This window comes from Phycisphaerales bacterium, from assembly GCA_040217175.1.
In the GTDB taxonomy this organism is placed as follows: domain Bacteria; phylum Planctomycetota; class Phycisphaerae; order Phycisphaerales; family UBA1924; genus JAHCJI01.
The window spans coordinates 1438247-1553589 of record JAVJNT010000001.1; the positions used below are offsets into that span (position 1 = coordinate 1438247).

103 protein-coding genes and 2 tRNA genes (1 of these 105 cut by a window edge) are annotated in these 115343 nt (G+C 68.5%); 56 read left to right on the top strand and 49 right to left on the bottom strand.

Annotated features, from left to right (window positions below):
• Nucleotides 1–63: 63 nt before the first annotated feature.
• Complete coding sequence (locus RIA68_06185) at nucleotides 64–1113, bottom strand: GNAT family N-acetyltransferase (protein MEQ8317027.1); 1050 nt, start codon at nucleotides 1111–1113, stop codon at nucleotides 64–66.
• Nucleotides 1114–1333: 220 nt separating this feature from the next.
• Between RIA68_06185 and RIA68_06190 the strand changes: the two genes are divergently transcribed.
• Both RIA68_06190 and RIA68_06195 read left to right on the top strand, forming a co-directional pair.
• On the top strand, nucleotides 1334–1969 hold the full coding sequence (locus RIA68_06190; GenBank protein ID MEQ8317028.1) for a hypothetical protein: 636 nt from the start codon (nucleotides 1334–1336) through the stop codon (nucleotides 1967–1969).
• Between the two features lie 62 nt (nucleotides 1970–2031).
• Entirely contained in the window at nucleotides 2032–2328 is a 297-nt protein-coding gene (locus RIA68_06195) for a bL27 family ribosomal protein (protein ID MEQ8317029.1), read from the top strand.
• 126 nt (nucleotides 2329–2454) lie between these two features.
• Here RIA68_06195 and RIA68_06200 read toward each other — a convergent pair whose 3' ends face one another.
• Both RIA68_06200 and RIA68_06205 read right to left on the bottom strand, forming a co-directional pair.
• The gene (locus RIA68_06200) at nucleotides 2455–3219 is read right to left on the bottom strand and encodes a hypothetical protein (protein ID MEQ8317030.1); all 765 of its coding nucleotides are present in this window, start codon (nucleotides 3217–3219) and stop codon (nucleotides 2455–2457) included.
• 144 nt (nucleotides 3220–3363) lie between these two features.
• Nucleotides 3364–4272 carry a phosphatidate cytidylyltransferase gene (locus tag RIA68_06205; GenBank protein ID MEQ8317031.1) on the bottom strand — a complete coding sequence of 303 codons (909 nt, stop codon included), beginning with the start codon at nucleotides 4270–4272 and terminating at the stop codon, nucleotides 3364–3366.
• A 167-nt stretch (nucleotides 4273–4439) separates the two neighbouring features.
• On the opposite strand from RIA68_06205, the gene RIA68_06210 reads away from it, so the two are divergent.
• From RIA68_06210 to RIA68_06220, 3 genes are all read left to right on the top strand, one after another.
• Nucleotides 4440–4512, top strand: a tRNA-Lys gene (locus RIA68_06210).
• A 49-nt stretch (nucleotides 4513–4561) separates the two neighbouring features.
• Nucleotides 4562–7852 carry a DEAD/DEAH box helicase gene (locus RIA68_06215; protein MEQ8317032.1) on the top strand — a complete coding sequence of 1097 codons (3291 nt, stop codon included), beginning with the start codon at nucleotides 4562–4564 and terminating at the stop codon, nucleotides 7850–7852.
• A complete protein-coding gene (locus RIA68_06220) occupies nucleotides 7852–9012 on the top strand; it encodes a hypothetical protein (GenBank protein ID MEQ8317033.1) in 1161 nt (386 codons plus the stop codon). The genes RIA68_06215 and RIA68_06220 overlap by 1 nt, the downstream gene beginning before the upstream one ends.
• Nucleotides 9013–9024: 12 nt before the next feature.
• Here RIA68_06220 and pgmB read toward each other — a convergent pair whose 3' ends face one another.
• The 5 genes from pgmB to rnpA form a co-directional block, all read right to left on the bottom strand.
• The gene (pgmB, locus tag RIA68_06225; GenBank protein MEQ8317034.1) at nucleotides 9025–9693 is read right to left on the bottom strand and encodes a beta-phosphoglucomutase; all 669 of its coding nucleotides are present in this window, start codon (nucleotides 9691–9693) and stop codon (nucleotides 9025–9027) included.
• Entirely contained in the window at nucleotides 9690–12389 is a 2700-nt protein-coding gene (gene mutS / locus RIA68_06230; GenBank protein ID MEQ8317035.1) for a DNA mismatch repair protein MutS, read from the bottom strand. The genes pgmB and mutS overlap by 4 nt, the downstream gene beginning before the upstream one ends.
• Before the next feature lie 78 nt (nucleotides 12390–12467).
• Nucleotides 12468–13085 (bottom strand): TetR/AcrR family transcriptional regulator, encoded by a 618-nt coding sequence (locus RIA68_06235; protein ID MEQ8317036.1) that lies wholly within the window; start codon nucleotides 13083–13085, stop codon nucleotides 12468–12470.
• Nucleotides 13086–13171: 86 nt separating this feature from the next.
• On the bottom strand, nucleotides 13172–13411 hold the full coding sequence (gene yidD, locus RIA68_06240) for a membrane protein insertion efficiency factor YidD (GenBank protein MEQ8317037.1): 240 nt from the start codon (nucleotides 13409–13411) through the stop codon (nucleotides 13172–13174).
• 58 nt (nucleotides 13412–13469) lie between these two features.
• Complete coding sequence (gene rnpA, locus RIA68_06245) at nucleotides 13470–13910, bottom strand: ribonuclease P protein component (GenBank protein MEQ8317038.1); 441 nt, start codon at nucleotides 13908–13910, stop codon at nucleotides 13470–13472.
• A gap of 100 nt (nucleotides 13911–14010) precedes the next feature.
• Here rnpA and RIA68_06250 point away from each other — a divergent pair, with 100 nt between their 5' ends.
• Complete coding sequence (locus tag RIA68_06250) at nucleotides 14011–15495, top strand: TIR domain-containing protein (protein MEQ8317039.1); 1485 nt, start codon at nucleotides 14011–14013, stop codon at nucleotides 15493–15495.
• A 9-nt stretch (nucleotides 15496–15504) separates the two neighbouring features.
• On the opposite strand, the gene RIA68_06255 is transcribed toward RIA68_06250, so the two are convergent.
• Nucleotides 15505–15978 carry a hypothetical protein gene (locus RIA68_06255; GenBank protein MEQ8317040.1) on the bottom strand — a complete coding sequence of 158 codons (474 nt, stop codon included), beginning with the start codon at nucleotides 15976–15978 and terminating at the stop codon, nucleotides 15505–15507.
• Nucleotides 15979–16066: 88 nt separating this feature from the next.
• On the opposite strand from RIA68_06255, the gene RIA68_06260 reads away from it, so the two are divergent.
• The 4 genes from RIA68_06260 to RIA68_06275 all read left to right on the top strand — a co-directional run bounded on the left by RIA68_06260 (nucleotide 16067) and on the right by RIA68_06275 (nucleotide 22671).
• On the top strand, nucleotides 16067–17422 hold the full coding sequence (locus tag RIA68_06260; GenBank protein MEQ8317041.1) for a beta-ketoacyl synthase N-terminal-like domain-containing protein: 1356 nt from the start codon (nucleotides 16067–16069) through the stop codon (nucleotides 17420–17422).
• 174 nt (nucleotides 17423–17596) lie between these two features.
• Nucleotides 17597–19405 (top strand): integrin alpha, encoded by a 1809-nt coding sequence (locus RIA68_06265; protein MEQ8317042.1) that lies wholly within the window; start codon nucleotides 17597–17599, stop codon nucleotides 19403–19405.
• A gap of 190 nt (nucleotides 19406–19595) precedes the next feature.
• The gene (locus tag RIA68_06270; GenBank protein ID MEQ8317043.1) at nucleotides 19596–20231 is read left to right on the top strand and encodes a hypothetical protein; all 636 of its coding nucleotides are present in this window, start codon (nucleotides 19596–19598) and stop codon (nucleotides 20229–20231) included.
• A 55-nt stretch (nucleotides 20232–20286) separates the two neighbouring features.
• The gene (locus tag RIA68_06275) at nucleotides 20287–22671 is read left to right on the top strand and encodes a GC-type dockerin domain-anchored protein (protein MEQ8317044.1); all 2385 of its coding nucleotides are present in this window, start codon (nucleotides 20287–20289) and stop codon (nucleotides 22669–22671) included.
• 77 nt (nucleotides 22672–22748) lie between these two features.
• Here RIA68_06275 and RIA68_06280 read toward each other — a convergent pair whose 3' ends face one another.
• The 3 genes from RIA68_06280 to RIA68_06290 form a co-directional block, all read right to left on the bottom strand.
• Nucleotides 22749–23573 carry a GC-type dockerin domain-anchored protein gene (locus RIA68_06280; protein ID MEQ8317045.1) on the bottom strand — a complete coding sequence of 275 codons (825 nt, stop codon included), beginning with the start codon at nucleotides 23571–23573 and terminating at the stop codon, nucleotides 22749–22751.
• A gap of 206 nt (nucleotides 23574–23779) precedes the next feature.
• On the bottom strand, nucleotides 23780–25090 hold the full coding sequence (locus tag RIA68_06285) for a radical SAM protein (GenBank protein MEQ8317046.1): 1311 nt from the start codon (nucleotides 25088–25090) through the stop codon (nucleotides 23780–23782).
• A 47-nt stretch (nucleotides 25091–25137) separates the two neighbouring features.
• The gene (locus RIA68_06290) at nucleotides 25138–25686 is read right to left on the bottom strand and encodes a hypothetical protein (protein MEQ8317047.1); all 549 of its coding nucleotides are present in this window, start codon (nucleotides 25684–25686) and stop codon (nucleotides 25138–25140) included.
• Between the two features lie 137 nt (nucleotides 25687–25823).
• Here RIA68_06290 and RIA68_06295 point away from each other — a divergent pair, with 137 nt between their 5' ends.
• The 4 genes from RIA68_06295 to dnaK all read left to right on the top strand — a co-directional run bounded on the left by RIA68_06295 (nucleotide 25824) and on the right by dnaK (nucleotide 30173).
• Complete coding sequence (locus RIA68_06295; GenBank protein MEQ8317048.1) at nucleotides 25824–26462, top strand: hypothetical protein; 639 nt, start codon at nucleotides 25824–25826, stop codon at nucleotides 26460–26462.
• A 3-nt stretch (nucleotides 26463–26465) separates the two neighbouring features.
• Entirely contained in the window at nucleotides 26466–27908 is a 1443-nt protein-coding gene (locus RIA68_06300) for a hypothetical protein (protein MEQ8317049.1), read from the top strand.
• Nucleotides 27909–27911: 3 nt separating this feature from the next.
• Complete coding sequence (locus RIA68_06305; GenBank protein ID MEQ8317050.1) at nucleotides 27912–28160, top strand: hypothetical protein; 249 nt, start codon at nucleotides 27912–27914, stop codon at nucleotides 28158–28160.
• A gap of 63 nt (nucleotides 28161–28223) precedes the next feature.
• A complete protein-coding gene (gene dnaK / locus RIA68_06310) occupies nucleotides 28224–30173 on the top strand; it encodes a molecular chaperone DnaK (GenBank protein ID MEQ8317051.1) in 1950 nt (649 codons plus the stop codon).
• 76 nt (nucleotides 30174–30249) lie between these two features.
• Here the strand turns inward: dnaK and RIA68_06315 are convergent, their stop codons facing one another.
• The 17 genes from RIA68_06315 to RIA68_06395 form a co-directional block, all read right to left on the bottom strand.
• Nucleotides 30250–30447 carry a CDGSH iron-sulfur domain-containing protein gene (locus RIA68_06315; protein ID MEQ8317052.1) on the bottom strand — a complete coding sequence of 66 codons (198 nt, stop codon included), beginning with the start codon at nucleotides 30445–30447 and terminating at the stop codon, nucleotides 30250–30252.
• 231 nt (nucleotides 30448–30678) lie between these two features.
• Entirely contained in the window at nucleotides 30679–31431 is a 753-nt protein-coding gene (locus tag RIA68_06320) for a GC-type dockerin domain-anchored protein (GenBank protein ID MEQ8317053.1), read from the bottom strand.
• Nucleotides 31432–31537: 106 nt separating this feature from the next.
• Nucleotides 31538–32848 carry a histidinol dehydrogenase gene (hisD, locus tag RIA68_06325; protein MEQ8317054.1) on the bottom strand — a complete coding sequence of 437 codons (1311 nt, stop codon included), beginning with the start codon at nucleotides 32846–32848 and terminating at the stop codon, nucleotides 31538–31540.
• On the bottom strand, nucleotides 32848–34131 hold the full coding sequence (gene hisE / locus RIA68_06330; protein ID MEQ8317055.1) for a phosphoribosyl-ATP diphosphatase: 1284 nt from the start codon (nucleotides 34129–34131) through the stop codon (nucleotides 32848–32850). The genes hisD and hisE overlap by 1 nt, the downstream gene beginning before the upstream one ends.
• The gene (gene hisF, locus RIA68_06335) at nucleotides 34128–34895 is read right to left on the bottom strand and encodes an imidazole glycerol phosphate synthase subunit HisF (protein MEQ8317056.1); all 768 of its coding nucleotides are present in this window, start codon (nucleotides 34893–34895) and stop codon (nucleotides 34128–34130) included. Before hisF ends, hisE begins: the two co-directional genes overlap by 4 nt.
• Nucleotides 34889–35500, bottom strand: a complete 612-nt coding sequence (hisH, locus tag RIA68_06340) for an imidazole glycerol phosphate synthase subunit HisH (GenBank protein MEQ8317057.1) — start codon at nucleotides 35498–35500, stop codon at nucleotides 34889–34891. The genes hisF and hisH overlap by 7 nt, the downstream gene beginning before the upstream one ends.
• Complete coding sequence (gene hisB / locus RIA68_06345; protein MEQ8317058.1) at nucleotides 35500–36090, bottom strand: imidazoleglycerol-phosphate dehydratase HisB; 591 nt, start codon at nucleotides 36088–36090, stop codon at nucleotides 35500–35502. The genes hisH and hisB overlap by 1 nt, the downstream gene beginning before the upstream one ends.
• A complete protein-coding gene (locus tag RIA68_06350) occupies nucleotides 36083–37135 on the bottom strand; it encodes an aminotransferase class I/II-fold pyridoxal phosphate-dependent enzyme (protein ID MEQ8317059.1) in 1053 nt (350 codons plus the stop codon). The genes hisB and RIA68_06350 overlap by 8 nt, the downstream gene beginning before the upstream one ends.
• Nucleotides 37132–38019: an ATP phosphoribosyltransferase gene (hisG, locus tag RIA68_06355; GenBank protein ID MEQ8317060.1), complete on the bottom strand. Its 888-nt coding sequence runs from the start codon at nucleotides 38017–38019 to the stop codon at nucleotides 37132–37134. The genes RIA68_06350 and hisG overlap by 4 nt, the downstream gene beginning before the upstream one ends.
• A 233-nt stretch (nucleotides 38020–38252) precedes the next feature.
• Entirely contained in the window at nucleotides 38253–39011 is a 759-nt protein-coding gene (locus RIA68_06360) for a 5-oxoprolinase subunit PxpA (GenBank protein MEQ8317061.1), read from the bottom strand.
• A gap of 8 nt (nucleotides 39012–39019) precedes the next feature.
• A complete protein-coding gene (locus tag RIA68_06365) occupies nucleotides 39020–39898 on the bottom strand; it encodes a biotin-dependent carboxyltransferase family protein (GenBank protein MEQ8317062.1) in 879 nt (292 codons plus the stop codon).
• The gene (pxpB, locus tag RIA68_06370; GenBank protein MEQ8317063.1) at nucleotides 39895–40530 is read right to left on the bottom strand and encodes a 5-oxoprolinase subunit PxpB; all 636 of its coding nucleotides are present in this window, start codon (nucleotides 40528–40530) and stop codon (nucleotides 39895–39897) included. The genes RIA68_06365 and pxpB overlap by 4 nt, the downstream gene beginning before the upstream one ends.
• 21 nt (nucleotides 40531–40551) lie before the next feature.
• Complete coding sequence (locus RIA68_06375; GenBank protein ID MEQ8317064.1) at nucleotides 40552–41553, bottom strand: UDP-2,3-diacylglucosamine diphosphatase; 1002 nt, start codon at nucleotides 41551–41553, stop codon at nucleotides 40552–40554.
• Between the two features lie 57 nt (nucleotides 41554–41610).
• A complete protein-coding gene (locus tag RIA68_06380; protein ID MEQ8317065.1) occupies nucleotides 41611–44025 on the bottom strand; it encodes a DUF3536 domain-containing protein in 2415 nt (804 codons plus the stop codon).
• Nucleotides 44022–45701, bottom strand: coding sequence for a 4-alpha-glucanotransferase (locus tag RIA68_06385; protein ID MEQ8317066.1), 1680 nt, complete (start codon nucleotides 45699–45701; stop codon nucleotides 44022–44024). Before RIA68_06385 ends, RIA68_06380 begins: the two co-directional genes overlap by 4 nt.
• The gene (glgB, locus tag RIA68_06390) at nucleotides 45698–47650 is read right to left on the bottom strand and encodes a 1,4-alpha-glucan branching protein GlgB (protein MEQ8317067.1); all 1953 of its coding nucleotides are present in this window, start codon (nucleotides 47648–47650) and stop codon (nucleotides 45698–45700) included. The genes RIA68_06385 and glgB overlap by 4 nt, the downstream gene beginning before the upstream one ends.
• Before the next feature lie 105 nt (nucleotides 47651–47755).
• A complete protein-coding gene (locus tag RIA68_06395) occupies nucleotides 47756–48187 on the bottom strand; it encodes a DUF2934 domain-containing protein (protein MEQ8317068.1) in 432 nt (143 codons plus the stop codon).
• A gap of 334 nt (nucleotides 48188–48521) precedes the next feature.
• Here RIA68_06395 and RIA68_06400 point away from each other — a divergent pair, with 334 nt between their 5' ends.
• Complete coding sequence (locus tag RIA68_06400) at nucleotides 48522–50402, top strand: glycosyltransferase (protein ID MEQ8317069.1); 1881 nt, start codon at nucleotides 48522–48524, stop codon at nucleotides 50400–50402.
• A 63-nt stretch (nucleotides 50403–50465) separates the two neighbouring features.
• Complete coding sequence (glgP, locus tag RIA68_06405) at nucleotides 50466–52409, top strand: alpha-glucan family phosphorylase (protein ID MEQ8317070.1); 1944 nt, start codon at nucleotides 50466–50468, stop codon at nucleotides 52407–52409.
• A 3-nt stretch (nucleotides 52410–52412) separates the two neighbouring features.
• Here glgP and RIA68_06410 read toward each other — a convergent pair whose 3' ends face one another.
• The 3 genes from RIA68_06410 to RIA68_06420 are packed head-to-tail and all read right to left on the bottom strand — an operon-like array spanning nucleotide 52413 to nucleotide 53796.
• The gene (locus RIA68_06410; protein MEQ8317071.1) at nucleotides 52413–52889 is read right to left on the bottom strand and encodes a hypothetical protein; all 477 of its coding nucleotides are present in this window, start codon (nucleotides 52887–52889) and stop codon (nucleotides 52413–52415) included.
• Nucleotides 52886–53155 (bottom strand): hypothetical protein, encoded by a 270-nt coding sequence (locus RIA68_06415; protein MEQ8317072.1) that lies wholly within the window; start codon nucleotides 53153–53155, stop codon nucleotides 52886–52888. The genes RIA68_06410 and RIA68_06415 overlap by 4 nt, the downstream gene beginning before the upstream one ends.
• Complete coding sequence (locus tag RIA68_06420) at nucleotides 53152–53796, bottom strand: hypothetical protein (protein ID MEQ8317073.1); 645 nt, start codon at nucleotides 53794–53796, stop codon at nucleotides 53152–53154. The genes RIA68_06415 and RIA68_06420 overlap by 4 nt, the downstream gene beginning before the upstream one ends.
• A gap of 242 nt (nucleotides 53797–54038) precedes the next feature.
• Here RIA68_06420 and RIA68_06425 point away from each other — a divergent pair, with 242 nt between their 5' ends.
• Both RIA68_06425 and RIA68_06430 read left to right on the top strand, forming a co-directional pair.
• Nucleotides 54039–54293, top strand: a complete 255-nt coding sequence (locus tag RIA68_06425) for a hypothetical protein (protein ID MEQ8317074.1) — start codon at nucleotides 54039–54041, stop codon at nucleotides 54291–54293.
• An 87-nt stretch (nucleotides 54294–54380) separates the two neighbouring features.
• Nucleotides 54381–54953 carry a hypothetical protein gene (locus tag RIA68_06430; GenBank protein MEQ8317075.1) on the top strand — a complete coding sequence of 191 codons (573 nt, stop codon included), beginning with the start codon at nucleotides 54381–54383 and terminating at the stop codon, nucleotides 54951–54953.
• Nucleotides 54954–54989: 36 nt separating this feature from the next.
• Here the strand turns inward: RIA68_06430 and RIA68_06435 are convergent, their stop codons facing one another.
• The 3 genes from RIA68_06435 to RIA68_06445 form a co-directional block, all read right to left on the bottom strand.
• Nucleotides 54990–55253, bottom strand: a complete 264-nt coding sequence (locus tag RIA68_06435; protein ID MEQ8317076.1) for a ferredoxin family protein — start codon at nucleotides 55251–55253, stop codon at nucleotides 54990–54992.
• Between the two features lie 146 nt (nucleotides 55254–55399).
• On the bottom strand, nucleotides 55400–55855 hold the full coding sequence (locus RIA68_06440) for an HU family DNA-binding protein (protein ID MEQ8317077.1): 456 nt from the start codon (nucleotides 55853–55855) through the stop codon (nucleotides 55400–55402).
• Nucleotides 55856–56001: 146 nt separating this feature from the next.
• Nucleotides 56002–56874, bottom strand: coding sequence for a TIGR00730 family Rossman fold protein (locus RIA68_06445; protein ID MEQ8317078.1), 873 nt, complete (start codon nucleotides 56872–56874; stop codon nucleotides 56002–56004).
• Between RIA68_06445 and RIA68_06450 the strand changes: the two genes are divergently transcribed.
• Nucleotides 56873–58228, top strand: coding sequence for a folylpolyglutamate synthase/dihydrofolate synthase family protein (locus tag RIA68_06450; GenBank protein ID MEQ8317079.1), 1356 nt, complete (start codon nucleotides 56873–56875; stop codon nucleotides 58226–58228). The genes RIA68_06445 and RIA68_06450 overlap by 2 nt on opposite strands.
• On the opposite strand, the gene asnS is transcribed toward RIA68_06450, so the two are convergent.
• Nucleotides 58229–59626: an asparagine--tRNA ligase gene (asnS, locus tag RIA68_06455; protein ID MEQ8317080.1), complete on the bottom strand. Its 1398-nt coding sequence runs from the start codon at nucleotides 59624–59626 to the stop codon at nucleotides 58229–58231.
• Nucleotides 59627–59708: 82 nt separating this feature from the next.
• On the opposite strand from asnS, the gene RIA68_06460 reads away from it, so the two are divergent.
• Together RIA68_06460 and RIA68_06465 are read left to right on the top strand one after the other, a co-directional pair.
• Nucleotides 59709–60311, top strand: a complete 603-nt coding sequence (locus tag RIA68_06460; GenBank protein MEQ8317081.1) for a sulfur transferase domain-containing protein — start codon at nucleotides 59709–59711, stop codon at nucleotides 60309–60311.
• Nucleotides 60308–60622: a (2Fe-2S)-binding protein gene (locus tag RIA68_06465; protein MEQ8317082.1), complete on the top strand. Its 315-nt coding sequence runs from the start codon at nucleotides 60308–60310 to the stop codon at nucleotides 60620–60622. The genes RIA68_06460 and RIA68_06465 overlap by 4 nt, the downstream gene beginning before the upstream one ends.
• A gap of 296 nt (nucleotides 60623–60918) precedes the next feature.
• On the opposite strand, the gene RIA68_06470 is transcribed toward RIA68_06465, so the two are convergent.
• From RIA68_06470 to pdxA, 3 genes are all read right to left on the bottom strand, one after another.
• Entirely contained in the window at nucleotides 60919–61857 is a 939-nt protein-coding gene (locus RIA68_06470) for a DNA-directed RNA polymerase subunit alpha C-terminal domain-containing protein (GenBank protein MEQ8317083.1), read from the bottom strand.
• Nucleotides 61858–61949: 92 nt separating this feature from the next.
• Nucleotides 61950–63368: an MATE family efflux transporter gene (locus RIA68_06475; GenBank protein MEQ8317084.1), complete on the bottom strand. Its 1419-nt coding sequence runs from the start codon at nucleotides 63366–63368 to the stop codon at nucleotides 61950–61952.
• 33 nt (nucleotides 63369–63401) lie between these two features.
• The gene (gene pdxA, locus RIA68_06480; GenBank protein MEQ8317085.1) at nucleotides 63402–64415 is read right to left on the bottom strand and encodes a 4-hydroxythreonine-4-phosphate dehydrogenase PdxA; all 1014 of its coding nucleotides are present in this window, start codon (nucleotides 64413–64415) and stop codon (nucleotides 63402–63404) included.
• A gap of 101 nt (nucleotides 64416–64516) precedes the next feature.
• Here pdxA and RIA68_06485 point away from each other — a divergent pair, with 101 nt between their 5' ends.
• Together RIA68_06485 and RIA68_06490 are read left to right on the top strand one after the other, a co-directional pair.
• A complete protein-coding gene (locus RIA68_06485; GenBank protein ID MEQ8317086.1) occupies nucleotides 64517–66271 on the top strand; it encodes an FKBP-type peptidyl-prolyl cis-trans isomerase in 1755 nt (584 codons plus the stop codon).
• Between the two features lie 67 nt (nucleotides 66272–66338).
• Nucleotides 66339–66680 carry an FKBP-type peptidyl-prolyl cis-trans isomerase gene (locus tag RIA68_06490; GenBank protein ID MEQ8317087.1) on the top strand — a complete coding sequence of 114 codons (342 nt, stop codon included), beginning with the start codon at nucleotides 66339–66341 and terminating at the stop codon, nucleotides 66678–66680.
• Between the two features lie 48 nt (nucleotides 66681–66728).
• Here RIA68_06490 and RIA68_06495 read toward each other — a convergent pair whose 3' ends face one another.
• Nucleotides 66729–67496, bottom strand: a complete 768-nt coding sequence (locus tag RIA68_06495) for an SDR family NAD(P)-dependent oxidoreductase (GenBank protein MEQ8317088.1) — start codon at nucleotides 67494–67496, stop codon at nucleotides 66729–66731.
• Between the two features lie 23 nt (nucleotides 67497–67519).
• Nucleotides 67520–68338 carry a hypothetical protein gene (locus tag RIA68_06500; protein MEQ8317089.1) on the bottom strand — a complete coding sequence of 273 codons (819 nt, stop codon included), beginning with the start codon at nucleotides 68336–68338 and terminating at the stop codon, nucleotides 67520–67522.
• 270 nt (nucleotides 68339–68608) lie between these two features.
• Between RIA68_06500 and RIA68_06505 the strand changes: the two genes are divergently transcribed.
• Both RIA68_06505 and RIA68_06510 read left to right on the top strand, forming a co-directional pair.
• Nucleotides 68609–69622: a tetratricopeptide repeat protein gene (locus RIA68_06505; protein ID MEQ8317090.1), complete on the top strand. Its 1014-nt coding sequence runs from the start codon at nucleotides 68609–68611 to the stop codon at nucleotides 69620–69622.
• A gap of 133 nt (nucleotides 69623–69755) precedes the next feature.
• A complete protein-coding gene (locus RIA68_06510) occupies nucleotides 69756–70433 on the top strand; it encodes a GC-type dockerin domain-anchored protein (GenBank protein ID MEQ8317091.1) in 678 nt (225 codons plus the stop codon).
• Between the two features lie 97 nt (nucleotides 70434–70530).
• On the opposite strand, the gene RIA68_06515 is transcribed toward RIA68_06510, so the two are convergent.
• The gene (locus tag RIA68_06515) at nucleotides 70531–71406 is read right to left on the bottom strand and encodes a bifunctional 5,10-methylenetetrahydrofolate dehydrogenase/5,10-methenyltetrahydrofolate cyclohydrolase (GenBank protein MEQ8317092.1); all 876 of its coding nucleotides are present in this window, start codon (nucleotides 71404–71406) and stop codon (nucleotides 70531–70533) included.
• Nucleotides 71407–71448: 42 nt separating this feature from the next.
• Between RIA68_06515 and ligA the strand changes: the two genes are divergently transcribed.
• Nucleotides 71449–73629, top strand: coding sequence for an NAD-dependent DNA ligase LigA (ligA, locus tag RIA68_06520; protein ID MEQ8317093.1), 2181 nt, complete (start codon nucleotides 71449–71451; stop codon nucleotides 73627–73629).
• A gap of 23 nt (nucleotides 73630–73652) precedes the next feature.
• Nucleotides 73653–74231, top strand: coding sequence for a CYTH domain-containing protein (locus RIA68_06525; GenBank protein MEQ8317094.1), 579 nt, complete (start codon nucleotides 73653–73655; stop codon nucleotides 74229–74231).
• A 10-nt stretch (nucleotides 74232–74241) separates the two neighbouring features.
• Here the strand turns inward: RIA68_06525 and RIA68_06530 are convergent, their stop codons facing one another.
• Together RIA68_06530 and RIA68_06535 are read right to left on the bottom strand one after the other, a co-directional pair.
• The gene (locus tag RIA68_06530) at nucleotides 74242–75243 is read right to left on the bottom strand and encodes a CorA family divalent cation transporter (protein ID MEQ8317095.1); all 1002 of its coding nucleotides are present in this window, start codon (nucleotides 75241–75243) and stop codon (nucleotides 74242–74244) included.
• Nucleotides 75240–78908 carry a mechanosensitive ion channel gene (locus RIA68_06535; protein MEQ8317096.1) on the bottom strand — a complete coding sequence of 1223 codons (3669 nt, stop codon included), beginning with the start codon at nucleotides 78906–78908 and terminating at the stop codon, nucleotides 75240–75242. The genes RIA68_06530 and RIA68_06535 overlap by 4 nt, the downstream gene beginning before the upstream one ends.
• A 97-nt stretch (nucleotides 78909–79005) precedes the next feature.
• Between RIA68_06535 and RIA68_06540 the strand changes: the two genes are divergently transcribed.
• The 3 genes from RIA68_06540 (at nucleotide 79006) to RIA68_06550 (ending at nucleotide 80803) form a co-directional block, all read left to right on the top strand.
• The gene (locus RIA68_06540) at nucleotides 79006–79611 is read left to right on the top strand and encodes a sigma-70 family RNA polymerase sigma factor (protein ID MEQ8317097.1); all 606 of its coding nucleotides are present in this window, start codon (nucleotides 79006–79008) and stop codon (nucleotides 79609–79611) included.
• Nucleotides 79608–79898, top strand: a complete 291-nt coding sequence (locus RIA68_06545) for a hypothetical protein (GenBank protein MEQ8317098.1) — start codon at nucleotides 79608–79610, stop codon at nucleotides 79896–79898. The genes RIA68_06540 and RIA68_06545 overlap by 4 nt, the downstream gene beginning before the upstream one ends.
• 119 nt (nucleotides 79899–80017) lie before the next feature.
• Nucleotides 80018–80803 carry a spondin domain-containing protein gene (locus tag RIA68_06550; GenBank protein MEQ8317099.1) on the top strand — a complete coding sequence of 262 codons (786 nt, stop codon included), beginning with the start codon at nucleotides 80018–80020 and terminating at the stop codon, nucleotides 80801–80803.
• A gap of 69 nt (nucleotides 80804–80872) precedes the next feature.
• On the opposite strand, the gene RIA68_06555 is transcribed toward RIA68_06550, so the two are convergent.
• Nucleotides 80873–82294, bottom strand: coding sequence for a hypothetical protein (locus RIA68_06555; GenBank protein ID MEQ8317100.1), 1422 nt, complete (start codon nucleotides 82292–82294; stop codon nucleotides 80873–80875).
• Between the two features lie 108 nt (nucleotides 82295–82402).
• On the opposite strand from RIA68_06555, the gene RIA68_06560 reads away from it, so the two are divergent.
• Nucleotides 82403–84343, top strand: a complete 1941-nt coding sequence (locus RIA68_06560; protein ID MEQ8317101.1) for an ankyrin repeat domain-containing protein — start codon at nucleotides 82403–82405, stop codon at nucleotides 84341–84343.
• 39 nt (nucleotides 84344–84382) lie between these two features.
• On the opposite strand, the gene RIA68_06565 is transcribed toward RIA68_06560, so the two are convergent.
• Nucleotides 84383–84455 (bottom strand) — tRNA-Phe (locus tag RIA68_06565).
• A gap of 184 nt (nucleotides 84456–84639) precedes the next feature.
• Here RIA68_06565 and RIA68_06570 point away from each other — a divergent pair.
• From RIA68_06570 to RIA68_06630, 13 genes are all read left to right on the top strand, one after another.
• Nucleotides 84640–85128 (top strand): hypothetical protein, encoded by a 489-nt coding sequence (locus RIA68_06570; protein MEQ8317102.1) that lies wholly within the window; start codon nucleotides 84640–84642, stop codon nucleotides 85126–85128.
• Nucleotides 85125–85613, top strand: a complete 489-nt coding sequence (locus tag RIA68_06575; protein ID MEQ8317103.1) for a glycosyltransferase — start codon at nucleotides 85125–85127, stop codon at nucleotides 85611–85613. The genes RIA68_06570 and RIA68_06575 overlap by 4 nt, the downstream gene beginning before the upstream one ends.
• 70 nt (nucleotides 85614–85683) lie before the next feature.
• Nucleotides 85684–87048 carry a nucleotide sugar dehydrogenase gene (locus RIA68_06580; GenBank protein ID MEQ8317104.1) on the top strand — a complete coding sequence of 455 codons (1365 nt, stop codon included), beginning with the start codon at nucleotides 85684–85686 and terminating at the stop codon, nucleotides 87046–87048.
• A gap of 3 nt (nucleotides 87049–87051) precedes the next feature.
• Nucleotides 87052–88272 carry a glycosyltransferase gene (locus RIA68_06585; GenBank protein ID MEQ8317105.1) on the top strand — a complete coding sequence of 407 codons (1221 nt, stop codon included), beginning with the start codon at nucleotides 87052–87054 and terminating at the stop codon, nucleotides 88270–88272.
• A complete protein-coding gene (locus tag RIA68_06590; GenBank protein MEQ8317106.1) occupies nucleotides 88269–89165 on the top strand; it encodes an exosortase/archaeosortase family protein in 897 nt (298 codons plus the stop codon). The genes RIA68_06585 and RIA68_06590 overlap by 4 nt, the downstream gene beginning before the upstream one ends.
• 15 nt (nucleotides 89166–89180) lie before the next feature.
• Nucleotides 89181–89894 carry an exosortase-associated EpsI family protein gene (locus RIA68_06595; protein MEQ8317107.1) on the top strand — a complete coding sequence of 238 codons (714 nt, stop codon included), beginning with the start codon at nucleotides 89181–89183 and terminating at the stop codon, nucleotides 89892–89894.
• Nucleotides 89891–92023 carry an AAA family ATPase gene (locus RIA68_06600; protein ID MEQ8317108.1) on the top strand — a complete coding sequence of 711 codons (2133 nt, stop codon included), beginning with the start codon at nucleotides 89891–89893 and terminating at the stop codon, nucleotides 92021–92023. Before RIA68_06595 ends, RIA68_06600 begins: the two co-directional genes overlap by 4 nt.
• A gap of 61 nt (nucleotides 92024–92084) precedes the next feature.
• On the top strand, nucleotides 92085–96290 hold the full coding sequence (locus tag RIA68_06605; protein MEQ8317109.1) for a hypothetical protein: 4206 nt from the start codon (nucleotides 92085–92087) through the stop codon (nucleotides 96288–96290).
• 179 nt (nucleotides 96291–96469) lie between these two features.
• On the top strand, nucleotides 96470–97156 hold the full coding sequence (locus RIA68_06610) for a hypothetical protein (GenBank protein MEQ8317110.1): 687 nt from the start codon (nucleotides 96470–96472) through the stop codon (nucleotides 97154–97156).
• Between the two features lie 119 nt (nucleotides 97157–97275).
• Entirely contained in the window at nucleotides 97276–98610 is a 1335-nt protein-coding gene (locus RIA68_06615; GenBank protein ID MEQ8317111.1) for a CinA family nicotinamide mononucleotide deamidase-related protein, read from the top strand.
• Between the two features lie 100 nt (nucleotides 98611–98710).
• Entirely contained in the window at nucleotides 98711–99061 is a 351-nt protein-coding gene (locus RIA68_06620; protein ID MEQ8317112.1) for an Hpt domain-containing protein, read from the top strand.
• A 31-nt stretch (nucleotides 99062–99092) separates the two neighbouring features.
• Entirely contained in the window at nucleotides 99093–99542 is a 450-nt protein-coding gene (locus tag RIA68_06625) for a response regulator (protein ID MEQ8317113.1), read from the top strand.
• Entirely contained in the window at nucleotides 99509–100051 is a 543-nt protein-coding gene (locus RIA68_06630; GenBank protein MEQ8317114.1) for a GGDEF domain-containing protein, read from the top strand. The genes RIA68_06625 and RIA68_06630 overlap by 34 nt, the downstream gene beginning before the upstream one ends.
• 1 nt (nucleotide 100052) lies before the next feature.
• On the opposite strand, the gene RIA68_06635 is transcribed toward RIA68_06630, so the two are convergent.
• Entirely contained in the window at nucleotides 100053–100694 is a 642-nt protein-coding gene (locus RIA68_06635) for an acyloxyacyl hydrolase (protein MEQ8317115.1), read from the bottom strand.
• A gap of 46 nt (nucleotides 100695–100740) precedes the next feature.
• Here RIA68_06635 and RIA68_06640 point away from each other — a divergent pair, with 46 nt between their 5' ends.
• The 6 genes from RIA68_06640 (at nucleotide 100741) to sppA (ending at nucleotide 107658) form a co-directional block, all read left to right on the top strand.
• Nucleotides 100741–100989: a hypothetical protein gene (locus tag RIA68_06640; GenBank protein ID MEQ8317116.1), complete on the top strand. Its 249-nt coding sequence runs from the start codon at nucleotides 100741–100743 to the stop codon at nucleotides 100987–100989.
• Between the two features lie 92 nt (nucleotides 100990–101081).
• Nucleotides 101082–104162: an alanine--tRNA ligase gene (gene alaS / locus RIA68_06645; protein ID MEQ8317117.1), complete on the top strand. Its 3081-nt coding sequence runs from the start codon at nucleotides 101082–101084 to the stop codon at nucleotides 104160–104162.
• 9 nt (nucleotides 104163–104171) lie between these two features.
• Nucleotides 104172–104411 (top strand): AtpZ/AtpI family protein, encoded by a 240-nt coding sequence (locus RIA68_06650; protein ID MEQ8317118.1) that lies wholly within the window; start codon nucleotides 104172–104174, stop codon nucleotides 104409–104411.
• Entirely contained in the window at nucleotides 104408–105367 is a 960-nt protein-coding gene (locus RIA68_06655) for a hypothetical protein (GenBank protein MEQ8317119.1), read from the top strand. The genes RIA68_06650 and RIA68_06655 overlap by 4 nt, the downstream gene beginning before the upstream one ends.
• Complete coding sequence (locus tag RIA68_06660; protein MEQ8317120.1) at nucleotides 105364–105795, top strand: metallopeptidase family protein; 432 nt, start codon at nucleotides 105364–105366, stop codon at nucleotides 105793–105795. The genes RIA68_06655 and RIA68_06660 overlap by 4 nt, the downstream gene beginning before the upstream one ends.
• A gap of 87 nt (nucleotides 105796–105882) precedes the next feature.
• The gene (gene sppA, locus RIA68_06665) at nucleotides 105883–107658 is read left to right on the top strand and encodes a signal peptide peptidase SppA (GenBank protein ID MEQ8317121.1); all 1776 of its coding nucleotides are present in this window, start codon (nucleotides 105883–105885) and stop codon (nucleotides 107656–107658) included.
• Nucleotides 107659–107730: 72 nt separating this feature from the next.
• Here the strand turns inward: sppA and frr are convergent, their stop codons facing one another.
• Nucleotides 107731–108303, bottom strand: a complete 573-nt coding sequence (gene frr / locus RIA68_06670) for a ribosome recycling factor (GenBank protein ID MEQ8317122.1) — start codon at nucleotides 108301–108303, stop codon at nucleotides 107731–107733.
• A 44-nt stretch (nucleotides 108304–108347) separates the two neighbouring features.
• Nucleotides 108348–109115, bottom strand: a complete 768-nt coding sequence (gene pyrH / locus RIA68_06675) for a UMP kinase (GenBank protein ID MEQ8317123.1) — start codon at nucleotides 109113–109115, stop codon at nucleotides 108348–108350.
• Nucleotides 109116–109333: 218 nt separating this feature from the next.
• Between pyrH and RIA68_06680 the strand changes: the two genes are divergently transcribed.
• The 6 genes in view from RIA68_06680 to RIA68_06705 are tightly spaced (at most 32 nt apart) and all read left to right on the top strand, a layout consistent with a single transcriptional unit that may run on beyond the window.
• Nucleotides 109334–110365: a vWA domain-containing protein gene (locus tag RIA68_06680; protein ID MEQ8317124.1), complete on the top strand. Its 1032-nt coding sequence runs from the start codon at nucleotides 109334–109336 to the stop codon at nucleotides 110363–110365.
• Between the two features lie 23 nt (nucleotides 110366–110388).
• On the top strand, nucleotides 110389–111537 hold the full coding sequence (locus tag RIA68_06685; GenBank protein ID MEQ8317125.1) for a hypothetical protein: 1149 nt from the start codon (nucleotides 110389–110391) through the stop codon (nucleotides 111535–111537).
• On the top strand, nucleotides 111534–112325 hold the full coding sequence (locus RIA68_06690) for a MotA/TolQ/ExbB proton channel family protein (GenBank protein ID MEQ8317126.1): 792 nt from the start codon (nucleotides 111534–111536) through the stop codon (nucleotides 112323–112325). The genes RIA68_06685 and RIA68_06690 overlap by 4 nt, the downstream gene beginning before the upstream one ends.
• Before the next feature lie 32 nt (nucleotides 112326–112357).
• Nucleotides 112358–112786, top strand: a complete 429-nt coding sequence (locus RIA68_06695; GenBank protein ID MEQ8317127.1) for a biopolymer transporter ExbD — start codon at nucleotides 112358–112360, stop codon at nucleotides 112784–112786.
• A gap of 3 nt (nucleotides 112787–112789) precedes the next feature.
• Nucleotides 112790–113200, top strand: a complete 411-nt coding sequence (locus RIA68_06700; GenBank protein MEQ8317128.1) for a biopolymer transporter ExbD — start codon at nucleotides 112790–112792, stop codon at nucleotides 113198–113200.
• A protein-coding gene (locus tag RIA68_06705; protein MEQ8317129.1) for a hypothetical protein crosses the window boundary here: on the top strand, nucleotides 113184–115343 show its 5' portion. It continues 531 nt past the right edge of the window; only the first 2160 of its 2691 coding nucleotides appear in the window; the start codon lies at nucleotides 113184–113186; the stop codon falls past the right edge of the window. Before RIA68_06700 ends, RIA68_06705 begins: the two co-directional genes overlap by 17 nt.

The window sequence follows — 115343 nt, forward strand, 5'->3', positions numbered from 1 at the left end:
GCCTGTGGACAAGCCGTGGAGTGCCAACATTCCGTGGTGCGCAAGCGCTTGCAGACCAACGCGCTACGACTCGAGCGCACCGGTGGACAACACGCGATCGAGCCCGTGCACGCACGCGACGCGCCGGTCGAACGACATGAAGCCAACACGCTCGTAGAGGCGCACGGCGGGCGCATTGGCCGTATCGACCGCACACGTGAGCGACCAGCGGCCCGACCGCGGTGCGCGCTTCAGGCGCGCCGCGATCTGCTCGATGGCGCTCTCGAGGAGCGATTCCCCGAGCCCACGCCCTCGCAGGGAAGGCCCCAGCCCGATGTACACCAGCTCGTAGCAACGCTGCTCGGGCAGGCACGCGAGCAGCATGGCCCCTGCCGGGCGGCCCTCGTGCGACACGATCGACCACAAGGCGAGCTCGGGTCGGCCGATCGCCGCGTGCGACGCGAGGATGTCGCTTGTGCGGCGCATCCCGCACAGGGCGGGGCAGTCGAGCGTGTCGGAATACGAGTCGTTGAGCGCTTCGACGAGGTCTTCGTGCCGCGGCGAGCCGGGATCGGGGATCGAGATGGGCTCGACCTCGACGCCGTCGGGGAGCTCGCGTTGGGGTTGACGTCCGCGGAGCACCGAGGGCTTGGGCGCGTCCTGAGGGCCGACGGGCCGCCGCATGTAGGCAAGAGTACCCACGATCTGCCATCGCGCGTCAGTCAGCGCGTCGACCGCCCAGCGTTCGTTCGAGCCCGGCAGCGACTGGGCGATGTCGAAGGGCTGGCCCGGCAGGCCAGCTAAGTGGGACGTGAGGGCCCGAGCACAGGCGGCACGTTCCTGGGACCGTGTCTCGCCCGCATTGGGTCGGCTGAGGAAGACCAACGCGCTGCGCCCGGGGGCCGGTACCGCGATCGCGAGCTCGCGGACGGCATGGACGTCGGGATCGATCGTGGCGAAGGCGTGGGCGAAGGAGATGCCCGAGTCTGGCCCGGCATCGATCAGCCGCTGGGCGGCCTGGCGGGCCATGGGACCGGTCGCATCGATGAGCCGCTCGGCGGCCTGCAGGTAGAACTCGGGCCGCAGCGGGGCCGGCTCGTGGTCGGGCTGGTCGGAGAAACCGCTCGCGTCCATGCTCGTATCCGTTGGCGTCCGGCCGTCTTGGCGTCGCCGGGGGGCCGAAATTCCCGTTCGTCGCCGCCGACGCGACGCGGGAAACGAATATAGACTCCCCGGGCGTAGGGTCGGTCGAGGGCCTTCCCGGCCCGGAATCTCATCGTCCACCGCAACGCCGGCCCCGGCAGACCGCTCTGCACGGCCGCTCGATGGCTGCCGAATCGCCTCGGAGAACTCCATGGCCCTGCTGAATCTCCCTGCTCGCGTGCTCATCCTCATCGCGGCGGCCCTCGGGCTGACGGCCGCTTCGGTGGCCCTGCCGCCCGAGCCCAACCCCATCCCCGTGCATTGGCAGCTCGACCTCGACGTGGGCCCGCTGCGGGTCGCGAGCGTCGAGACGCCCGGGCAGGGCCCGATGCTGTACTACTTCCTGACCTACACGGTCACGAACAACACCGACCAGGACATCTTGCTGGCTCCCAGCTTCGAGCTGGCCACCGAGACGGGCACCAACGTCGTAGCCGGCCAAGGCGTGCCTGCCGTCGTGACCCAGACCATCCTGGACCGGCTCGACAACCCGCTCTTGAACGACCAGGTGGGCATGATCGGCGTGCTGCGGCGTGGCGAGGCCTACGCCCGCGATGGGCTCGTCGTCTGGCCGGTGCGAGACAACGAGGCCGACGAGGCCCGCGTCTACATGGCCGGCTTCAGCGGCGAGACCACCCGGATCGAGGTGATCGACCGCGAGAGCGGCGACCCCCGCGACGTGGTGCTCCGCAAGACGCTGATGGCCGTCCACGAGATCCCGGGCCACGTCGATGGCCGCGGCAACGCCCCGATCGAGCGGGTCGTCAACCGCTGGATCATGCGCTAAGGGCTCGCTATCATCTCGACCCGGCCGCCAGAGGGCCGGTCCAGCTTCAGGAGTACCCCGCCATGGCACATAAAAAGGGCCAGGGATCGTCGAAGAACGGTCGCGACTCGAACCCCCAGTACCGGGGCATCAAGCTCTACGGCGGCGAATTCGCCCAGCCCGGCAACGTGCTCGTGCGCCAGTGCGGCACGAAGTTCCAGCCCGGCTTCGGCGTGCAGCGGGGCAAGGACGACACGCTCTTCAGCGTCAGCACGGGCAAGGTCGTGTTCCAGGGTCGCCGCGTCCACATCGACCCGATCGAGGACGACGCGCCGCGGCCGCGCTGGCTGACGCAGTATCGCGCGGCTCAGGCGAGCTGACGCGAGCAACACGAATGAAAGCGGCCCGGGCACGAGCCCGGGCTTTTTCGTGCGCGGGCTCCATGAAGAAGGCCCGGGCGTGAGCCCAGGCCTCGTTGGGATCGTGAGATAGGGAGTGCTCGATGCCTATCGCTTCGCGGCGGGCTCCATGGCCTTGCGCGCCTCGTCGCTGAGATAGAGGATGGCGCCCGACTGCGGGTCGACCGTGACGCGGCCGTGGCTCAGCAGGGCGCTCACGGTCTCGACCGGGACGGCGAGCATGCTGATGCCACAGACGAACTCGTGGCGCTTGACGTCGACGACCTCGACGGGGGCCATGGCCTCGTCGCCGAGCTGGCCGCGGACGCGGAGGTAGTGCGTCAGGGTGTGCTCGGGAACCTCCGAGATGATGGACTCGCGTTCCTTCTTGAGCTCTTCGAGTCGGTCGGCGATCTCGGCGCTGCGTTCGTCTCGCTGCTTCTGGGCCACGGAGCGCACGCCCTGCCGCTCTTCCTTGGCCTTGCCGAGTTGGTCGAGCTCGGCGGTCAGCGTCTCGACCCGGCTGATGAGCTCCAGGGCGATGGACTCCTGCTCTTCCTGCTGGGTCTTGAACGTCGCGATCTCGGCGAGGTAGGCCTGGTACTCCTTGTTGGAGGCGGCCGAATTCATCTTCTCGCGGAGTTCGTTGATGTGGCCTTCGAGACGCTTGGCTTCGCCTTCGGCGTTGGCGGCGGCGGCCTTCGTCTTGCGGAGCTCGGCCTGACCGGTCTTGTGCTGGTCTTCGATGGAGGCCAGCTGCCGCTCTTGCTCTGTCAGGAATCGCTCGGCGGCGCGGAGCCTGCCCTGCAATCCGTCGATGCTGTTATCGACCCTGAAAACCTTGAGCAACCGATCGGTTTCGGTCATCGTCATGTACGCTGAACTCCCATGTACGACTCCAATCGAGAGAGTGTAGCGTGTCGGGCGTTGGTGTGTAGCGTGCCGGCGTCGTGCAAAAGGCCATTGGCAAAACCCGAACGGACGCTGTCGCGTGGCCGACGGGCTCGCGGACGCGGCTTACGTCCAGATGGCCAGCGTCCAATATGCAAGTGGTGCGACGAGGATCGGGGAATCGATGACGTCGAGCACGCCGCCGAAGCCGGGCAGCAGGCGGCTCGAGTCCTTGATGCCCGCGTCGCGCTTCATCATCGAGGCCATGAGGTCGCCGAGCTGGCCGGCCAGGCCGATGCAGGCGCCACTGGCCGCGCCGCCGATGGCCGAGTGCAGGACCGAGCCGCCGGGGTTGAAGCCGATCTGCGTGGTCAGCAAAGCAAGGCCCGCGCCGCCAACGACGGCCGAGCCGACGATGCCGCCGATGAGGCCCTCCCAGGTCTTGCCCGGGCTAAGCCAGAGGATGAGCTTGCGTTTGCCGATGGCCTTGCCCGTGAAGTACGCGAAGATGTCGCAGCTCTTGACCGTCGCGAGCACCCAGAAGAGCACGTACACGCTGTGCTCGAGGCGGATGCGTAGCAGGAAGCCGAAGGTCAGCCCGAGATAGACGAACGCGAAGAGCACCGCCCCGATGCTGAGCATGGCGCCTTGGCTGTTCATGGTACGGGCGTGGTGCAGGATGCCGATGAGCACGACGGCGGCCGTTGCCGAAGCGAGCCCGGCAGCGCCGTCTCCCTGGGCGAGCGTGGCAAACAGCGGCGTGGACACGAGCAGCCCGAGCATGGCGACGATGGCGAGTGTCAGGCGCGACGCGTGGATGCCCTTGGCCTTGAGCATGATCGCCAGCTCTCGCCCGCCCAGCGCGGCGATCGCGAGCATCACGGGCAACACGATGACGCCCGGCGGAGCGGTTCCGTCGAAGCCCAGCGGCGGGTAGTCCAGCGGCCAGGGGGCTCCTTCGAGCACCTGGTCGAGCAGCAGACCGGCGACGAGCAGGGCGATCAGGATGGGCCCGAAGATGAGCCGCGTACGCATGGGGGCCAGTGTAGTGGGTTGGTGTTCGGTCGTCCGGTGCCGCGCATGCAAGTGCACGGGCCTGTTCACGGGGGATTCCTCGCTTGGTTGGCCTTGGGCAAGATTGGTCCCAACAATGTCCCTCTGGTGGCGAGCCAATCGCCGCTGCAAGAGACGGCCCGCCGATCGGGGGTGTAGCTCAGTTGGTAGAGCATCGGACTTTTAATCCGCAGGTCCAGGGTTCGAGTCCCTGCGCCCCTACTTCTTCCGATCAGACCGATCCTCGCGGGCGACCGTTCGGAGCGATGCCATGGTGACGACCGCGACGCGGCGACGGCCGGCGTGCCTGCACGCGGCGTGGTGCGCCGGACGGCTGTGGCTTTGGGCCGAAGTGGCGCCGGCGCGCCAGGACGACGCGGCGTCGTGGATCGCCGATGCCGATCTGATGGAGCGCGTCATCAGCGCGCTCGGTTCGAGCGTCGCAGCGAACGCAAAGGCCGGAGAGGTGGAGCTGCGCCTTCCGCACGGCGGACGCGCACCGAGCCCGGCCATGGCGCGGGCGGCGGGCGTCGTGGATCGGCCCGAAGGCGAGGCGGACTTCGAGTCGTTCAAGGCGCCCGGCTTCAGCGTCGGGCCCGAGCACGTGGCGATGGTGCTCGACGCGGTGAACGACCTGTCGAGCGAGGCATCCGAAGCGTCGCTGGGCGGGGGGCGCTTCGAACTGCCCGAATCGACGTCCGGCGGATCGGTGGCCGTGCTGGTGGCGTCGACGCTGCGGCACTTCGTGTTGTCGCTCAGCCTGGTGCGCCAGCTCGTCATCCAGCAGCGGTTCGTGCCGAGCCTGCGGCAGCACCCCGACGGGCGATTGCTGGGGAGCTGGCAGCCCTGGCTGGCCGACGAGCACACCGCGCGCGTGACGAGCGACCTGCTCCGCGCGATGCCGCTGGCCAGCAGCGCGGGCGTCGACGACCTCGAGCACGACCCGTGGCTCGTGCTGAGTGACTTCCTCTCGCTCGTGCTCGATGCGCAGGCTCGCGCGGCGTTCGATCGCGAGAAGCTGGCCGAGGCCGTCGAGGACAAGACGCACGACACGCACGTGGCGTGGCTGCGCGGCCTGCTCGACGGCGACGTCGAGTCGGACATCAAGCCCGGCGAGCGCACCGACGCGGCCCGGGGCGTCCGCCGCTGGCTCGCGCGCCTCGAGGAACGCGGTGCGAGCGCGCTGTGGCGCCTGTGCCTGAAGCTGCACGAGCCGGTCAACACCGAGGAGCTGCCCGACCTGCAGCCCCCGCCCAGCGACACGCGGTGGGCGCTGACGTTCCACCTGCGGGCGGTGGGCACCGAGAACGTCGAGGTCGACGCCGACGAGGTGTGGAGCCTGACGGGCCGGGGCGTGACGGTCGAGGGCCGCCAGCTTGACGATCCGCAGCAGCTGTTGCTCAGCGAGCTCGGCCGCGCGTCGCGCTTGTATGACAAGCTCGAGGGTGCGCTCCGACAGAGCGAGCCGACGCAGCTCGAACTCAACACCAAGCAGGCGTACCAGTTCTTGCGCGATACGGCGCCGGTGCTGGGCGAGCAGGGCATCACCGTCGTCGCGCCGCCTTGGTGGGACTCGCCGAGCATCCGCGTTGGTGCCACGCTGCGGCTCGATAGTGATCCGCTCGAGAGCCTGCAGGGCGATGCCGAGGGCTGGGGCGTCGTTCCGGAGGGCGACGCCGGACCGCCGGGCTCGCCGCACGCGCACAAGAGCCAGCTTGGCTTGCAGACGCTGGTGCGCTACTCGTGGGAGATCTCGCTCGGCGGGCTGAAGCTCACGCTGGCCGAGTTCGAGAAGCTGGCCAAGGACGGGTCGGCCCCGCTCGTGCGCGTGGGCGGGCAGTGGGCCGAGGTGCGCGCAGAAGACGTCAAGGCCGCCGCGCGATTCATCCGCGAGCACCCCGGCGGCGAGATGACCGTGCTCGAGGCCATCCGCATGGCCCACGGCTCGATGGACGAAGAAGGCGCGGCGCTCCCGATCGTGGGCATCGAGACCAGCGGCTGGCTGGGCGCGGTGTTCGGCTCGAGCGACCAGAGCCAGAGCCTGCCCGAGGTCGAGGCCCCGCCGACGTTCCACGGCGAGCTGCGCCCCTACCAGCTCCGCGGCGTCGCGTGGATGAGCTTCCTCGAGCGCTTCGGCTTCGGCGCCTGCCTCGCGGACGACATGGGCCTGGGCAAGACGATCCAGGTGCTGGCGCTGCTGGCGCGCGAGCGGTACCTGCACAGCCAGGGGCCGTACGCCGAGGCTCCGGTGCCGCCGACGCTGGCGATCGTGCCGATGAGCGTCCTGGGCAACTGGGAGCACGAGGCGCGCAAGTTCTGTCCTTCCCTGAAGGTCATGGTGCACCATGGTGCCGAGCGATTGCAGGACGACGCCTTCATCGCCAAGGCCGGCGACACCGACGTGGTGCTGACGACCTACGCGCTGGCCCACCGCGACCACGACCTGCTCACGCGCATGCCGTGGCGGCGCATCGTGCTCGACGAGGCGCAGAACATCAAGAACCCCGCGGCCAAGCAAGCCCAGAGCGTGCGGCAGCTCCAGGCCGACCATCGCCTGACGCTGACGGGTACGCCCGTCGAGAACCGGCTGAGCGAGCTCTGGTCGATCATCGACTTCTGTAATCCCGGCTATCTCGGCACGATCGGCAACTTCCGCCGTCGCTTCAGCCTGCCCATCGAGCGCTACAGCGACAAGGGGCGGCGCGAGCAGCTCCGGCGTTTGGTCCGGCCGTTCATCCTGCGGCGCCTCAAGACCGACGAGGGCGTGGCGGGCGACCTGCCCGAGAAGGTCGAGAGCCGCGAGTACTGCCACCTGACGAGCGAGCAGGCGGCGCTGTACGAGGCGACCGTCAACACGATGCTGCGTGACATCGACCGCGTTGAGGGCATGCACCGCCGCGGCATGGTGCTGTCGACGCTCATCCGCCTCAAGCAGATCTGCAACCACCCGGCGCAGCTCTTGAAGGACCACGACTTCGGGCAGCCCGGGGCGCCGGACGCGACGCGCAGCGGCAAGTGCGTGCGGCTGATCGAGATGCTGCAGGAAGTGCTCGCGTCCAACGAGCAAGCACTGCTGTTCACGCAGTTCCGCCAGATGGGGCGGCTGCTCGTGCCGCTGCTCCAGCAAGAGCTGGGCAAGCCCGTGCTGTTCCTTCACGGCGGGACGACGCAGAAGCAGCGTCAGGAGCTCATCAACAAGTTCCAGAGCGCCGACGGCACGGCTCCGCTGCTCATCCTGAGCCTCAAGGCCGGCGGCGTGGGCCTGAACCTGACCGCCGCCACGCACGTGTTCCACTTTGATCGCTGGTGGAACCCGGCCGTGGAGAACCAGGCGACCGACCGGGCGTACCGCATCGGGCAGACGCGCAGGGTGCAGGTGCACAAGTTCGTGGTGCGCGGCACGCTGGAGGAACGCATCGACGCGATGATCGAGCAGAAGACCGAGCTTGCCGAGCAGATCGTGGGCGCCGGCGAGCGCTGGCTGACCGAGCTCGATACCGGCCAGCTCCGCGACCTGCTGACGCTCCGCGGCGACGCCGTCGGCGACGACGAGGCGGCATGATGCCCGAGAAGCCCTCCAAGAAAGACGACGCCAAGGCGAGTCCCACGCCCGCCACGCCCCCCGCCCCCGACACGACCGAGAAGGACGTGCAGGCGCTGCGTGACAGCCTGACCAAGCCCAACGCGCCGCTGCGTCCGCATCCGAGGCCCCTGCCCACCAAGCCGCGGCGCGTGTCGGGCGGGATTCGGCTGAAGCGGAAGGAAGGCGAGGAGCCCGCCAGCGTGCCCGAGCGCCGCATCATGCGGTTGCTCGAGCTGAGCGCCGGGCCCAACGCCATCGAGGAGGGCACGGAGTACGCACGCCTCGGCCAGACGCGCACGCTCGCGGTCGAGCCGGGCCTCGTGCGCGCCTCGGTGCAGGGGCGGCGCACGCGGGCGTACGACGTGCAGCTCCACGTCGATGCGTTCACGCCCCAGCAGTGGGACCAGGTGGCCGACCAGCTCAACGAGCAGCCGCACATCGCCGCCGAGGTGCTGGGCGGGCGGCTGCCGCAGGACGTCGAGGAGGTCTTCAAGCCGCTGGGGCTGAGCCTGCTGCCGGCCTCGCCCGACGCGGTGAAGATCACGACGACCTGCCCCGACACGCCCAATGGGCTCGCTGAGGGTGGCGGCTGGGCGAAGCACGCGTGCTGCGTGATGCTGCTGCTGGCCGAGCGGATCGCGGCCGACCCGTCGGTGGTCTTCAAGCTGCGCGGCCTGCCCGACGGCGAGCTGGCCGAGCGGATGAGCCACCGCCGATTGCTCAGCGCAGGCGGGGCGAACCCCAAGCCCATCTACCAGCCGCGCGTCGAGGGCGCCAGCGACGCGGCCATCCCCGAGGGCGAGGCGCTGCTGGAGCGCTTCTGGGAGAGCCCGACGGACCTCGACGCGCTCGACCTTGCTCTCGAACCCCCGCCCGTGCCCACGCCCATGCTGCGGCGGCTGGGCCCGAGCCCGTTCGAGGACGCGAAGTTCCCGCTTGTTGGCTTGCTCGCGACATGCTACGAGGTCGCGCGCGAGCGGCTCTTGAAGGAAGAGTCGGGCGAGGTCGAGCCCGCCGAAGATGCGTCGCCCGCCGAAGAGACGCCCGCCGAGGAACCATCGCGCCGGCCCAAGACCGCCGAGGAGCGTGCCGCGGCGATCCGGGCGAAGATGATGGGCAAGGCGAAGGGGCGGAAGTAGCCAGCCCTGTGCTCAACGATTCGCCGTCCCGAATACGAGCGAGTTGCACAGCTCGACCGTCGTGCGTGCACCGCGATTCACCCGAGGATCGTGTTCTGCCGGCCCCACCCCCACCACTCGCATCCCCGCGTTGATCGCCGCCTCGACGCCGGCGGGGGCGTCCTCGACGACGATGCAACTCTTCGGATCGACGCCCAGCTTCTCGGCCGCGAGCAAGAAGCACTGCGGGTCGGGCTTGGCCTCGGGGGCGTCGTGGCCGTCGATGATGGCGTCGAGGTATTGTGCGAGTCCGACGCGGTCCAGCACGAGCCGCGCGTTGCGGCTGGCCGAGGCGGCGGCGAGCTTGAGGCCGGCGTTCTTGAGCTCTCCGAGCAGCTCGCGCACGCCGGGGAGGGCGTCGGCGGAGGTCATGGCGTTCACGGCTTGGAGGAACGCCGTGTTCTTGCGATCCATGAGCGTCGCGCGCTGCTCGGGCGTGTAGCGGTGGAAGGCGTCGCCGAGGACCAGCTCGAGCGACCGCTCTCGGCTGACACCGCGCAGCTTGTCGGGCAGGTCGTCTGGGAAGGGCAGGCCCTCTTGCTCGGCCAGCGCCCGCCAGGACTGTTCGTGCAGGGTGTCCGTTCGCACGAGGACGCCGTCGACATCAAAGATGACGGCCTTCAGTGTCGGGTTGGTAGTCACTCCTTGTCGACCATGCCCCGCAGCTCGCGCAGCAGGTCGAACGCGTCCAGCGGCGTGAGCTGCTCGATCTTGACCTCGCTCAGGCGATCGACGGCGGGGTGAGGCTCGTTCTTGGCGAACAAGGGCATCTGGGGTTCGCTCTTGCGCTTGGTTGGCGCGGGGGTACCGTCTTCGCGCACCGAGAGCGACGCCAATACCTCGGCGGCGCGCTGCACGACCTCGGGCGGGATGCCGGCGAGGCGCGCGACCTGGACGCCGTAGCTGCGGTCGGCCCGGCCGGGCTCGACGTGGTGCAGGAAGACGACCTCGTCGCCGACCTCGCGCACGCGGACGGCCAGGTTGCGGACGCGTTCGGGGCGTTCGTCCTCGAGCGTCGTCAGCTCGTGGTAGTGCGTGGCGAACAGCGTGCGCGGGCCAGCGGCCTTCGCGTCTCCGGCCAGCCGCTCGGCGATGGCGCGGGCGAGGCTCAGGCCGTCCAGCGTGCTGGTGCCGCGGCCGATCTCGTCGAGCACGACGACCGAGCGCTCGGTCGCGTTGTTGAGGATGGCGGCGGTCTCGGCCATCTCGACCATGAAGGTGCTCTGCCCGTCGTGCAGCGCGTCGTCGGCGCCCACGCGGGTGAAGACGCGGTCGGCCAGGCCGATGCGCGCGCGCTCGGCGGGCACGAAGCTGCCCGCGTGCGCGAGCACCACCAGCAGCGCGGCGGTGCGGATGTAGGTGCTCTTGCCGGCCATGTTGGGGCCGGTGATGATGGCCAGCCGCGCGTACTCGTTGAGGGCGACATCGTTGGGAACGAGCCGATCTGCGAGCGTGCGCTCCAGCACCGGATGCCGTGCGGCGTCGAGCTCGAGGTTGGCCTCTTCGACCATCTCGGGCCGGACCCAGTTACGCCTCCTCGCGATGGCGGCGAAGCACGAGAGGGCATCCAAAGCGCCGATGGCCTCGGCCGCGCTCGCGATGGCGTCGAGTTGATCGCGGGCCTTCAGGCACAACTGGTCGAAGATGGCCTTCTCGCGCTCGAGCGCCCGGGCCTCGGCGGTCTGCACGCGGTGCTCAAAGTGGCGGAGCTCGTCGTTGACGTACCGCTCGGCGTTCTTGAGCGTCTGCTTGCGGCTGAGGCCGGCGGAGATGAGCGCGTCGCCGTGCTCGCGCGCCTGGGCGGCGGAGAGCTCGATGTAGTAGCCGAAGACCTTGTTGAAGCCCACGCGGATGGCGGGGAGGTTCAGCTCGGTCGCCAGGCGCTGCTGGAAGTCGGCCAGCCACTGCCCGGCGTCGTGCTGGAGGGATCGCGCCTCGTCGAGCTCGGCATCGACGCCGTCGTTGATCAGCCCGCCATCGGTCAGCCGCGCGGGCGGCCGCTCGCAGCAGGTCGAAGTGATGTCGTCCGCCAGGGGCGAGAGGTCATCGAGCAGTTCGTGCAGGGCGCCGGCGCGGTCGGCGAGCGCGGGCGTGTTCTTGCAGGCCTCGACGAGCGCGGGGATGGCAGCGAGGGACTGGCCGAGGCCCACGAGGTCACGTGGGGCGGCGCGGCCCAGCGCCAGCCTCGCCGCGATGCGGGCGATGTCCTGGATGGGCTCGAGGGCCTTGCAGAGCTCGCCGGCCTGCTTCGCGTCTTCGACCAGGGCGGCGACGGCGGCGTGGCGCTCGTTGATCTCTTCGAGCTGCGCTGCCGGCTCGCGGAGCCATTGGGCGACCTGACGGCGCCCGAGCGCGGTCATGCACTGGCCGCCGCTCAGCACTTCGCCCACCAGCGAGCCCTCGACGCCACCACGGCGGATGGTGCGTTCGATCTCGAGGGCGCGCAGGCTGGTCGCGTCCAGGACGAGTCGATCGCCGGGCGCCGCGCGCTTGGGCGGGCGGACGTAAGAGAGCGACGGCGCGAGTCCGTTCTTGTTGGGCGCGCCCCTCGGCGTCTGCGTCTCGCTCGCGTATCGCAGCACGGCGCCGGCGGCGATCAGGGCCTTGTCGTCGTCGTCGAGGCCGAAGCCCTCGACCGAATTCACGCCGAAGTGCTTCAGCACGGCCTCCAGCGCCTCGGACTTCCTGAAGTGCCACGCGGCGCGGTCGGTGATGGCGCAGCCGGCGCGGCCCGTCTGGATCTCGATGCGGCTCCGCAGGCCCGCGGGGCAGTCGTCGGCGATGAGCAACTCGGCGACGGCGAATCGCGAGAGGCAGTCCAGCAAGCCGTCCAGCGGCGCCGAGTCGAGCGTGAAGGCGCCCGTCGAAACGTCGAGCGCGGCGATGGAGACGCCCTCGCCGTCGAGGTACGCGGCCGCGAGCGTGCCACCGGACGGTCGGCTTTCCAGGAGGTCGTCATCGACGAGCGTGCCGGGCGTCAGCACGCGCGTGACGGCGCGCTCCACGACGCCCTTGGCCTCTTTAGGGTCTTGCACCTGGTCGGCGATTGCGACGCGGAAGCCGTTGTCGATGAGCTTGCGCAGGTAGTTGTCGAGCTGGTGGTGCGGCACGCCGGCCATGGGCTGGCCCGGGCTGCGCTCGGTGAGCGTCAGGCCGATGGCCTTGGAGACCTCAACGGCGTCCTCGTAGAACAGCTCGTAGAAGTCGCCCATGCGAAAGAGCAGGACGCAGCCGGGGAACCGGTCCTTGAACTCGTGGAACTGGCGCATCGCGGGCGTCAGCTTCCTGGGCTCGGAGCGAGTCTCTGGCACGGCGGTGGCGATCTTCCGGTCCGGCACGCCCACAGCGTAGAGCGTCGAGCGGTGGGTGGCCGATTGATCGATGGCCTATGGGTCGGTGGCCTGTGGGTCGGCGGCCTATCGATCGGGGGCTTCGGCCTTGGCCTTGCCCAGCAGCATGCGCTTGATGGCGTCGCTGACGTGCTTGCCCTTCGCGTCCTTGCCGTGGCCCTTCACGCCCCAGGCTGTCAGCACGCCGAAGCCCAGCCCGACGTCGATGAGCAGCCAGGCGATGAGCTCGGGGCTGTACCGGGCCGTCACCTTGTGGGCCGCCTGGCCGCTCTCGATCTCCTTGGTCAGGAAGCCGTGGACGGTGTCCATGTGCTCACGCAGGGCGTCGGCGATGCCCTCGTCGCCTACTTCGGTGATGGCCTGGAGGATCACGCGGTAGGCGTCGCTGAACCGCGGGTGCACCATGGGGTTGCCGTCGACGAGGGTTGAGAGCCGATCGGCCGGCGTCTTGGCGGCCAGGAGCTGCTCTTCCCAGAAGGCGATGGTCTCCTCGCTCGTGCGGCGGACCAGGGCGATGAAGAGGTCGCGCTTCGAGCCGAAGTGGCGGTAGATGATGGGCTCGGTAACGCCCGCGGCCTTGGCGAGCTGGCTCGTCGTCGCCCGTGCGTAGCCGTGCTCGGCGAAGAGCTCGGCGGCGGTCTCGAGCAATTGGGCGCGGCGGGCGGCCGCTGGCAACCTGGGCAAGGGCAGCCTCCATACTTGACCGGCGAAGCCGGCGTGACCGGCCGGGGGCGGCGGGGCCGGCGTGGCGAAGGCCGGCGAGAAGAATGTTAGCCCTGACTAGGACCTTCCGCGCGCCGCTCGCCCCGCACGCCCGCCGGCGGGACGGGGTCGTAGCCGCCCTTGATGAAGGGGTGGCACCGGGCGAGCCGCCAGAGCGTGAGGCGCGTGCCCTTGAACGGGCCGTGGGTGTGGTAGGCCTCGAGCGCGTAGCGGCTGCACGTGGGCTCGAAGCGGCACTGCCCGCCGACGAAGGGGCTCAGCGTGACGCGGTAGGCCCGGATGGGCAGCGTGAACGGCGCGATGGCGAGCCGCCGCAGGGGCGAGGCAAGCCACGGTCGGGGGCCGTCATGATCGGGCGCGTGCATCGCTCGATTGTTGGGGGAGATCGCCCTTGGCGAGTCGCTTGGCCCAGACCCCGTGGCACGCCTCGGCCAAGTCGAGCATCAGGCGCTGGTACTCGGCCGCGGGAATCGGCTCGTGCGGCCGGACCTGCACGACGTAGTCGTACCGGCCGGATTGCGGACCCTCGTCGCCGCCGGCTTCCCACGCCGGCAGGTCGTGCTGGACGTGGCGGAAGGCCTCGCGCACCGCCCGCTTGGCGGCCACGCGGACGTGGGCCTTGCCGACGCGCCGGCCGACCGACAGCCCCAGCCGCGGCTCGGGGAGGAGCGAAGGCATGGCGAACACCGTCAGCGGCCCCGCGCTCTTGCGGCACCGGGCGGCATAGACCGCCTGGAACTCTCGCGCGTGGGTGAGTCGGTGTCGGGGGCGGAAGGTGAGGGGCACGGGGGAGGGTAGAAGGGTCACGTGACTGTGAAGAGCGCAATAGATTCAGTTCAAATGGGTATACTGAGAATCTTCCGTCCGCGCCCGTCGAGAGCCAAGCATGCCATTGAGACTAGAAAACGTCTACAAGATCGGCGGCACACCGACGATTACTTTTGTTCAACCCATCGAGTATCCCAGCCTCCTAGTAGCGCTGCGTACACCCGGCCGAGGCGTAGTTGTTGAGGGGCCTTCAGGCATTGGCAAAACTACGTCGGTTACCAGAGCACTCGGCGATCTTGACGTGGCCGATTCAATTGTCACGCTCTCAGCACGAAAGCCAGCAGATATCGAGTTTATTCATGCCTTGCCGACAATGGACGACTTCGGCACCGTGATTATCGACGACTTTCATAGATTGGCCGAGAATGACAAGCGACTCATTGCCGATTTGATGAAAGTCCTTGCTGACGAAGAAAACCCATCTAATAAACTTGTAGTTTTAGGCATAAACAAGGCCGGCGACTCATTGATTCAGTTTGCACATGATCTAAACAATCGTATTGAGGTTATCAAGCTCGAAGCAAACCCAGATGAAAAAGTACTACAACTCGTTGGTCAGGGCGAAAGCGCTCTAAATGTATCTCTCAATGTCAAGGATGACATTGCAGCGGCAGCGAACGGAAGTTTCTATATAGCACAAATGCTCTCGCATCAAACTTGCATGGACTCTGGTATACTGGAGCAGCAATCGCAGCACAAAACTACTCAAGTGAGTTTTGAGCTCACTCGCAGCAAGGTGTTTGATCGCCTTTCCAGGACATTCATGGAGCGGACTCAAGTGTTCGCGCGTGGCACGCGATTTCGACGTGAAGGCAGAGCCCCGTACCTTCACCTTCTGTACTGGCTCGCTAATTCCGAGGAGTGGTCGCTTTCGATCAACAAAGCGATTCGAGATAATCCCACGCTCACAGGATCTGTCACTCAGATTGTTGAAAACGGTTACCTCGCAGATCTACTGAAGAAGCACCAAGATCTGGCCGCAGTATTGCACTTCGATTCTAAATCTCGCCAACTCACCGTCGAAGATCCGCAGTACGTGTACTTCCTTCGAAATATTTCGTGGTCACGGTTTGCGGAAGACGCAGGTTTCATAACCATGGAGTTCCCTTCGAGATATGACTTCGCACTCTCTTTCGCGGGTGAGGATCGCGCTCACGCAGCCGCCCTCTACGAGCAATTGATCGAGCGGGAGCTCGAAGTGTTTTATGACAAGAACGAGCAGCATCGAATCTTGGCTGAAGATGTGGAAGACTATCTCAGGCCGATTTATCAATCAGACGCGGAGTATGTAGTGGTTCTGCTTGGACCAGCGTACCCCTCAAAGATCTGGACCAAGTTTGAATCCGACCAGTTCAAGCAGCGGTTTCACGATGGCGAGGTAGTGCCAATCTGGTTCACGACGGCCCCTCCAGGCGCGTTCGACCAAACCATCCAGGTCGGCGGTATTCGCTTTGACCCTAACGGCAATGCTAGTCAGCAATTGAAAGAGATCGCCGAGCTGCTATCTAGAAAGCTTCGTGACTCCCGCAGCCAGAAATGCTAGCTCGTTCCCTCATCGCTTCCCCTGCGGCAACACCCCCACCAGCACCATCAACGCACCCAGCCCGATCAGCCATGGCCGCAGCCGGTCGCTGCGGGCCAGGCGGGCGAGCACGGAGTTGGTCGGGCGGACGGCCTGGATCGTGACCGGGGCGGGCTCGAGGGGCTTGAAGATGTCGACCGGGCCCGGGGGCGGGGGCTCGAGCACGGCTGTGCGGCCGGCGGGGATGAGCCGCATCTGGTCGAGGGCCAGCGAGCGGACGAGGGCCTCGTCGCCGCGCTCCAGGGCGGCCAGATAGCGGAGCTGGCGCCGGATGCGTTCGCGGCCCTGGGCGTCCATCGCCAGCAGCTTGTCGCGCTCGAAGCGGGTCTGCTCGAGTTCCTCCCACGCGGGGATCAGCACGAGGCAGGCCACCAGGGCCAGGCCGGCGATCACCAGCGGCCAGCCGGTGTCGAATCGGGATATGGGGGATCGGGGCGGGGTCATGGGTATGGGGGTTGGTATCGGCAGCGGGCGTCGATCGAGCCCAATGGTGCGGACTTGAGTCCAGAATCACGCGATACACTGCCGGACATTGGCTGAACCGATCGCCATCACGGGCCTTGGAGTCGTCAGCGCGCTGGGGCTGGGGGCCGAGGCGTTCTGGGAGGGGCTGTGCGAGGGGCGGGTCGCGATCGGCAGGCCGACCGTGCTCGACGCGAGCGGCTTTTCGTGCCAGTTCGCGGCCGAGGCGCCAGCGCTCTCGATGAAGGACCACCTGCCCAAGCACTACCGCAAGTTTGCGCGGGTGATGGCCCGGGACATCCAGCTTGCCGTGGTGGCGGCCAACGAGGCGGCGGCCGACGCTCGGCTATGCCCCGACGAGGACGGCGAGCCGGCCTACCCGCCCCACCGCCTGGGCACGCACGTGGGCGCGGCGTTGCTGGCACCCGAGATCCCCGAGCTCGCGCGGGCCATGCGCGCGGCGGCCGACGACGCGGGCGAGTGGGACCTGGCCGCGTGGGGCGAGACGGGCATGGGCCAGCTGACGCCGTTGTGGATGCTCAAGTACCTGCCCAACATGCTGGCGTGCCACGTGAGCATCCTGCACCGGGCCAAGGGGCCGAGCAACACGATCACGGCCGGCGAGGCGAGCGGGCTCTTGAGCATCGGCGAGGCCATGCGGGTCATCGAGCGCGGCGACGCCGCCGCGAGCATCGCGGGCAGCGGCGATAGCCGGGTGAACCACCTGGCGATCGAGCGACTGCGCCTGGCTGGGCGGCTTGCCGAGACCAGTGTGGGGGGGGCGGGCATCGACGACCCGGCGAGCATCGTGCGGCCGTTCGACCCGGGCGCGACGGGCAGCGTGCCGGGCGAGGGCGCGGCGGTGTGCTTCCTGGAGCGGCCAGAGGCGGCGAAGGTGCGTGGCGTCGAGCCCATCGCGAACTTGCTTGGCTTCGGGGCGGCGCAGGCGGTGCCCGATCTTGCGGCCGACGGGCCGGTGGTCGCCGGGCTTGGCGCTTCGGTGGGCGGCAGGGCCGACGGCCTGGACGACGCGCTGGCCCGCGCGATCGAGATGGCGCTGCGGGACGCCGGCGTGACGGCCGGCGAGATCGACGCGGTGTTCTGCCACGGCGCGGGCGAGCCGGCGCTCGACGAGGCCGAGGCCCGAGCCCTCGCTCGCGTGTTCGGCGATCGCGCCCGGGAGGTCGAGCTGTGCTGGCTGAGCCCGCAGCTCGGCGAGACCATGGCCGCCGGCGGCTCGCTGCTCGTCTCGGCGGCGGCGCTGGCGCTGCGGCATCAGGCCTCGCCCGCCCGCGTGCAGCCGGGCGCGGGGCGGGAAGGCCTCGCGACCAAGCCGGCGGAAGTGCGCTCGATGAAACTCCGGCGAGTCGTCGCCTGTACGCACGCGCTGGGCGGTCAGTGTGCCGCACTCGTTCTGGGCGCCTGAGCACCCCGTCGGCCCGGCGTGCATCGAGGACGATGCGGTCTCCGAATCGTCAGGGCGACCGACGCGCCGGGCGATTCATCGCCGGGGGTTGGTTGGTCGATGGAAGGAGCAAGGCCTGCGAGGCGCGTCCGACCGGGTCGCGCAGCGGCCTGGGGTCAAAGAGGGAGATTCGACATGCCACGCAGGAAGCGTGAAGGCACGGCCGGAGTTGCGATCGCGGCGGGGCTGGCGGCATCGTGCTGGCCCGCACCGAACGCGTGGGCCGGGGTCGACCCGCTGAGCCAGCCCTTCCCGGGCCTGCTGGACCTATCCGACCTGGGCGCTTCGATCGGGTTCGTGCTCGAGGGCGTGGCCGAGGGCGATGCCGCCGGCCACGCCGTGTCATCGATGCGTGACTTCAACGGCGACGGACTCGGCGATGCCGTCGTCGGGGCGCCGGGCGGGCATGGCCGGGCCTACCTCGTGTTTGGCAGAGACGGCCAATGGCCCGTCACGTTCAGCCTGGCAGACCTCGACGGCCACACGGGCATCCGGCTCTTCACGTCGCGGCCCTCGACGGGCAACGACGCGATCGGGCACGCCGTCTCGGGAGGCGGCGATGTCAACGGCGACGGCTTCGGCGACGCGCTGGTAGGTGCACCGCTGACCTGGCCGGGCGACCCGCACACCGGCCCGTACCCCACGGGCGTGACGTACACGGTCTTTGGTCGCGACGGCGCGGGCACGGGCCTCCCGGCATCGATCGATCTTGCGTTGCTCGACGGCGGCGACGGCTTCCGCACGCTGGGGCCGTGCATCTTTGCCGAGAGCGGCTCCGCCGTTGCGGGCAGCGAGTCGAGCGCCGACATCAATGGCGACGGGATCGATGACGTGGCCATCGGTGCGGCGGGCGCCTTCGAGGGATACTGCTACGGCGATAGTTACGTCGTCTTCGGTCGCGATGCGGCAGCGGGCAGCACGTTCGAACCAACGCTCACGGTTGATGACCTCGACGGCGCGGCAGGCTTCGTGTTCAATGCGTTCAGCTTCTACAACGGCGGCGGCGCCGCGGTCGCGGTGGGCGACACCAACGGCGACGGACTGGCCGACGCCGTCTTCGGCACGCCACGCGAGTACACGAGCACGCCATCGCGGCCCTCCGGCGAGCCGACCGGAGCCACCTACGTGATCTACGGGCGCGATGCGGCGACGGGCGCAACCTACCCCGATCAGATCGATCGCCGAGACCTCGATGGTCGGCTTGGGGTGCAGCTCATCGGCTCGGCGGTCGATGCCAACAGCGGATCGGCGGTCGCCGTCGTGGGCGATCTGAACGACGACGGCGTCCGAGATCTTGCCATCGGCGAACCCGGACTCGACTCGGCAGACCCGCAAACGACCCGCGGAGCCGTCGTCGTGCTCTTCGGACGCTCACGGCTCGAAGCCGCCATCGACCTCGCTGAAGCGAGCGACGGCGACGGCTTCAGGCTCCTCGGGGCCCAGGCCGGCGACGCGCTGGGCCTGCGCGTGGCTGCCGCAGGCGACGTCAACGGCGACGGGCGCGACGACCTGATCGCGACCGACCATCGCGCGGCTTACGTGCTGTTCGGACGGGACGCGTCGGAGGGATTCGCCGACGCGCTGAGCGTCGATGAACTGGACGGCGAACACGGGTTCGCGATCCGCGCCCCGGCGCCGATCAAGGCCGTTTCGGGCGGCGTCGACCTCAACGGCGATGGGCGGAGCGATCTGTTGCTGGGCATGCCCGACGCATCACCCGGCGGCGTGCCCGGAGCCGGGGCCGTCGCGGTGGTGTTCGGGCGGACGGTCCGGGCGTGCGCGGCCGACATCGACCACGATGGCGAGCTGACGATCTTCGACTTCCTCGCATTCCAGAACCTCTTCGATGCAGGAGATGCGCGCGCCGACTTCGACGGCGACGGCGAACTGACCATCTTCGACTTCCTCGCGTTCCAGAACGCGTTTGACGATGGCTGCGGGTAGTTCCCGCAACTCGGTGGCGCCGGCTCCGTATAGGCTGGCCCGAGGGGGGATCCCATGCGAGCTTGTGCAGGCTGGGTTTACGGCGTTGTCTCGACTCTCTCGTGCGCGATCGCTTCGGCGGATGGCTCGGACGACCTTGAGTGGGATACCGAGCCGTTCACGCTGCGCGGCGTCGATGGTGGCATCCGAGATGCTGTGGTCGTTGACGACGGCCGCGGACCCGCCCTCCACGTCGGCGGAGACTTCGAGATCGCTGGAAACGCGACGGCATCCAACATCGCCCGCTGGGACGGAACGGCGTGGACCGCCTTGCGAACGAATCCGCGAGGGGTCGGGCTCGGAGTCCGATGCGGCCCTTTGCCACGCCGCGGGCGAGCCGACGCCCGACGAGGCCGAGGCCCAAGCCTTTGCTCGTGTGCTCGGCGAGCGTGCCCGGGAGGTCAAGCTGAGCTACCTGAGCCTACAGCTCGGCGAAACGATGGCTGCCGGCGGCTTGTTGCTCGTCTCTGTCGCGGCAATGGCGCTACAGCAGCAGAGGCTTCCGGCTCACGTGCACGGGGACACGGCTCGGAACGGACTGCGCGAAGGCAGCACGCCATCACGCAATGCGAATCTCAATCGCGTGCTGGTCTGCACGCACGTGATCTGCAGGCAGTGCGCAGGGCTCGTGCCAGAGCGCGCCTTGGCACTGCTCGGCAAGGAACTCTCTATCCGACGCAACCAGCCGAAACGGTTCGGGTACCTTGTCAATGTGAGGCCCGCAATTCTCTCGGGCCATGGAACGTTTCTTGATCGGCGTGAGGGGAGGACACATGCACAGGAGTAGGTATCGGTGGTTGGCGCCCTTCTTGGCTCTCGCGTGCATGATCGTGGCGAAGCCCGTGCGTGGTCAATCGTGCGAGCCAGGCTGGCAGTCTGGCTACGGCGTACGCGGCGTTCTGGGAGCCGGGCAGGACACGATCTATGCCATGGCCTCTTGGGACCACGGGAGCGGGCCGGGGCTCTACGTCGCCGGCAACCTCTACTTCGCAGGCGAGGCCTTCGCGGGCAACGTCGCGCGATGGGATGGTGAACGATGGGCTGCCCTCGGCGACGCGAAGAGCGCTCCTGATGCACGGCCGGGTCCCGATCGCGACGTTTTGGACATGGTCGTCTACGACGATGGTTCGGGCGAATCGCTGTACGTCGCGGGCAGTTTCGGTTCCGTCGACGGCGAGCCGGTGTCTGGGATTGCACGATGGAATGGGCAGCGATGGAGCGATGTGGGCGGAGGCATCCGAGGACCAGGGGGAGCCTATGTGTTCGCTTTGGAGGTTTACGACGGCGCGCTGTATGCCGCCGGATGGTTTACCAGCGCGGGGGGCGTGTCGGCTAGCAACATCGCCCGCTGGGATGGCACGGCCTGGACCCCGCTGGGCGGCGGACTCAATGAACGCGCCCTGACACTTGCGGTAGTCGATGACGGCACCGGAGAGGTCCTATGCGTCGGCGGAAGGTTCAACGAGGCCTCGGGCACGCCCGTGCAGCGGGTGGCGTGCTGGGACGGCAGTGCCTGGCAAGCAGTGGGCGAAGGACTTCCCGACGGTTTTTCCCTGACTCTTACGTCCCACGACCAAGGGGACGGCGAGGTGCTCTATGCGCTCGGAGACTTCTTCGTGCCGGGCTTCGAGCAACGCCTGTATCGATGGACCGGCGACGAGTGGACGACGCTTCCCCTACCAGAACTCAGCTCCTCGAAGAACCTCGTCTCGTTGAACTCTGATGGACGCCGGTCGCTGTACGCGATCGGCGCGTTCTACACGCCTGAGCTCGAGAGCTTTGCGCGAGTGGCAAGGTGGGACGGTGCGTCATGGACCTTCGAGGCCCCGGCGGACGACTATCTGTTCAGCTACTTTGCACAGGACGCGATCGTGCACGACGACGGCACGGGCCCCGCGTTCTATCTCGGTGGGTTCTTCAACAACGTCGGTGGCGTGGGCGCGAGCAACATCGCCCGCTTCGACGGCCAGGCCTGGACCGGCCTAGGCGACCAGATGGGCGTGGACCGCGAGGTTGCCTCGCTCACCAGGTGGGACGACGGAACCGGCCAGGCGGTTTACGCGGCCGGCACCTTCCTGTCTGCCGGCGACACGCTGGTGCATCGCGTCGCCAGGCTCGATGCCAACGGGTGGAGCGCCCTTACCGGTCCCGATGGTGTCATCGGGCTGGACGCGCAGGCTTACGCCATCGCGGCCTACGACGACGGCGACAATTCCGAGCTGTATGTCGGAGGGTTCTTCAATCGCGCCGGCGGCCAGCCGGCCAGCAAGATCGCTCGATGGAACGGGACGCGATGGGCAGCGCTGGGTGACGGGCTCGATGGCTCGCCCAGGGCCATGGCCGTACATGACGAGGGCGAAGGCGACAAGCTGTTCGTCGGCGGTGACTTCGGTGTTGCCGGCGGCCTGCCCGTGCGTCACGTCGCGCGATGGGACGGTGAGCAGTGGTCGTCGACGGAGGGCGGGCCAAATCGCTCGGTGCTGGCACTGGCCTCGTTCGATCACGGTGCGGGGCCAACGCTCTACGCGGGGGGCGAGTTCGATCGAGTCAACGACGATCGGGCCTGGTACATCGCCCGCTGGGACGGCAAGGCCTGGGAGCCGCTACCCGGTATCGCTGCAGGCACCAATCGACCCGTGATGGCCTTCGCGAAGTTCGATGACGGGACTGGTCCGGCTCTCTATGTCGGGGGCAGCTTCGATCACGCTGGCGGGATTCGGGCCTCCGGCATCGCCCGCTGGGATGGGACGGAGTGGTCGGCCGTGGGTGAACTCGACACCGCCTACGTGACCTCGTTGGCGGTCGTACCGCTTCCCGGTGGTCCGCGCCTCGTGGCGGGCGGATGGTTCTCGTTCGATGGCGGACTGACGAGCCACGGCACCATGGCATGGGACGGCTTCGGCTGGCAGCCGCTCGATCGTGGCGTCAACGACCCGGTGCGCTCGTTGGCTTGGATCGATCTTGGATGGGGCGTCGAGTTAGTCGTGGGAGGTTCCTTCCTCACGTTCGACGACAGGCCTTCGGGGTATGTCGCACGCCTCCGCACGTGCCTCGCTGTCTGTTCGGCCGACATTGATCGCGACGGAGAACTTACCCCGATGGACTTCCTGGCATTCCGGAACCTTTTCGATGCTGGGGACGCGCGCACCGACTTCGACTTCGATGGTGCGCTGACGCTCTTCGACTTCCTGGCGTTCCAGAACGCCTTCAGCGCGGGGTGTGGCTAGGGTCCGCACGGGTGAAGCGAGCATGACAAAGCCCCGCTCGCAGGCGGGGCTTTCTTACTGGGAGTCGGATAAAGGATTCAGCAGCCCGCGTCGAACTCGTTCTGGAACGCCAGGAAGTCGAAGAGCGTCAGCTCGCCGTCGCCGTCGAAGTCGGCGGCGAGATCGCCGGCGTCGAACAGGTTCTGGAACTGCAGGAAGTCGAACAACGTCAGCTCGCCGTCACCGTCGAGGTCGGCCCGGCAGCCACCGGTCGCGGAATCGCCTTCGATGAGCCAGTTGTCCGTGCGAATGTTGCCCGAGGTGCCGGTCGCGCCGTCCAGCGTGACGACGACGCGCGCGTCTTCGACGCCGTCCAGTTCACCGATCGAGAAAAACTGGAGCGCGAAGTCCGAGCCCACGTCCAGAGCGCTGGCGATCTCGGCGACGAGCGTGTCGCCGTCGAACAACTCGATCGTGATGCTGCTGAAGCCCGATCCGGTGCGACGGGCGGCGAAGTAGAGCTCGAGGTCATCCAGGCCCGTGCCGTCGAAGCCGACGGTGATCTGGCTGCCGTTGTTGAGCGTGTCGGTGCCGCCCTGGACGGCCAGCGAGCCGCCGCTGCCCTCGCCGAACTCGGCGCCGATGTCGGTGCCACTGAACGACTGGATCCAACGGAAGACCTCGTCGCCACCGCTGCTGGTGGTGAGCTCGTCGGTGATGCCGCCGCTCACGTTGAGCGTGGCCGAGCCGGCTTGGTCACCGAACTCGGCGGGGAAGGGGAACGAGCCGGCGAGGTAGCCGAAGCCGCCGCCGGGCAGGGCCTGCTGGTTAAACGACCAGTAGGCGACTTCGTCCTGAGCGTGCGCGAACGGAGCAAGAGCGGTGGCGGCAGCGGCGGCCACGAGCGCGGCGGCGATCTTCATAACAATCTCTCCCGAATGGGTTTAACGACTCCAAACACGCACGGGCGTGACTTCGGCCCACGCGCAATGTTTGCGCAATTCTAGAGCCTACGTCGCAGGGCGTCGGCCGCCATGCGGGAGAGCCAGCGGGCCTTCACGCAATCTTGATTCTGCGATGGGTGCGTGTTCGGAGGATCGCCGTGGCGGGGCCGGTAAAGCGTCCGAGCTTACTCGGCGAGCCGCCACGCCTTGCCTTCCCGCGTCACCCTCCGATACAGCGTGTCGCGCTCGACCGGCGTGAAGCCCGCCTCGCGGATCGACCGCTGCAGGTCAAGCACGGTCGTCTCCTGGTGGGTCGTCGAGCCGCCGACCTTGGTGATGTCGTACCACACGACCGTGCCGTCGATGTCGTCGGCGCCGGCCTCGAGCATCACCTGAGCCATGCTGAGGGTCTGCATGATCCAGAACGCCTTGACGTGCGGGAAGTTGTCGAGCATCAGCCGAGCAATGGCGATGGTGCGCAGGTTCTCGAGGCCGGTCGGACCGTAGAGGTGCTCCATCTCGCTGCCATCGGGGAAGAAGGGCAGTGGGATGATGGTCTGGAAGTAGCCAGCTTCCTTCTTAGCCATGTCGGGCGTAGGCTGGGGCACGCCGTCGCGCGTCAGCGTGATCACCGGCGCGGTCACGCCCTCGGTCGCCGCGAGGCCGGGCTCGATGAAGCCTTCTTCGCCCTGATATCCGAGCCGCGCGAGTGCCTGGTCCTGTGCGCGGCGGAGGATCTCCATGTGTACGAGACGCTCACGCCGCTGATCGATGTGGCCGTAGAGGATCGTTGCGTTGGTGTTCAGGCCCAGCTCGTGCGCCACGAGGTGGACGTCGAGCCACTCGTCGCTGCGGATCTTGCCCTTGTACGCCTCGTCGTGCACGCGATCGTCGAAGACTTCGGCACCGCCGCCGGGCAGCGAGTCGAGCCCCGCGGCCTTCAGCTCGCTGAGCACCCAGCGGATGCCCGCCTGCCGATCGCTGCGCTTGTACTTCTTCGCAATCTTCGCGAGGTGCACGATCTCGACGGCCGTGAGCGCCTTGATGTGCAGTCCTGGCGCCGCCTCCTTGATGGTCCGCATCATCTCGGGGTAGTAGTCCCAGGGCAGGTAGGGATGGAGCCCGCCGACGATGTGCATCTCGGTGGCGCCGTTCTCGATGGCCTCGAGCGCCTGATTGCGGATGTAGTCCATGTCGCGCGTGTATGCGCCCGCGTCGCCCTTCTTGCGGTAGAACTCGCAGAACTTGCACGAGAGCGCGCACACGTTGCTGTAGTTCATGTGGCGGTTGATGTTGTAGTAGGCCGTGTCGCCGTGGAGCCGCCGGCGGACCGCGTCGGCCATCGCGATGACGCCCCAGACGTCGGTGGTCTCGTAGAGCACCAGGCCGTCGTCGAGCGAGAGACGCTCGCCGGCCTCGACCTTGGTGCGGATGGCGTCGAGCCGGTGGTCGCGACCGGCAACGACGGGCGGCAGTTCGACGGCGGCGGTGGTCATACCCGATGGTACGTTCCCACTCGCTGATTTTCAAAGATTTCTGAAAGTTACGCTCCGCCGGGCCGCTCCGACCACGGCTCCAGCCGCCCCACCACCGATCGCAGGGCTTCGGCGTCGATGGCCTCCAGCACGCCGGCGACGATCTCGGCATGGGCCAGCCAGCGGGAGGCACTTTGTTCTCGGACGTAACCGAGCACGACTTGGCGATAGTCGATGCCGGGCGAGTCGGCAAGCTCGGTCGCGGACGACGAAGCAGGAGTCCGGCTGGCAGCGCTGCCCAGCACGTGGAAGAAAGGCACCGGTCGATCGGCGTCGGCGACGAGGCGAGCGAGCTGCGCGGGCGCCTCGGGGGCGGTCGAGTGGATCCACGCGACGACGAGTCGCACCGGCAACGCGGCCCTGATGGCCGACTCGAACGACGCGAGGTCTCGGTAGTCGGCGCGGCACGCCGTGACGTCCGGGAGCCGTGCGACCGCATCCAGTCGATGGTGGCCGCGTGCGACCACCGTCACCGACCAGCCCCGGGTTGCAAGCGCCTCGACCACGCCCGCGAGCATGCCCGTACCACCCACGACGAGCGCTCGGCGTTCCTCCATGGCTCCGCCCCTTGTGCCGATGAGCTCCCCGGTGCAAGTCGCCTCGATGCGTGCCCAAGGACAGGGTACGGACTTGCCGGTCGCGCCCGCTGACGCCGGGCGATACCCTGTCCGAACGATCTCGAAGGGGAGCCACGATGAACGAACCGCCCAGCGTACCCGAGCCGCCCGAGGTGCCGGTCGCTCCCAGCCCGCCACGCGTGCCGCCGACGATGCCCACGGCACCGGTTCCCCAGCACGAGAAGAGCTGGCCCAAGGTGCTCGGCATCCTGTGCTGCATCTTCGGCGGCCTCGGGCTCATGGGGCGCGTGTTCCAGGTCGTGGGGATCGTGGCCATGAACCACCTGCCGATCGACGATTGGATGAAGCCACCGGCGCACTTGTCTGATTGGCTCTTGGTCCTGACGATCGCGGGGTTCTCGATTTCGATCCTCCACGTGGTGCTCGGCGTGCAGTTGCTCCGCCGCCGGCCAAGCGTGAAGTGGCTGTCGATTGCCTTCCTCGTGGTCGTCGTCGCGTTGTATGTGCCGGGGGCCTTTCTGCAATACGAGGTGCAGCAAGCCCAGACGCAGGCAATGCAGCAGCACTTTGCGCAGCAGTCCCAGAGCGGCGGCGGCCCGCCACCCTCAGCGGCCAGCATCCAGCTGGGAAGTTCGCTCGGCGTTGCGTTCGGCATCCTGGGAGGGGTGATCGCGATCGCGTGGCCCGTGTTCCTGATCATCTGGCTGTTCTGGCCCGGCAACGGCAAGATCGTCCAATCCTGGAAGAGTACGTAGCGCGTGAAGTGCCCGGGATGTGAGTATGAGCTCTGGAACCTGAAGGCCGGACCGTGCCCCGAGTGCGGTCGGCCCTTCAAGCCCAGCGACTTCGACTTCCTGCCCAATGCGGTGAAATTCTGCTGCCCTCATTGCTCGCAGGCCTACTACGGCACCAGCGATCGCGGGCAACTCGAGCCCGACGCCTTCGATTGCGTCTCGTGCGGGCGTGCCGTGACGTGCGACGAGATGCTGCTGTTGCCGGCCGAAGAACTCGGCACGAGGACGCCGACCAAGAGCATCAACCCGTGGCTCGATTCGAACCGGAAGCGCCGCTGGTTCGCGACGATCGGTTCTGGCATCGGCCAACCCGGTCGACTGCTCGAGGCAACGCCGGCAATCGGGAGCACGAGCCGAGCGACGTCCTACGCCTTGCTCAACTTCGCCGCGGCAGGCCTCTTCATGCTGGTCATGGGTGCCCTTCTCTCGTTCAGCGGTGGTGGCAGCGGTGCGGTCTTCTTCTTGATGATGACCGCAGCGTTCATCCTCGGGCCGTTGATCTACGCGGGGCTGTGGACGCTCGTCACCCACGGCGTTCTCAAGGTCTTCAGGCAGCCCACACCGGACGGCATGGGCCGCACCTTCCAGGCGATCGCCTTCACGAGCGGCGCGTGTCTGGTCGCGCTCATCCCGTGCCTGGGGCCGATGGTCGCGTTCGCCGCATGGGCAGCGTGCGCTCCGATGGCGGTGCGGAGCGCCCACAAGTGCAGCGTCGTTTCGGCCATCGTGGCGACGCTCGTGCCCCCGCTGCTCGTGGCCGCCGCCGGAATCGCGATGTACGCCTCGCTGGTGTTCGGGGTGGCGTATTCGGCGCAGTCGACGGCCTTCCAGCAGGCCTGGGCGTCGCAGAGCCAGCTCGACTACGAGACGATTGCGCTCGCCAACGAGCTGCGGTCGGACGTGCAGGCCGGGACGCCCCCGCTGCACGGCGCGAGCCTCCTGGGCCGGAACTCGATGATCCCGTACTTCGTCTTCGATGATGGCACGACCTTCGACGTGCCGATCGGCACCGAACTGGCCAGCAGCCTGGATTCGATGGGCGAACCGAGACGACGCTCCACGCTCAAGGCCATCACCTCGGGTTGGCCCGCCGACGTGACCGCCCATCGCATCGGCCGCATCGTGTTCACGCACCACGGCATCGATGCCGCCGACGACCCGGGTCTCTGGCTCATGATCGAACTGCCCAACTCGCCCGGCGACACGATCGCCGACGCGGTGCACCTGAGGGGTGCTTCCATGTTCGACGTTGCCACGGGCAGCCAATTCGAGATCGACCAGCAGAACCAGCTCCGGGCGAACGCCGGCCTGCCGCCGCTGCCGGACTTCCAGACGCTGACTGCGGGCAGCGGTCCCTGGACGGCCAGCGACGGGGCCCCGCTCCCGTCGCCCCCGGGCGTACCCTGACCCATGGCTAGCGAAGCCGACGAACTGCGGAAGATCCGCAAGCGCGTCGAGGCGCTGAACCCGCCCAGCGTCGGCTGCGGCGTGTTCGTCGGGCTGTGGCTCTTCCTGGGCAGCCTGCTCGTCCTGCGGGGCTGCTTCGGCGTCGACGTCCTGGGCCCGCTGCGGCACTCCCCTGAGGCACCTGCCACTTCGGCAGAGCAAGTGCCTGGCTCTACCGATGGGCAGGAATCCGGGGTCGATCCGGCCGCTTAGGAGCCTCCGGGGCCCGATCCGGGTGCTCCGGGTTGCTTGGCATCGCCCTTGCAACTGGTCCTCGTGCAGGCGGCCCGGCCGCCCGAACAGGAGGCCACACCCATGTCCAAAATCATCGGCATCGATCTGGGCACGACCAATTCGGTCGTGGCGGTTATGGAAGGCAGCGAGGCCAAGGTGCTCATCAACGCCTCGGGCAACCGCACGACCCCCTCGGTCGTCGCGTTTACCGATAAGGGCGAGCGCCTGGTGGGCCAGCAGGCCAAGCACCAGCAGGTGACCAACCCCAAGAACACGGTCTACTCGATCAAGCGCTTCATGGGCCGCCGCCACAAGGAAGTCGCCAGCGAAGAGAAGAACGTGCCCTACGAGGTCACCGGCGGGCCGGACGAGTTCGTGAACGTCACTGTGCGCGGCGAGAGCTACACGCCCCAGCAGATCAGCGCATTCATTCTGCAGGAACTCAAGAAGGTCGCCGAGGACTATCTGGGCGAGCCGGTGACCGAGGCGGTCATCACCGTGCCGGCGTACTTCAACGACAGCCAGCGGCAGGCGACCAAGGACGCGGGTGAGATCGCGGGCCTGACGGTCAAGCGCATCATCAACGAGCCCACCGCCGCCGCGCTCGCGTACGGCCTCGACCGCAAGAAGAACGAGAAGGTCGCCGTGTTCGACCTAGGTGGCGGTACGTTCGACATCTCGATCCTCGACGTCGCCGACGGCGTGTTCGAGGTCTTGAGCACCAACGGCGACACCCACCTGGGCGGCGACGACTGGGACCAGCGGCTGATCAACTACCTGGCCGACGAGTTCAAGCGTCAGGAAGGCGTCGACGTCCGCGACGACGCGATGGCCTTGCAGCGCCTGAAGGAAGCCGCCGAGAAGGCCAAGGTCGAGCTCTCCACCATGCAGGAGACGACGATCAACCTGCCGTTCATCACGGCGACCGACACGGGCCCCAAGCACCTGCAGATCACCATCACGCGGAGCAAGTTCGAGAGCCTGTGCGAAGACCTCTACAAGCGTCTCCGCGAGCCGTGCCTGGCGGCCATCAAGGACGCCAAGCTCGACGCGAGCAAGATCGACGAGATCGTGCTGGTCGGCGGCTCGACGCGCATGCCCAAGGTCCAGCAGATCGCCAAGGAGATATTCGGCAAGGACCCCAACAAGAGCGTGAACCCGGACGAGGTGGTCGCCATCGGCGCGGCCGTCCAGGGCGGCGTGCTCAGGGGCGACGTGAAGGACGTGCTGCTGCTCGACGTGACCCCGCTGAGCCTGGGCGTCGAGACCATGGGCGGCGTGATGACCACGCTCATCGAGCGCAACACGACCATCCCCACCAAGAAGAGCGAGACCTTCTCGACGGCCACCGACAACCAGCCCAGCGTGACCATCAAGGTCAGCCAGGGCGAGCGCAAGATGGCCGCCGACAACCGCCTGCTCGGCCAGTTCGATCTCGAGGGCATCCCACCCGCACCGCGCGGCATGCCCCAGATCGAGGTCGAGTTCAACATCGACGCGAACGGCATCCTCCAGGTCACCGCGACCGAGAAGAAGACCGGCAAGAGCGCCGACATCAAGATCACCAACTCGGGCGGCCTGTCCGAGGAGGAGATCGACAAGATGAAGCGTGACGCCGAGGCCCACGCCGAGGAAGACCAGAAGCGTCGCGAGCTCGTCGAGACCAAGAACCGCGGCGACCAGATGGTCCACCAGATCCGCCAGCAGCTCGAAGAGCACGGCGAGAAGGTCAGCAGCGACATCCGCGGCAACATCGAGAGCGCCATCTCCAACCTCGAGGAGAAGCTCAAGACCGACGACAAGGACGCCATCGAGGCCGCGAGCAAGCAGCTCGAGACCGTCGCGATGGAGTTGGGCAAGGCGATCTACGAGGCCCAGGGGGCCGCGGGCGGAGACGCCGGCGCCGCCAGCCAGGCCGAGCCCAAGGACGCCGCCGAGAACGACGACGACGTGATCGACGCGGAGTTCAAGGTGAAGGACGAGGACAAGTAGGCCTCAGCCCAAGCACAAGGTTGCGGATTAAGAGAGACGAGAGCGGCCCCATTCGGGCCGCTTTCTCTTTGCGTGCTCAGCCCTCAACCTCCCGCCGGTGCCCCTGCTCGTCGTACTCGTACACCTTGCCCTCTTCCTCGTCCTTGCACGTCTTGTGCGTGCCGTCGCAGAAGGGGAAGTTGCTGGTCAGACCGCAGCCGCAGACGAAGACGGGCTTGTCTTGCGGGTCGATGCGGATGGGGCCGGTGGCGTTGAGGGTGATGCGTCGGGCCATGCGTCATCTCCTGGCTCGATCATCGAGCTTGATCTGGTGGTACGGCCTCGCAGTATACCAGAATGCGCTTCGGCGTGCGCATCAACGTCTACGCTACTGAGGCAATGGCCAGCGGTGCCCGGATCTCGGCCGCCGACCACCCAACGCCTCACCTACGCGACGACGCGAGCTCCCTGGTGGCGTTCGAGGAAAGGGCGTCGCGAGCGTGGCTCTGGTCAGCGGCGACCGACGTTACGCGCACCCCGCATCAAACGCGTTCTGGAACGCCAGGAAGTCGAAGATCGTGAACTCGCCGTCACCATCGAAGTCGGCGACCGAGTCCATTGCGTCGAAGGCGTTCTGGAAGGCGAGGAAGTCGAAGATGGTCAGCTCGCCGTCGCCGTCGAGGTCGGTCGGGCACGCGGTCATCTCGATCACGACGTTGTCGAAGCAGGCCAGGATGCCGTCGCGGTCGCCGGTGGGCCCAACGCCGCGGCAGATGAAGCGGATGCGCTCGAATGGCACGCCCTCGATCTCCAGCCGCGCGTGCTCGAACTTGGCCGGCGTCTCGCGGTGCGTGAACGAGTCGCTGACGACCACCGCGTCGCCCACGAGGCCCTCGAGGTACACCTCGATGCCGTCCCAGTCCTCGCCCGAGTTGTACCACAGCTCGACCGAGGCGTGGTTGGCCATCTCGCCGGTCGTCGCGAGCCACTGGTGGCTGCGCACGAGCCAGGCGAACGTGCCCGTGGTCCACAGCCCCGAGTTCATGGTGTTCTCGGGGCTGAACGCCGGATCGCCCGTGAACGTGCCCGTGCTGTTGGTAGCGGCGAACTGCACCGGGTCCTCGCCGCGGAATTGGATGTTGTTCGAGAAGGTAATGCCGCCGGACTCGAAGGACGTGCCGAGGAAGCCTGACTCGAACTCGTCGAAGCCGGTCTCGTCGGCGAGTACGCCGTTCGCGAAGACGCAGATGCAAGTCAGACTCGCGGTTGTGATACGCATGGCCACGGCCCTCCATTCAAGATGCCTGTCATGTTGACGAGTACACACCCATTGTCCTACTCGCGTCGAGCGAACACAGTTTCGGCAAATGCTGTTACGAAGCTGCTCAAGCTCCGGGCGTCGTACGACAGGTCTCCTCGTTCGACGTCGACCCGGCAAGAGGCTGGCCACGAAGTTCCGCCGCCCGCCCGTGCGCATTGAGCCCCTCGATCTTCGCAAGCGCCGCCGCGTCCGCGCGCACGCCCTCGGCCAACCCGCCCGCGTCCATCCGCAGCCACGTGCGGGCGCGGAGGAAGTCCAGCACGCTGAGGCCGGCCGTCCAGCGGGCACCGCCGCCAGTAGGCAGGGTGTGGTTCGGACCCGCGCCGTAGTCGCCGAAGACCTCAGCGCTCTGGGGGCCGATGAAGACGCCGCCGCCGTGCTTCAAGCGCGACGCATCGGCCTCGGCGCCGCGCGTCAGCACCTCCACGTGCTCGGCCGCGATCGCGTCGGCCACCCGTAGCGCCGCGTCGATCGAGTCGACGACGCACGCGAAGCCGTTGGCGATGCCGCGCCGTGCGACGTCCCGTGTTTCCAGCTCGGGTAGCTGGCGTGCGAGCTCGGCGTCGACCGCGTCTGCGAGGCTCGCGCTGGTCGTCACGAGCATCGCCGCCGCCCTCGGGTCGTGCTCGGCCTGGGCCAGCAGGTCGGCCGCGACGATCGCCGGGTCGGCCGAGTCGTCGGCGATGACGAGCAACTCGCTCGGGCCGGCGAGCATGTCGAGGCCCACGTCCATCGACACGAGGTGCTTGGCCGCCGTCACCCAGGCGTTGCCCGGGCCGACGATGACGTCGACGGGCTCGAACCGGTCGAAGCCGTACGCCAGCGACGCGATCGAGTGCGCCCCACCAACCGCGAGGAACTCGTCGGCGCCCGCGAGCGCCGCCGCCGCGAGCATGACCGGGGATGCGCCGGGCGAGGCCACCACGACGCGCTCGCACCCGGCGGCACGCGCGGGGATCGCGCCCATGAGCGCCGAGGAAGGCAGCGGGTGCAGCCCCGCCGGCGCGTAGCAGCCCGCGGCCTGGATCGGCACGAGCGTGTGGCCGGCCCGTCCGCCCTCGATCGCAACGTCGAGGTCCGTGATCGAGTCGCGCTGCGCCCGGGCGAACGCCTCGATCCTGCCCGCGGTGCGTTCGAGCACGCCGCGCGTCTCGGCCTCGAGCGACAGCAGGGCGGCCTCCATCGCGGCACGATCGAGCACCAGCGGCGCCCCCTCGGCGCGCTCGCCGAACCGCTCGGCCTGCTCGCGCACCGCCGCCTCGCCGCGCTCGCGCACGTCCGCGACGATCCTGGCCGCACCGGCGACGGCATCCGCGTCGATCGCGCCCCGGCGTCCGCACTCCATCGCCTCGTTCTGATCGATCCGTCGCAGCATCACGCGTCGCTCCCGATGTTCACCTTGGCGTTGCCCGGCCGGCGCGTGACACGCAGGCTGCGGCGGTCCAGCTCTCGCTCGAGACTCTCGAGCGTCGCGCCACGGGCCCGGGCCGCGACGAGCGCGAAATACGCCACGTCCGCCGCCTCGTGCGCCGCGTCTTCGGCGCTCTCGGCGTCGATCAGCTCGCCCGCCTCTTCCAGCAGCTTGGCCCGCAGAAGCGAGGGATCGTCGAGCAGCCGGGCCGTATACGAACCGGTCGGCGGCGACTGGACGCGCTCGGCCAGCGTTGCGTCGAGGCTCGCGAGCCCTCGCGACTCGCCGAAGCACGTCGTCGTCCCCGCGTGGCAGAACGCGCCGCGCTGCCGCACGGTGAACCGAAGCGCGTCGCGGTCGCAGTCGACCGAGATGCCCAGCAGTTCCTGCACGTTGCCCGACGTCTCGCCCTTCGCCCACAGCCCGCCGCGCGAGCGTGAGTAGTAGACCCCGCGCCGCCGTTCGATCGACGCCCGCACCGACTCGAGGTTCGAATACACCAGCCCGAGCGAACGGCCACCGGGGTCGGCCACGATGGTGGGCCAGAGCCCGTCGGGCCGATCGCTCTGGAGCGGCGCGCAGAAGCCCTCGGCCAGGTCGAACGCACCGGTATAAAGCGCCATGCCGACCTGCGCGTCGGCTCCGAGCCGGTCGACCGCCGCGACATCGGCCGGCGTCTTCACGCCACCGGCAACGGTCAACCGCGCCGGCCCGGCAAGCTCGACGAGCTGCGCGATTCGCTGGAGCTGCGCCTCGCTCCACCCTCCGAGCCCGCCCTCCTGCTCGACGAACGTGACGAGGAACCCGCCGACGTGCTCGCGCAGCTCCGCGATCCGGTCCTCGACGCGTCGGCCCGTCGCCCGAGTCCACCCCTTGTCGACCACCTCTCCATCGCGCGCGTCGAGCGCGGCGATCACGCGCTCGCGTGGCAGTTCTTGGAGCACGTCGGGCGTTGCCGCCGTTCCCAGGATGACCCGGCGTGCTCCCGCGTCGAGCAACTCGATTGCAGTCCCTGCATCGCGAATGCCACCGCCCACGCGGCACGGCACACGTCGCACCAGATCCAGCACGACCTCGCGGTTCGATCCGGTGCCCATCGCCGCATCGAGGTCGATCACCGCGACCTCGCCGACCAGGCCGAACCGCTCGGCGATCGGCACCGGATCGCCGGCGTCGACCGCCAGCTCCTTCCCACCAATCAGCTGCACGGCGTTGCCGCCACGAAGATCCACGGACGGAACCATCATGGCGCCACCTCCATCATCCGCACGGGCACGCCCGCGGCACAAAGTTGCTGCTTGAGTTCGTCCACGCTGGTCACACCGTCGTGGAAGATCGACGCCGCCAGCACCGCGTCGGCCCCGGCCTCGAACCCATCGACCATGTGCGCCGCCGTCGAAGCGCCGCCCGAGGCGATGATCGAGACGCTGACCACGCCCGAGATCGCACGGATCAACGCCAGGTCGTACCCGTTGCCCCGCCCGTCCTCGTCGAAGCTGGTCAGCAGGATCTCGCCCGCCCCAGCCGCCACGCCGTCGCGCGCCCAGTCCACGGCGTCGATGCCCGTCCGATTCGTACCCGAGCGCGTCACAACCTCCCACGAGCTTGCGCTGCGGGCCGCATCGATGGCCAGCACGACGCACTGCGCGCCCATGCGCTCGGCGATCTCGGTGAGCAGCTCGGGCCGCTCGACGGCCGCCGAATTCACGCCCACCTTATCGGCTCCTGCTTCGAGCAACGCCCGCGCGTGCGCGATCGTGCGTACGCCGCCGCCAACGGTCAGTGGGATCGAGATCGCCCGCCGGATCGCCTCGACCGTGTGCAGCGCCGCCTCGCGCCCATCGGGTGTCGCCGAAACATCGAGCACGACGAGCTCGTCGGCCCCCTGCGCCTCGTACGCCGCCGCCCGCTCCACCGGGTCGCCTGCATCGCGCAGGTTGGCGAAGCTGGTGCCCTTGACGATCCGCCCGTCGCGGATGTCCAGGCACGGGATGATTCGCTTGGTCAGCATGCCGCCACCTCCGCCGCCATCCAGCGCTTCAGCAGCCCCAGCCCCCACGGCCCCGACAGCTCCGGGTGGAACTGGCACGCGACGATCGACCCACGCTGCAACGCGCCCACGAACGGTGCCTCAAGCTCAGACATCGCGCACGCCCAGCCACTTGGCTGGGCCCGCACGCCGAAAGAGTTGGCGTAATACGCATAACCGTCGTCGATGGCATCGCACCCAGCATCTGGCACGACACGGTTCCAGCCGAAGCGTGGCCTGACCGGTTCCGAGAGCGCCTCCACGCGTGCATCGATGACGCCGAGACCTTCAGCGCCCGGAGATTCCTCGGAGGACGAACACAGCAATTGCATGCCGAGGCAGATCGCCAGCGTCGGCCTGCCCGCCTCGATCCGGGCCCGCAGCGCGTCGACGAGCCCGGCTCTCTGCAACGCCTCCATGCCCGCGCCGAACGATCCGACGCCGGGAAGCGCGAGATACGCGGCCCGCTCCACGTCCCCGTCAGTTTGTGCTTTCGAAACGCGCACGCCACACCGCTCGAGGGCCGCCGCGACCGACGCCGTGTTCGCCACGCCCGTCTGCACGATCGCAACTGAGGACTCGGGCATCACAGCACCCCCTTCGTCGAGGGCACGCCCGCCGGCCGGGGATCGATCGCGACCGCCGAACGCAGCGCGAGCGCGAACGCCTTGAATGCCGCCTCGGCCCGGTGGTGATCGTTCTCGCCGCGCAGGACGTCGACGTGCAGCGCACATCGCGCCGCCACGGCGAACGACGCGAACCAGTGCGTCAGGTTCTCGCACGCCACACCGCCGAGCATCTCTCGCTTCAACCCGAGATCGATCGTCGCCGACGGCCGCCCCGAGAAGTCGACGACGACGCGCGCTAGCGCCTCATCGAGCGGCGCGTAGGCGTGCGCGAATCGCACGATGCCGGCCCGATCACCCAGGGCCTCGTCAACGAGCTGCCCGACGACCAGCGCGACGTCCTCCGCCGTGTGGTGGTCGTCGACGGCCAGGTCGCCCTTGCACGCGAGTTCCAGATCAACCCGGCCGTGGAGGGCGACCGCGGCGAGCATGTGGTCGAGGAAGCCGATTCCGGTCGTGATGGAGGCAACGCCAGTGCCGTCGAGGTTGATCGACGCATCGATCTTCGTTTCACGCGTCTGGCGCCGTGCCGTTGCCCTGCGCTCACCCATCGCACACCTCCCCGAGCGCGTCCATCAACCGCGCGAACGACGCATCGTCGCCGGGCAGCGTGATCCGCGACCACCCGGCAAGCTCGCCGCCGAACGCACGAACGACGACGCCCCGCGCCGCGAGTCCTTCCGAATCGATCCGTGCCAGCACGAAGTTGGCCCGGGAGTCCAAGACCTCGATGCCGTTGTCCACAAGCCACGACCGGAGCCGCTCCCGCTCGCGACGAACGCGCTCCAGGTACGCCGCTTCTGGGCCAGCTTCCCACGCCAGCCCCGCGATTGCCAGCCCCGGCGCCGACACGGGATAGGGCCCGCCGACCGTCCGCAACCACCCCGCGACGCGCTCGCTCGTGATCGCGTAGCCGACACGCAACCCCGCCAGCCCGTATGCCTTGGAGAACGTTCGCACGATGACCGCGTTCTCGAACTCGAGCAGCCTCGACGTCGGATCTTCATCGGCGTATTCGACATACGCCAGGTCGACCAGTACGAGCGCCCCGACCGCTCGCGCCGCCCGGCAGACGCGCTCGACGCCTTCGATGCCGACGACGCCGCCCGTCGGGTTGTTGGGCGAGACGATCGCGACCAGTCCCGTCTCCGGCGAGATCGCTGACTCGAACGCTTCGCCCGGGAACGGACCACCAAGCCACGGCACGCTCCTGACCTGGCCCCCCGCCAGCCGAGCCCCTCGGGTGATCATCTCGAACGTCGGGGTGTGCACGACGATCGATCGGCCGGGCTCGAGCGCAACCCGGCACACCCGATCGATCGCGTCGTCGCCCCCCGCCGTCACGACCACGCGTGCCGGGTCCACGCCGAGGCGCCCTGCGATCGCCGCCTCGAGCGCCGCGGCCTTCGGATACCGGCGCAAAGCCTCAGCATCGACGCTGCGGAGCCGCTCCAGCCACGCATCGGGCGCCCCCGGCCCTTCGTTCGCGTCCAGCAGCAATGCCCCCTCGGCGCGCACGGTGCCAGTCGAATAGGGACGCAGGCCCTCAAGCCTGGCGGCCGGCCGAAGCTCGATCTCGTTGGTCGCGGTGCTCATGGGACGATCTGCTCCGGCCGGGTCACGACGATGTCCGTCCCGCCCAGTTGCTTGACCAGCGGCACGACTTCGGCCAGTTCCTCACGCCGCACCGCCGCCTTCACCGCATAGCCCGACTGCGAGCGAAGGGCCGACACGGTTGGCTCGCGCATGCAGGGCAGCACCCCCACGACCGCGTCGAGCCGGTCCGCCGGCACGTTGATCTCGATCATCACACGCCTCCGCGCCTCGAGCACCGACCGCACGATGAGCCCGACCCGCTCGATCTGCTCACATTTGGCGGGGTCGTCCATGGCGGCACGCGACGCGTAGAGCCGCGTCGATGAAGTCATGAGCTCGTCGATGATCACCAGGCCGTTGGCCGCCAGCGTCGCGCCCGTGGCCGTGTTGTCGATGATGCAGTCGGCGTCCTCGGGCGGCAGCACCTCGGTCGCGCCGTACGACCGCAGCAGCGTCGCATCGAGGCCCCGCTCTTGGATCCAGGCGCGGGCAATCTGCTCGTATTCCGACGCGACGACCAATGCCCGATCGGGCAGACGTCCACCCTCGAGAAGCGACGCAGGAGCGGCTGCAACGAGGCGGACGCGATCGAGCCCGGTGTCGACGACCTCGACGAGGTCGGCCCCGGTCTCGCGCACCCAGTCGGCCCCGGCAAAACCAACGTCGCGGCTGCCCGCCGCCAGCATCTCGACGATGGCGCGAGGCTTGAGCAGCTTCACGCCAAAGCCCGGCAGCGAGATCGATGGTCGGTACCCGCGCTCGGTGGCGGAGATGTCCAGCCCGCCGTCGGCCAGCAGCCGGCGCACGCCCTCGAACATTCGTCCCTTGGGGATCGCGAGCTTGATCGTGGTCGCGGTCGCGACGCGTTCCTGCATGACGGTCATCGGTCGGCTCCAGTCTGGCCCCGACCGGCGCTCGTGCGTGGGCCCCTGCCCGTGCACGAAAAACGCCGGCTCGGGGCCGGCGTTTGCATCCTCGGATCAACGATCCATCAGATCACACGAACGTCCGGCTCCCTCGCGGGTGCTTCGCATGGGCGTGATGGTGATGGGTCGCGGCGCAGTTCATCGAAGTGGAAGATAGCTCGGGTTCTCGTCCAGTCAAGGCAACGCCCCGATCATGGATGCTCGATCCGCACGCCCCCGTCGAGCAGCGTCGACCGGACCGCCCGCACGATCTGGAGGGCGTTGGGCGTGTCGCCGTGCACGCACAGCGTGTCGAAACGCCCGCTGCGGGCCAGTTGGAGGGCCTGGACGCGTGCCTCGCCCGGCTCGGCCAGCACGGCGCCGGCCTCGCCACGCGGCAACATCGACCCGTCGGCGGCGTACCCGCGGTCGGCAAATCCCTCACGCCGCACGGGAAGGTTCATCTCTCCCCATCTCGCCGCGCCGGCCGACTCCGCCAGCCCGAAGAACGCCAGCGAGGCGAACGGATCGCCCGTGACTTCGGCCACCGCATCGAGGCAACCGCGCGCAACGGCTTCGGCCGCATCGGCGTCGGCCATGGCCCGGTGGTAGAGCGCGCCGTGCGGCTTGGCGTGCGCGAGCGTCAGGCCGTCCACCGCCGCCACTCGCGCCAGCACCGCCACTTGCGATCGGCATAGCGCGTAGATCTCGTCGGCCGCGAGGCCGAGCTCGCGCCGGCCGAAGCCCTCGGCGTCGGCGTACCCCGGGTGCGCCCCGAGCGCCACGCCGCGGTCGGCGCCGCGTTTCACGATCGCCCGCATCAGTTCCTCGCTGCCCGAGTGCCCGCCGCACGCGATGCTCACCGACGACACGAGCCCCAGGAGCTCCAGGTCGCTCGCGAGCAGGTCGTCGCGCTCGCCGGCGTCGGCGTTGAGGTCGATCACGGGGCCGAGCAGGCTTGCCTCGTCCATACGGCAGTCTACGAGGCGGTCCACCGCCAGAGCGTCTCTTCGCGGGCCGACAGCAAGGCCACCGCCTCCTCGCGGCCGACTGCCTCGAAGCCCACCCACTGCCCGGGCACGAGCTGGCCGACGGCCGGCAGATCCGCGGCGATGACCGTGCCGATCGTCGCGTAGCCGCCGGTCGTTGGCCCGTCTGGCCCCAGCACCACGAACTCGCCGGCCGACGGCGCCTGGATCGTGCCGTGCAGCACACCCCGGCTCGGGCCTGTCGCGATCGCATCACCGCCTCCCATGCGCATCAGACGCACGCCGACGCGATCTCCTCGCGGCGAGACGCGCAGCACGCCCCGCGGCAGTTCCGCCTCGGCCCCATCGGAGACAACCCGAAGCACGCGACGACGCAACGCGAAGTCCACCATCGCGCGCACGTGCAGCGGCACGTCGCGTCCGTTGCCACGCGTCTTGCCGATCGGCAGCACGTCGCCGGCCCGCACGGCGCGACCCGCCAACCCCCCAAACCCGGCCGCCTTGAACGTCGATCGCGAGCCCAGGACCTCCGGCACGTCGATGCCGCCCGCCACCGCGAGGTACGCCCGAGCACGCCCGGCCGCGGGCCGGACGACGATCGCCTCGCCCACGCGCAACGCCCTGGTCTCGAACGCGGCGTCGCCGGCGCTCACGACCACCGTGCACGGCGCCTCGGCCCGGCACTCGACCGCACCCAGGCATACCTCGAGCCCGGCCGCTCCCTCGGCGTTTCCGACCGCGAGGTTGGCAATCCTCAGCGAGAGCGCATCGGCCGCGCCCCCCGCCGGCACGCCGATCGACGCATGCCCGGGTCGGCCCATGTCCTGCACCGTGGCGACGCCGCGGCAACTCACGACGCGCAGGCTCACGCCTCGAACTCCCGCAGGCCGACCGGCCGGAAGCGCACGACGTCTCCGGCGCGCAGGAGCGCGGGCTCGGAGCGTTCCACGCCGAACATGACCGTCTTCGTGCGCCCGATGATCCGCCAGCCGCCCGGCCCGGCCAGCCCGTAGACGCCCGAGTACGGACCGGCGATGCCGACGCTGCCCGCCTCGACCCGCGTCCGCGGCGACGCCAGCCGGGGCACGTGCAAGCTGTCCGGCAGGCCGCCGAGATAGCCAAAGCCGGGCGCGAAGCCCAGGAACTTCACCGTGAACTCGGTCGATGCGTGGAGATTGATGACGTCGCTGGTGGACATCCCGGCATGCTCGGCGACCTCGGCGAGGTCGAGCGCGTGCGGGTGCTCGTAGCACACCGGGATCTCGTGTGTTCGTGGCTCGATGTCGGCCTGCTTGCCAACGGACCCGAGTGCGTTACCGATCTGGTCGATGGCGACGCCCGCGAGCGGATCGACGCGGACGAACATCGCCGCCTCCGCGGGAGCAACGTCGAGCACGCCGGGCAGGCCCCTGAGGGCAGAGACCGCGGACGGCGTCGACGCGACGCCCTGCACGCGCAGGCTGCGCTCGCTCGTCCACTCGATGCGGATGCCCTCGGCCACGGCCAAGGGTAGAGAGGCGGGTCAGCCGATCTCGACGCCGGACGAGCCCGAGGACGAAGGCTGCAGGCGGCGTCGCACGCGCCTGGGCTTCTTGCCGCCCGAGAGCTGGCCGTACTGCCGCAGCCGCTCGACGACGGCCTTGCCGTCCAGCAGGCGGATCGAGCCGTCGAAGTCTTCGACCAGCGCGGTGCAGCTCTCGACCCAGTCGCCGCAGTTGTAGTACATCATGCCCTGGTGGTTATCGTCGGGCCTGATCTCGGCCTTGTGGATGTGGCCGCACACGACGCCGTCGAAGCCCTTGCCCTTGGCCTCTTCGACGAGGGCCTCCTCGAACCGGCTGATGTACGTGCAGGCGCTCTTGACCTTGAGCTTGAGGAACTGGCTGAGGCTCCAGTACTCGAGCCCGAAGAGCCGGCGGACGCGGTTGTACTGGCGGTTGAGCCGGAGCAGCAGCTCATAGCTGGCCGACCCGAGCATCGAGAGCGCCCTGGCGTGCTTGACCACCATGTCGAACTGGTCACCGTGGCTGATGAACAGGCGTCGCCCGTCGGCGGTCACGTGCTCGGCGTCGAGCACGAGCTCGACGCCGCCGAAGCTCAGGCCCGCGTACTGCCGCGCGCCCTCGTCGTGGTTGCCCGGGATGTAGACGACGCGCGTGCCCTTGCGGGCCATCTTCAGAATGCGGCTGATGACGCGGTTGTGCTTGCCGGGCCAGTACCACTTGCTCTTGAGGCGCCACATGTCGATGACGTCGCCCACGAGGTAGAGCGTGTCGCAACGCACGCTCTTGAGGAAGGCGCTGAGCTCCTTGGCCTGGCAGCCGTTGCTGCCAAGGTGCAGGTCGCTCAAGAAGATGGTGCGGTAGCGCAGGTCGAGGCGCTCGGCGCCGGTCGTTTCGTCGCGGACAACTGCCGGCTCGGTCCAGATCGCCTCGGCCGGATCGGCGTCGAAGATCGTCTCCGGTCGGGGCTCCTGCACTCCTGGCTTCTCTCGCTCCTCCATGCCGTATTCTTCGGCATGCATCCGCGCGTTTCCCCCGTGTGAAGCGCGTTTTTGCATGAATGTTCTTTTAAGAACATCTTATGAACGGATCTTGAGCAGCCCCGCCACGCGCTCGACCTCGGCACGCCATTGGGCCGTGTCGGCGACGCGGCCGGAGTGGAGCGTGCGGTCGGCGTCGCGCAGGATTCGGTACACGGCGTTCTGGGCGACGTCGAGCCTGACCTCGAAGGGCGAGGCCAGCGCCATCTCGACCAGGGCCCCGAGCGAGTGCAACGCGTCAGCATCGGCCGGATCGCCCAAGAGGCGTTCGCCCAGCCGCGCGAGCGCCGCCTCCGCCACGTACGACAGCGTCGACCGATCGAGCTCCACGCCCGCCTGCTCGGCCCGCTGGAGGATCTGCCGGGCCTGGACCACGTCGGGCTGCTCGGCCCGCAGCAGGCGCACGAGGTCGGCGTTGAGCACCAGCTCGACCGGGAAGTAGAGCGCCCGCGGCGCTGGGATCTTGAGCGCGTGCAGGAAGTGCAGCAGCGGGGCCTGGTCGTCGTACATCCGCCGATACGTCGCCTCGGCCCCGTCGAGGGCGCCCTCGAGCACCTGCTCGGCCACCCGTCGCTGCTCGTCCTTGAAGAGCGAGGCAAGCGAGAAGGTCGGGCCGTCGAAGTCTCGCTCGATCAGCCGGAGGAGCTTGCCGTACTGAGCGAGGTCGAACGCCTGCTTTGCCTCGTCCATGAACGCATCGAGCTTCTCGTCTTCGACCTCGAGCCCGGCGCCGCCGGCGATGATGTGGTCGGCCAGGTGCAGCACGGCGTACGTCACGCGCTGGCTGTTGAGCGTGAGCCGCGAGGTCAGCGTGGCCCGCCCGACTCGGAGCTGCGTCCGACCCGCGTGCATGTCGTTGCACATCTCGCTGCGGACGTCGTAGCAGTAGACGCTGGTCTCGTAGCCGCAGTCCTCGAACAACGAGATGACGGCGTAGTGCTCGGCCATCTTGAGCAGGTCGACCTTGGCCGGACGGACCATGTTCATATAGACCTGCCGACCGTCGCCGTGCTCGCGCAGGTTGCTGCGGGCCTTGCTCAGCCGGTCGAGGAACGCCTCCTCGAAGGATTCTTTCAAGAGACCCTCGGCGATCTGGATGACCCGGCCGGCGTACTGCAGGATCTGCACGGTCTCGATGCCCGTGAGCTCGTCGAAGAACCAGCCGCAGCTCGTGTACATGAGCATCGTGTTGCGCTGCATCTCGAGCAGTCGCAGGATGCGCGTGTAGTCGAGCGGCCCCTCGTGCGGGCCGGCGTATCGCTCGATGAACTCGACCGCGTTCTTGCGCGAGCGATCCAGCACGACGTCGATGTATTCATCCCGCGCCGCCCATGGATCGATGAGCAGGGCACCGGCCTCACGCTCGAACCGCCCGGCCATCTCGTCGCGCAGCCAGTCGAGCGCCTCTCGCAGCGGGCCGCGCCATGCCTGGCTCCAATTGGGCCGGCCGCCCGAGTGGCAGCCGCAATCGCTTCGCCAGCGCTCGACGCCGTGGATGCAGCTCCACGACGAATCGTCGATGATCTCGGCCTCCCACTCGGGCGGGTGCAGCTCGAGGAATCGGCCGTAGTTGACCAGCGTTGCCTCGCTGCCGTCCATGATGCGGCGGACGGCGTAGGACAAGGCCATGTCGCCGTACGGATGGTGGTGGCCGTAGCTCTCGCCGTCGGTGGCGATGTGCACGAGCTGCGCTTCTTCACGCCCCGGGTCGATGCCGCCGAGCAACCGATTGGCGAACTGCTCGCCGTTGGCTAGCAACCGCTCGAACGCGACCGCCTGCGAGAGCGGTCCATCGTAGAAGAACAACGCGATGCTGCGGCCGTCCTCGAGCCGGCAGAGGTAGGGTCGACGCGGGTCGATGCCGTGCTGGCGGGCGTCGATCCATGCGTCGCTGCCGATCTTTCGATACCGCAGCGCCTGGCGCGGTGCGAGCAGGGTGAACGCGATGCGGTTCTTGGCGAGCTCGTCGAGCGTGGCCCGGTTCGCTGCCGTCTCGGGCAGCCACATGCCCTCTGGCCGTCGGCCGAAGCGGTGCTCGAAGTCCTTGATGCCCCAGAGCACCTGGGTGCGCCGGTCGCGATCGTTCGCGAGTGGCATGATCACGTGGTTGTACGCCTGGGCGATGGCCGACCCGTGCCCGCCGTTGAGCTCGATGCTCTGGCGGTCGGCATCGAGGATCGCCTCGTAGGCCTCGGGCGCGTGCTCCTGCATCCACGAGAGCAGCGTGGGCCCGAAGTTGAAGCTGATGTGCGCGTAGTTGTTGTTGATGCGCTCGATCCAGCCCTGCGGATCAAGGATGCGCGCCTGCCCGTTGGGCTGGTAGCACTCGGCGGTGATCCGCTCGTTCCAGTCGTGGTAGGGGTAGGCCGAGTCCTGCACCTCGACTGCCTCGAGCCAGGGGTTCTCGCGCGGCGGCTGGTAGAAGTGGCCGTGGATGCACACGTAGGGGTTCATGAAGCGCCGGCTCCCGATCGTTGCCCGATGCGGCTGGCCCACCCGCGCAGGCGGGCGGCGATGCTATCGTCGGCGATCAGTTCCTCCAGCGTCCAGCGCATCGGCCTTCGCCAGCACGGATAGCCCGCGCTCACGCCCGGAATGTTCTGCGGCTCGGTCTCGCCCCACAGGTCTTCGAGCGCGAGCATCACGACCGGCGCGGGCGACTCGCAGAGCTGGTCGACGAGCTTGTCGAACAGTCTGACCTCGTCCAACTCGTCGAACTGCCTTCGCATTCGTTCGACCGCCGCGGCGCGCAGCCGCATGTCGTACGCCGCGCCGGAGGCGTCCAGCAGCCGCAGCGATCGCCGAAGGTCGACGTCGCGTCCGGCCAGGTAGCCGGCGAACGTGGGCATGTCGTGCGTGTTGGGCGAGGCGATCAGCTCGGGCTTGTCGGCGCCCGGCGCCATCGCCTGGTCTCCGCCGTCGTACTGGGCGGCGGTCATGCCGAGCAGGCGGCGCTCGATCATCGCGGCGTCGACCTCCGGGGGCACGGTGCCCAGGTTCTCGCCGATGAAGAACGCCCCGTACTCGTGCGACAGGTCGGCCAGGGCATCGAGTGCATCAGTTGCGTCGTACTGCACGTACACGCCATCGTCGGCACCGTGGCCTTGCGGCACCCAGTACAGCCGCCAGAGGCCCATGACGTGGTCGAGCCGCAGCGTGCTGGCGTACCGCAGGTGCCGCCGAGTTGCCTCGATCAGTTCGGCATGACCGTTCAGCCGGGCGTGCTCGGGCAGCATCGGCGGGAAGCCCCAGACCTGGCCCTCGGGGAAGTACGCGTCGGGCGGTGCGCCCACGGCGATGTCCTTCGCGTAGGCATCGGGGTTGCGGTGTACGTCGAAGCCGTCGGCGGCAACGCCCACGGGCAGGTCGAGGTAGAGCCCGCAGCCGGCGGCCTCGGCCCGCGAGCGGAGCGCCGTGAGCTGTTCGTGCAGCAGCATCTGGGCGAAGCCGTAGAGCCGCTCGGCCGAGGGATCGCCATCGTCCTGCGCGCGCCAGCGGACGTACTGGGCGACGAGCGGGTCGGCGTTGAGGAACGACTCGATCGCCGCCGCGTTGGCCTTCACCGCCTCACGCGCGAGCACGCGGCGCTTGAGCTGCCAGCTCGCGCCGTAGTCGATCAAGGGCGCGCCACCCAGTCGCTCCGCCTCGGCTCGTTCCTCGGGCGACATCAGCTCCCCGAGGTCGAGGAACAGCTCGCCGAACACGCTCCGGCTCAGCGGCGCGTAGGGGCAGCCATCGGTCGGCGTGGCGTACCGCCCCGCCAGCAGCGGCAGCGTGCTGACCAGCGACGCGCCCAATCCGCCAGCCCACGCGCACAACCGGCCGAGGTCGCCGAGATCGCCAACGCCCGCGCTCTGGCCGGAGCGAACCGCATACAAGGGCACGAACAGGCCCAGTCGCCGGCGGTCGTCGCGCCAGAACTGCTTCGGCGCGCCCGGGCCAGGAGGCACTCGTTCGGCGTCTCGCGGCCGATCGAGATCGACGCCGAGCGCGCGGAGCACGGCGAGCAGAGCCGCCTCGCTCGGATAGCACCGCACGCCCATGCCGTTCTCGTGCTCGGTCAGCAGCCCGTGTGACCGCGCCAGGCGCAGCAGCGCGGGATCACGCGCGTCGTCGGCCCGGACGCTCATTCCGCCGGCTCGCACCGCAGCACGACCACCGACAGCGGCGGGAGCGTGAGATCGACGCGATGCGGCCGGCCGTGCGAGGGCGATGACACGGCCTCGACGCCGCCGAGGTTGCCCACGCCCGAGCCGCCGAAGCACTCGGCGTCGGTGTTCAGCACCTCGCTCCACTTCCCGCCGAAGGGCACGCCCAGCGTGTAGCCGTAGCGAACCACGGGCGTGAAGTTGGCGACGACAAGCACGGTGTCGCGCTCGTGCACGCCCCGGCGGAGGTAGGAGATGACCGTGTCCTCGCTGTCGGTGCAGTCGATCCACTCGAAGCCGCGCGGGTCGCAGTCTCGCTCGTGCAGCGCGGGCTCGCGCTTGTACAGATCGTTCAGCGTGCCGACGAGAGTCGCGATGCCCGCGTGGTGCGGCACGCCCTCGAGGTGCCACTCGATGCTGCTGTCATGGTCCCACTCGGGCACCTGGGCCAGCTCGCCGCCCATGAAGAGAAGCTTCTTGCCCGGCTGGGTCCACTGCAGACCGTAAAGCAGCCGCATGTTGGCCAGCCGCTGCCACTCGTCGCCCGGCATGCGGTCGAGCAGCGAGCCCTTGCCGTGCACCACCTCGTCGTGGCTGAGGGGCATGACGTAGTTCTCGCTGAACTGGTAGACGGCGCGGAAGCTGATCTCGTTGTGGTGGTACTTGCGGTGGATGGGCTCGTGCCCCAGGTACCGAAGGGTGTCGTGCATCCAGCCCATGTCCCACTTGTAGCCGAAGCCAAGCCCGCCGAGGTGCGCGGGGCGAGACACGCCGGGCCACGCGGTCGACTCTTCGGCGAACGTGACGATGTCCGGGTGCGCCCCGTAGAGCGTGGTGTTGAGCTGCCGCAGGAAGTCGATGGCCTCGAGGTTCTCGCGCCCGCCGTAGATGTTGGGCACCCACTCGCCTTCTTCCCGCGAGTAGTCGCGGTAGAGCATCGAAGCGACGGCGTCGACGCGGATGCCGTCGACGTGGTACTTCTCGAGCCAGAACATGGCGCTCGAGGTCAGGAAGCTGCGGACCTCGTGCCGCCCGTAGTTGAAGATCATCGACTTCCAGTCGGGATGGAAGCCCTCGCGCGGGTCCTCGTGCTCGAACAGGTGCGTGCCGTCGAAGAGCGCTAGCCCGTGGGCGTCGGCCGGGAAGTGGCTGGGCACCCAGTCGAGGATCACGCCGATGCCCGCCTGGTGCAGCGTGTCGACGAGGAACATGAAGTCCTGCGGCGTGCCGTAGCGGCTGGTGGGCGCGAAGTAGCCGACGGTCTGGTAGCCCCAGCTCTTGTACAGCGGGTGCTCCATCACGGGCATGAGCTCCACGTGCGTGAACCCCAGCCGGTTGCAATACTCGGCCAGCTTCGGGGCGAGCTCGCGATAGTTCAGGCTGCGGTTGCCATCTTCGGGCACGCGCCGCCACGAGCCCAGGTGCAGCTCATAGATGCTCATGGGCCGGTCGACGCGGTGCCGCTCGCCGCGGGTACGCATCCAGGCCTCGTCGCTCCACTGGTAGTCCAGGCCGTGCACGATCGAGGCCGTCCGGGGCGGCTGCTCCTGGCGGAAGCCGAAGGGGTCGGTCTTCTCCAGGCGTCGCCCGCCGGCGTGGGAATCGATGACGTACTTGTAGTGGGCGCCCTCGCGAGCGTTGCTCGCGATGCCCACCCACAGCCCGCTGCTGCCCACCGGCGTCAGGGGGTCGGCGCCAGCCGACCAGTAGTTCCAGTCCCCCACCACCGACACGGCCCGGGCGTTGGGCGCCCAGACGCCGAACCGCACGCCCTGGCCTCCGGGGAGCGGATGGGCGCCGAGCTTCTCGTACAGGTGGGCGTGGGTGCCCTCGTTGAACCAGTACTGGTCGTCGGCGGAGATCCAGCCGAGATCGATCGGTCGGCCCATGGATCGGGCGTCGGGGGGCAGCATGAGGGCATGGTTGGTCACGTCTGGGCTCTCCGAGCGGACGGCACGCCGCCCTTGCCCAGATCGACCGAAAACCTCACCCGATCCAGCGGATGTATACCAAGGGAACCCCGAACGCCGCAGCGGTCAGGCCAAGCCGCGCTCGCGGCGCAGTTCCGACTCGGCCCGGAGCCAGTCGGCCACGTCGTTGCCGGGCGTCGAGCCGCGCGCCTCGAAGATCTCGTACGCCCGGCGGCGGATCTCTTCCTGCGTGGGCTCGGACGCGGGCTCGTTGGCTGCTTCGTTCACCTTCGCTTCCGGCGGTGTCGGAAGCGTCCGACGCTCGGTCGTCGCGGCGTGCTTCGTCAGCGATTCATGGACGGCACCCGGGGGCCGGTCGCCGGGGGCCTTGGCCTCGACGAGCCTCATGGGCAGGGCTCGCTCGAGCCGAGGGGTGTCGGGAACGAGGAGACGGCGCACCGAATCGGGCGCCTGGCTCTGGGTCTCTCGCTCCCGCCTCGAAGCCGTGAACACGGAATAGGCGTGCTGGCGGAGCGCTGTGCTATTGGAGCCGATCACGGCCCACCTCCATCCGGGCGACGGGTTCACACGCCGAGAGCCGCCGCACCAACTCAGTCTCTCACTGAATCGTACGGTTCGCACGGAACATCGACCATCAATCGATGCGACTTTGGGCACGATCGCACGCGATTTCACGAAACCCCAACGAACGGCGACCGGGCCTGCGCGTTTCGTGCCATCGCCGGTCCGTTCCGACTCACCCCGGGCACCGCCGGGACCGATAGTGGTGTGACGCTCCCCCCGACCCGGAGCCGAAGACACGACCCGATCGCCCCGGCCGCGCAAGGATTGCTCAGCCGGGTGCGGCAACGCACCTCGCACGGAGAGCGACGTGGCCCCCACGAGAGCGGAACGCGAACCAGAACGCAGCATCACGCCGCCGGGAGGCCGCGGGTCGCCTGGCGTGCTGCTCGTCGAGGTGGGCTACGAGGTCTGCAACCCCATCGGCGGCATCTACCAGGTGCTGCGGTCCAAGGCCGCCACCATGGTCGACCACTGGGACGACCGGTACCTGATGGTGGGCCCCTACGTGCCCGACCAGGCGGCGCTCGAGATGGAGCCGCGCCGGCCGACGGGCTGGCTCGCCCGGGCCGTCGCCGCGATGGACGACATCGGCATCGCCTGCCACACGGGCCGCTGGCTGGTGCCGGGACGGCCCCGAGTCGTCCTGCTCGACCACGACCTGCCAGCCGAACGCATCAACAGCGAGAAGTTCTACCTGTGGCAGCACGACCAGGTGGGCTCGCCAAGCGGCGACGACATGGTCGACGGCGTGATCGCCTTTGCCGACGTCACGCGGCACTTCATGCGTGCGGTCGACAACGCGTGGCGCGACCAGCGGCCCGCTCGTCGCAACCCCCGACGCGTGATGGCCCACTTCCACGAGTGGATGGGCGGCCTGGCCATCCCGCTCATGAAGCGCGAGGAGCAGCAGGTCTCCACCGTGTTCACGACGCACGCCACGCTGCTGGGCCGCTACCTGGCCAGCAGCGACGACCCGCCCGAGACCGTCGAGGGGCTCGACCCCGCCGCCGAGGCCGACCGCTTCGGCATCCGCTCCCGGCACGACTACGAGCGGCTGGCGGCCCGCGACTGCGACGTCATGACGACCATCAGCCCGCTGACGGGCGTCGAGTGCGAGCACCTGCTCGGGCGCAAGCCCGACGCCATCCTGCCCAACGGGCTGGACATCGGCCGGTTGAGCGTTGGGCACGAGTTCCAGACGCTGCACGCGGTCTTCAAGGACAAGGTCCATCACTTCACGATGGGGCACTTCTTTCCCACGCGGCCGATCGACCTGGACAACACGCTCTACTTCTTCACGAGCGGGCGATACGAGCCCCGCAACAAGGGCTTCGACCTGTTCATCCGCGCCAACGCCCGGCTGAACCAGCTCTTGCGCGAGACCGACAACCCGCACACGGTGGTCTCGTTCATCGTGACGCGCCGCGACGTGCGGTCGATCGACCCCGTGGTGCTGCAGAACCGGGCCGTGCTCGACGAGCTCGAAGACGTGTGCGAGCACATCGCCGACGACCTGCGCGACCGGCTGTTCCGAACGGCCGCCAGCGAGGGCCGCGTCTCGCTCGACTCGATGGCCGAGGAATACTGGTTGCTACGGCTGAAGCGCACGCAGGCGGCCTTCCGCACGCGGGGCTGGCCGAGCGTCATCACCCACACGCTCGAAGGCGACCCGCGTGACGAGGTGCTCAGCGAGATCGCCGTCGCGGGCCTGCGCAATAATCCGGAAGACCGCGTCAAGATCGTCTACCACCCGCAGTTCATCAGCCCGACCAACCCGCTGTGGGGCATGGAGTACGACCAGTTCGTGCGTGGCTGCCACCTGGGCGTGTTCCCCAGCACGTACGAGCCCTGGGGCTACACGCCGATGGAGTGCCTCGCGCTGGGCGTCCCGGCCATCACGACCGACATGTCGGGCTTCGGCGACTTCGTGACCGAGCGGCACGCCCAGCCGGCGGGTTGGGCGCCCTGGGTGCTCCAGCGTCGGCAGAAGACGACCGAGCAGGCGGTCGAGGCCCTGGCGCGCCGCATGCTGGAGTTCTGCGAGCTCACCCAGCGCGAGCGCATCCGCGTGCGAAACTCGGCCGAGCAGCGGTCGTGGCTGTTCGACTGGATGGAGATGGGCGAGGCGTACGCGCAGGCCCACGATCTTGCGCTGCATCGCGGCCCCAAACCTGCCGAAGTTGGGTAGATCGATCTCCCTCGCTGGAGCGTCTTGCTCGTCGGCGTCTTGCTTATCGGAAGGACTCGCCCCATGCCCGCCAGCCGCAACACCCACCTCGGCATCGATCCCAGCGTGGCCTACTTCACGATGGAGATCGCCATCAACGACACCATCCCGACGTATTCGGGCGGGCTGGGCGTGCTGGCCGGCGACACCGTGCGCTCGGCGTGCAACCTGAAGGTGCCCCTGGTGGGCGTCTCCCTGCTGCACCGCGGCGGCTACTTCAAGCAAACGCTCGACAAGGACGGCACGCAGCACGACGAGCCCATCTCGTGGCGGCCCGAGAAGCACCTGACGAGGCTGCCCAACGAGATCAGCGTCAAGCTCGACGGTCGCACGGTACGCGTCGGCGCGTGGAAGACGGTCATCCGCGACAAGTACCACGGCTTCGAGACGCCCGTGATCTTCCTCGACACCGACCTGCCCCAGAACCGCAAGGACCACCGCGCGATCACCAATCGCCTCTATGGCGGTGACGACGAGTTGCGTTTGCGCCAGGAGGCCATCCTGGGCATCGGCGGCGTCCGCATGCTCGAGGCGCTGGGCTGTCGAGACCTGAAGGTCTACCACATGAACGAGGGCCACGCGAGCCTGCTCGTCCCCGAGCTGGTACGCCACGTCTCGCGGCATACCCACCGCAAGGCGGACGACCCGGGCGTGCTGGCCGAGGTGCAAGAGCGGTGCGTGTTCACCACGCACACGCCCGTGCCGGCCGGCCACGACCGCTTCCCGATGGAGATGGTGCACAGCATCCTCGACCCCGAGATCGTCGCGCTGCTGCACCCCGAGCCCGAGGGCGCCATGCACGAGGCGCCGATGGACGCCAACCCCAGCGCGGCGACCGATGCCACGCAGCGCCCACCCGAGCCAGTCGCCCAGGCCGTGGCGTCGCACGAAGCCCCGGTGCCCTCGTACGCCCTGCCCGCGGGCGTGCCGATGGTCGAGCGGGCCAGCCGCCGTTACGGCGGTGGCGGCGCGGCCGTTGCCGAGCCCCCGCCGCCGCCCGAGGGCACGCTGAACATGACGCTCACGGGCTTCTGGGGCAGCGGCCGCATCAACGCCGTCGCCCGCCGCCACGCCGAGGTCTCGCGTCGCATGTTCGGCCGCGACGACATCCAGTCGGTCACCAACGGCATCCACGCCCGCACCTGGGTGTGTGGCGACATGGCCAAGCTCTTCGACAAGCACATGCCAGCCTGGCGCGAGGACAACAGCGAGCTGCGGTTTGCCGTCGACCTCGAACGAAAGGCGTTGCTCAAGGCCCATCTTCGCGCGAAGGTCGCGCTCATCGACCGCGTGAACGAGCTAACCGACGCCGACTTCGATCTGGACACCTTCACCATCGGCTTCGGCCGCCGCGCGACCGCGTACAAGCGTCTGACGCTGCTGCTGCGCAACCCCAAGAAGTTCGACGAGATCGCCGAGAAGCACGACGGCATCCAGGTCGTGCTCGCGGGCAAGGCCCACCCCAAGGACGAGCCGGGCCAGGCCATGATCGTCGACACGCTGCGCAAGGCCAAGCGGCTCAAGCACGCCCGCGTGGTGTACCTGCCCAACTACAACATGGCGCTCTGCGGGCTGATGACCGCCGGCAGCGACATCTGGCTCAACACGCCCCGCCCGCCTTTGGAGGCCAGCGGAACGAGCGGCATGAAGGCCGCGATCAACGGCGTCCCGAACTTCAGCACGCTCGACGGCTGGTGGCTCGAGGGCTGCATCGAAGGGCTCACGGGATGGGCCATCGGCAAGGACGACTTCGGTCCCGACCGGAAGCGCAAGGCCCCCACCACCAACACGCAGGACCGCAACCACGCCCAGGACATCTACGAGAAGCTCGACACGGTCATCCTGCCAACGTTCGAGGACCGCACCAAGTGGGCCCACATCATGGCGCACTCGATCGCGATCAACGGATCGCACTTTACGACCCAGCGCATGGTGCGTGAGTACGTGGCCGGGCTGTACTTCGTGTAGCGGCTAGCCGCCGGCCAGGTCCGACGCGTCGAGCGTGCCCTCGAATTCGAACTCGGCGTCGGGTCGGTACAGGCCCGCGTCGAACATGGCGCTCCAGAAGATGCCCGGCAGCGTGTAGCCGAGCTTGCCGCGCAGGCGGTACCGCACCTCGCGGACGGGCAAGTCGTCCCACACGATGGGCACGGGCAGTTCGACGGACTGGCGGTCCTTGCGGCTCAGCGTTGCTTCGGCACTGCGCCGGCCTCGGAACACGCGCTCGCCCTCGATGCTCAGCGTGTAGTCGACCAGCCGGAGCGGCAATTCGGTCTCGCCCGTGTTGGTGGCGACGACCGTGAACGCGAGCACGGCCGCCTCGTCGGTGGTGTTCAGGACGCGCACGCCCTCGACTTCGGCGGTAGGCCGGGTGACGCACCCTGCCAGCAAGAAGCCCAGCAGCAGCGCGAACGAACCTGCCGAACGCAACGCCCGTGCGTCGGTCATCGCGAGAGCCCCGCGAGCAGAGGCAACACGACGACGAGGCCGACGAAGGCCGCGAGCCCGAGGCCCAGCATGGCCAGGACGACCTGCGCCGTCATCACGATCACCGGCCGCGGCAGCCGCTTCACGTTGTCGATGCGGACCGACTTCCAAGCGAGGCTCACCAGGAACGCGATCGGCAGCAGCAACAGGAACCACCACCCGTGGGCGTCCATCGGATCAATGAACGGCCGCCAGGCGAGCACGAACGAGAGCGCAGGCGCCGTCACGACGCCGCTCCAGCGCTGTAGAGCTCGGATTCGGGCCGACGCCGATTGAACAACGCGTCGAGCACGGCCACGAGGTTCATCATGCCCGCCAGGGCGACCATGAGTAGCGCGATCTCGTTCACCTTCCCCACCGACTTGCCGGCTCCGGATCGGCCCTGATAGACGTTGCCGTCGCCCCACTGCGGCAACTGCTCGAGCTGCGGATAGGGCAGTGCGCCGCCCTCGCCCTGCACGACGCGGACCTCGCCCGGATAGGCCGAGCGGAAGATCGGCTGCGGGCGGCCCGAGATCGACTCATCGATCGCCCAGGCCTTGAACTGATTCTGGTTGACCCAGTCGGCCGCGAAGGTCAGCGGCCCAACGAACGCATGGACGTAGAACCAGAGCCGGTCCTCGCGGCTGTCGATGGTGTCGATGCCGCCAACGAGCAGCCCGCCGAAGAACAGGCCCAGCACGCCCAACGCCACGGCGACCGCACGTCGCGGCTGGCGGAGCACGACGTGACCCAGCCCGGGCAACAGCAGGCCCGCAACACCGGCCACCGGATGGAAGCGCTCGGGCCCCGCGGCGAAGGGCGAAGGCGACGCCGCCGGAGCGGGCGTGTCGGCGGCCAGGGCGGGCGATTCGGGGGCGTCGGACATGAGGCCGATGGTAGCCCCAGGCCTGCCTCCACTCCCCGCGCCGGGCCCGAGCCGGACCGGGGCCAAGCAACAGTTGACACGGCCCGCAAGGGGTGTAGCCTTGCGGCGCTCCCCGCGCACGCACGGGCCGGCCCACCGGACGGGTCGACCGGGCCGACGGCCGAGGAGCCACGCGGTGAACCGGCTCCCATCCTGGACCCACGGTGCGGCGGCTTTCGCCTCACCCTTGCGGACGAACTCATATGCCCACGCTCATGCTCGATGCCGAAGAAGTTACCGGGACCACGGCGGTCCTGGTGCCCGAGCCCTCGCCTTGGCATCGCGACAACTCGGACGTTGTCGCGTATGACGATGATGAGGACGAGGACGACTTTGACGATCTTGACTACGACGACGACGAAGAAGACGAGGACTACGACGCCGACTTCCTCGACGACGACGAAGACGAAGTGGCCGACGACGACGAAGATGCCGATGAGGACGACGAAGACCTCTAAGGCCAAGGGCCCCACGCCCGCGAGCCCGGTCGCCCCTGGCCGAGACTCGACCGCGTGACGCGTGCCGGCGGCCGGGAGCCCGCCGTCATGCCACGTACGAACCGCGACCGCGCGAACGAACCCGACAACTTCGACGCCGAGTTCGAGAACGCCGAACTCAACGACGACGAGTCCGCCTCGCTCGACGAGGCCATCGGCCCGCTCGCGGACGCCGACTCGATCTCGGGCGACGATGCGCCGCCACCGCCAGAACCGCGCCGGGCCGAGGTCGTCGATCGGCGTCTAGGCCTGGACCGCCGCAACATGCCCGGCGCAGCCGCGCCGACCGGCCTGGAGCGACGCCGCGGCCGGGGCCGTAGGCTGAGCGACTTCCACCGCTCGGCCGAAGAGGGCGAGATGACCCAGGAGCAGTTCATGTTCCTGATGGCCATCGACGCGTTCAAGAAGGGCAACGACGTGACGTTCCCCGCGTGGAGCGATGTGCTGGAGATCATCCGCCTGCTGGGCTACCGCAAGGTCCAGAAGGCCGCCGTCGACCTGGGACGCGCCGAAGATTGGACCGAGCCGCCCGAGGCGTCGCACAACGTGCGGACCGACAAGCAGCTCCAGCGTCACGCCGCGGCCCGCGCCGCCTTCAAGAAGGGCGACTCGGCGGCCTGAACGCGTGCGCACCGCTCGCCGAAACGAACCCGTGCGCTACTTGTCCTTGTAGTAATCCAGGTTCAGCTCGACGTACTTGTTCCACTGCTCTGGCAGGTCTTCCTCGGGAAAGATCGCCTGGACCGGGCACTCGTCGACGCACAGCCCGCAATCGATGCACGTGTCCGGATCGATGAAGAGCTGGGTGGCCTGCTCGTAGTCGCCCTCGTCCTTGCCCGGATGGATGCAATCGACCGGGCAGACCTCCACGCACGAGGTGTCCTTCGTCCCGATGCAGGGTTCGGCGATCACGTGGGGCATGCAACGACTCCAACTGGAACGGGCCGGAGGACGCACGCAGCGCTGCTTCGGCCCGGATGTGCGGCTTTGATCGCCATTGTAGAGACGATCGCCACCGCGTCACCCGCGGTGGGCATCTCTCCCTACGTCGTTGCCCTTGGAGAGGGTCAGTCCCGTCCCACGCCGGCCGGCACGCGCTCTTCGCGCCGGACCTCGACCAGCGGCGCCTCGGGCCGTCGCTCGATGTGCTCTTCCGACGGTCGCGTCGCCTGATCGTGGGACGACTCGTCATGGGTGATGGCAGGCTTCGCCTCCAACGCGGCCTTCATCAAGCGGCCCGGCTTGAAGCGGACGGCCAGCTTCGGAGGCACCGGGACGGGCTCGAGCGTTTTTGGATTCTGGGCGGTGCGGGCGGCCCGCTCCTTCACCTCGAACACCCCGAAGTCGCGGATCTCGATCCGCTGGCCGTTGCCGACGGCCTCGATCATCTGGTCCAGCACGCCCTGCACGACGGCCTGTACGTCGTGCCGCGACAGCTTCGTGCGACGGGTGATCTCGTCGACAAGGTGCTTTTTGGTGACGTTCTTGTCGGCGCCGGCGTTCGCGCTGCCTTTGGAAGCCATGGCGACTCCTGGAAGGGTCGAGCCCGATGAGGCTGGGAGCGGCCGGCACCCACGATTTGCCGGACCTTCGCGAATCGGTCGGGCGCCGCTGCGAAGTGAGCGAGCCCGAACGGGCAGTATCCCGGATTTTCCAACCGAAATCAACCTCAGTCTGCATCGAATCGACGCGGTGACCGCGAACGGTAGCCTCCGGGCCCACCAGCGGCGGCCGATCCACCACGCCTGGGATGCACGCCACGACGGGTTCCCTCGCCGCTTTCGCGCGCTGCAGGTCCGATGACACCCGGCAACGAGGTCTCGTACGTTCCTTCGATCGCCGGCTTTATGAGCGCCATCGCGGCATCAACGTCGTCGACAACATGAAAGAGCGACAGGTCGGCTTCAGAGATTGTTCGGAACTTGTTACACATGCTCTCCCGGATCCACGCCACCGGCTCGGCCCAGAAGTCCGACCCGAACAAGACCAGCGGGAACGGCTCGATCTTCAGCGTCTGCATGAGCGTCATGGCCTCGAAGAACTCGTCGAGCGTGCCGAACCCGCCCGGGAAGATCACGAACGCCCGGGCGTACTTCACCAGCATGACCTTCCGCACGAAGAAGTACTCGAAGGACAACTCGTCGGTCTGGTAGGCGTTGGGAGCCTGCTCCATGGGCAGGGCGATGTTCATGCCCACGGACCGGCCGCCCGCCTCGAAGGCACCTCGGTTGGCGGCCTCCATGATGCCCGGCCCGCCGCCGGTCACGACAGCCAGGCCCGATTCTGCCAGCACGCGGCCCATCCGCCGTGCCGCCAGGTACATCGGGTCGTCGGGCTTCGTGCGGGCCGAGCCGAAGACGGTGACCGCCGGCGGCAATCGCTCGAGCGCATCGAAGCCCTCGACGAACTCGCTCATGATGCGGAGCACCCGCCACGAGTCGTGCCCACGGTCGGGCTGCGAGTCGGGAAAGGGCCCGAACTTCGTGCGGCCGCTTCCGCCGCTCGTTCCTTCGTTCATGCGTTCATCCATATGCTGGGCCATGCCCGGATCATCGGCCCCCGAGGGCCAGAAGCAAGCACCCCCACCCCCGCCAACGCGAGATTGGACCATCGACGCCGCGCTCGCGTGGCTCAACGCCAAGGTCAACTTCGAACGCCAGCCCAACCGCGACCTGGCCGTCCGGGTGCTGAAGCTCGACCGCATGCGGGCCCTCTCCGCGGCGCTGGGCGATCCGCACCTGGCCGTGCCGGCCATCCACGTGGCCGGCAGCAAGGGCAAGGGCAGCATCACGCGCATGGCCGCGAGCATCCTGACCGCCGCCGGCCTGCGCACCGGCGCGTTCACCAGCCCGCACCTGATCGCTCCGAACGAGCGCCTCGCGATCGATCGTGCCCCGGTCTCCGACGCCGACCTGGCGACCGCCCTCTGGCGCGTGTCGCAGGCCGAGGCTGGCCTGCCGGACGCGGTCATCGACCGCTTCGGCACGCCGACGTACTTCGAGGCCATCACCGCCGCCGCGTTCGATCACTTCGCGCGCTGCAGTTGCGACGCGGCCGTGCTCGAGGTCGGCCTGGGCGGCCGGCTCGACTCGACCAACATCGTGCACCCCGCCGCGTGCGTCCTGGCCTCGATCGAACTGGAACACACCGAGATCCTGGGCGACACGCTCCCGCTGATCGCACGCGAGAAGGCCGGCATCCTCAAGCCCGGCGTCCCGGCCATCTGCACGCCAAACCCGCCCGAGGTACTCGAGGTGTTCCGTGCCCAGGCCGCCGAGATCGGCGCCCCGCTGCGCGTGCTTGGCGACGACCTGCCGTTCGAGCACCGCCTCGACGAGGGCCACACCGTCGTCAAGGTTGCGATCGATGGACGAATGAGCTCGGAGCTGCGATGCCCGCTGCCCGGCGCGCACCAAGCCGCAAATGCAGCAGCCGCCGTCGCCGCATGCGTGCAGATGCTCGGCGATCGACTCAAGGACGCCGCGATCACCGAGGGCCTCGCCCGCACGCCCAGGGACGGCCGCATGGAACTGGTGTCCACGTCTCCAACCGTCATCATCGACGGCGCCCATACACCCGCCTCGCTCCGCGCGACGCTGGCTGCCTTACCGCGGCACGCCGGCCGGTTGGTCGTGGTGTTCGGATGTGCCAAGGACAAGGACGCCGCGGGCATGCTGGCGCTCGTGCGTCACGCGAACGCCAGCGTGATCTTCACGGAAGCGGGGCCGCGGTCGAAGCCGGCTTCGGAGCTCGCGACGCTCTTGGGCGAGCCGTGCGAGGTGATCGCTGACGTGGCCAGTGCCCTGGCGGCCGCGAAGTCGCTCGCGGAACGCGATGGCCTGGTCCTGTGCTGCGGCTCGTTCATGATCGCCGGTGCGATCAAGGCGCTGGCCTGACTAGAAGGCCGCCTGCCCGGGTGCACGCGGGAAGGGGATCGCGTCGCGGATGTTCTGCAGGCCCGTGCAGTACATCACCAGCCGCTCGAAGCCCAGGCCGAAGCCCGCGTGGGGCACGGTGCCGTACTTACGCAGGTCGCGGTACCAGCCGTACTCGTCCTTGGGCAGGCCCATCTCGTCGATGCGCTCGTCGAGCACGTCGAGGCGTTCCTCGCGCTGGCTTCCACCGATCAGTTCGCCCACGCCGGGCACCAGCACGTCCATGGCCGCCACAGTCTTGCCGTCGTCGTTGCGGCGCATGTAGAAGGCCTTGATGTCCTTGGGATAGTCCACCACCACCACCGGCTGGTTGAACTTCTCCTCGGTCAGGTAGCGCTCGTGCTCGCTCTGCAGGTCGCTGCCCCACTCGACGGGGTACTCGAACTTCTTGCCGCTCTTCTGCAGGATCTCGACCGCCTCGGTATACGGCAGCGTGCGGAAGGGCGAGGCGATCACGTGCTTGAGCCGATCGATCAGGCCCTTCTCGATGCGTTCGTCGAAGAACGCCGCATCGTCGGCGCAGTGCGTCAGCAGGTCGTCGAACACGTACTTGAGCAACCCCTCGGCCAGCTTGGCGTTGTCGGTGAGGTCCGCAAACGCGATCTCGGGCTCGATCATCCAGAACTCGGCTAGGTGCCGGCTCGTGTTGCTGTTCTCGGCGCGGAACGTCGGGCCAAAGGTGTACACGCGGCTGAGCGCACAGCAATAGGTCTCGACGTTGAGCTGGCCCGACACGGTCAGAAACGACTGCTTGCCGAAGAAGTCCTGGTGCCAGTCGACGCCGCGGCCGTGCTCGGCCATGGGCGGGTTCACGGCGTCGAGCGTGCTGACGCGGAACAGGTGGCCGGCGCCTTCGGCATCACTCGTCGTGATGATGGGCGTATGAACCCAGTAGAAGCCGTTGTTCTCGAAGTACGTGTGGATGGCGTAGGCCAGGCGATGCCGCACGCGCGCCATCGCACCAAAGGTGTTGGTCCTTGGCCGCAGGTGCGCGACTTCACGGAGGTACTCGAAGCTGTGACGCTTCGCGCTGGCGGGGTAGGTGTCTGGGTCCTCGACCATGCCGACGACGCGGACGGCGCTCGGGACGACCTCGACGCGCTGGCCCTTACCCTGGCTCGCGACGAGCTCGCCGTCGACCTCGATGGCGCACCCGGTGGTCAGGTGCAGTACCTCGCCCTCGTAGTTGGGCAGGTCGGTCTTGGCGACGACCTGGATGGGGTCGAAGCACGACCCATCGTGCAGCTGGATGAAGCTCAGGCCGGCCTTCGAGTCCCGGCGGGTGCGGACCCAGCCCTTGAGCGTCACCTTCGAGCCCTCGTCGGCCGCCAGGGCGTCCTTCACGCGCATCCACGTCATCGCCGTCGTCCCTTCCCGGCCAGGCTGCCTGACCAACACCCGAACCCAACCCCCCGCCCGGGCGGGCATGGTACGCTTGACCATGATGAAGCTACGAAGAGCCGTCCTCGCGTCCGCGGGCATCGCCGGTCTCACCCTGCTCGGCGGGTGCGCGTGCCAGAACTGCGCAACCAGCGAGCCGGCGGTGACGCCGGAGGCGGCGCAGGCCGAACCCATCGAAGTGCACCAGTGGGACCGTTGGCGCATCGCCGGCCAACCAGCACCCGACGACTACGAACGACAAGCCAAGGCCGGTACCGCATTGGTCGTCAACTTGCGCACGCAGCCCGAGCTCGATCGCCTCGACTTCGACCCACGCGCCGAGGTCGAGGCCCGCGGCATGCGCTACGCCTGGATCCCGATGGGCGGCGACGAGGGGTACGACACCGAGCAGGTCGCCGCGTTCACGCGGGCCATCGAAGGCATCGACGGGCCGATCATGATCCATTGTGCGTCGGGCGGCCGGGCGCGGCACCTCTGGGCGGCGTACCTCGTCGAGGAGCAGAGCGTCCCGCTCGACGAAGCCATGCTGCGGATGGAAGAGGTCGGTGGCCAGCCGACGCTCATGGAACGCTTCCTGGGCCATCGCTTGCACTACACCATCGGCGCGCCGTTGCCCCCGGCCGAGGACGACGCCGGCTCATGATGGGCCCCGACGACGACGTCTGCCTGTGCTTCCACGTCCCGCTTGGCAAGGTGCGGGCCTTCGTTCGACGAGAAGACCCACCGGTCGCTTCGCTCATCAGCGAGTGCCTGGGTGCGGGCACGGGCTGCGGCTGGTGCATCCCGGTGCTCAAGCAACTTCACCGCCAGCACGCCGCGGGCGAAGCAATGGAGGTCCGTGTCGATCCCGAGCTCTATGCCAGCGGGCGCCGGAGCTACCGCAAGACCGGGGCGCGGCCGGACGAAGTCGGAGGACCCTCCGCGACGGGATCCGATGCGTCAGATCCTGCGTAGGGAAGGCTGCGAGGATGGGGGCAAGCAGCAACAAAAAAGGCGACCCGACTCCACGAGACGCCGGGTCGCCTGTTGCGAGGAATGCATCCCGGGGAGGCCCCGGAACAGATGCAGACTAACCGATCGCACGGGGTCTTGTAAAGGCCTTTTTGCTCTATTGACAGAAAAAACCCCGTCCGCTCCCTCGGAGCGGGGGGTCTCACGTGAAGCCGCGCAGTTCTTGCGGCTGCGAAGCGTCCGATTATAGGTGGATCTACCTACTCGTCGCTCTTAGTCGCTGACCTTGCTCGTCGCTCTTACTCATCGATAGTTCGGAGCGTCATGCCGATCTCGCCGAGCCGCTCCTTCACCTCGGTGAGCGAGGTGGCGCCGAAGTTCTTCACGCCCATGAGCTCGGCCTCGGTGTGGCTCACGAGGTCGCCCAGGCTCTGGATGTTGAGCAACTGCAGCGCCCGGCGGGCACGCACGCTCAGGGCCAGGTCGGTCACGGGCTTGTTGAGCATGGCCTCCTGGCTGGTGCCGCGGAAGCGATCGAGCGCGGTCCGGCGTCCCGAGCGGTGGCCGTCGTCGACGCCCTGGCCCAGCGCCATGTTCTTGCCGGCGAGCATCTTCTTGATCTCGTCCAGGCTCGAGTCGCCGAAGTTCTTGTAGCTCATCAGCTCGGCTTCGGTCGTTCGCAGAAGGTCGCCCAGCGTGCGGATGTTCATCCGCTTCAGGGCCGTACGCGTGCGCACGGACAGGTCGAAGTCGGTGACGGCCGTCTCCATCTCCTGGCGACGCTTGAGGTGGTCGCTCTCGGCGTCCTCGACCACGCCCTCGTCACGGCTGGCGATGACGTCCTTCATGTAGAGCCGGGCCCGGGGGTGGTTCGGGTCGGTATCCAGCACCTGGCGCAGGCACCGCTCGGCCCGAGAGAACTCGCCGCGGTCTTCGTAGAGCACGGCCAGGTTCAGCAGGGCGTTGACCGGGGCCGGCGTCTTGTCGCACAGCCGCTCGTAGAGGCTGATGGCCTCGTCTTCCTCGCCGGCCAGATCGAGGTGGTAGGCCAGCTGGAAGGCCGCCTCGTCGTGCCCGGCGTCGGCCTGGACGGCCTTGCGGAGCGTCTCGATGGCGTCCATGCGGTCGCCCGCGGCGGCCTGCTGGCGTGCCTCCTCGAGCAGCCGGCCCGCCTGGGCCGAATCCCCACCAGAACCGATGACCATGTCGAGAGCGCTCGGCGACGAACTGGAACTCAAGGCGAGACCTCCAACGGGAAAAGGGGACGCGACGGGTGGATCGCGATTCTAGGCGGCCCCGGCTGACGCCTCTCCCGTCGGCCGCCGGCGGCTCAGACCGTGATCTGGTCGCCCGACAGCTTCATCCGCTTCCACGCCCCCATCCGGAAACGCACCAGCAGACAGATTCCCAGCACCACGATGTAGGCCGACGCGAAGATCCAGGGGCCCAGGGCGCCCCACTGGGGCACGAACTCGACCGCCAGGTGCCCCCCGCCGACGATCAGCAGCCACGACAGGCCGATGGTCAGCACGCTGGGCACCAGGGTGTCGCCCGCGCCGCGCAGGGCCCCGGTCGTCGTGACCGCCACCGCGTCGAACACCTGGAAGACCGCCGCGGCGATCAGGATCATCGAGCCCACGCGGATGAGCTCGGCGGCGCTCTCCTCGGCCATGTCGGCCGTCACGAACAGCGCCATGAGCTCGTGGCGGAACAGGATGAAGCAGGTCGCGCACGTGCCCATGTAGCCCACGCCCAGGGCCATGCCGAGCCACGCCCGCTTCTCGGCCAGGTCGAGCCGGCCCATGCCGATGAGCCGGCCCACGATGGCGGTGATGGCGATCGACAGCCCCACGGTCGGCATGAACGAGAGGCTCATGTACCGCAGCGCGATCCACCCCGCCGCCTGCTGAACCTCGCCGAAGCGACCGGCCAGGCCCACCAGGAGATAACCGAAGCAGATCATCTCGTTGACAAACATCAGCCCCGCCGGCGTGCCGATGCGGAGGATCTCCTTGATGGGCTTCCAGTTGGGCCGCCAGAGCGTGCGCGTGTCGAACTGGTTGTGCCAGTGCGGCAGCAGGAAGATGATCATCGGCACGATGAATTCGATCGCGCCGCCCATCACCGTGGCGATGGCCGCGCCCGTGAGACCAAGCTCGGGGAAGCCGAGCAAGCCGAAGATGAGCACCCAATTTCCCACGATGTTCACCGCGTTGCCCGCGAGGGCGGCGACCATGGGGATCACCGGCTTGTGCATGCCGAAGAAGTACTGCGCCACCGTGCGCGCAGCCATCGGGAAGATGGCGCCCATGATGACGATGCCGGCGTATCGGCTCTCGAGCGCTACGAGCTCGGGTGCGTGCCCCAACGCGCCGTACACCGTCGGCAGCAGCGGCACCAGGCCCAGCAGCAACGCCGCGGCGCACACCGAGATCCACATTTGCGCCCACACGTACCGCGCCCCGATGCGCGGCGTGCCCGCGCCCAGGTTCTGCGAGACGAAGCTCGAGACCACGCCGGCCATGCCGATGACCAGCGAGATAGGGATCCAGGCGAGCATGCCGCCGTTGCCCAGGGCGCTGACGTAGATCGGGTCGTCTCCCCAGCGCGTCACCATGATCGTGTCGACGAACTGCATCGCCGAGTAGCTGACCATCTGCACGATGCTCGGCGCGGCAATGAACAGCATGTCCAGCAGCGGGTGCCGCATGAACTCGCGTTGCTCTTCTGGGGCGCCTGGCAGCGACATGGGGCGTGGCTTCCGCAACGCCCGGGGGCGCCGCTACGGGGGGGAGGTGGCGCGTGCGGCCGCGAGCTTCGCCGCCAGACGCAGGGCCGCGGCCATCGAGCCGGCGTCGGCCACGCCCCGCCCGGCGATGCCGAACGCGGTTCCGTGGTCTGGGCTGGTTCGCGGCACGGCGAGCCCCAAGGTTATGTTCACCGCCTCGTCGAAGGCCACCAATTTCAGCGGCGCGAGGGCCTGATCGTGGTACATCGCCACCACGATGTCGAAAACGCCGCCCGGCCGGCGGGCATCGCGGAAGACCGTGTCGCCCGGCAGCGGGCCGGTGACGTCAACGCCCCGGCCCTGCGCCTCGGTGATCGCCGGAGCCACGATCTCCAGGTCTTCGCTGCCCAGCGATCCGCCCTCGCCGGCATGAGGATTCACGCCCGCGACGGCCACACGGGGCGACTCGATGCCCAGATCCCGGCAAAGATTCGCGGCCAGCTCGATGACGTCGAGTACCCTCGGTGTCGTAATAGCCTCGGGCACGGCACGCAGGGGCACGTGCGCCGTGACGAGGGCCACCAGCAGCGGCCGGCTGACGAACGCCATCGCGTGCCGGCCCGTCGCCAGCCGCTCGGCCAGCAGTTCGGTGTGCCCCAGGTGGGCGCCGAGACCGGCCATCACCCAGGCCGCCTTGCTGATGGGGCCGGTACAGATGGCGTGGGCGCGGGCCGGATGATCCTCGGGCAGGGCCGTCGAGTCGATGGCGTGCAGCACCTGGGCGTGGCTGATGGCCCCGTTACGGGCGTCCGGCTCGTGGGCGAAGGGCAGGCCGTCGTCGCGATCGCCGAGCTGGCACACCGTGACGGGCTCGGCCGGATCGACCGCGTCGATCGAGTCGACCACCGGCCAGTCGTGTCGTCCCAGGGCTCGGGCAGGGCCGTAGATGACCACGCGAGCCGCCTCGCCCGCGCCACCCCGGAGTGCGGCGCAGAGCACTTCCGGCGCGATGCTGCCCGGATCGCCCATCGAGACCGCGATGCAAGGACGTGACAGCGGCTGATCCATCGCCAATGGTACGAGAATCGCCCCGTATGCACCTCCTGGGATTCCATGAAGGGGATCTCACCGCTCGGCGGAGGCTGGAAACCCGGCGGCTACCATCCTCGATGGATATCACCACGCTTTCTGCCCCCGCGTCGCGAGCCGCGGCCATCCTGGCGCTCGCGGGCGTCATCGTCATCGCCGGCTGCGAGAATTCGTCGCAGAACGGCGGCGAGGCCGGTTCAACCGCCACCGGCTCGACGCCTGCCGAGGCGAGCCCGACCGACCAGGACCGCCCCACCACCGAGCAGCCGTCGGACGACGCCGCGTCCGAAGCCACGCCCGACCCCGAGCCCACGGACGAACCATCAGCCGAGACCGAGCCCGGAGCGGGTACCGAGTCCGATCCAACGCAGCCGTTCACCGAACTCGGCGTCACCGACGTCCAGATCGGCGACGGCGCCGTGGCGGAGATGCAGGACACCGTCACGCTCCACTATCGCGGAACGTTCCGCGAGAGCGGCGAAGAGTTCGATTCGAGTTACAGCCGCGGCGCGCCGTACACGCTGCCGCTGCGTCAGTTCGTGCCCGGCTTCAGCCAAGGCGTCGCGGGCATGAAGGTCGGTGGCAAGCGCCGCATCGAGATCCCGTATGCCCTGGCCTACGGCGAGCGAGGCAGCCCGCCGACGATCCCGCCGCGGTCGGACCTGGTCTTCGAAGTCGAGCTCGTCGGCGTCGAGAAGCCCGAGCCGCCCAAGAAGCCCGACCTGGCCACCGAATTCGAGGGAGAGCCGCAGGACCTCGGTGATGGACTCGTCGTCCGCGACATCGCCGTGGGCGAGGGCGAGAACGGCGTCAAGCCCAACGCCAAGGTGTTCGTGCACATCTTGGGCGTGAATGCGGCAACCGGCGAGCAGTTCGCTTCGAGCCGCGAAGCCGGCGCGCCCCAGCAGCTCGACCTGGGCGAGCCCCGCATGCTGGCGGGCCTGGCACGCGGCATCGTGGGCATGAAGCCGACGGGCACGCGCCGCATCGAGGTGCCAGCCGCGTTGGGCTTCGGCCCGCAGGGCATGGGCGAGGTCCTGCCGCCCGACAGCGACCTCGTGTTCGAGGTCGAGCTGCTGAGCATGGCCAATCCACGCGAGCTGAGCACCGAATGGGTCCGCGAAGAAACCCGCGAGAACGGCATGATCGTCCGCATCGTGCGTGAGGGCGACGCCGAGGCCGACCCCATCCCCGCCGGCGGCATCGCCGTGCTCCACACGATGGGAGCCCTCGAGGACGGCACCGTCTTCGACTCGACCTTCGACCAGGGCCAGCAGGCCGTCGTGCCGCTTGAGCAATCGGTCATCGAGGGCTGGGCCATGGGCGTCGAGGGCATGAAGCCCGGCGAGGTCCGCCAGTTCGTCGTGCCGTCCGAGCTTGGCTTCGGCGAAGAAGGCCAGCCGCCCGTCGTTCCGGCGGGCGAGACGCTGACCTTCGAGGTCGAGCTGTTCGACTGGCGCATGCCGCGGGAGTTCTCGACCGAGTTCGTCGGCGAGGCCCAGCAGGTCGAAGAGGGCATCACGATCCGCGACGTCAGCATCGGGGAGGGACCCGAGGCCGCCGAGGGCCAGATGGCCGTCATCAACTACCTCGCGCAGCTCCCCGACGGCACGGTCGTCGCCAACACCTTTGACAGCGGCGACATGCAGGTCGTACCGCTCGACGGACAGTCGCCGCTGCCGGGACTGCGAAAGGCGATGGTGGGCATGAACGTCGGCGGCGTACGTCGCGTCGAACTCGCAGCCGACCAGGCCTTCGGGGCCCAGGGCAACCCGCCGCTGGTGCCCGCCGACACGCCCATCACCTTCGAGGTCGAACTGATGGCGGTGCAGTAATCAGCGCAAGCCGACGACAGTTGATCGATTGCCCGGGATGGCCCGGGTGGAAAGGAAACCGATTCGCATGACCGAACGACAGGAATTGGCCGGCGGCCTTGTCGCCGAAGACGTCGAAGTTGGTACCGGGGCCGAGTGCCCGCACGGCGCGACCGTCAAGGTGCACTACCGCGGCACGCTCGAGGACGGCACGCAGTTCGACTCGAGCTACGACCGCGGCGAGCCCATCACCTTCCCGCTGGGCAGCCTCATCCAGGGCTGGCAGATCGGCATCCCCGGCATGAAGGTCGGCGGCAAGCGCCGCCTCGAGATTCCTTATGGCCTGGGCTACGGCGAGCGCGGCGCTCCCCCGAGCATCCCGCCGCGCGCGAACCTCGTCTTCGACATCGAACTGCTCGACGTCAAGTAAACAAGCGACGAACTTCGTTCAGGGCCCGGACGCGAGTCCGGGCCTTTCTCATGGGTACGCCTGGCGTGTTGGTCGCAGCATGATCTCGCTCAGGTGAACGCCTGCGGGCTGGCCGCAGGCGAACATGATCGACCGCGCGACATCGTCGGGCGTCAACACCGGCGCCATCGATTCCATGAACTCGCCGAAGGCCTTGGGGTCGTACCCCGCCGCCGACTGGAACTCGCTCGCAACCACGCCCGGCTCGATGGTTGTGACGCGTACGCCTCTGGGCCCGGCCTCGCGCCGCATCGCCTCGGCCATCATGTGCACGGCCGCCTTCGCAGCGCCATAGAAGCTGCTGAACGGGCTCAGGTTCCGCCCGACCGTCGAGCCCAGCACAACGACATCACGCGGCTGTTTCGGCGGCCCGGTGTACTCGCCGATCTCGGCGAACATCCGGTGCAGCGAGGCCCGCATGAGCTTCGCCGCCGCCAGCGTGTTGACCCGCAGCACGTCTTCCCACTCGGCCTCGTCCGAGTCGAGCGGCGAACCACGTAGCCCGCGGCCCGCGTTGGCGATGACCAGGTCTGCCTCGCGTCCACCGGCCTTCTTCGCGGCCTCGAGTATCGCCTCGATCACTCCGGGCTCGGCTGCATCGCCGGCGACGGGCTTCACGCGATCGGTGTCGATCTCGACGAGTTCGTCGAGTCTTCCGGCTCGCCGCGCGTTGACGACGACCACGGCGCCCTGCTCGGCCAGCATGCGCGCACAGGCCATGCCGATGCCCGCACTGGCTCCGGTGACGATCGCGACGCGGTCGTTGAAGTTGCTCATGGCCGGACGGTAGCCCCGCCCGACTAGTTCGTGATGCGGTTGATGAACCCGCTCATGCCGCCGCGCATCGCGTCGATCTCGCTGTTGAAGCGCCGCTCGTCGATGTCTTCGCCGATGTTCGTCGTCAGGTCGATGCGGAAGTACCGCCGCGTCTCGGGCCGATCTCGCACGCCAGGAGGCACGCTGTACCCCACCACCGAGCGTTGGCTCGGGGTCGTCACGATCGGGACCATCCACTGCCCGCCCTCGTCGGCGCGCACGATGCGCGGCCGATCGGGATCGCGGTCGTACAGCACAACCGTGGCGCCAGGTAGCGTCTGGCCCTGCAGCATCTCCGTGCGTCGGGCGCTGATGAAATTGCCCGAGAAGCCCAGCGAAACCTCGCTGAGCGAGAGCTGCAGCCGCCGGCCGGGCGCGATGGGCTGGCCCTGGAGCGCCTCGAGGCTCTTGTGCAGCTTGGACAGCCCCGTGAAGCTGTCGACCACGATGTTGGCCGTGTAGTCGCGGACCTCGACGCCCGCCAGCGAGTCCATCGTGGGCGGGCCGGCGTCGAAGCTGGGCTTCATCGCCATGCGGTTGCTCACCTTGTGGTGGCGGATGACGACCGGCCAGATCTGATCCCACTCGCTACGGGTCACGCGGCTCCGACCGCCCGTGGCGTCGCCCTGCACCACCACGGCCCGCACGTTGCGGAAGTTCAGCGTGACCGGCAATTCAGACTTACGGACGCAGCCGGCCAGCGGGGCGAACACCAGGAGCATCGCCAGAATACCGAACAAAATGGTGACGCAACGCGGCCGATTGATCTCGCGGGCCGTGAATGACGATTGGGTCAGAGTCATGTGACCTTTTGCCGGCGGAGGCCGGCGGAGGGGGCGTGGCGTGCGGCAGCGTCCCGACGACGGCGCGGGACGCATCGGAGGCTTATCGGCCGAAATTGCGCGTCGGGGCCAGAGTTCGGTCGAGCCTCTCGACAACCCTCATGCGACCGGCGCGAGGGTGCGATAATGGGCCTTGCCGGTGGATCGGGCCGAACTCGGACGGTCCGCCGATCGTTGGAAGGGCTCGACTTCGATTGGATCGTGTCGGACGAGCGTGGGAAGGGGCAGCGGATGATCACCAGCCAGGCGGGCACACGACGGATTTCGACCAGGGGCGGCCTTGCCGTCGCGCTGGTCGCGCTCGGGCTGTGCCTGGCCGCATGCGGATCGGGCTCGTCGGCCAAGAAGCAGGCCCGCCAGACCGCCGCCAACGACGCCGCCGACCAAGCCACCGCGTACGTCCGACTGGGCGACGCACGAGCGGCGCTGAGAGAGTTCGAGCGCGCCATCGAACTCAACCCGCTCATGACCCGCGCCTACGTCGGAGCGGGCGATGCCGCGCGGGACCTGGACGATCCCGTCGCCGCCGAAGAGTTCTACAACCAGGCGTCCGAGCTCGACCCCGACAACCCACGCATCCACTTCAAGCGCGGCCAGGTGCTGCAGGCGCTCAACCGCGTGAGCGAGGCCATCCGCGCGTACCTCACGTCGCTCGAGCTCGACCCCACCGACGTACCGGCCAACATCAACGTCTCGGTCGCGTACATGCAGGCCGAGGAGCCGCGCCTCGCACGGCCGTTCGCCGAGCGCGCCGTATTCGTCGACCCCTATAGCGCCGCGGCCCGCATCAACCTGGGCTCGATCTACGCCGCCCTCGACGAGCACCGCCGGGCCGTCGACGAGTATCAGCAGGCCGCCGAGCTCGTCGATCCGATCCCGGCCGAGCTGCTGGTGAATCTGGCCGAGAGCCTGCGCGTGCTGGGCGAGGATGCCCAGGCGGTCAACGTGCTCGACCAGCTCCTGCGAGAGAATGAGTCGGCCCTGGCTTGGGAACGCCGCGGGGCCGCGATGTTCCGCTTGAGCGACTTCGAGGGCGCCGCCACCAGCTTCGAGCGGGCGCTCGAGCTCGACGGCGAGCACTACCCGGCCCTCAACGGCCTTGCGGTGCTCCGCCTCAACGAGTACTTGCGGAGCGGCCAGACCGATCCGGTTGCCCTGCAACAAGCCCTCGACCACTTCCGCAACAGCCTGCGGATCGAGCACCGCCAGCCGAAGGTGCGTGAGCTGCTCAGCCGCTTCAGCTAGGCCGTACCGAGGCCACCGATCGCCGCAGGCCGCCCGCAGGGCGGTTTTTTTAGTGCTTGTCCGCAACGCGGATCGGGCCGGGGCACCTTTCCGGGCAGAAGCCCGACGAAACCCGATACCGGAGACCCGTGAGATGCGAAGCACGACGACGATCGTGGCCCTGGTGACCGCAAGCGTCACCGCCACCACCCTCGCCCAGACCACCCAGCCCGAGCCCAGCGTGTTCCGCGTGCCCGGGGGCGTCGAGTTCACGCTGAACAACGCCGGCGCCAGCGACTATCTCTTCAACTGGTCCGATGCCGGCGGCGCGTTTGTCGACGAAGTGGACCCGACGTTCATCCTGACCGCGGGCGAGACGTACCTGTTCCGCCGCCTCACCGGCGCCCACCCGTTCGTCATCACCGACGACACCCTCGAGGTGACCGGCGGCGACGGTACGTACCGACGCGTCACGACCGACGGTGCCGTCATCGATGCCGCCACGCTCAAGCCCATCGACGCCTTCACCGCCGATCCGGCCCCGACCGACGACTTCATCGAATGGACCCCCTCGGCCGACGACGTGGGGCAGTATTACTACACCTGCCGCGTCACGGGCCACCGTGGCATGACCGGCTCGATCATCGTCGAAGCGGCCGACGCCTGCCGGGCAGACCTCGACGGCGACGGCGATCTCACGATCTTCGACTTCCTGGCCTTCCAGAACCTGTTCGACACGGGCGACCCGCTGGCCGACTTCGACGGCGACGGCGAGCTGACGCTGTTCGACTTCCTGGCCTTCCAGAACGAGTTCGACGGCGGCTGCCCGTAAGCGCCGCGTCGACCCCAGGACCAAGCGGGGCCATGGTGCGAGCCCGGATCCCCTTCGATCCCGAGGAAGGGCCCGGGCTCGCGCCAGGTGATTGCTCCTACAGATCGCTCACGCCGCCCTCCGCGGCTGCCACGACGTTCCGCAGCAGCATCGCAACGGTCATCGGCCCAACGCCTCCCGGCACGGGGCTGATGAAGGCTGCCTTCTGCTTGACCTCTTCGAACGCCACGTCGCCGACCGTCTTGGTCGAACCATCGTCTTGGGCGACCCGGTTGACGCCGACGTCAACCACGACCGCGCCGGGCTTGACCCAATCGGCCTTGACGAGCTCGGGCACGCCCGCAGCCGCGATCACCACGTCGGCCGTACGGGCGAGCTCGGCCGCCCCTTCCGTGTGCACGTTGCAGCTGATGACGGTGGCCTCCTGCTGCATCAGGAGCACGGCGATCGGCTTGCCCACCACGTCGCCCGCCCCCACCACGACGCACCGCGCCCCCTTGAGCTCGACGCCCGTCGAAAGCACCATGCGCAGCGTTGCCAGGGCCGTGCACGGCGCCAGGCTGCTGCGGCCGTAGACGACGTTTCCGATGTTGGCCGGGTTGACGCCCTCGACGTCCTTGTCCGGATCGATCCGCCGCTGGACCTCGTAGGCATCCACGCCCTCGGGCATGGGCAGGTGCACCATGATGGCATGGCACTCGTCCTTGGAGTTCAGCAGCAGCACGCGGCCGGCGATCTCGTCGAAGCCGGCGTGGGCGTGGAGCGTGTGGAGTCGATAGCCGATGCCCAGCGCTTCGCAGGTCCGCTGCTGGCTGTCGGCGTACTGCCTCGCGGCGCTGTCGCCGTCGTCGACGAGCAGGGCGTCGAGCCGGACGGGCCGGCCCTGCGACTGGAGCGCGGCGGCGCGCCGCGCGATCTCGTCGCGGTAGCGAGCGGCCAGGGCCCTGCCGTCGATGATGGTTGCCTCGGGCACGTGGCATCGTACCTTGCCTCGCACCACTATGCTGGACGCACGATGGCCAAGAAGGACGAGCATGCCCGCATCGCCGAGCTCCGCGACCTGCTGACGCGGGCCAACCGGGCCTACTACGCCGACGCCGACCCCATCATGAGCGACACCGAGTTCGACCGGCTGCTCGAGGAGCTGGCCGGGCTCGAGGCGAAGCACCCTGACCTTGCCGACCCCGCCAGTCCGACGGTGCGCGTGGGCGGCGAGCCGATCGAAGGCTTCGAGACGCGCAATCACGCCGTCCCGATGATGAGCATTGACAACACCTACAACGAGGCCGAGGTTCGGGCCTGGGTCGAACGGGTCACCAAGGCGATCAAGTCCGGCGGGGGCGGCAACGCCGAGGCGGACCGCTTCGTGTGCGACCCGAAGGTCGACGGCGTCGCGGTCAGCCTGCGCTACGAGAAGGGCGAGCTGGCGTACGCCCTCACCCGAGGCGACGGAGCCAGCGGCGACGACGTGACCCACGCCGTGCGCACCGTCCGCGCGATCCCCCTGCGCCTCAACGCACCCAAGGAGCAGGTGCCCGACGTGCTCGAGGTCCGCGGCGAGCTGTTCATCCCGCTGTCGCAGTTCGCCCGCATCAACCGCGAGCGGGCCGAGGCGGGCGAGGCGCCGCTCATGAATCCGCGCAACGCGACGGCGGGCACCATCAAGATGCTCGACCCAACGGTGGCGGCCGATCGAAAGCTGGGCTTCGTCGCCCATGGCAGGGGTGAGGTCGACGACGGCTTTGCCGAGTCATTCAGTCAGTTCATGAAGCAGGTCAAATCGATGGGGATGGCAGTGAGCCCGATGGCCACGACCGCTCGCGACGCCGACGCGGTGCTCGCGGCCATCGAGCAGTTCAACGAAGATCGCCACGACCTGGACTACCTGACCGACGGCATGGTCGTGCGCGTCAACCGCTTCGAGCAGCAGGAGCTGCTGGGCTACACGAGCAAGAGCCCGCGGTGGGCCATCGCATACAAGTACGCCGCCGAGCGCGCGACGACCGTCATGTTGGGCGTGGAACACCAGGTCGGCAAGACCGGCAAGATCACGCCCCGCGCCACGATGGAGCCCGTGCTGCTCGCCGGCACCACCGTGCAGCACGCCACGCTGCACAACTACGGCCAGATCGCCCAGAAGGACATCCGCATCGGCGACACCGTCGAGATCGAGAAGGCCGGCGAGATCATTCCGTACGTGCTGGGCGTGGTGGCGTCGGCGCGGTCGAAGGACAGCACCAAGATCAAGCCGCCCAAGAAGTGCCCGGCGTGCGGCGGCGTCGTCGAGATCGAGCCGACCGAGGCAGCCGGCAACCCGAAGCTGGAGACGACGCGCCGCTGCGTCAACCCCGAGTGCCCCGCCCAGGTCCGCGAGAAGCTCGTGTGGTTCGTGGGCCGCCGGCAGATGGACATCGACGGGCTGGGCGAGAAGACCATCGACCTGATCCGCGAGAGCGACGACATCCCGCTCGGGCACTTCTCGGACATCTTCCGCTTGCACGAGCACGAGGAGGCGCTGCGAAACCTGGAGGGCCTAGGCGAGAAGTCGGTGCAGCAGATGCTCGACGGCATCGAGGCCTCGAAGGGCCGCGGCATGGCCCGCGTGCTGGCGGGGCTGGGCATCCGCCACGTGGGCGAGAGCACGGCCAAGTCGCTCGCGCGCGTGTTCCCGTCGGTCGATGCGTTGCTCGAGGCCGAGGCGTGGCAGCTCATGCCCACGGCCCTGAACTCGATGAGCCAGGCCGAGCGTGAGCGGCTGACCGGCTCGCCCGACAAGCTCGACGACCCGCCCGAGACCGGGCTGGGCGCGTTGACGGCACCGATCGTGCACGAGTACCTGCACTCGAAGGCGGCGCGCGAGACGTTCGATGCGTTGCGAGAGGTCGGCGTCGATCTATCGAGCAAGGACTACGTCGATCCGGCCGAACGACAAGCGATCGCGTCGGCCGACAACTCCTTCGCCGGGCGCACCTTCGTGATGACCGGCTCGCTGGAGCGTTTCGAGCGGAACGCGCTCAAGGATGTGCTCGAGGGGCTGGGCGCGAAGGTCTCGGGCTCGGTCAGCAAGAACACCGACGTGGTCGTCGCCGGCGAGAAGGCCGGCAGCAAGCTCGAGAAGGCCGAGAAGCTGGGCGTCGAGATATGGGACGAGGCCAGGCTGCTCAAGGAGCTGCCCGCCGAGCATCGGCCGGGATAATCCCGCCGAGGTCGAGCGGCCCGATGGCCGATAGTGGTTCCGGGCGCGATCGGTGCGCCCGGAAGGACGCCACGCGGATGCAGAGCCTTGAGTTTCGCACCGAGCTACGCGACCCGGAGACGGCCATGGCCGCGTTGCTGCGCGCCGGGGCCACGCCGCTGGTCACGCTCGAGCTACGCGACACCTACTTCCGCGTGCCCAGCGGCGTCTTCAAGAAGCGCGAGGCCGTCGACGAGCCGGTCGAGTACGTCTTTTATGACCGGCGGAGCGGGCTGGCACCGCGGCTGTGCCGCTTCACGCTGTACGACGAGCCGCAGATGCGGCTGCGGTTCGGCCGGACCGACCCGCCGACGTGGCGCGTGGTGTGCAAGACGCGTGTGGCGTTGATGCGAGCCAACGTCCGCATCCACCTGGACGAGGTCGTCGGGCTCGGGCAATTCTGCGAGCTCGAGGCAGCGGTGAGCAAGGCCCACAACGTCGCACGCTGCCACGAAAACATCGGCGAACTCCGCCACATCCTGGGTCCGACGCTGGGCGAACCGGTCACCGGCACCTACGCCGACATGCTCGACGCGCTCGAGCCCGAGCGGCACGTGGGCTAGCCGGGATCACCTAGAGCCACTTCAGCCTGCGCAGCAGCCACAGCTGGCCGGCCAGCACGGCACCGAACACCGCCAGCCAGACCCAGATCGCCCATGGCTGCTGCGTGAAGGGGACGCCCGCGACGTTCATGCCGAGCAGGCCCGTGAGGAACGAGAGCGGCAGAAAGATCGCCGTCACGATGGCCAGCGCGTAGAGGCGGCGGTTGAGCGTCTCGTCTTCCTGGCCGGCGACCTCGGCCCGCGCGAGCTCGGCGCGGACGTTCTGGTTATCAAGTTCGTCGACGAGCCGAGTGATGCGGTCCGAGAGCTCGACGAGGGCCGGCGTGAGATCCTTGGGCATGAGCGTGGGCGGTGCGAGGCGGAGCTCGGCGATGGCGTCGCGCAGCGGCAGGGCATAGCGACGGAGCGTGATGATGCGGAGGCGGAGTCGTGCGATGTCCCGGCGGTCGACGCGGGTGTCTTCGTCGATGACGTCTTCGAGGTAGTCGTCGATCTGCTCGCCGCTCTCGGTGACGGTGGGCGTCATGCGTTCGAGCAGGTTCTCCAGGAGCATGAGCAGCAGTTCGCCGGCCGCATCGACCTTGACCTTGGGCACGGGCATCTCGATGCTGGCGGCGACGTCTTCGGCGGCGCGCAGGCGGCGGCGAACGACGGTGACGAGCCGGCCGGGCGTGAGCCAGGCGCGGATCGAGATCATGTCTTCGGGCATCGCCTCGGCGTTGAGGTTGACGCCCCGGCCGATGAAGAGCAGCCCGCCGTTCCACTGCACGCAGCGCGGCCGCGTCTGTAGGGCGAGCATGGCGTCGGCAACGTCCTCGGGCAGGTCTTGCTGTAGACGCAGCCACTCGGCGGCGTTGGGCCGGTTGTGGTCGAGGTGGAGCCAGCGCCACGCGGCCTCGCCCGTGATGATCTGCTCGATGGGCGCCTGCGGGTTGCGCTCGACGCCGGCGGGCGACGCGTGGATGAGAACGCCCGAGTCGGGCGCCATGGCCGTGAACTTCATCGCGCTCATCGAGGTTCCTCGGTGCCTTCGGCAGTATCGGGCTGGCGATCATCCGAGCGTGAACGCTGGGCGAGCGCGTCGGCGAGCGGTCCGATGTCGCGGATGTTGAGATCTCGCTGCGGGAAGGCGATCTCGATGTCGAGCTCGCGGAAGCGCTCGGCGATGCGCGTGTGCAGCTCGCTCTTGACGTCGAGGAAGAAGTCGTAGCTCTCCAGGTAGACGCGCAGCTCGAAGTTCAGCGTGCTGTCGCCGAAGCCCAGGAAGAGCGAGCGGACGCGCGGCTCGGCGACGACGTGGGCTTGGGACTTGCCGAGTTCGAGCAGCTCGCGTTCGACCAGGCGGACGTCGGAGCCGTAGGAAACACCCACGGGCACGGTGACGCGGATTCGGGGGTCCGACAGCGTCCAGTTCGTGAATTCCTGGGTGATGAAGACCTTGTTGGGGATGATGACCTCGCGGAGTTCCCAGTCGAGCACGGTGGTCGCGCGCATGCGGATGCGTGTGACCTTGCCGTTCATGTTGTTCACGGTCACGGTGTCGCCCACGCGCATGGGCCGCTCGATGAGGATGATCAGTCCCGAGATGAAGTTGGCGAAGATCTCTTGCAGGCCGAAGGCAAGGCCGAAGGTGAGCGCGGCGGCGAGGAACTGGACCTGCGACCAGCCGATGCCGATGGCCCCGAAGCCCAGGAAGATGCCGACGATGACCAGCAGGTATCGGAGGATGCTGGTGACGGCAAATCGGGCGCCCGCGTCGAGCGGCAACCGCTTGAGGAGGGTGATCTCGAGCAGGCCGGGCAAGTTCCGCGCCAGCACCCAGGTGATGGCAAAGAAGAGAAAGGCCGAACCGACGTCGGCGAGCGTCACGACGTTGACGCCCTCGCTCGGCGTCGATTCGCCCGTGGAAGTGGAGCCGAAGGGGTTGAAGCCCGAACCGCCGCCCGAGGATGACGATGCCTGCTCACTGGATTGGTCGGCGGACTGCTCGGTCGACTCGGAAGCCGGGGCGGGCTGTGCATCGACGAACGCGGGGGCCGCTGATCGGTCCGAGTCGACGAGCCTGACGTTGGGCCAGAGCTGGACGCGCTCGAGCATGCGGAGCGCCGGGAGCTGCTGTGCCCAGAGCGCGTACATGCCCAGGACCACGCCGACGAGCACGGCCGCGACGAGGACGCGGCGCGTCTGCGTGTCGACCTCGGCGGCGTCGAGTTCGGGCGTCTCGATCTCGATGCCGCCGTCTTCGCCACCGCCCTGGGCCTTTTCGGCGCGCTCGGCGGCCTCTTCTTCGCGACGCTGCTGGGCGCGCTTGACGAGCATGCGCCGGCGCTCGATGAACAGCCAGCGGAGCACGAGGTTGTACGCGATGGTCGCAACGACCGCGAGCCAGACGGTCAGGTGGAAGCGCTCGTCGAGCTGGGCGGCGGTGTAGTAGAAGCCCAGGCCCGCGAGCACGGCGAGCGCGATGGGCGCCGCGACGAACAGCGGATACCAGATCCATCGCGTCTGATTGATGACGCCCGAACGGTGCTTGGCCAAGTAGTTCTTGACCAAGGGCAGCCAGGGCGCAAACGCCGCGGCGGTGAACATGGCTAAGACGAGCTGTCCCAGCATGAACAGTGGGCGGCCGACTGCGTCGTTGTAGACCAGGTCGGACTGGTGGACGTAGGCGCGTGTCACGACCGTCAGCGGGAGGATGGTGGCTTCGAGCAGGAAGACGAGGCGGCGGAATTGCGTGAGCCCATCGCGGCGCCAGCGGAAGTGGGCCTCGAACAGGCCGTCCGTCCGGGCGGCGTGTCGGACGAATTCGAGCACGAAGGCAAGGATGGACGCGTCGAACAGCGCCCGTCCGACCGCCTCGGCGACTTCGACCTCGGTGCCGGTCAGCAAGAGGCTGACCAGGCCGAGCGCGATGGGCAGCGGGAGGCTGACGACGATGGTGAGTGGGATGGCCTCCAGCGTCAGCCGCATGCTGTCGGTGCCGAACTTGCGGACCTTTCCTGCGATCGACCGCAGGGCGCTGCGGGCTCGTCGGCGGGCCCACGCCGAGACGATCAGGGCGATGGCGACGGGCACGACGAGCACGTTCGGCGGCCACAGCTCGCCCAAGGCACCGACCCAGTTCGAACCGATGGGTTCCGGATCGGTGAGGTCGCGAGAGCCGCCGAGGAGCCACACGCCACCATCGAGGACGTCTTCGACCCGCGGGATCGACGGACCCTGCACGCTGCGGGTCCAGAGGATGCGCTCTTCGATGAACGTCCGAAAGGCGTCGGTGGTCTCGGCCAGGGCACTCCGCGTCGTGAGGAGCTCGTACCCCTCGTTCACGTAGGCCCGGTACTCGGACTCGAGGGCCTGAAGCGTCTCGACGTAGCTGGTGATGATGCTCGTAATCTGGCGTTCGACGTCGGCGGGCAACGAGTCGGCACCGTTCGTGACGCGCTCGCGTGCACGTGCGATGGCCGCCTGGACGTCGCGGAACTCCAGCAGCTCTTCTTCGACCTCGATCAGGTTGAGCTGAGCTTCGTCGATCCGGGTCTTGAGCTGGTCGTCGTCGGCTGGCTCGTAGCGCGAAAGGTTGCGCAGCTCGGTTCGCAGCGACTGGCCGACGATCTCGGTGAGGCCGGCGGCCTGGACACGCGCCGCCGTCGTGCGAGCCCGCCGCTGGAGATCCTCGAGCTTCTCGTCGGCCCGATTCCGCGCGACGCGGAGCGACTCGAGTCGCTCGAGCGTGCCCTGCGGGCCGAGCCGCCGGCTCGCAAGCTCGCTCGTGCGCTCGGCGATCTGACTGAGCTGCCGATCGGCGACGTCGTCGGCTTGCTCGAGGGCTTCTTGCTGGGCCTGGCGGGCGCGGCGGTTCGCCGCCTCGGTCTCGGCGGCGCGGAGCCTCTCGAGCAACCGTGACGCCGCGTCGGCCTTGCGCTGGGCGAGCGTCTGGCGGAGCGGCAGGAGCTCGCGGCGGGCGTTGTAGCTGGCGACTTCGGCCTCGAGCCGAGCGATGCGAGCGGCAAGCTCGGCCGCCTCGGCCTGCTTCTGCCATCGGCGGGCGAGTGCGGCGGGATCCTCGGGGTCGGCCGGCAGCGCGGCCAGCTCGGTCGTTGCCTGGGTCAGGGCCTCTCCCCACTCGACGAGCTGGACCGGGGCCTCCGCGAGCTTCTGCGCGCGCGTTGCCTGCTCGGCCTCGAGGCGCGATTGCTCGGCGCGGGCTGCCTCGAGACGGGCCTCGGCCTCTGCGATCTGGGCACGGACGGCCTCGAGGGCCTCGTCGGCTGGCAGCTCGCTCGTGTCGGGGAGCGTCGGGGTGGTGACCGGCTGATCGACCTCGGCGCGGAGTTGCTCGATCGTGCCCGGCGCCGCGGCGAGTGCGTCGACGAACTCCTGCTGCTGGGCCTGGGACGCGCTGCGCTGCTGGAGCGATGCCAACGCCGCACGCAGCGGAGCGAGGATCGCATCCCTCTGGGCGTCCTCCAGGTCTTCTCGGGCCTCGACCTCTGCAATGCGCTCCTGCACCTGCGCGGTGGTCGGGGCGTCGATCGCGGGCGGTTGGGCCTGGGCCGCCTCGGGCGCCACGACCGGCGAGTCCTGGCTCAGGGGCTCGGTGGCGTCTTGGGAACGGGCACCGCACGCAACGAGCAAGATTGCGGCGGTCACGAACAATCGCGAAGAAATCGAACGCATCGCCCCAGTGTAAGCCCGGCGGCTGACGCCTCTCGGGGCGTCGGGGTAGGCTCGAACCCGGCCGGCCAACCTGTACGGACGCGTTCGAGAGTCTCCCATGGACCCAAGCGACCACAGTCCGAGCGTCGACCCGAGCCGATGGGTGGAAGCCCACGGCGATGCGCTCTATGCGTATGCGCTGCGGCGGCTGGGGGACGCGGGCGAAGCCGAAGACGCGGTGCAGGATTGCCTTCTGGCAGCGCTCGGAGCAGCCCGGTCGTTCCGCGGCGATTCGGCCGAACGGACGTGGCTCACGGGCATCCTCAAGCACAAGGTACTGGACGCGTTGCGGGCCCGATATCGCCGCAAGGAGCACGCCGCCGACCTCGCGGAGATGGCCTCGGCCCCGCTGGAGGACTTTTCTGACGGTTTCTGGCGGGTTCACCAGCAAGGATGGGCTATGTTGGTCGACCAAGGGATGGGCGCGACTCCGCTGGGATCGATGGAGCGGGCCGAGTTTGCCCGCCGGGTAGCCCGGGCGGTCGAACGCTTGCCCGAGCCGATGCGGTCGGTGCTCGTGCTGCGGGAGGTCGACGGTCTGAGCTCGGCGGAATTGGGAGAAGCCTTGGGCGTAAGCGCCTCGCAAGTCTGGACGCTGGTGCATCGGGCCAAGGCCCGGCTGCGGCGGGAGCTCGACGGCGCGGGCGAGGGCGGCGACGCATGAAGCGCGTGGCCGCCCTGTTCTCGACGCTCTGGTACGTGCTGACCCTTCGATGCGAGGAAGCCGACCGCATCCGCGCTAACTTCAGCGATCCGGCCGTGACGCGGGCCCAGCGGGCGGGCGAACGGATGCACAGCGCGCTGTGCGGTTCGTGCCGGGCGGCTCGTCGCAAGATGCGCGACATCGGCGACGCGCTCGAGAGTCTCGACGAGGCAACCACGCCCGAGCCCATGCCCGACGCGGTCCGCCACCGCCTGATCGATCGCCTTCGCGAGTCGGATCGGAACTGATCACAGATTTTCTCGGAACGCCTGCAAGGCGCCGCGTGCCCGATCGACCCATCGGGCGCGCGGCGATGGGTCGTCGCGCCGGGAGATACGGGAGAGACCCAACGCAGGAGATGCAGAAGATGAACCGAACGACCACGATGATGCTCGGCCTGGCGGCGCTGACGGCCGCGCCGGCGCTGGCACAGACCGTCGAGATCCGCATCGAGAACCTCCAGGAGCCCGGCGGCATGGCCTTCACGCCGTTCTGGGTTGGCTTCCACGACAACACGTTCGACGTGTTCGACGCGGGGACCGCCGCCACGGGTGGGATCACGGCCATCGCCGAGCTCGGCGATACGGGCCCGCTGAGCGCCCGCTTCGCGATGGAGCAGCCCATGGGCGTCGATGCGACGTTTGCCGATCCGAGTGGCCCGCCCGTGTTCAGCCCGGGCGAGAGCGCCTCGATGGTGTTCGACGTGGGCGACGCGACCCGCAACCGCTACTTCAACTACGCCTCGATGGTCGTGCCCACCAATGACCTGTTCGTCGGCAACGACAGCGCGCGCGAGATCTTCGACGCCGACGGAAACTTCCTCGGCCCGGTCACGATCGACATCTTCGGCCGCAGCGTGTACGACAACGGCACCGAGGTCAACGACATTACCGATGGCCCGGCGTTCGTCGCCGGCATCGACGCGACCGGAGGCACGCGCGAATTCGAGGACATCCAGTTCTTCTTCTCGCGGCCGGGCGCCGACGCGTACCTCGCGTCGATCATCGGAACGACGACCGCTCCGGGCGACGAGATTACCCGCGTGTTCACCGAGGGCGACCTCATCGGCCGCATCACGATCGTGCCCGCGCCGGGCGTGGGCGCCGTCGGGCTGCTCGCGGGCATGGGCCTGATCGCCCGCCGCCGGCGCTGACCCGCCCCGCTAGACCTTGGTTTTTTCTTCGGATCGCGGCCGCACTCGGGGAGGGCGGCCGCGGTTCTTTCATTCTTCGACCGGCTGCTCGAGCAGCATGTACAGCAGGTTGTTCACGAAGTCGGGCGAGCGCGTGAGGCCGAGATGATCGGCGTTGATGAACTGCACGCGGTCCCAATCGATGGGTGAGTCGAGTCCGGCTGCAAACTCCCGACCTTGCCGCTCGTCCATGAGCGCACTCAGCCTCGTCACGGTGTCGTCGCCGGCCGAACGCTCGAGGACGCGGACCTTGCCGTCTTCGTCGACGCCCAGGACGCTGTTGGTCTGCCGGGCGTCTCCGATGAAGATGGAGATGGTCGTGCCCTCTGGCGGACTGGCGGGCAGGTCGACGGCGCGGAAGAACTGCTCGGCGCTCGCCAGGCACTTCTCGAGGTGCTCCAGCGCGATCGCGGCTCGCTCTTCCTCGCTCTCGACTTCGGGCAGCAGCCACCGCAGCACCTTGTCGGCCTTCGGGCTGGCCAGCCCCCACTGGTACCGCTTCCACGTCTGGACGTCGAGCACGTCGATCGGCTCGCCCGTCATGCGATCGATGACCGTCGCGTGACGCGGGCGGGGCAGGAGCTGGTAGATCGCCGGCATCGTGCCGAGCACGGCCGGGCGGTAGTTCGGGAAGAGCGGGTTGAGGTTGAGCCCTTCGACGAGTTGCTCGAGCGCCTTGGCCGAGCCGGCGTTGGGCGTGCCGATGAGGATGGCCTGGCGGACGTTGCGCGCGCCGGCCCAGTTTAGCTCGGGCAGCGAGCCGTCTTCGGGCAGGGGCTGGTCGCCGTAGCGCAGGTAGTACCGCAGCACGAGCCCGCCCATGGAGTGCGCCACGACGTCGACCTTCACGTGCTCGCCCTCGGGCAGGCCCTTGCCCGCGCGGGCCTGGTCTTGTGCGTCGAGGATGCGCGTGTGCAGCTCGGCGGCGTTCTCCGAGAGCTCGCGCCGCCAGTCGTAGCCGTACTGGAAGCACGTGTAGTGCAGCCCGCCGTAGTTGACGGCGCCGCTATTACCCAACTCCTCGTCGCGGTACTCGCCGACGGCCAACGTCGTGAGGATGTCGACGTAGGCGCCGATGCGGATGCGACGGAAGGGCGTGACGTTGGCGACGAGGATGTCGAGCACGCCGGGGCTGTACGCGTCGTCTCGCAGCTCTCGCAGCGGCACGCCCTTGGCCATGGGCAGAGCGATCTCGCGCGCGCCCTCGGGCGTGTCGGCATCGGCGGCGCCGTACGTGAACGAGCCCCAGACCTTCTGGCCCGTGGTACGGTTCTCGAGCCGCGAGCCGAGGATGCCCGGGATGACGACCACGGGCGTGCGATCGTTGCCGATCTGCTGGGCCGGCGCGTTGTAGATGGCCGCGAGGTCGGCCCTGGGCGCATGGCAGGCAGCGAACAGGCAGCACGAGCACGCTGCGGCGATGCGGGCTCTTCTTGAGGTCTTCTCGAACATGCGTGCGCCTCATCTCGAAAGGAAGTGAGAAGATTTGACCGACGGGCGAGCGTAGGAACGGGCGTCTGGGTGGATCCGCGAGCCGGGGGGGGCGCGATGCGGCGATGGGTGCCAACAAGGACGCTGCTGGTGCTGGGCCTGGCATTGGCCGGGGGACTATCGGCCAGCGTGGGGATCGCGTGGCTGCGTGCGTCGCTGTGGGGCATGGGGTGGCGCGGGAACGACTGGGTCTCCTACCACGGCTCGGACACCGGCATCGTCGGCGGCTATCCGGTGTCGCCGCTCGGGGCGTTCTCCGTCACCGAATTGCGCACGACCGCTTCGACCGATCGGATCGTCAGATGGGTGGAGCCGCGGTGGGCGAGCGATCCTCCTTACGAGCGGCCGCTGCCGGACTGGAGCATCGTGCACGACGGGCCGCCAGACGAAATGGACCGCCCGTACGCCGTCGAGCGTGCCTACGGCTGGCCGTTGCGCTGCGTGCGCGTGTCGTGGGGGTTCTGCCAGGAAGACGCGTCCTTTCCGGGAGAAGCAATGCGGGGCGGCGTGCTCATCGAGGAAGTAATGTGGGGCAAGACCTCGGTGCATGGGTCCGTCCAGCCCGACCTCAATCGAATCCGCATCGAAGAACGCCGAGCACTGCCGCTCGTGCCAATCTGGAGCGGGCTGGCGGCGAACGCCGTGGTGTTAAGTACGCCGTGGCTGGTGCTGGTGGTGCTGCTCGCGACGCCGGGCACGTTCGTCCGGTGGCGCCGGCGACGACGCGGGCGATGCGTGGCCTGCGACTATCCGTGTCCTGAGGGCGCGGTGGTGGAGCCGGACCGCTGCCCTGAGTGCGGCCTGGCGTACGGCACGCACGTGCCCGCCTGGGGATGGCGGAGCCTCACGCTGCTCGTGCTTCTCGTGGGTGCATCTTGGGCGACCACCCTTGGCTTCGGCATCTGGCGCGCCGTCGAGCGCGAGCCCCTCCCGGCAACGCACCTGGCGGCGGTCGAGGACGACGGCGAGGCGATCAGGCGGCAAGCCGCACTGGGCTTGCCAATCGATGAGGAGTTGACGCGGGGCGTCTGGACGATCGGATACCTGCTCTCGCAGGGTCGACCGCTGGCCTGGGCCGCCACGCGGGGATCGACCGATGCCGTCTCGGCGCTGATCGAGGCAGGGGCCGATGTTGATGCCGATCGAGGCCTGGCGCTTCAACGCGCGGCCCAGCGCGGGCACGCCGACGCGTGCCGGCTGCTCCTCCGCGCTGGCGCCGATCCGCGTCTGGAGGCACGCAATCGCGGAAGTGCGCTCTCGTACGCGCTCGGTTCGGGCGACGCGCGCACGATCGCCACCTTCGTCGAACTTGCCCAACCGTCCGATGAATGGCTCCTCGCGGCGTACGTGCACACCAGCCAAGACATGCTCGAATCGCATCTCGGATCGCGCGAATGGAGCGACGACCAACTCGAGAGCGCCGTGCTCGGGGCTGCCAAGTCCGGCCGGGTCGAGTCGCTCCGGACCTTGCTCGCCCACGGTGCTCTCCCTGATTCGTGGGAGCACTTGCTCCTCGCGGCAGTCGAATCGGGCTCCGCGGAGGCCGTGGCCGTGCTGGTCGATGCTGGAGCCTCGACGACCAACGATGCTTCTCGCGCGCCGACATGGACTTCGCTGGCCGCTGCCGTGCAGCGAGGCGACGCGACAATGGTCGAGTTGGTGCTGCAAGCCGGCGGAGATCCGGGCGCCTTCGGCTATCCGGGCGAGACCGCGATGCACGTGGCCGCCCGCACCGCGCCGATCGAGGTCGTCGACCTGCTGATCTCGACGGGCACGCCGCTGAACCAGGCCCCTCGATCCGCGGGCACGCCGCTGATGTGTGCGGTGGAGTACCGGCGGCTGGACGTTATCGAGCGTTTGCTGGGGGCCGGCGCCGACCCGGCCGTGCGGAACGCGCAGGGCCGCACGGCGCTCGAGATCGCCCGCGGGTACGAGACCGAATACGTAACGGTCCGCCCGGCACCGCCAGAGATCATCCGCGCACTTGAAGAAGCGATGGAGGCCTTCTAAGGGCCGGCATCGACGCGGCGGATCGGTCCAATCAGGAAATGGGCAGACCCGGACTTGAACCGGGGACACCGGCATTTTCAATGCCGTGCTCTACCAACTGAGCTATCTGCCCCATCGCCGCCGGGCGCGGGCCCTGCGGCGTCAGGGGCGAGTATACACCCCCTGGGAGGCGGCGGGTAGCGAGCACGCACCGTCGGATCGGTCGGCCGCCCGTGCGACCCGGCGTATCGTCGGAGCCCGCCCTCATGCCGACCGCGGCAACAGCCGATAGCCGGGGCGGACGGAGGAATCAGTCGTTGGCAGCCGGCACGTCTCCCAAACAGAGCCCTCGCGTCCTGGCGATTGCCTCGGGCGGCGGGCATTGGGTACAGCTCCTCCGCCTGCGGCCTGCGTTCGAGGGTGCCCGCGTCACGTACGTCAGCGTCCGGCCCGCGTACGCCACCGACGTGCCGGGCGAGCGGTTCATCGCCATCAACGACGCGACGCGTTGGGACAAGGTCGGCCTGGCGCGCATGGCGTTCAAGCTGCTGTGGATCATGCTGTGGACGCGGCCGAACGTCGTCATCTCGACCGGCGCGGCTCCTGGCTACTTCGCCATCCGCCTGGGCAAGCTGCTCGGGGCCCGCACGATCTGGCTCGACAGCATCGCCAACGTCGAGGAGATGTCGATGACCGGCATGCTCGTCAAGGACCACGCGACGCTGTGGATGACCCAGTGGCCGCACCTGGCCGCCGGTGGTGGCGCAAACAACCAAGGGCCGGCGTGCCACGGGAGCGTGCTGTGATCTTCGTGACCGTGGGCGCCCAGATGGCGTTCGATCGCATGGTCCGTGCGGTCGATCAATGGGCGGGCGAGACCGGCCGCACGGACGTCTTCGCCCAGATCGGCCCGGCCGAGTACACGCCGCAGCACGTCGAGCACGCGGGGTTCCTGGAGCCGCCGCAGTTCGCCGAGCGGGCCCGGGCGGCCGACGTCATCGTGGCCCATGCGGGCATGGGCTCCATCATCACGGCGCTCACGCTGGGCAAGCCAATCCTGGTCATGCCCAGGCGGGGCGACCTTCGCGAGACCCGCAACGATCATCAAGTCGCCACCGCCAAGCGGCTCAGCGAGCTGGGCAAGGTGGCGGTGGCGATGGATGAAGACGAACTCATCGAGCGTCTCGGGCGTCTTGAGGAACTCACCGCCTCGGGCGCGATCGGGCCCCATGCCCAGGATTCGTTGATCGCCGCCGTTCGGGGCGTGGTGTTTCCTACGCAGGACCGATAGCTTCCTGATACGATCATGCCGGGCCGGAAGATGACCGATAGCCCTGGGAACCCCGGGGAGTGGAAGGGCGATGAGCGAAGCGACGATGGACGCAACGGCAGCGGCGGCATTGAAGGCCAGGCTCGAGGCGAACACCGCCCTCGTGGGCGTCATCGGTCTTGGGTACGTGGGCCTGCCGCTGGCGGCGAGCCTGCATGACGGCGGGCTGCCCGTTCTGGGGCTCGACGTCGATCCATCCAAGATCGAGTCGCTCGGCCGCGGCGAAAACTACCTCAAGCACCTGGGCGACGACATGACTCGCTCGCTGGCCGGCAGCGAGCGTTTCGAGGCGACCAACGACTTCTCGCGGCTGGCCGATGCGGACGTGATCATCGTGTGCCTGCCCACGCCGCTGGGAAAGCACCACGAGCCCGACCTGAGCTACGTCGTGATTGCCGGCGAGCAGATCGGCCGCACGCTGCGTGCCGGACAGCTCATCGTGCTCGAATCGACGACCTATCCCGGCACGACGCGGGGCGAATTCCTCGAGGCCATCGAGCGCGAGGCTGCCGAGCGCGGCGTGCGGCTCGAGTGCGGCAAAGACTACTTTGTCGCCTATTCGCCCGAGCGCGAGGACCCGGGCCGCCAGAGCCACACGACCAGCACCATCCCCAAGCTCGTCGGCGGGCTCGATGAGGCGTCGACCGACCTTGCCATGCAGATGTACGCCAAGGGCATCGAGAACCTGCACCGCGTCGACAGCGCCGAGGTGGCCGAAGCCGCCAAGCTGCTTGAGAACATCTTCCGCGCCGTCAACATCGCGATGGTCAACGAGATGAAGCTCATCCTGACGCGGATGGGCATCGACGTGTGGAAGGTCATCCAGGCGGCCAGCACCAAGCCCTTCGGATTCATGCCCTTCTACCCGGGCCCGGGGCTCGGCGGGCACTGCATCCCGATCGACCCCTTCTACCTGACGTGGAAGGCGCGAGAGTTCGGGCACGTCACGCGCTTCATCGAGCTGGCCGGCGAGATCAACCACGCCATGCCCGCGTACGTGGTGGATCGCCTGGCGACGGCGCTCAACCAGCAGGGCAAGCCCGTCCACGGGTCACGGGTGCTCGTGCTGGGGCTGGCGTACAAGCCCGACGTCGATGACACGCGGGAGAGTCCGTCGTTCGAGGTCATCGAGTTGCTCCGCGAGCGCGGGGCGAGCGTCGACTACAGCGATCCGCACGTGCCCAAGACCATGCCCGTCCGCAAGCACGACCTGCAGATGCACTCGGTGGACCTGACCCCCGAAAACCTCGGGACGTACGACGCCGTCGTCGTGGTCACCAATCACAAGGCCTTCGACTACGCCGCCGTGGCCAAGCACGCGGCGCTGGTGGTCGACACCCGCAATGCCATGTCGCCCCACGCCGAACGCATGGGCGACCGGCTCGTCAAGGCCTGAGCGGTGGCGGCGCTGGCCAGCACACGCACGCCCGAATCGATTACCAGCCCGGGACCGCTGCGCGCGTTCGATGGCGTGGTCTGCTTCGGCGGCGTCGACTGGTGGTACCACAATCGCGGGCACTACGACCTGCAAATGATGCGCGAGCTCAGCGCGCACGTGCCGGTCTTGTACGTCAACTCCATCGGCATGCGCGTGCCCAGGCCCGGCAAGGGCGGCATGTTTGCCCGGCGCGTGATCCGCAAGCTCAAGAGCTTCAGCCACGGGCTGACGCGGGTACGCGACTCGTTCTGGGTGCTCAGCCCGGTCGTCGCGCCGGCGGGGCTCGGCGCGGGCGTCAACGAGCGGGCGCTGGCGATGCAAGTCCGCCGCGCCGCGCGCAAGGCCGGCATCACGAACCCGCTGGTCTGGGTCGCCTGCCCGCCGGGCCAGCCCGTGGTCGACGCGCTCGACCCCGTCGGCGTGGTCTACCAGCGCACCGACCGGTTCGAAGAGTACCGCGGCGTCGACCCGCAGCGCATCTCGCGGTTCGATCGGCTGCTCAAGGAGCGAGCCGACGTCACGCTCTTTTGCTCGAGTTGGCTGATGGACCAGGAGCGCAGCCAGCCGCGAGCGTCGGCCTTCGTCGACCACGGCGTCGACTACGCGCCGTTCGAGGCGGCGGGCCTGGGCGAGACACCGCCACCAGCAGACACCGCCGACTTGCCGCGCCCGGTCGTGGGCTTCGTGGGCGGCATCGACGCGCACACGTTCGATCCCGAGCTATTCCTCGAGGTCGCCCGGGCCGTGCCGGAGGCGACGTTCATGCTCGTCGGGGGCTGCAGCCTGCCCGAAGGCTGGTGTACGCTGCCCAACGTGCGACTCCTGGGCCAACGCCCCTACGACGAGGTCCCCGGCTACATGGCGGCGGCCGACGTGCTGATCATGCCGTGGAACCGAAGCGAGTGGATCCGCGCGTGCAACCCCGTGAAGCTCAAGGAGTATCTGGCGGTGGGCCGGCCCATCGTGAGCACGGCGTTCCCGGAGCTCGAGCGGTACGAGGGGCTGGTGCGGGTGGGCACGACGGCCGACGAGTTCGCCCGGCAGGTGCGCGAGGCGCTGGCCGAGTCGTTCGACCCCGCGCCCGGACGAGACCGGGTCCGCGAGCAGACGTGGACGGCCAAGGCGGACGCCGTGCTTGATGCGCTGCGGGACTGTGGCATCGCGAAGGCGGTCGCATCATGACGACCGCGACGACGACCATCCCGGCGAACGAGCGTCGGACTGCCTGGTCCGGCGGTCGCCTGGCGTGGCTTGCCGTGCTGCTCGTGCTGGCGGTGCTGGCGGCGCTGCCGAGTTGGCACAACGTGATCGACCTGGCGCTCCGCAGCGACGAGTACTCGCACATGCTGCTGGTGCTTCCCGTGGTCGGGCTGCTCTTGTGGCAGCGGCGGGAGCGGCTCGCGGCCGTCACGCCGCGGTATTGCCTGTGGGGTGGCGCCTTGGCGCTCCTGGGCGTGGCGATGGACTTCGTCGGCTTCGCGACGCAGATCGACCTCGTCAAGGACTTGGGCATGGTGGCGATGTTCGTCGCCCCTGTGGTCGCCGTCGCGGGATGGCGATGGCCGCTGGCCGCACTGCCGGCGTTCGGCGCCCTGCTGTTCCTGGTGCCGGTGCCCGGCCGGATCCGCCAGAGGATCGCGCTGCCTCTCCAGGATACCTCGGCGAGCATCACGCAGTGGTTCATGGACATCATCGGCCAGCCGGTCACGCGGATGGGCAACGTCCTGCAGATCAACGGGGTCGACGTCGCCGTGGCCGAGGCGTGCAACGGCATGCGCATGGTCGTGGCGCTGGCGCTCGTCACGTACGCGTTCGTCTTCTCGATGCCGCTCCGCCCGTGGGCCCGCATCACGCTGCTGCTCGTGAGCCCGCTGGTGGCCGTCTTCGTCAACGTGCTTCGACTGATCCCGACGGTGCTGTTCTACGGGCACTTGGATCGCGAGGCGGCCGACTTCGCCCACGACGTGAGCGGGTGGGTCGTGCTGATCATCGCCCTGGGCGTGCTTTGGGGTTCGGTTGCCCTGGCGCGATGGATGGAACTTCCCATCGAACACGAGCCGGGCAAGCCGCGTTAGGCAGGATGGAGAGCGATGCGTCCTCGCGAACGAAAGCCCACTTCGGTCTTCTTGGCCGCTCCGTTGACGGCCGTCGTGCTGGCGGCGATGGCCGTGTACTCGATCATGGCGATTCGTCCCGCAGGCAGCGAGGCTTACTTCCGCGAGGTTCGCGAGGCCATCGAGGCGCTGCCGGTCACCATCGAGGGCTATCGGGGCGTCGACCGGCAGCCTCTGGCCGCCTCGGTCGAGCTCTTGCGGCCCAACAAGCTGTTGCAGCGGCAGTACGAGCACCCGCTGACCGGGGCGACGTTCTCCATCCTCGTCGTACACTGCGGGGATGTTCGGGACATGATGGGGCACTACCCGCCGGTGTGCTATCCGAGCAACGGTTGGGACGTCATCGAAGCCGAGGGTGAGTCGATCGAGCGTTCGCGGGGCGGTCCGATACCCGTGACTCGCTACCGGGTGACCCGCGACGACGGGACGGCCAGCTTTGCCCGGGTAATCGCGAACACGTTCGTGGTGCCACGTGCCGATAGCCCCTTGGGGCGCGATGATGGCGTCCTCGATACCGTGACTCGGACCAGGTGGAGTTCGGGGCTCGGGGCGGCCCAGGTCCAGATCATCACCGATGCCCAGATGGACGGCCAGACACGCGAGCGGATCGAGCGTGCCGTGGCCGACGAGCTGCAAGGATTGATCGACGCGGTGGCCCGGCCGCGCGAGGGAGAAGGGGAGCAGTCGTGAGCAGCCAGCAGGACCCGCACCTGAACGCCTGGATGGAACCCGAGGAGGCCCCGACCCAGGGGCACACGGGCAATCCCATCCTGATGGTGCATCGCGCGCTGCGCGGTCGGTACTTGCTGGCGGTCGTGATCGGCGCCATCCTGGCGGTGCCCGGCGCCTTGGTTGGCTACAACCTCATGGCCCCGGTGTACACCAGCGTTGGCGTCATCAACATCGATCCGGCCGGGCGGCGTCTGATCTACACCACCGAGTTCAATGAGCAGATCGCGTCGTTCGATTCGTTCGTGCGATCTCAGGCGACCACGCTCGAAAGCCCGCGCGTCATGCAGGCGGCCGCCAAAAAGCTGACTGAAGAAGGCAAGCTCTCGGCCGACCCGTCCAACTGGATCCGCCTCCAGCGGGCCGCCGAGGTCTCAGTACCCCGGGGGAGCCGGGAGATCTATCTGCGGGTAACCATGCAGGACCCCAGGCTGGCCAAGGACGCCGCTTCGACGATCCTGGAGTCGTACGCCAGCATCGCCAACGAAGAAGCTTACAGCATGTGGAATCGGCAGGAGGCCGCCCTAGAAAACATCGTCGACATGGCCAGGCTCGATCGCGACGACGCCCTGGCCCGGGCCCGCCAGCTCGCCGAGCAGCAGGGTACCGTCGACCTCGAACGCCGGCGACTCTTCGTCCAGCAGCAACTCGAGGCGATCGAAAAGCAGATCCAAGCGCTGGAGATCGAGCTGCCGTCGATCCGTGGGACCGACGAGCCCGAGGAAGGGCAGGTCGATCGCGAGCTGACCGCCAACGACTACGCGCAGGTCGACCCGGACATCGCGGCGCTGGTGAGCCAGCGGCGAGACATCGAGCAGTCGATGTCGGCCATGCTGTCACGCGTCACCGAGCGCCACCCCGACTACCTCGCCGCGAGCGACGAGCTGGAGATGGTCAACCGGCGCATCGATCGGCGTCAGGCCGAGCTGGAAGAGCTGGGCCTGGACCTCGGCGGTGGCGTCGGACTCGGCGGCCTCGGTCGCCGGCTGGAAGCGCTCAAGACTATCAAGGAGGATCGGGCGGCCGAGGCGCGCGAGCTTGCCGCGGTGGCGCTGGAGATCCGTGGCTACGAGGTCGAGGCCCAGAACGCCCAGGATCGGCTCGATCTGGCCGCCTCGGAGCTCGAAGCCCTGACGACCGAACGCAACAACTCGACCGAAGGCCGCATCCGCATCGCGCAGCAGGCCGAGCTGCCCTTCTCGCCCAGCGAGGACCGGCGGCTGCCGCTCGCGGCGATGGGCGCCATGGGCGGCTTCGGGTTCGCGCTCACGGCCTTCGCCGCCTACGGCCTTCTGCACCCGCGCTACCGATTCGTCGCCGACCTCGAAGAAGAGTCGCTCGCGCCGCCCGTGCTGGGCCTCGTGCCGCAGGTGGAAGAGGGCCGCATCGAAGACGACGAATCGGCCCAGGCGGGCGTGCACCAGATCCGGAGCCTGCTCGAGTCGGTGCCGCACAAGGGCACGGCTCGGGTCATCGTGGTAACCAGCTCGATGGCGGCCGAGGGCAAGAGCACGCTCGCCGCGGCGCTCGCGGCGTCGATGGCCAAGGCCGGACGCTCGACGCTGCTGATCGATGCCGACCTGATCGGCCGGGGCGTGACGGGCCGCTTGTCGGCGCGGCGGCTGGCGGGCCTGACCGATCGCATCGCGAGCGCGAACGACAACGGCCAAATCCACGAGGTCGAGGGCCGGCAGAACCTGGACCTCATGCCCGCGGGCGTCGCCGACGGCTTCGATCCCGAGCGGTTGTCGAGCCAGGCGATGGGCGACCTGCTCTCGTCGCTTCGATCCCGGTACGACGCGATCGTCGTCGATACGGGCCCGATCCTGGGCAGCCTCGAGGCCAATGCCGTCGTACCGCACGTCGACCAGGTCGTGCTCGTGGTCGCGCGCGGCCAGAACACGCGGATGGTCCGGGTCGCGATCGATCGGCTGCACCGCTTCCACGCTGGACGAATCGGACTGGTGTTCAACCGCGCCGCGCGGGTCGACATCGAACGCAGCACGAGTGCGGCGTCCATCAGCTTCCGATCTCGGATGGCGTCTCGACCCGAAGCCGAGCAGGCGCCGAGCGTTTCGAACAGCGCATGAACGCGCGTGACATCATCCGGACTATCCGGGCGCGGGACTTCACGGAAGGGAGGTTCGCACCATGAACCGGCGAACCAAGCGACGCTTGATCGTTCTGGGCCTCGTGGGCGGCATGATCGTCGTTGCGGGCATCGGCGGCACCACCGTTCGCAAGCTGCAGCGCGAGCGCCTGGCCGAGGCCTCGCTGGCCGAGGGCCTGGCCGCGTACGAGCAGGGCGACTACCCGCTGGCCCGCCGAAAGCTGATCACGCACCTGCGCATCAAGGGCCCGCAGGCCGAGGCGCTCACGGCGCTGGGTGATTCGCAACGCTACGTCGTCGAGCCCAATGGTCGGCACCTGGTCAACGCGCGCACCTACCTCGAGCAGGCGGTCCTGCTCGATCCCGAGAACGACGATGCCCGGGAGATCCTGCTGGACGTACACATCCAGCTGGGTAACTGGCAGGAACTGGCCGAGGTCGCGGGCGCGCTACTCGAGGGCGACCCCACGAACGCGCGGTACGCCACGAGCCGCATCGAGGCCCACCTGCAACGGGGCGCGAGCGACGAGGCGCTCGAGGCGGCGCAGGAGTTCGTCGAGGCCGAGGAAGGGTCGATCGAGTCTCACCTGGAGATGCTGCGTGTCTACCGGCGCATCGACCGCAACGCACGCGAGCAGCGCGAGTACCTCGAGCAACGCGTCGCGCCGACCCATGGAGGTACGACGTCTTACGCGGTCCTGCGCGCAACGGTCGAGGCGGACTCGGGCCGCTGGGCCGAAGCACGGCGACTGCTCGTCGCGGCCGCCGAAGCCGGACCCACCGACGGGACGGGCGCCCGGATGCTGCTCGAAGCCTCGGAGTTCATCGCCGCATCGACCGGATCGTGGGACCTCTACGAGCAATCGCAGACGTGGCTGGTGCGATGGCTCGAGCTCGAGGACATCGCGCCGTTCTTGAGCGAGATCGCGGCCGGCCGTGCGTGGCGCGATCGCGATCCGCAGGCCGCCATCGATCACGCCGTCCGCGCCTTGGGTACCGATCCTCAGAACGAGTCGGTCTTCGCCTGGGGAGCGTTGGCAGCCATCGAACTGGGTGAGGACTTTTCGGATCGGGCCGACGAGCTACGTCGCGCCTTCGAATCGAGCGTCACGGAAGAAACCGAGGCACGGGCCGAGGGATGGAGGCTGGTGTTCGACGCCGCCGAGCGCCGCGCCGCCGGATCGCCGCCCGACGAGCAGCCGCTGCTTCCCGATGCCAGCGCGCAGATCAATCTTCTGGGCGCCGATGCCGTCGCCGCGTACTACGACGCGCTGGCAGACATCGACCGCCTCAACACGCAAGACGCGGTCGACCGCCTCGTGGGACTGAGCCAGCAGCCGAGCTGGCGTCGCGCGCGATTTGCCCTCATGAGCCTGCTGGTGAGCGTCGATCGCGCGCAGGACGCGCTGGTCGTATTGCTGCGTGACGAGCGGCTGCTTGAAGTGTCCGGCAGCGGGCCGATCCACGGCGAGATGTTCGCACGCCTGGCCGAGACGGCGGACCCGACGGACGACCGCTTCGATTCGGCGATCGACCAATTGCTTAAGGCCCAGCCAGAGAGTCCAGTTGCGCTCTCGACCGCGGGTCGAAATGCGCTGGCGCGTGGTAACGACGCGTTCGCCCGCGAACTCGCCCAACGATTGATCGAGGTCGATGCATCGCTTGCGGCGACGTCGGCCATTCGGTTCGCTGCAGGCCTGCAACGGGTCGATCCGACGCTGGCACGCGCCGTCGTCGATCGTGTCGCAGAGATGGCAACGCATCCCGCCCAGGTGGCCGCGGCCGCGACGGGCCTTGCGATCCTCGGGAACGTGCAGGAGGCTCGGGACTTCATGCAGTCTCGCCTCGCCGCCGCCGAAGACGCTGCGGCGCCGCAGTGGAACTTCGCACGCATCCAGCTGGCCAACGCGATCGCCGATGAGCAGAGCCTCGAGACGCTGGCGGGCGTGTCGGAAGCCAACGCCGACGATCGACAGCTGCACATCGAGATCCTCAACGGCTCGGCGATCTGGAGCGACCTCGACCGGGCGGGGCTGGTGATCGCACGGCTGCGCGAGGCCCAGGGCGAGACTGGGAACGAGTGGCGCATCTTTGAAGCTCGCCGGCTGCTCGAGATCGACGATTCGATCGAGACGGCCAGTACAGCAAATAGCCTGCTCAGCGAAGTCTTCGCGACCGAGCGCGGCAAGCAAGACACGCGAGCGCTGCTGCTTGCCGCGGACGCGTTCGCCGTGACCGGTCCGGTCGAATCCGAGCTCGAAGCGTTGCGCAACGCGGCGGACGGCAACGATCCGCTCGCCGCCCTGCCGCGCCTCATCGACCGCTTGCAGAGCACGGGCCGGTCTGCCGACGCCGAACGGCGCCTGCTGCAATTCGTTGATGCCGGCCGGGTATCCATCCCCTTACGGGAGGTCCGAATGCAGCTCCTGCGCCGGCAGGGCATGCACGAGCAGGCCGCACGCGACATGGCGGCGCTCGCCGAGGAGGGACTCCCCGTGTGGGTGCTACGCGCGGGCATCGAGTCTCGACCGGGAGGCTCCGTCGCGCCGCTGAGCGAGGCCGAACTCGCCGCCTTGCGGGCAGATCTAGCGCCGGAAGACCAGGTCTTCGCCGCTCGACTGCTGGCGCGGGTCGGTCGCTTCGAAGACGGGCTTGCCAGGCTCGAAGCGCTCCCCGAAGATTCGACCGCGGGCAGTCGTGCCCTGGTAATCGCTCGATTCCTGGGTGAACAAGGCCGCACCGACGAGGCCCTCGATGGCCTGATCGCCGCGGCCGAAGCGTCGAACGATCCCGACCTGTGGCAGGAAGCCGTCACGCAGTTGATCGGCACGGGCCGGCTCGACGAGGCATCCGCGCTCTTCGATCGTGCGCTGGCGGCGAATCCGGACAACGAAGCGCTCGAAGCGTTCCGCAGCGCCATCGGTGGCGATCTGAGCCCGTTCGAGCGCATGGCCCGCGTGGCGGCGGCGGCAGCGGAACGACAGGACGCCAGCGAGGCCATGGTCGAGATCGGCGCCATCGCGAAGAAGTACGTGCGGGGAGACATGGACTTGCGAGAGGCGGCGTCGAAACTCGACGACGTCTCCGGGCGCCGCGCCACGTTCTACTCGCTCTGGCCGCTCTTGATCACGGCCTACGAGCAACTTGGCAACGTCGAAGCAGCCGAGCAGCGGGCCCGCGCCGCCGTCGTTGCGTTGCCCGATGATTATCGTCCGGCTCGCGACGCGACGGAGTTCTTCCTGAATCGTCAGGACTACGCCTCTGCGGCGAGCATGGCAGACGAGTGGCGTTCGCGTGCGCCCGACGCCGAAAGCCGGGCCCGATCGCAGATTGCCCAGGGCATGGCCGAGTTCTTCCGCGGCAATCTCGATCGATCGATCGGCCTTCTGTTGCCACACACCGATCTCATGCTGGCGGACCCGATTCAGAACATGACCGCCTTGCAGTGCCTGGCTGAAGCGCTCACGCTGGGCGACCGCATGGCAGAGGCGGAGCCGATTCTGGAGCGGCTCGTCGAGTCTGATGCACGGTTGGCCGAGTTCATGGCATCGATGGCGGCGGTCGCGCCGCACACGCCCGAGAACACGGCTCGCGGCCGGGCATGGCTCGAGCGCGTTGCACCGATGCTCGATGATGACATGCGTGGCATCGTGGCGCTGGCCTCGTCGTGGATGAGCTTGTTCGACGGCTCGCAGAATGCCGAGTTTGCGCAGTACGCGATCGACCTCGCCGAATCGGCCAGGGGCACGCCGGAGGATTCGTGGCAGCTGCGCGCCATCCTCGCGACAGCGCTCGAGGCCGCCGGGCAATACGCGCGAGCCGTCGAGACGTACGAAGAAGCGATGGAACTGGCCGGGCAGCCGATCGCAGCGCTGTTGAACAACGCGGCGTGGCTGCTTACCCATCGGCTAGACGAGCACGAACGCGCCGTGTCGATGGCGCGACGGGCCGTCGCGCTCGCCGAATCGCAATCCGCCAATACCGGCAACAGAGCCGTTTTCCACCACACGCTGGGCATGGCGCTCATGGCCATGGGCGAGCCGGGCGAAGCGCTCGGCGTCTTCGACGCGGGCCAGCGGCTCTCGGCCACGCCGTCGCTTCGGCTTGGCAGGATCGAGGCCTTGGTGGCACTCGGTCGCGAGGACGAAGCCCGCCGCGAGTTCGGACGGATTCGCCCGAACGCGACCTGGGAAAACCGCCACCGGGTCCGGTACGAAGAACTACGCAGCGTTCTCGGATTGGGCTGACCCAAACACAATACTACTATATTGTTAAGGGTTATCGTTCTCGCCGGTAAGCGTGACTAAATACACGGACTTGCGCTTGCAAAGTACCGCAATCCTGTGGTACTCTTACGGTGTTCGGTGCCATGCGAGCATCGAAGGAGAAATGAGATCATCGGTTTTCGTCCGGAGGGAGTTCCAAAATGAAGAAGCAGATTGCCAGCGGCCTCCTGGTCGCCTTGGCCGCATCGGCCGTGAGCGCCAGCACCGTCACCATCCAGTTCGGCGATTCCAGCCGCCACGACCCGCTGCCGGGTTCTCCCGGCACGGTCGAGCGTAACCGCGGTGGCGAGTTCCTCGTCACCGGCTCGCTCGGCAGCTTTAGCTCGTTCTGCCTCGAGTATGACGAGACGATCGGCGAGTCGACGTACAACTACGACATCAGCACCTCGGTCCGCTCGGGCGGCGTCGGCGGCGGGAGCCCCGATCCGCTGAGCCGCGAGACCGCCGAGCTCTACCGCCAGTTCGTCACGGGCGCCATCGGCCCGATGGGCGGCATGAGCGACCGCGAGTTCAACAACGCCGTCCAGGACGCATTCTGGTACCTCGAGGAAGAGCTCGGCACGGTCGACTTCACGTCTGCTACGGCCAGCGGCTCGAGCACCAACTTTGGCTTCCTCAGCGCCACGGCCCAGTCGCTCGTGGATTCGGTCTGGGGTACCACCGCCGCCATCGGTCGCGTTCGCGCCCTGAACCTGACCGATGTCCGGACCGGTGCGGATCGTCAGAGCATCCTGTACATGGTCGCCATCCCCCTCCCGGGTGCTGGCGCCCTGGCGATGGCAGGCCTGTTCGGCGTCGCCGCGATCCGTCGTCGCCGCGTGGTCTGACACCTCATCCCTCCCCGTCAGGCTTGGTAAATCGATGAATCGACGCCGCATGCTGGCTTCCCGCCGGCATGCGGTTTCGTGCGCGCTCGCGGAGTTCGGCCACGCTAGCGTGTCCGCCCATGACCAAGCGACCCCGCGCTGCCATCCTTTCGGTCGGTGACGAACTCGTGTTGGGCGAGAAGCTCGACACGAACTCGATGTGGCTCGCCGATCAGCTCGGTCGGCTGGGCTTGCTCGTCACCGAGCACCGGACCGTCCCCGACGACCTCGAAGAACTCTCGAACGTCATGCAGGAAATGGCCGCTACGGCCGATGCGCTGCTCGTGGGCGGTGGCCTGGGACCCACCGCCGACGACCTCACTCGCGAGGCCTTCGCTGCGGCCCTCGGAAGCCTGACGGGCGTGCCCCAGCCCCTGGTCGAGGACGCCGCGTCGATCCAAGAGATTCGCGAACGCTTCGCGATGGCGGGGCGTGAGATGCCCGAGTCGAACCGGGTCCAGGCGCTGCGACCAGAGGCCGCACGCCGGCTGCCCAATGCCTTCGGCACGGCGCCGGGCATGCTGTACCAAGGCGAAGCGAGCGACTCGGCCCGCCTTATCGCGTGCTTGCCCGGTCCGCCACGAGAGATGCAGCCGATGTTCGAGTCGAGCGTCGCGCCGCTGCTCCGGTCGCTGCCGGGAATCCGGCATGCCGAGCTGCGAGTGGTCCAGGTGTTCGGCCTGGGCGAGAGTGAGGTTGCGACCCGCATCGCCGGATTGATGCAACGTAGCAACAACCCAGCCGTGGGGACGACCGCGTCTTCGGGCATGGTGACTTGCCGGGTCCGGGTCGAGCCTTCCGAGGCGGTGCGTGGCCCCTACCAGACGGACGAGCCGGTCGCGGCGGTCGACGAAGCAATTGCCGCCATCGAGCAAGCGACGGGGCGCTTCGTGGTTGGGTACCGCGAGGAACCACTCGAGGCGTTCCTCCTCGAAGAAGCCACGGAGCGAGGGGTGATGATCTCCACGGCCGAGTCGTGTACTGGCGGGCTGCTGAGCGAACTCATTACCGGCCGGGCCGGGAGCTCCGAGGCGTACGCGGGCGGATGGGTGACCTACAGCAACGCCATGAAGCAACGCGAGTTGGGCGTGCCCGGCGAGTTGCTCCAGCGTCACGGGGCGGTCAGCGGCGAGGTCGCCCGAGCGATGGCGGCCGGGGCGCTCGAGCGTTCGGGGGCCGGCTTGGCCCTGTCGGTCACGGGCGTGGCCGGGCCGGGCGGCGGCACGTCCGAGAAGCCCGTAGGTACGGTCTGGATCGGTTGCGCGACCTCGGATCAAGCGCCCATTGCCAAGCGGTTTCGGTTCGCCGGCGGGCGAGGCTCGATCCGGCGGTGGACGGCCAACACGGCCCTTTTTATCGGTCTGCAGGCCCTCCGTGGCCGCCTCGAGGACCGATTGCTGCGGGAAACGACCTAGGTTGAATGCGACAGATTTCAGGGCGTTCGCCACCTGACCCTGAATTCGGGATCGATATCCGCCGATGACTCTGGTGAGCCATGCCAGAGGAGGCGGAGAGATGGCAAGTCCCGGCCACGAACCACTATTGAGCGTCTACGAGAACGATCCGGACGTCGGCGAGATCGTCGCTCTGTTCGTCTCGGAGATGCCCCGCCGACGCGCCGACATCGTGCGCGCCGCCGAGGCAGGCGATGCGGCCGAGGCGGCCCGATTCGCCCACCAGCTCAAGGGCGCGGCCGGTGGATACGGGTTCGAAACGCTCGGCCAGATCGCCGCGGCGGCAGAACACGCGCTCAACGACTTGCAGCCGTCCAAGAGCGACGACGCCTCGGCCGTGTATGCGGCCGCGGCACCCTTGATCGACGCGTGCGATCGCGTTCGCCTGGCAAATCCCGGGGCCGCGGCCTGAACGGGCCCAGGACACTGCGCAGGAGCCGCCCTTGAGCGAGAACGCCGACCAACTCCCTCAGCCCGCATCGAAGCCGATCGTGCTCATCGTCGATGATTCGCCGCTGGTGCACCGACTGCTGAAGGCCCGGCTGCGCGACGAGACGATCGAGTTGCGCCACGCGCACTCTGGCGCCGAAGCGCTCGAACTGGTGTGCACGGAAGACGTCGCCACCGTCCTGCTCGACCTGAGCATGCCCTCGATGGATGGGTTCGAGGTGCTCCGGGCGCTGGCCGCGAAGGACGAAACGGTGCACGTGCCGGTCATCGTGCTCTCGGGCCAGCAGGATTCCCAGGATAAGGTCATGGCGTTCGGACTTGGCGCCATCGACTACATCACCAAGCCATTCGACCTGGCCGAGTTGCGTGCCCGGATGCCTCATCTCTGCGCATCCATCGGCTCGTGCGCATGCTCAGCGAGCGGGCCCAGCTCGACGGCCTGACGGCACTCTGGAACCGCAGCCACTTCGACGAACGGCTCGCGCAGCTCGTGAGCTCGGCCGAGCGTAGCAACCGCCCCCTCTCGCTCGCCTTGCTCGACCTGGATCACTTCAAGAGCATCAACGACAATTACGGCCACCCCGCGGGCGATGCGGCCCTCCAGGGCGCGGCCGAGATCCTCAGCAGTTCGGCCCGCAGCTCCGACGTGCCCTGCCGCTACGGTGGCGAGGAATTCGCGATCATCCTTCCCGAGACGACGGCAGAGCAGGCACGCACGCTGTGCGAACGCATCCGCGAGTCGATCGCCGACCGGCACTGGCCCGCCCACCCCGACCGGAAGATCACCGTGTCGATCGGGATCGCTGGCTCGGAGGGCTCGACCGGCCTGCCGCCCGACCAGTGGGTGGCCCATGCCGACGCCACGCTGTATAAGGCCAAGGAAGCCGGTCGCGACCGCGTGATGCTGACCACGCTGACCAAGGGCGGCCCGAAGCTCGCCGCCGCAGGCTGACTCAGAACGGTATGACCAGGCCGACGTAGATCTGCGGTGCATCGCGCGCCGGATTGCGGCTGTCGCCGCGCGTCCGAGCGTTCGAGATGTGGTGCCACCGCACGCCGCCGATCAGGCGGATGTCCTCGTCGATCTGGCGCGTGAAGCCCACGCCCGCCCGCGGCATGAAGTTGAAGCTCGTGCCATCGGGCGGCACGTGGTCGGTCGTGCCGAGCACGCCGATGCCCACGTCGGCGAATATGCTCCAGCGATCTTCCTGGATGAAGTGCCAACGAAAGCCGAGGCTCGCGCTCAGGCCGAATGCGGCGTCCCGGCCTCGGTCGTAGAACGACCAGAGCCCGCCTTCGAGAAACCACTCGATGTCGTCGACCAGGAACTCGCTGTAGCCGAGGGTAAAGCCCTGGTCGAGGGCCTCTCCCGTGTACGCGGCCGAGTACGACACGATCCAGGAGTCGAAATCCTTCTGGCCGAAGGCGATCGCGGGCTCGGCAACCTCGTCGGCTGCTTGCCCGCTCCACGGCTCGTGCACGAAGCGGAGCGGCTCGTCGCTCGCCGCCCCGTCTTGCGCCAGTGCACCGCCGTGGCACGCTAGAACGGCGACCGCGAAGGCAAGGAACGGATGTATCACCATCGGCGTACGCATGGGCCCAAGGATACCACCAGCGAGACCCAGAGCGACAGGAGCGACCATGCCCGAGCAGCCCGACCGGAGCGATGCCCCCGACCCACAGACCCATCGACGCCTCACGAGCCTCGAAGAGACGGCCATGTTCCAGGAGCAGGCCGCCGGCGACGCCCGTGAAGCCGCCGAGGAAGCGCTACGGCGGGTGCTGGCGCTCGAGAAGCGGCTGGGCGCCATGGAAGAGCGGCTGGGCTCGCTCGTGCAGGCAGACCCCGACCTGCCCGAGATCGAGAAGCCGCCGCATTCGGCGGGCTGATCCGGCTGGCGAACCTGGCGGGCTAACAATCCCTCTCGCAACTTCTGCCGGCTGACCCCGGCCCGACCCCGAACACCGAAACGAGCGACCCCGTGCCCAACGCCCCCACCACCCCCAACCGCTCGACATGGACGGGCGCCTCGGTCCGCGCGTCGTTCATTGACTTTTTCAAGAGCTTGCAGAAGGCGCCGCATCCGTTCGTGCCGTCGAGCCCGGTGGTGCCGCTCGACGATCCAACGCTGCTCTTCACCAACGCCGGCATGAACCAGTTCAAGCCGCTGTTCCTGGGACAGGCCGATCCTTCGAGCGAGCTCGGCAAGCTGAAGTGCGCCGCGAATAGCCAGAAGTGCATCCGCGCCGGTGGCAAGCACAACGACCTCGAGGACGTGGGCAAGGACACCTACCACCACACGTTCTTCGAGATGCTCGGCAACTGGTCCTTCGGCGACTACTTCAAGGCCGAGGCCATCGAGTGGGCGTGGACGCTGCTGACCCAGGTGTGGGGCCTGCCCAAGGACCGGCTGTACGCCAGCTACTTCGGCGGCGACGAGAAGCAGGGCCTGCCCGCCGACGACGAGGCGAAGGAGCTCTGGCTGCGCTTCCTGCCGCCCGAGCGCGTGCTGCCCTTTGGCGCAAAGGACAACTTCTGGGAGATGGGCGACACCGGGCCGTGCGGACCATCGAGTGAGATCCACTTCGATCGCGTCGGCGGACGCGATGCCAGCGAGCTTGTCAATGCCGACGATCCGAGCGTGATCGAGATCTGGAACCTCGTGTTCATCCAGTTCGATCGCCAGAGCGACGGCTCGCTCAAGGAGCTACCCGCCAAGCACGTCGACACCGGCATGGGCCTGGAGCGCGTGCTCAGCGTGCTGCAGGGCAAGCCCAGCAACTACGACACCGACCTGTTCACGCCGATCTTTGACGCACTCTCAAAGATGACCGGCACGCGGCCCTACACCGGCAAGCTCGGGCACGAGGACGAGGGCCAGGTCGACTTCGCCTACCGCGTCGTGGCCGACCATTCGCGGGCGCTGACGTTCGCCATCACCGACGGGGCCGTGCCGGGCAACGAAGGCCGCGGCTACGTGCTGCGCCGCATCCTGCGCCGGGCCGTACGCATGGGCTGGCAGAAGCTTGGTGGCAAGCCGGGCTTCCTGAGCGAGCTGGTGCCCGTGATCGTCGAACACTACGGCGAGGCGTTCCCCGAGCTGAAGCGCAATTCCGAGCGGGTGGCATCAATCGTCCGAGATGAAGAAGAAAGCTTCGGGCGGACTATGGAGCGTGGGGTAAAGCTGTTTGAAGATATTGCTTCCGAAGCCAGCCGAGTTTTTATCATCGACTTCAAAGACCACCGAGATGCGCAGGGACGCAATCCGTTTGGCTTCATGATGGACACCGGCCAAGGTCAGGCGTCAGATGAGCAAGCAGACCTCAGAGGCGGCCTAATTGGAACCGAGGGTATTGATTGGCGAGGATTTGCCTCGGAATCTCGCCCGACGATTTCCGGTGCCGACGCCTTCCAGCTCTACGACACCTACGGCTTCCCGCTCGACCTCACCCAGGTCATGGCCGAGGAACGCGGGCTCGCCGTCGACGTTGACGGATTCCACGCTGCGATGGCCGAGCAGCGCGAGCAGTCTCGCGCGGGCTCGAAGTCGCAGGCCGAAGCGGGGCTGGCGCTCGACGCCGACGCGATCGCCAAGCTGCAGAACCTCAACGTCAAACCCACCGAGGACGTCGACAAGTACCACGGCCGCGAGATCCGCGCTCGCGTCCGGGCCATCTGGAACGGTACCGACTTCGACGAAAACACCCAGGCCAGCGGCCGGCCCGACCCGATCGGCGTGGTCTTCGACGTGACGAACTTCTACGCCGAGGCGGGCGGCCAGCAGGCCGACCACGGACGGGTGTTCGTGAGCAAGGAAGCCCGCACGAGCGTGAAGGACAGCCACCACGGCGGCGAGTTCAGGGTCGAGGGCGTCAAGGCCTACGGCGGGTACGTGATGCACGCGGGGCAGATGATCCGCGGCGAGCTGCGGGTCGGCGACGAGGTCACGCTGAACATCGACAACGAGCGACGCCTGAATCTGGCGGCCAACCACACGACGACGCACCTGTTCAACTACGCCCTGCGCGAGGTCGTGGGCGGCGACACGCCGCCCGAGCAGCGCGGCTCGATGGTCGCGCCCGATCGCATGCGCTTCGACTTCGACGCCAGCGGCCCGATCTCGCCGGCAGACCTGGGCCGCATGGAGACCATCGTGCGGCAGGTGCTCGAGCAGGACCACCCGGTGTACGCCGACCTCGTGCCGCAGGACAAGGCGCTGGAGATCAACGGCCTGCGCGCCGTCTTCGGCGAGAAGTATCCCAACCCCGTGCGCGTCGTGTCCATCGGCGCCCCCATCGACAAGCTGCTGGCCGATCCGAAGAACGACGCCTGGATGGAGTTCTCCGTCGAGCTGTGCGGCGGCACGCATCTGGCGACGACGGCCCAGGCCGAGAGCTTCGCCATCGTGCACGAGGAGGGCGTCGCGAAGGGCATCCGCCGCGTCGTGGCGGTCACGCGTCAGGAAGCCCGCCGTGCAATCGCGCAGGCTCACGCGTTGGCGGTCGAGCTCGACGAGGCCGCGAAGGTGAGCGATGAGCAACTGGAGCCCGAGATTGCGCGGCTTGGCAAGATGATCGATGAAGCGATCATCCCCGTGGCACGCAAGGCGGAGCTACGCGGAAGGCTCGGCGCGCTGCAGGACCGAGCCAAGGCGGCGCGCAAGGCGCTGGCGCAGCAGGCCAGCAAGAAGGCCGTCGAGCAAGCCAAGACGCTCGCGCAGAGCACCGGCGACGGCAACCCCGTCGTTGCGATCATCGATGCGTTGGGAGATCGCGGCGCGATGCAGTCAGCGCTGACCGAGGTGCGCAAGACGCTGCCCGACTCGCCGATCATGCTCTTGAGCTTGGATCCCGATAACAAGGTTGCCCTGCTCGCCGACGTCCCCCAGACAGCCATCTCTCGTGGGCTGAAGGCCGGCGATTGGGTTCGGGCGGTCGCGCAAGTCGTTGGTGGCAAGGGCGGCGGCAAGCCGAACCAGGCCCAGGGCGGCGGGCCCGGGGGCGACCGCGTGCGCGAGGCCGCCGACAAGGGCCAGGAAGTGGCCCTCGCCTCGATGGCCTAAAACTCTCTCGTGCCCGACCCCGACAGCAGCCCACGCATCGCGGCCTGGCGTCAGCGCATGGGCGGGTGGTCGGCGGGCGTCGACTTTGCCGCAACGGCCATCACCTGCGTGCTCATCGGGTTCGGCATCGACTTCGTCGCGGGAACGAGCCCGCTCTTCCTGCTCATCGGCTTGTGCGTGGGCGTCGTGGGCGGGTTCGTGGCGTTCGTCCGCACCGGCATGCGGCTCAACCGGAGCTTGAAGCGGTGAGCCACCACGCGCAGCCTGCCACCGACGAACCGCTGGTTGCGGCCACGCTCACCGAGCGCCTGTCCTGCGTCGCCTGCGGATACGACCTGCGCGGGCTCAGCGTGCTCGACCGCTGCCCCGAGTGCGGGCTCCGCATCGCCACGAGCATCCTGGCCGTCGTCGATCCGCGGGCGACGGAGTTCGAGCCGATCAGAAGGCCACGCCTGACCGCGATCGGGCTCATGGTCTGGTCCGTCGGCGGATTGCTGGCGGCGGCGTGCGTATGGACGCTGCGCGCCGCCGAGCTACCGGCGCTGCGAAACGATCCGCACCTTCTCGGCCAGTCCACGGAGCAGGGCCTCGCGATCGTGGGCTCTGTGTTCGTGCTCGTCTCGGGCATCGGAGCGGTGGCGCTCGTGCGTCCGACCAATCGCATGCCGTCGCGCGGCGTGCGCTGGGCGATGATGGGCGTCGCGTTGTACGTCCCGCTGGCGATCGCGTTCTACTACCTGCACGGCGTCGTCGACGGAGCCGCCGCTAGTCCGTACTTCGAGCGGTTGCCGGGCAGCGAACGCGTGCTGGCGCGTGGCGTCGAACTCGCGCTCATCTCCGGCGTCGTCCTGCTGCTCCGCGAAAACGCCCGAACGCTTGCGGCGCGCTCGGCCATCCTGCGGACCGGCCGCGTCGATCGGCAGACGATGTACGCCGTCGCGCTCGCCGCCGGCATCGGCCTCATCGGAGACCTGGTGCGCCTAGCGTCGGGCTCGGCCACCGGGGCATTAGCCGACGTGCTGAGCATCGCGGGCGTGTCGATCGTCGTGATCGCGTCGGCCCTTCTCACGCTCGGGCTGGCCGGCGCCGCGCTCGACTGCGTGCGGATCGCCCGAGCGCTGTTCCGGTCGGGCCGGCGCATCACCAGCTTCGTCTCGATGGTGGACGTCGCGCACGCCGAACGCCGGGCGGATGCGACCCCGTGAGCGACCCCGTAAGCGAACCCGTCCCGGAGGCCTTCCAAGAACGATTCGACGCGCTGCTGGAGCAGCAGCTCGCGGCCCTGCCCGACCGCGTCCGCGCCGTACTCGACGAGGTGCCGTTGCACGTGATGGACGAGCCCGACCCGGTCATCCTGAAGGACCTGGGCGTGGAGCCGCAGGACATCGCCGCGGCGACCGAGGAACTCTGCGGCCTGCACACGGGCTTTATGCTGACCGAGCGGCCGATCGAGCTCGACGCCGTCCTGCCCAACGAGATCCACCTGTTCCGACGCGGGATCGCCCTGATCTCGGGCGGCTGGAACGCCGATGACGAAACGGTGGCCGAGCAGATCCGCATAACACTGTTGCACGAGATCGGCCACCACTTCGGGCTCGAAGAGGACGACCTCGACGAGTTGGGGTACGCCTGAAGCGGGCCGATCCCTGCGAACATGCGGATCTAGCATCCGTACGAAAATGATCCAAACGCGTTCCACGCGCGGCACCAAGGAGGCCCCATGCGCCCGAACCGCACGCTCACGTACTTCGCCGCCGGACTCTTGACTCTTTCGGCCGGCGCCACCCATGCCCTCGCCCAGGCGCGCGAGCGCATCGGGCTGCTGGAGATCTCCGGCACGCCCGCCGACGCGCCCAGCCCCCTGGCTTGGCTCTTCGGCGAGACCGAGCCAACGCTCAGCGACCTCGTGTCGGCGATCGAGAACGCCCCCGGCGAGCAGAACCTCGACCACCTGGTCGTGCGCCTCAAGGACGCCGCGCTGAGCTGGGCGGTCGTCGACGAACTCGGCCAGGCGATCGAGTCGGTCGATATCCCCGTCACGGTGTTCGCCGAGCAGATGGGCCCGACGGATCTCATGCTGGCCAGCCGGGCCGACCGCGCCGTGATCCAGAAGGCGGGCGATGTTTCGCTCCCGGGCCTGTACATGGAAGAGATGTTCCTGGCCGACACGCTCGATTGGGTGGGCCTGAATGCGCAGCTCATCCAGGTCGGCGCCTACAAGGGCGCCAACGAGCAGATGACGCGCTCGAGCCCCAGCGAGGCCTGGGACGAGAACATCAGCGGATTGCTCGACAGCCTCTACGGCCACATGGTCAGCACGCTGGCCGACGGCCGCGGTACGAACAGGCAGGGCGTCGAGTCGGCCATGGAGACGCTGTGGATGGCCAGCGCCGAGGACGCCGTCGCGGCCGGCATGGTCGACGCCGCCGTCGACCTGCCCGACCTGGGCGAAACGCTGACCGGCGAGGGCTCGAACCCGCGGTGGATCACCATCTCGGCCGGCGACGAGGGCAACAGCTTCGACACCTCCAACCCCTTCGCCATGCTGCAGATGCTGACCGAGGAGCCCGACACCAAGCTCACCGGCCCCACCATTGCCGTGCTGCACCTGACGGGCGCCATCATGACGGGCGATTCGGGCTCGGGCGGTCTCTTCGGCGGACAGAGCATCGGCAGCCGCACCGTGCGCAACGAGCTGTCCGAGCTCGCCAGCAACGACATGGTCCGCGGCGTCGTGCTCCGCATCGACTCGCCCGGCGGGTCGGCAACGGCCAGCGAGATCATCTGGCAGGGCGTGCAGGAGCTCGCCGAGCAGAAGCCCGTGTGGGTCAGCATCGGCAACATGGCCGCCTCGGGCGGGTACTACATCGCCGTCGGCGGGCAGAAGATCTACGCCAACGAGTCGAGCATCCTGGGCTCGATCGGCGTCGTGGGCGGCAAGGTCAGCATGGCCGAGCTCTACGACACGCTGAAGATCAACGTCGTCGGCCGGGCCCGCGGCCCGCGCGCCGATATCTTCGCGTCGGCCGAGCCCTGGAGCGAGCAGCAGATCGAGATCGTGCGCTCGAAGATGGCCGAGACCTACGACCAGTTCACCGGCCGCGTGACGCAGGGCCGGCCGGGCATCGACCTTTCCAAGACCGCCGAAGGCCGCCTGTTCCTGGGTAGCGACGCGGTGCGGCTAAAGATGGCCGACGAGGTCGGCACGCTCGACGACGCCGTCGCCGACCTGGCCGACCACGTCGGCCTGGCGACCTACGACGTCCGCCACTTCCCGGGCCCCAAGTCGCTCACCGAGATCCTCGAAGAGTCGCTCGGCGGATTCATGGGCGCCAGCGCCCCGACCGACGCGTCGGCCCTGCCGATGGTGCGGGCCGCCCGCGCCGCGGTGGGCGAGCAGGCGTGGACGCAGATGGTCCACTCGCTCAACTCGTTCAGCCTGCTCCGCGAAGAGCCCGTCCTGCTGACGGCGCCCAGCGTGGTGACGTTCCGCTGAACACGAACTGATGCCATGAAAGAAGCCCGGGTCTGGCCCGGGCTCTTTTCTTGCGTGCTCCGTGGATGCGGCTTAGACCTCGAGCACTTCCTTGCTCTTGTCGGCCACGCGGCGGTCGACCTCGGCCTCGTGCTTCTTGAGCATCTCCTGGATCTGGTCCTTCAGGTCGGCGACCTGATCCTCGCCGATGTGGGCGCTCGAGTCCTTGGCGAGGGCGTCGGCGTGCTTGTTGGCATCCCGCCGCGCGTTGCGCAGGACGACCTTGGTCTCTTCGCCCACCTTCTTGCAGCGGGCGACGAGCTGCTGGCGGCGCTCGCTGGTCAGCGTCGGCACGTTAATGCGGATCGATTTGTCCTCGACGACGGGGCTCAGGCCCAGATTCGCAGCCTCGATGGCGCGGCGGATGTCGCCAACGGCGCCCTGATCGAAGGGCTTGATGAGCAGCTGCGTGGGCTCGGGCACGCTGATGGCGGCGAGCGCCTTGAGCTCGGTGCTCGCGCCGTAGTACTCGACCTTCAGGAACTCGATGAGCGCCGTGCTGGCCCGGCCGCTGCGCACGCCGCGAAGCTCCTGCTTGAGGTACTCCACGCCCTTTTCCATGGCGTCTTCTGCTTCGAGCAGGATGGTGTCGGGATCGGTTGACATAGAAACATCCTCAAATTCCGGCGGCGCGAGGCCGGGCCGGGAGCTTATCGCACGGAGAGTCGGGTGCCGATGTTCTCGCCGCGGATGACCGCCGCGATGTTGCCGGGCTTCTGGAAGTTGAACACGACGACGGGCATGTCCTGCTCCTGGCACATGGCAAGGGCGGTCATGTCCATCACGCCCAGGCCCTTGTCGATGGCCTGGGCAAAGGTCAGGTGGTCGTACTTGGTTGCGCTCGGATCGATGTTGGGATCGGCCGAGTACACGCCGTCGACCTTGGTGGCCTTCAGCAGGACGCGGCAGCCCAGCTCCATCGCCCGCAGCGAGGCGCAGGTATCGGTCGAGAAGTACGGGTTGCCCGTTCCGCCAGCCAGGATGACCACGCGCCCCTTCTCGAGGTGGCGGATGGCACGGCTCCGGATGAACGTCTCGGCGACGGCGCGGATCTCGATGGCGCTCATCACCCGGCTGTCGACGCCCACCGAGGTCAAGCCCTCACGGAGCGCCAGGGCGTTGATGACCGTGCCGAGCATGCCCATGTGGTCGGCCGTCGCCCGCTGCACCAGGCCGGCCGCCGCGAGCTGGGCGCCGCGGATGATGTTGCCCCCGCCCACCACGATGGCCAGCTGGGCTCCGAGCGTCGTCGCCTGGGCGATTTCCTTGCAGATGTCGGTGAGCAGGTTGGGGTCGACGCCCGCGCCCGAGCGGCCGAATGCCTCGCCGCTGAGCTTGAGCAGGAGCCGCGAGGGCTCGCGGTCGGCATCGGCAGCCCTGGGCTGCGCGGCTGTGCTCGGCTCGTCGACGGTGTGCATGGTGCTCGGCGGCCCCCGGAATCTGGCGTGGGATGGAGCAGGATCGGTCGACCCGGATTGCTAGGGAAAACCAGCGTCCCGGCCGCTTGCTTGCAACCCCGGGCCCCGGCCCCTGGTAGCGGAGTCAGGATAGGCACACGGTTTCGGGCGGCTACGCCCTGCCAGCCGATGAGGGTCGAGCGACCCCGGCCCGTCTCACGTGAGTACAACGCTTGCCGATGGATCACCACGACCGACACGAGCACGCGGAGACCGCACGTCCGCCGGCCAAGGATCGGACCGGCGAAGACCGGTCGGGCGGGGATGGGGCCGGCGAGCATGGGTCGGGCGAGCAGGAGCGTTCGGGGGCCCTCGCCTGGATCAACCGGCACAAGGTACCCCTGGCGGCCAGTAGCGCCGCGGTCTCGCTGCTGCTGCACGTGATCGTCCTGGTCATCGCCGCGCTCATCAACATGAACCAGCCGCCGGCGCAGCTGGGCTCGGCCTCGGCCGAGGTCGACTTCGCCGTCATGACCGACGCCGAACTCGCCGAGATCGCCGCCGAGGAACTCGCCCTGGAGGCCCCGGATTCGGATTCGGCCAGCTCCGCGCTCGAGATGGAGGCCGAGCTCGACCTTGGCGCCCTCGAAGTCGACATGTCGGACCTGGCCGAGTCGATGGGCGACGTCTCGTTGCAATTGGGCGGGGGCGACCTGGAAGGCGTAGGCCTGGGCGTGGGCGACAGCGTCGGAGCCGGCGCAAGCTTCTTCGGCGTCGAGGCTCGGGGCAATCGCTTCGCGTTCGTGGTCGACACCTCGGGCTCGATGGTCAACGACGGGCGGCTTCAGTCGCTCCAGCAGGAGCTCATCCGGTCCATCACGGCCCTCTTCAGCTCGTCGAACTTCTTCGTCGCGTTCTTCAACTCGAACGCTCGGCCGCTGGGCGACCGTGGCGTGGTGTGGGCCGAGGCGACCGATAGCGGTAAGAACTGGGCCCGGGCGCATGTTCTCGCAACGCGGGCCGAGGGTGCGACCCGGCCGGCCGCCGGATTCGAGCTCGTGGCCATGCTCGAGCCGCGGCCCGATGCGATCTACTTCATGACCGACGGCGAGTTTGCCGACGACGAGGCGGACCGGATCCTGGGCATGTTCGAGCGATGGAACATCCCCATCCACTGCATCACCTTCCGCAGCCGTGCGGGCGAAGCGGTCATGCGGCGTATCGCCACGGCTACGCGCGGCACGTACACGCACATCGAGGGCCCGCGTTGAGAGGCGTCGCGTTCATTCGGCGCTTGCCGGTCCTGATGCTCGCCATCGCCTCGCCCCTGAGGGCGCAGGACGGCGCACTCGTGCTCCGCGCTTTCGAAGAGCCACCGCCCGGGCGTGCGATGGGCGTCGGTCCACAGGGCGTACAGGTGCGCACGCCGCAGGGCGACGTCGTCGTCGTGGGATGGGACCGCGTACTCACGCCGCCGCCCGCGCTGGCCGAGGCGGCCGAGCCGTTCCAGCAGCTCTCGACCGACGCGTGGCGGGCGCGAACGCGTCTCGAGCGCGGCGACCTCGTACTGGCCGAGCCGCTGCTGCTGGACGTCTTCGAACGCACGCGTGCCGATGGCCGAGTGCTGCGTGGACCGACGGGCCTGGTCGTCGCCGAGGGGCTGCTGCGTTGCCGCCTCGCGCGTGGGGCAACGGCCGCTGCCATCGAGCCCTGGCTCGCGTGGCTCGATGCATCCATCGTCCGCCAGCCGCGGACCACGTTCGCCAACCGACAATGGGCGCGCGAAGCCGGGCTCCCGATCGTGATCGATCCCGCGACCGAGCTCGCGCCGATGCTGCCGCCGATGTGGCTCGAAACACCCTCGCTCCAGCTCGTGCTGCAGCTCGAGCCGATCGAGGGCGAGCGCGACAAGGCAGCGGCGATGCGGGCGCTGTATCAGGCCGCCGCACGCTTCGAGCTGGGCCAACCGGTCGACGGGCTGCCCGACGTGCCGCGCGAAGCCGCGAGCGAACTCGTCCGAGACATCGTGGCCGCGCGCGTGCTCGAAGCGCCGGCCCGGACGTCCGCCAGGGCGCGCCTGGAGGGGGCGATGGGCAACGCGGCCTCGCCCTGGCTGACCGCGTGGGTCCGCGCGGCCATCGGGCGCTCGCTCGTGCTCGAAGACGACGAGGAAATGCGGCTGCGCGGCGTCGCGCAGCTCCTCCGCGTGCACGTGCTGCACCGGCAGGATTCGCCCGCCTTGGCCGATGTCGCGCTCGCCGAAGCCGCCGTCACGCTCGAAGCGGTGGGCCAGAACGTCGTCGCCCGTTCGCTGGCGGCGGAGCTTGCACGGGTGAGCCCGCAGTCGCCGGTGCTATCGTGGCCCGAGATGGTCCCGCTGCTGCATTCAGACTCCGCCGCTGCAACGGCGGCGCAACCTTCCACGGTCGGAGAGACCCCATGACCCTTCTGCCGGGCGCGTGCGCCCCGATGTTTGCTCACGTCGCCGGCCTGCTGGCCCAGGCGGCGCCCGCCACCCAGCCCGCGGCCGACGAAGGCAAGACGCTGCTGCAGCACATCCTCTCGGGCGGACCGATCGGCATCGTCATCATCCTGCTGTCGTTCACGGCGGTGCTCATGGCGGTATGGCTGTTCGCCGAGATCCGCTTGCCCAGGCTCGCCCCGCCCCGCATCGTCGAGGGTCTCGATCGCCTGCTGGCGGCCAACGACGTGCGCGGCGCGCTGGCGTTCTGCCAGGCCGAGGAGAACCGCTGCCTGCTGACGGGCATGTTCGCCGCTGCACTGACGAGGTGCCTGCGTTCGCCGTTCGGCCTGCTCGAGCTGCGCTCGGCGCTGGAAGAGGCCGGCCAGGAACGCTTCGCCAAGCTGCAGCGCAAGACCGACCCGATGGGTCTCATCGCGGCGGTCGCCCCAATGCTTGGGCTGCTGGGCACGGTGGTCGGCCTCGTCGGCGCGTTCGAGACGCTCAGCGTGAGCGAGGGCGTGCGGCCCGAGGCGCTGGCCTCGAGCATCTCGGTGGCGCTCATCACGACGGTGCTGGGCCTGATCGTCGCCATCCCCGCGACGGCGCTGCACAGCTTCTTCCGCAACCGCGTCGATTCGCTGGCCCAGAACATCGCCGAGTTGACCGAAGAACTCGCCGCGCGCATACAGAGCGCCAAGCCCGCGGGCGGCCAGTCGCCCTCGCCCGCCGGCCGAGCCGCCGCGCCAACGGCCGCTGGCGCTCGCTGATTGATTGACGAACGGACGAACGGACGCACCCGATGCTCTTCGGCACCAAGCCAGCCCGCATGCGATTCACGGTGAACATGACGCCGATGATCGACGTCGTGCTGCTAGTCATCATCTTCTTCCTGTACACGGCTCGCTTCGCCGAGGTCAGCCGCACGAGCGTGGACCTGCCCGACGAGCCCGGGGCCGAAGAGAGCGCGAGCGACCCCGACGCATTGATGATCGACGTGCGCGACGATGGCGTATTCCTGGTGAGCGGCCGGGCGCGCTCGCTCGAACGCGTCATCGAGATCGTCGAAGAACAGGCCGAGCGCGTCGGCGGGCCTGAGAACCTCCGCGTGCTGCTGCGGGCCGATCAGGGCACCGCTGCCGGCCCGGTGAACGAGCTGGCGCGCCGGCTGACGGGCATGGGCGTGCGCCAGTGGAGCCACGCGACGGTGAACCGATCGGGGCGGGGCTGATCGATGCGCGTCCGACCGCCAAGCTATCGCGACGAAGCCGGCGACCTGCCGCTGACGCCACTCATCGACGTCGTGTTCCTGCTGCTGATCTACTTCATGGTGACGGCGACCATCACGCCGCCCGAGAGCCGCGTGGCGTCGACGCTGCAGGGCGAGCGCGGGGCGGGGCAGGCCCGGGACCTGAAGCCGCAGATCCTGACGGTCGACCTCACCGATGGCGTGGTGACGTATCGCATGGGCTCGCGGGTATTCGCCGACCGCGATGCACTCGCAGCCGCGCTGGAACAACTCCCGAAGGAGGGAGGCTTGTTCGTACGGGTGACCGATCGCGCGCCGTGGTCGGCCGTTGCGGGCGTCATGCAGGACGCCCTGGACGCAGGCTTCGTGAAGAGGACGTATGTACCGGCCGACTAGGACCGCCATGCTCGCGTGCTCGCTGCTGGCGTTCGCCGGCGGGGCAACGCATGCGCAGGACGAACAGCGGTTCGAGGCCTATCTCGAGCAATACGAGCTCCGCGAGGTCGAGGCGGCCGACCTCCGCCACCGCTTCGAGAACGGCCCGGTCGACGAACGCCGGGACATCGCCAAGCGGCTCGCCGAGCTCTACGTCGAGCTGCTAGGCCTGGCGACCAATGCCGACGAGCGTCAGCGCATCGAGCAACTCGGCCAGCGTCTCACGCGGCAGTTGCCCGAGGAAGATGCCGGGGACCTGCGGCTCGCGCTCGTTCGCGCGCGGTACCAGTGGGCCAAGGAGGTCGCCGAACGGGCCCGGCTGAACCTGGTGCCCGCCGAGGATCTCGAGGAAGCCGAACGCACGCTACGTTCGCTCGCGCCCGAGCTTTCGTCGGTCGCGCAGACGGCGTCGGAGGCCGCGTACCGGCTCGATCGCCGCCGCACCGCCGTCGGGCTCGATGAGCAGGAGCAAGAAGCCTTCGAGGCCGCCGCCCGCGTGCGCTCGACGGCGCACTATCTCTTGGGCTGGACGCGGTACAACCTGGCCGTCATGACCGGTGGCGAGCGGTTCGCGATGGATGCCCTCAAGGACCTCGGCGTCTTGCTCGGGGCCGAAGAGAACCGGGCGGCGAGCGTGGAACGGGCCGACGAGCGGCTGATGCGCTTCGATCACGTGGCCGACGCCGCGATCGCCGCCGCGTTCTGCGAGTCGCTGCTGGGCAACGCCGACACCGCGCTGCGGTGGATCGACAAGATCGAGTCGGCGTCCACGCTGTCCGAGGGCATCCGTGAGCGCCTATTCGTCTGCCGGCTGCTCGTGCTGGGCGAGGCCGGCCGGTGGCGCGACCTTGCGTACCACAGCGACCGCATGCGTCGCTCTCGCCGCGCCGACGGCGAGCCCGGGCTCGAGCCGCTCGAAGCGCAGCTCCTGGCCAACGTCTCGTGGGAGGCGCTCACGCGCCAACGGCTGACGCCGCGTGATCGGTCGGTGCTCGAAGAGATCGCCCACGCCGCCATCCAGGACCTCGTGCGGCAGGACCAGGTCGCCGTGCTGCGGTCGCTCGTCGAGCAGTTCGGCACGTCATCGCTGGAGGGCGAGGGCTTCATCTTCGCGTTCGTGCGGGGGCAGAACGCGTACGAACGCGCGACCGACGCGTACGAAGCAGCCGGCTACGCCGACGGTGAGACCGCCACCGACGATACGGTCGCGAACCTCTACGCCGCGGCCGTACGCGCCCTCGACGCGGCACTCCAGGCCGATGATGCAGGCCGCTTTCCCGAAGAACGTGCCCAGGCCATGCAGCTCGCGGCGATGTCGGCGTACATGGGCGGGGCGATGCTCGACGCGGCGGATCGCTTCGAGCGCGCCCACGGGGCCGCCGCCGACACGGAGCAATCCGAGCGCGCCCTCTGGCACGCGATCGTCGCGCTCGACGCGGCCATCCGGGCGGGTGACGACGGGGTGGTGGCGCGGCGGGATCGGCTCGTCACGCTCTACCTCCAGAGCTTCCCGGGCACGGAGCGCGCCGCGCGGCTGCTCGTCGCACGGGCCGGCGCCGCGTCGGCCGACGACCCAAAGGCCATCGAGATCCTGCTCAACGTCGAGGCCGACTCGCCGCTCTACGAAGCCGCCCGACGGCGGGCCGAGCGACTGTTGTACGCCAAGCTGCGAGGGCTCAGCGGCGACGCACGGTCCGCGGCGGCGCTGCGTTACTTGACCATCGCCGACGAGCTCTTGCAGCTTGATCGCCGCCGCGCCGCGACGGGCGACGTCGACTCGGCGAAGCTGGCCTCCGATCGCGCGCTTGCGCTGGCTCGCGCGATGCTCCAGGTTATCCTCGGCTCGCCCGTGCCCGACGTCGAGCGGGCCGAGTCGCTGCTCGAGACGGTGCAGGAGCTGCGGCTGCGTGTCGGGTCGGCGCCGCAATCGATCGAGTCGGAGATCGCCTTCCGCCGGTTGCAGCTCGCGCTGGCCAAGGACGACGCCGACGAGGCTCGACGCATCGCGCGCACGTTCGATGAACAAGACGGCGTGTTCGACACGCTGGCCGACCGAGCCATGTACGCCTGGGCCGCCGAGCGATTCCGCGACACGCCCGAGCAC

Coding starts and splice junctions, on each gene's coding strand:
- RIA68_06190 (MEQ8317028.1), top strand. CDS start 1,334: ATGGCCCTGCTGAATCTCCCTGCTCGCGTGCTCATCCTCATCGCGGCG.
- RIA68_06505 (MEQ8317090.1), top strand. CDS start 68,609: ATGATCACCAGCCAGGCGGGCACACGACGGATTTCGACCAGGGGCGGC.
- RIA68_06430 (MEQ8317075.1), top strand. CDS start 54,381: ATGCCACGTACGAACCGCGACCGCGCGAACGAACCCGACAACTTCGAC.
- hisD (MEQ8317054.1), bottom strand. CDS start 32,848: ATGCTGCGACGGATCGATCAGAACGAGGCGATGGAGTGCGGACGCCGG.
- RIA68_06555 (MEQ8317100.1), bottom strand. CDS start 82,294: ATGTTCGAGAAGACCTCAAGAAGAGCCCGCATCGCCGCAGCGTGCTCG.
- RIA68_06550 (MEQ8317099.1), top strand. CDS start 80,018: ATGAACCGAACGACCACGATGATGCTCGGCCTGGCGGCGCTGACGGCC.
- RIA68_06610 (MEQ8317110.1), top strand. CDS start 96,470: ATGAAGAAGCAGATTGCCAGCGGCCTCCTGGTCGCCTTGGCCGCATCG.
- RIA68_06465 (MEQ8317082.1), top strand. CDS start 60,308: ATGATGGGCCCCGACGACGACGTCTGCCTGTGCTTCCACGTCCCGCTT.
- pyrH (MEQ8317123.1), bottom strand. CDS start 109,115: ATGCACACCGTCGACGAGCCGAGCACAGCCGCGCAGCCCAGGGCTGCC.
- RIA68_06195 (MEQ8317029.1), top strand. CDS start 2,032: ATGGCACATAAAAAGGGCCAGGGATCGTCGAAGAACGGTCGCGACTCG.
- RIA68_06435 (MEQ8317076.1), bottom strand. CDS start 55,253: ATGCCCCACGTGATCGCCGAACCCTGCATCGGGACGAAGGACACCTCG.
- hisB (MEQ8317058.1), bottom strand. CDS start 36,090: ATGGGTGAGCGCAGGGCAACGGCACGGCGCCAGACGCGTGAAACGAAG.
- RIA68_06315 (MEQ8317052.1), bottom strand. CDS start 30,447: ATGGCCCGACGCATCACCCTCAACGCCACCGGCCCCATCCGCATCGAC.
- RIA68_06680 (MEQ8317124.1), top strand. CDS start 109,334: ATGGATCACCACGACCGACACGAGCACGCGGAGACCGCACGTCCGCCG.
- RIA68_06440 (MEQ8317077.1), bottom strand. CDS start 55,855: ATGGCTTCCAAAGGCAGCGCGAACGCCGGCGCCGACAAGAACGTCACC.
- hisF (MEQ8317056.1), bottom strand. CDS start 34,895: ATGCTGACCAAGCGAATCATCCCGTGCCTGGACATCCGCGACGGGCGG.
- RIA68_06460 (MEQ8317081.1), top strand. CDS start 59,709: ATGATGAAGCTACGAAGAGCCGTCCTCGCGTCCGCGGGCATCGCCGGT.
- RIA68_06290 (MEQ8317047.1), bottom strand. CDS start 25,686: ATGGAGGAACGCCGAGCGCTCGTCGTGGGTGGTACGGGCATGCTCGCG.
- RIA68_06250 (MEQ8317039.1), top strand. CDS start 14,011: ATGCCATTGAGACTAGAAAACGTCTACAAGATCGGCGGCACACCGACG.
- RIA68_06500 (MEQ8317089.1), bottom strand. CDS start 68,338: ATGACTCTGACCCAATCGTCATTCACGGCCCGCGAGATCAATCGGCCG.
- RIA68_06525 (MEQ8317094.1), top strand. CDS start 73,653: ATGGCCGATAGTGGTTCCGGGCGCGATCGGTGCGCCCGGAAGGACGCC.
- RIA68_06265 (MEQ8317042.1), top strand. CDS start 17,597: ATGCCACGCAGGAAGCGTGAAGGCACGGCCGGAGTTGCGATCGCGGCG.
- glgP (MEQ8317070.1), top strand. CDS start 50,466: ATGCCCGCCAGCCGCAACACCCACCTCGGCATCGATCCCAGCGTGGCC.
- RIA68_06590 (MEQ8317106.1), top strand. CDS start 88,269: ATGACGACCGCGACGACGACCATCCCGGCGAACGAGCGTCGGACTGCC.
- sppA (MEQ8317121.1), top strand. CDS start 105,883: ATGCGCCCGAACCGCACGCTCACGTACTTCGCCGCCGGACTCTTGACT.
- RIA68_06545 (MEQ8317098.1), top strand. CDS start 79,608: ATGAAGCGCGTGGCCGCCCTGTTCTCGACGCTCTGGTACGTGCTGACC.
- RIA68_06425 (MEQ8317074.1), top strand. CDS start 54,039: ATGCCCACGCTCATGCTCGATGCCGAAGAAGTTACCGGGACCACGGCG.
- RIA68_06700 (MEQ8317128.1), top strand. CDS start 112,790: ATGCGCGTCCGACCGCCAAGCTATCGCGACGAAGCCGGCGACCTGCCG.
- RIA68_06635 (MEQ8317115.1), bottom strand. CDS start 100,694: ATGCGTACGCCGATGGTGATACATCCGTTCCTTGCCTTCGCGGTCGCC.
- RIA68_06295 (MEQ8317048.1), top strand. CDS start 25,824: ATGAACGAACCGCCCAGCGTACCCGAGCCGCCCGAGGTGCCGGTCGCT.
- RIA68_06185 (MEQ8317027.1), bottom strand. CDS start 1,113: ATGGACGCGAGCGGTTTCTCCGACCAGCCCGACCACGAGCCGGCCCCG.
- pdxA (MEQ8317085.1), bottom strand. CDS start 64,415: ATGGATCAGCCGCTGTCACGTCCTTGCATCGCGGTCTCGATGGGCGAT.
- RIA68_06280 (MEQ8317045.1), bottom strand. CDS start 23,573: ATGAAGATCGCCGCCGCGCTCGTGGCCGCCGCTGCCGCCACCGCTCTT.
- RIA68_06620 (MEQ8317112.1), top strand. CDS start 98,711: ATGGCAAGTCCCGGCCACGAACCACTATTGAGCGTCTACGAGAACGAT.
- RIA68_06640 (MEQ8317116.1), top strand. CDS start 100,741: ATGCCCGAGCAGCCCGACCGGAGCGATGCCCCCGACCCACAGACCCAT.
- RIA68_06450 (MEQ8317079.1), top strand. CDS start 56,873: ATGCCCGGATCATCGGCCCCCGAGGGCCAGAAGCAAGCACCCCCACCC.
- RIA68_06200 (MEQ8317030.1), bottom strand. CDS start 3,219: ATGACGATGACCGAAACCGATCGGTTGCTCAAGGTTTTCAGGGTCGAT.
- RIA68_06540 (MEQ8317097.1), top strand. CDS start 79,006: ATGGACCCAAGCGACCACAGTCCGAGCGTCGACCCGAGCCGATGGGTG.
- RIA68_06385 (MEQ8317066.1), bottom strand. CDS start 45,701: ATGAGCGTCCGGGCCGACGACGCGCGTGATCCCGCGCTGCTGCGCCTG.
- RIA68_06605 (MEQ8317109.1), top strand. CDS start 92,085: ATGAACCGGCGAACCAAGCGACGCTTGATCGTTCTGGGCCTCGTGGGC.
- RIA68_06205 (MEQ8317031.1), bottom strand. CDS start 4,272: ATGCGTACGCGGCTCATCTTCGGGCCCATCCTGATCGCCCTGCTCGTC.
- RIA68_06490 (MEQ8317087.1), top strand. CDS start 66,339: ATGACCGAACGACAGGAATTGGCCGGCGGCCTTGTCGCCGAAGACGTC.
- RIA68_06630 (MEQ8317114.1), top strand. CDS start 99,509: ATGCTCAGCGAGCGGGCCCAGCTCGACGGCCTGACGGCACTCTGGAAC.
- RIA68_06375 (MEQ8317064.1), bottom strand. CDS start 41,553: ATGCATGCCGAAGAATACGGCATGGAGGAGCGAGAGAAGCCAGGAGTG.
- RIA68_06690 (MEQ8317126.1), top strand. CDS start 111,534: ATGACCCTTCTGCCGGGCGCGTGCGCCCCGATGTTTGCTCACGTCGCC.
- RIA68_06410 (MEQ8317071.1), bottom strand. CDS start 52,889: ATGACCGACGCACGGGCGTTGCGTTCGGCAGGTTCGTTCGCGCTGCTG.
- RIA68_06595 (MEQ8317107.1), top strand. CDS start 89,181: ATGCGTCCTCGCGAACGAAAGCCCACTTCGGTCTTCTTGGCCGCTCCG.
- RIA68_06420 (MEQ8317073.1), bottom strand. CDS start 53,796: ATGTCCGACGCCCCCGAATCGCCCGCCCTGGCCGCCGACACGCCCGCT.
- RIA68_06350 (MEQ8317059.1), bottom strand. CDS start 37,135: ATGAGCACCGCGACCAACGAGATCGAGCTTCGGCCGGCCGCCAGGCTT.
- RIA68_06580 (MEQ8317104.1), top strand. CDS start 85,684: ATGAGCGAAGCGACGATGGACGCAACGGCAGCGGCGGCATTGAAGGCC.
- hisE (MEQ8317055.1), bottom strand. CDS start 34,131: ATGATGGTTCCGTCCGTGGATCTTCGTGGCGGCAACGCCGTGCAGCTG.
- RIA68_06475 (MEQ8317084.1), bottom strand. CDS start 63,368: ATGTCGCTGCCAGGCGCCCCAGAAGAGCAACGCGAGTTCATGCGGCAC.
- RIA68_06215 (MEQ8317032.1), top strand. CDS start 4,562: ATGGTGACGACCGCGACGCGGCGACGGCCGGCGTGCCTGCACGCGGCG.
- ligA (MEQ8317093.1), top strand. CDS start 71,449: ATGGCCAAGAAGGACGAGCATGCCCGCATCGCCGAGCTCCGCGACCTG.
- RIA68_06615 (MEQ8317111.1), top strand. CDS start 97,276: ATGACCAAGCGACCCCGCGCTGCCATCCTTTCGGTCGGTGACGAACTC.
- RIA68_06530 (MEQ8317095.1), bottom strand. CDS start 75,243: ATGAGCGCGATGAAGTTCACGGCCATGGCGCCCGACTCGGGCGTTCTC.
- RIA68_06695 (MEQ8317127.1), top strand. CDS start 112,358: ATGCTCTTCGGCACCAAGCCAGCCCGCATGCGATTCACGGTGAACATG.
- RIA68_06285 (MEQ8317046.1), bottom strand. CDS start 25,090: ATGACCACCGCCGCCGTCGAACTGCCGCCCGTCGTTGCCGGTCGCGAC.
- RIA68_06320 (MEQ8317053.1), bottom strand. CDS start 31,431: ATGCGTATCACAACCGCGAGTCTGACTTGCATCTGCGTCTTCGCGAAC.
- asnS (MEQ8317080.1), bottom strand. CDS start 59,626: ATGACGTGGATGCGCGTGAAGGACGCCCTGGCGGCCGACGAGGGCTCG.
- RIA68_06270 (MEQ8317043.1), top strand. CDS start 19,596: ATGCTGTGGTCGTTGACGACGGCCGCGGACCCGCCCTCCACGTCGGCG.
- RIA68_06360 (MEQ8317061.1), bottom strand. CDS start 39,011: ATGGACGAGGCAAGCCTGCTCGGCCCCGTGATCGACCTCAACGCCGAC.
- RIA68_06445 (MEQ8317078.1), bottom strand. CDS start 56,874: ATGGCCCAGCATATGGATGAACGCATGAACGAAGGAACGAGCGGCGGA.
- RIA68_06255 (MEQ8317040.1), bottom strand. CDS start 15,978: ATGACCCCGCCCCGATCCCCCATATCCCGATTCGACACCGGCTGGCCG.
- hisH (MEQ8317057.1), bottom strand. CDS start 35,500: ATGCCCGAGTCCTCAGTTGCGATCGTGCAGACGGGCGTGGCGAACACG.
- RIA68_06380 (MEQ8317065.1), bottom strand. CDS start 44,025: ATGAACCCCTACGTGTGCATCCACGGCCACTTCTACCAGCCGCCGCGC.
- hisG (MEQ8317060.1), bottom strand. CDS start 38,019: ATGACCGTCATGCAGGAACGCGTCGCGACCGCGACCACGATCAAGCTC.
- RIA68_06220 (MEQ8317033.1), top strand. CDS start 7,852: ATGCCCGAGAAGCCCTCCAAGAAAGACGACGCCAAGGCGAGTCCCACG.
- RIA68_06510 (MEQ8317091.1), top strand. CDS start 69,756: ATGCGAAGCACGACGACGATCGTGGCCCTGGTGACCGCAAGCGTCACC.
- RIA68_06485 (MEQ8317086.1), top strand. CDS start 64,517: ATGGATATCACCACGCTTTCTGCCCCCGCGTCGCGAGCCGCGGCCATC.
- RIA68_06495 (MEQ8317088.1), bottom strand. CDS start 67,496: ATGAGCAACTTCAACGACCGCGTCGCGATCGTCACCGGAGCCAGTGCG.
- frr (MEQ8317122.1), bottom strand. CDS start 108,303: ATGTCAACCGATCCCGACACCATCCTGCTCGAAGCAGAAGACGCCATG.
- RIA68_06305 (MEQ8317050.1), top strand. CDS start 27,912: ATGGCTAGCGAAGCCGACGAACTGCGGAAGATCCGCAAGCGCGTCGAG.
- RIA68_06535 (MEQ8317096.1), bottom strand. CDS start 78,908: ATGCGTTCGATTTCTTCGCGATTGTTCGTGACCGCCGCAATCTTGCTC.